This is a genomic window from Paracoccus amoyensis, assembly GCF_014490725.1.
Lineage (GTDB): Bacteria > Pseudomonadota > Alphaproteobacteria > Rhodobacterales > Rhodobacteraceae > Paracoccus > Paracoccus amoyensis.
The window spans coordinates 285,443-399,269 of the sequence record NZ_JACOQL010000003.1 but is presented as its reverse complement, the minus strand read 5'-3'; the positions used below and the strand labels follow the sequence as shown (position 1 = coordinate 399,269).

The following is a 113,827-nucleotide window of genomic DNA, read 5'->3' as shown; positions in this document are numbered from 1 at the left end:
GTTTTCACTGCCCGATGTCGGCAATCTTGCCGTGAACATTGGTTTTCTTCAAGCTTTTGCAGTCTCAGGCGCCGTTCGATTGCAGCCATTGGCGTAGATGCGCCTATTTGCACCACTGCCGTGACTTGGAAAACAAGTAAGCCGCCTTGCGGCGGCTTCTTGATTGACATGGGAATCAGGGGCGCGACTGCAGCAGTCCCATAATCTCTTTGGTTTTTTCCAAGATCGGCGTTGCGACTTCGGCCGCACGAACCGAACCTTCGCCAAGGATACGGTCAATTTCGGCCGGGTCGGCCATGTATTCGCTCATCCTGCGGGTAATGGGTTCCAGCGCCGCGACGGCGATCTCGGCCAAAGCTGGCTTGAAGGCGCCAAAGCCCTGACCTTCGAACCGGGTCAGGACCTGATCGGGCGTCTCATCCGACAGCGCGGCATAGATGTTGACCAGATTGCGCGCCTCGGGGCGGTCTTTCAGACCCTCCATCGCGCCGGGCAGAGGTTCTGCATCGGTGCGTGCCTTGCGGATTTTCTGGGCGATTGCATCGGCGTCGTCCGTCAGGTTGATCCGGCTGGCATCCGATGGATCGGATTTCGACATTTTCTTCGATCCATCCCGCAGCGACATGACGCGGGTCGCCACACCTTCGATCAGCGGTTCAGTGATCGGGAAATGCTCGACGCCGTAATCGTGGTTGAACTTGGCCGCGATGTCGCGGGTCAGCTCCAGATGTTGTTTCTGATCCTCACCTACGGGAACGGCAGTCGCCTGATAGGTCAGGATGTCCGCCGCCATCAGCGCGGGATAGGCCAGCAGGCCAAGGCTGACATTTTCCGTATTCTTGCCCGCTTTGTCCTTGAACTGGGTCATGCGATACATCCAGCCGACACGGGCAACCGTGTTGAAAAGCCATGCCATTTCGGCATGTGCGCTGACCTGGCTTTGGTTGAACAGGATCGAACGCGCAGGATCGACGCCCGCCGCCATGAAAGCCGCTGCCGCTTCGCGGGTGCGCTGCGGCAGGATCTGTGGATCCTGCCAGACGGTGATCGCATGCAGGTCGACGATGCAATAAATCGTCTCTGCCTCACCGCCTTGCAGGGCGGCAAAGCGTTTCAAGGCACCCAGATAATTGCCGAGCGTCAGCCCGCCGGAGGGTTGGATGCCCGAGAAGATGCGCGGGGTAAAGCGCGTGTTGGTCGTCTCGCTCATGTCAGGCCTGCTTGGATTTTCCTTGCCGTTGGCTTAGCTGCTGCATGCAGCGACCGCAACCGTGAAGGAAACCCGATGCGCCATCAGATTAACGAGTCCCCGATCAACCCCTTGCCGATTACCGTATGGTTGTTGGCCTTGCCGATCATCATCAGCGAGATCGTCTTTGGGCTTGGACAGGCGGGCATCATTGGCGGCGCGCAAGGGGTAGGGCTGCGCTTGACGGCGATGCAACACGCAGCCTTCGCACCCGAGATGATCCAGCGCATGTGGCAGGTTGGCATCGTCGACTGGTCGCAGCTTTATCGCCTGCTGAGTTTCAGCTTTGTCCATGTCAGCTTTACACATGCCGCGTTTGTCGTGGTGTTCACGCTCGCGCTTGGCAACATGGTCGCGAAAGAGTTCCGGCCACGGGCGGTGATCACGTTGTTCTTTGGCTCGGCCATCGGGGGGGCTTTGATCTATACCGTCATCATGACGCTGATCCGTGCACCGTTAGAGCCGCTGATTGGTGGCTATCCTGCCGTTTACGGGCTGGTCGGGGCCTTTACCTTCCTGCTGTGGACACGTCTGGCGGCGGTCAACGCAAACCGGATGCGTGCCTTTGCCCTGATCGGCATGCTGCTGCTGTTCCAGCTGGTCTTCGGGCTGGTCTTTGGCGGGGCAGGTTATGGCTGGATCGCCGAAATCGCAGGCTTCTTCTGCGGCTTCGGGCTTAGCTTTCTGCTGGTCGATGGCGGGATCAAGCGCGCCGTATATCACATCCGGCAGCGCTGACCCGCGTGGCCTTAGCGGCGTTTGACGGCTGCCCTCAGTTCCGACATGCGGGCGGCCCCGGTGGCAAAGCACAGTGCAAAATAGATCGCCGCGCCGCCGAAAACCAGAACGGCCAGTCCCGGAACGCGACCGATACCGCTGTCTGCCAGCCAGTTTTCCATGAACCAAAGCGCGACCGCCATCAGGCCCGAGGAAAGGATGATCCGAGGGGTGGCGCTGCGCAGACGGGCATCAGCTGCGGCGGCCTGACCCATGCTGCGGGTGCCCCACCATAGCTGGATGACCATGACCCAAGCAGCAATCGTGGTGCCAAGCGCGGCGGCAAGAAAGCCGAGGAAGGGCATAAGGCCAAAGGCTACGCCCGCGTTGACAAACATGGACATGACCGCAAAGCGGAACGGCGTCTTGGTATCTTCCCGCGCGAAATACAGCGGTTGCAGAATTTTTTGCAGCACGAAGGCCGGCAGGCCAAGTGCGTAGACCACCAACGCCCGAGAGGTCATGATGGTGTCATGGGGCGTGAACTGGCCTCGCTCGAACAAGGTTGCGACCATGGGCTGCGCGATGACTGCAATCGCAAAGGCGGCCGGCAGTGTCAGGAACAGCCCGAACTCGGTCGCGCGGTTATAGGCGAACTGACCGCCTGCGTGATCGTCGGCACGCAGGCGACGGGCCAGCTCGGGCAGCAAGACGACGGCCACAGCGGCGCCGACAACGCCCAGCGGCAGTTGATACAGGCGGTCGGAAAAGGACAACCAGCCGATTGCGCCTTCAAACCGCGATCCGACCTGACGCCCGATCAGCAGGTTCAATTGCACCACACCGCCCGCAAAGGCGGCGGGCAGCGCGACGGCCAGCAGGCGTTTCATATCCGGCGACAGACGCGGCCTGCGCGGCACAAACGTCCAACCGGTGCGATGTGCGTCCCACCAGACCAGCCCCAGCTGGGCGATCCCTGTGATAGGGGTGGCCCATGCCAAGGTCAGGCCCAGATCCCAGCCTTCCCAGCGCCCCAGATACATCGCCACGATGAACAGCAGGTTCAGCAATACGGGCGCGGCGGCGGCGGCGGTAAAGCGGCTGTTGGCGTTCAACACGCCTGATACCATAGAGGCCATGGAAATCAGCAGGATATAGGGAAATGTGATTCGCCCGTATTCAACGGCCATGGCAAAACGCTCATCCCCGTAAAAACCCGATGCCATCAGCCAGACCAGCACCGGCATGAAGATCATGGCCAGCGCCGACAGGATCAGCACGACGATGAACAGCCCCGAAAATGCCTCGGACGCGAAGCGTTTGGCATTCTCGGGATCTTCCAGCTTCTTGGAAAACATCGGGACGAAGGCGGTGTTGAACGCGCCCTCGGCAAAGAAGCGGCGGAACATATTGGGCAGTGACAGCGCGATCAGAAACGCCTCGGCCATGGCACCCGTGCCCAGCCATGCTGCCATCAGAATGTCACGCACGAAGCCCGACACGCGAGAGATCAACGTCCAGATTCCCACCGACAGGAATCCCCGGACCAGCCCGGATTTCATGTTATTCTGCCTCTGCTCGTTTCGCGCCGTCAGCGATGGCCATGCGCAGCTTTTTTTCCAGCGTCTCGCGCTTGCCTTCGCTGTGAAGTTTCAGCCCGAACATATCCTTCACATAGAAACTGTCCACAACCTGCGCACCGTAGGTGGCGATCACGGCGCTGACGATCTGGATATGGTTTGCCGCCATCGTCCGGGTCAGATCGTAAAGCAGGCCGGGCCGGTCACGGGTATCGACCTCGATGATGGTATAGATGTCGCTGCCTTCATTGTCGAAGGTGACATGGGTCGGAAAGCGGAATTCCCGGTTGCGCTTCTTGGGTTTGTCGCGCGAGGCAAAAGCCTCTCGGGCCACGATTTCGCCGGCCAGCGTCTTATGGATCGTCTGACGCAGGCGCGGCAGGCGATCGTCGTCAAAGGGATGCCCCTCGGCGTCCTGCATCCAGAACACGGCGGTCGCAAAGCCGTCGCGCGTGGTATAGGTGCGCGCATCGACGATATTCGCCCCCATCAGTGACAGCGCACCGGCCAGGCGGGAAAAGATGCCCGGATGGTCAGCCAGAACGAATGCCGCGCGGGTGGCGTCACGGTCAATGTCCGCGCGCAGGTCGATGCGGATTTCCTCGGGTCCGATATCGCGCAGCATTTCGGCAAAGACGGCTTGTGTTTCCGTTGGCAGTCCGGGCCAGTAACTATCATAATGGCGGGCTATTTCGGCCCGCAATTCCTTGGCGTCCCAGCCTTTCGCGACCAGCAGGTGACGCAGGCCGCGTTTCGCCTCGTTCTGGCGTTTGTCGCGGTTCAGTTCTTCCAGACCGTTTTCCAGAACCTCGGCGGTCTGTTTGTGCAGGCGGCGCAGCAGATCGGCCTTCCAGTTGTTCCAGGTGCCCGGCCCGACGCCGCGAATGTCGCAAACGGTCAGCACCAGAAGCAGGTCCAGCCGCTTGCGGGTTTTGACGGCCTTGGCAAATTCCTTCAGCGTGCGCGGATCAGATATATCCCGCTTTTGCGCCACGTCCGACATCACCAGATGGTTGCGCACCAGCCATTCGACCGTGTCAATATCGTCCTGCGAAAAGCCGAAGCGGGTCGCCACACGGCGTGCCAACCGTGCGCCAAGGATCGAATGATCCTCGGGGCGGCCCTTGCCGATATCGTGCAGAAGCGTCGCCAGATACAGAACACGCCGATTGACGCCCGCATCCATGATTTCGTGCGAGATCGGCAGGTCGTCGGTATGCTCTCCTCGTTCGATTTCGGCCAGCGCCGCGACGCATTGGATGGAATGCTCGTCCACGGTGTAATGATGATAGACATTGAACTGCATCATCGCGACGACGGGTTCAAATTCCGGGATGAAGGCGCCCAGCACACCCAGTTCGTTCATCCGGCGCAGGCCACGTTCGGGATTGCCGTGCTTCAGTAGCAGATCCATGAAAATTCGGATCGCTTCGGGATCAGATCGCACCTGATCATCGATCAGATCAAGATTGGCCGCCACAAGCCGCATGGCATCAGGATGGATCAGGACACCCGTCCGCAGGGCTTCTTCGAACAGGCGAAGAATATTCAGCGGATCTTTCAAAAATGTATCATCATTTGCGATGGCAAGGCGGCCGTGAAGATCCACGAATCCATCTTTCAGCTTGCGGCGACGCCGGAACAGGCGGCCAAGAAAGGGCGCGCTGCGGACATGGCTTGCTTCCAGCTGCGTCAGGAAAACCCGGGTCAACTCTCCTACGCGGGTTGCGTGACGAAAATAGTTTTGCATGAAATACTCAACGCCACGCCGCGCGGGGGTATCTTTGTAGCCCATGCGGCGGGCAACCTCGACCTGCATGTCGAAGGACAGCACGTCCTGGGGGCGACCTGCGATCAGGTGCAGATGGCAGCGGACTGCCCAAAGGAAATCTTCGGCCTGCCAGAAGGCGCGATGCTCTTCCCGCGTAAAAACGCCCAAATCCACCAGTTCAACCGCGCGATCAACACGGTGGATGTATTTTGCGATCCAATAAAGGGTTTGAAGGTCGCGTAACCCGCCTTTGCCCTCTTTGACGTTGGGTTCCAGCACATAACGCTGGCCGCCCTGACGCTGGTGGCGGGCCGCCCGCTCTTCCAGCTTGGCTTCGATGAATTCAGGCACGGTTTTCGAGAAAAGTTCGGTCCACAGCCTTTCGCGCAGCTCTTCGGCCAGGGGCGCGTGGCCGGTGACCAGACGATGTTCCACCAATGACGTGCGGATGGTCATGTCGCTGGCGCCCAGGCGTAGGCAATCATCAACGCTACGGATCGAATGGCCGATTTTCAGCTTCAGATCCCACAGCATATACAGCATGGATTCGACCACACTCTCGGCCCATGGGGTGATTTTCCAAGGCGTCAGAAACAAGAGATCGACGTCTGACGCGGGGGCCATTTCGGCCCGCCCATATCCGCCGACCGCCAGCACCGCCAGCCGATCATTCTCTGACTGCACCTGTAAAGGATGCAGATAGTTGATCGCGACATGATGGATAGCCGTCACCAGACCATCGGTCAGGGTGGCAATGGCGCGAACGGTTTCGCGGGCGGCACGTGGATGGCCAGAGAACCCCGCTTCGATGTCTGCCATCGCCTTTTGGCGGGCGGATGACAGCGCGATACCGTTTTGGCGCGAATATCTTTCGGCTCGGAAATCCCCGCCAAAACCGTATCCAGAATGGGCAGAAAGGCTTCAGGGGCAAATACGACATGCGCCCCGGGCAAGGCCGGGGCGCTTTGAACAGAATTGTCGTTGACTGTATCGGACAAGATCAGAAACCAGCTCCACCAAACCCGCGCGGTGCGGGGTCAAGGATGACCAGCTGATTGCCGCGAATGCTCGCAACCGACATCGCACGCTGTGATGTTCCATCGGGACGCAGACGGAACACACCGTTGACGCCCGCAAAACCCGAACGCTGTGTCAGACCCGACGTGGTCAGGGCATTCCGCTTGCCCGCGCGCACCAGCGACGAAATCGCGGCCACGCCGTCATAGGCCAAACCGGCCAGTTCGTGCGGCTGCTCGCCATAGGCGGCGCGGTAACGCGCATCGAACTGTGCCTTCAGCGATTGATCCGGGATCGCGAACCAGCCGTTTTGCAGTTGCGGCATACCAAGACGGTTCGTCGGTTGATCCCAACGGGTCAGCCCCATGAACTGGGTCACAGGCGACGAGACACCCGCTGCTGTCAGCTTTTGCGTCAGATAGGGCAAGACTGCCTGATTATTTGCAGTCATGAAAACCGCATCGACGCTGCCGGATTGCGCAGCCGCCACGATCTGCGGGGTTGCCGCGTCTATGCCACTGATGGACACGGGGTGGTTGGTGCGGCCGGCAAGGCGTGCGCCGTTACGAGCAATGGCCTGTTCAATGGCGCGGCCACCAATTTGGCCAGCGATATCGTCCTCGGCCACGACATAGACGTTTCGCTTGCCCTGACGGACGCCATAGCCAACCAGTCGATTGGCGATATCGGCAAAGCTGGTGCCAAGAATAAAGACGTTTCCACCCGCAATCTCGGTATTGTTCGAGAAGGATAGAACGTTGATATTGCGGTCACGCATGGCGTTGCCGACCGCGTTGGCACCTTCGGCGAATAGCGGACCAATAATGATCTTTGCGCCCGCGTCGGCTGCAGCATTGGCTTGAGCGACGGCACTGGCCGTGCTGGTGCCGCTGTCATAGATGCGCAGGTCGATATTGGCGCCCTGTGCGTCGGCGGCGGCCATTCGCGCCGCGTTTTTCAGGCTTCGGGCCAACCGCTCCAGATCGGCAGAGCCACTGCCTGCGGGGGCCAGAAGCGCCACCTGAACCGGCTGACCCGGTTCGATCAATTGCCCGTAATTGGTTCCGATCGTGGTTTGCGAGCCGTCCATCGGCTGACAGGCAGCGATGACAAAGGCAGATACGACGGCGGCGGCACGGCCTAGCATTCGGCGCAGACCCGAAGCTGGCCGGGTTGTGGCAGATGCGAACATGTGAAACTTCCCTGCTGTACAATTTGCGATCAGCGATCTGTGATCAGACTATTGGCAAGAAACCGGATACGCAATCACGCCAAGGCATGCAAAGGATAAGCAAATGACGGACAAAAGGCCTGACGATGGCACGGATTCCGGTCGCTCGCCGGCCGAACCGCCGCGCCGCTTGTCAGCCCATATCGAGGCGCAGCGGCTGGAATCCGGGCTTTATCTGGTAGCAACGCCCATCGGCACCGCACGAGATATCACTTTGCGCGCGTTGGATGTGCTGAATTCCGCCGATATGCTTGCTGCCGAGGATACGCGCGTCATGCGGCACCTTCTGGATATTCACGGTGTTCCGCTGCGCGGGCGCAGAATCCTGTCGCATCACGACCATAATGCCGATCGCTCTCAGCCAATCTTGATGGCCGCATTGAGGGACGGGGCAAGCGTCGCCTTTGCATCGGACGCCGGAACACCGCTGATTTCTGATCCCGGCTTTCGTTTGGCACGAGAAGCGGCCGAGGCAGATATTCGGATTCACGCCATACCCGGACCCTCTGCGCCGCTTGTGGCCTTGTCGGTTTCCGGTTTGCCCAGTGACCGGTTTTTGTTCGCAGGTTTCCCGCCCGCCACCAAGGGGCAGCGCAAAACCTGGTTGAAAAAATGGGCGGAGGTGGATGCAACCGTCATTCTTTTTGAAAGCCCAAGGCGCGTTAACCAAACATTACGGGAATTGTGCGAAATTGATCCGGATAGGCTTACCGTTGTCGCACGCGAACTGACCAAAAAATTCGAAGAGGTGATTCGGGGCAAGGCAAAGGAATTGGCTGACGACCCGCGGATCGCCGCGCTGAAGGGGGAAGTTGTTTTGTTGCTGGATCGCGCTACCCCGGTGCAGGCGGATGACGATACGATCCGGACGGCTCTACGGGCGCGGTTGGCGCTGATGACGGTGAAAGATGCGGCCCGCGACGTGGCCGAAGAATTGGGGCTGCCACGTCGGGATGTTTATCAAATCGCCCTTACCATGGGAAATGACAGGAAAGAAAAACATGACCATGTCCGAACTGGCCCTGAAGCCTGACCATCGCATCGCAGATAGGGGTGGTCCGACGCGGGTCACCCGCGCACGGCAGAACCGGGGACGGATGGCCGATCTGTCCGGGCGCTTTGCAGAAGAAAGCGTTGCACGTCTGTTGGAGGGGCGGGGCTTGCAGATTCTGCATCAGCGCTGGCGTGGGAAAGCTGGCGAAATCGATATGATTCTGCGCGACGGGAACTGCTTTGTTTTCGTTGAAGTGAAGCAGTCACGTTCACATGAAGAAGCGGCGGGGCGACTGCTGCGTTCCCAACAGATCAGGATTTGCAACGCCGCCTTGGAATTTTGCGCGACGCAACCCGAAGGTCTGAACAGCGAAATGCGCTTTGATGCAGCCTTGGTGGACTCCCTTGGTCGGATTGATATTCTGGAAAACGCGTTCGGTGATTGTTTCGCCTGACGCTTGCATCCATCCCAACCACAGGTGACAAGCAAAGCAGTTCCGTTCAGGAGAAACTGATGAGCTTTTATGTCGCCTTGCAAATGGACCCGATCGAAGATGTCTCGATCCTGGGGGATAGCACGTTTCGGATTGGTCTGGAGGCAGAGGCCAGAGGGCATAGGCTTTTCCAATATACCCCTGATCAACTACGCTACGATGAAGGACGGGTTATCGCAAAAGGGCGTCCGATTACCCTTCGGCGTGAAGAGGGCAAGCACGTCAGCTTCGGCGATTGGGCCGAGGTTGATGTCGCTGAATTTGATGTGATCTGGCTGCGGCAGGATCCGCCTTTCGACATGGCCTATGTTACCTCGACCCATCTGCTGGATCGCGTGCGGCAACAGACGTTGGTGGTGAATGATCCTTTCTGGGTGCGCAACAGTCCCGAGAAATTGATGGTCCTGGACTTTCCCGATCTGACGCCACCCACGATGATCGCGCGCGATCCCGCAGCGTTCAAAGAGTTCCGTGCACGCCATGGCGAGATCATTGTAAAGCCGCTTTATGGGAATGGTGGCGCTGGTGTTTTCCATCTGAAACCGGGCGATCCCAACCTGTCCTCCTTGCTGGAAACATTCGCCAGCATAAACCGAGAGCCCATGATCGCCCAAAAATATCTGCCTGCGGTGGTGAAGGGCGACAAGCGGATCATTCTTGTCGATGGTGAGCCGGTCGGCGCGATCAACCGCGTTCCGCAAGAAGGCGAGGCTCGGTCGAACATGCATGTCGGCGGCAGGGCCGAAAAAGTCGGTCTGACGGATCGTGAACATGAAATCTGTGCGCGACTGAAACCTGTCCTGCGCGAAAAAGGACTGCTGTTTACTGGCATCGATGTGATCGACGGATGGTTGACCGAAATTAACGTCACCTCTCCGACGGGTATTCAGGAGTTGGAGAGATTTGACGGTGTGAATGCGGCAGAGGCAATCTGGATTGCAATCGAAAGAAAGCTGGCGGCAGGCTGATCAAGTCTCTGTAATTGGCGTCTTGATTGACATCCCATGAGGTCGCGGCCGGATGCTTTCGGCTTTTGGGGCTTGCCCTGTGGACACCTGAGCATGTGGCGATTTGTGTTATTCTATGGGATAATTGTAATGCTGCAGGAACCGCCACATCTCGCGATTCAGCGTGGAGAGCGTGGTCAGATCGCGGTCCAGCTTGTCTAGCTCATCATCGCTGAGGTTTTGTTTGCGGCCCATATGAATGCGATCCCTGCGATCGGCTATGCGCATCAGAATGGTTGAAACCGAACCATCTTCTTCAAACGACCAGATGCTGTGATTGTAGCGGTTGCGAACAGCCAGCAGACGTGAAAAGCGCGCGGTAAGTTCCAGCAAATCCTTCTGATGATCTCCTGACGGAAGGCGCAGTTTTGCCAAGCGTTCGACCATCTCGATACGTCCGCGGGCCGAGGTAACCGACAAAAAGATCACGACGGCAGCGCCGTTTGACATGCCGGTCAAACCCGCGAGCATATGGATCAGCAGACTTTCCGTATTGCTCCACGCGTAGTTCAGGCGGCCGACGCGAAGCATGACCGCATCCAAATCCTGTTCGGATGGCTTGCTGCTGCCTGATGCGGATCGGGCGGTCATTTTCTGACGGCCTGGTATCGCATTGCTGCTTCGGTTCTGTTGCGTGCCCCCAATCGTTGGCTGGCATTGTGCAGATGTAATTTGACCGTATGCACTGACAAACCCAGCCTGTCAGCAATGCGTTTGTTCGATTGTCCGTCAGCAACCAGTTGAAGCACGTCGATTTGTCGCTGCGTCAGGCAAAATTCATCCTCTGCCAGGGTTTTTGGATCCGGCTCCTTGAATAACATGACCTCTGGGCAGACATAACCCGCGCCGTGGGCGATAAGTCGGATGATGGACAACCAAACATCAAGCCGGACATTGAGGGGAAAGACACTGACGGAACGCAGTCGCAACGTGTGATCATTATACCAAGCGGCCGCGAATGTAGTCGATGCATAGGCCAAGCCGATGGAAGCCGCATCAATTTCATAAAGAAGCTGCCGATCCGCTTCATGTAAATTCCGCAACGTTGGTTCATCAATGATGATGACCGTCGGGTGATGTCCGGTTTGTTGGATTAATTTGTGCAGATCATTGAAGGATGTCAGAACATCTGCTATGACTTGTCCAAGTTCCTGAGTTGTCGCAGTAATGAGCGACGGTGAAAAATTGCGCTGGGTGCCGACGAAAATGACCTCAGGCATCGAAAGGCCAGCCACCTCAATTTGAGTGCTTGGTGCGTTTGAAATATCAATAACCTCCATCCTGGCGGCCTCCAATCAGCTTAATATTTGAACAGAATCACTCGTTTATTTTGTGCCGGGCAGGTGTATGGATTGCTGCAATCAGTCATGAATCTACCACATTTTTCGTCTGAAATCTAAGGTAATGATGTGTAAATTCATGGGGTTATGCAAATTGCAAGGGCGGCATGTATCTCTTTGAAAAACAATACTATATTGTTTAGTTTTTATAGGACATAGCCATATGTACTAACCGTAATGGTCAGGATTACGGCCATTTTTCTTGCGATTGGGCATAGCCGCCCGCGTTGCCCGAACAACACCTTCCGCTGACAGGGCTAATCCCTTCGTGCGACTATGCCAAATCCCGATTGTGGGCGTATTGTTGAGCTGTGCCTAAGCGCCATTTGCGCAGCCAGGCATACGAGGCCGGTTCGGGGTGGCGAAAGGCCAATCGGAAAATGAGTAGGGCGCGACGGCCGCACCGTCTTCACGGTGAGCATTTGCTCGGCGGGGGTAACGTCTTGCTTGATCCCACCAGAACTGGGCGGCACGCGAGCTTGCGAATTACATGGCCGTTCCCGCCCGTCATCAGGAGTGTGGAAAAATGGCTGGTAGCCGTAACATGAATCTCTTTGCTTGGCCGATGAATGATCAAGATCAGGACCAGGATCAGGACCAGGATCAGGATCAACATCAAGGGCAAGGACAGAAGCAGGGTCAGCTGAACAAGCAAGATCAGGACCAGGATCAGGATCAGGATCAGGGGCAATCGCAAGAGCAGAGCAACGCGAACGCCAATGAAAATAGCAACTCGAATGAAAATTCGAGCGCGTCGGAAACATATGCTGCGAACGGCGCTGAAAATCAGGCGGGTAACGCCGCTAACAATGCGTCCGACAATGACGCCGATAACAGCGCATCAAATGCCACCGACAACGCGGCCAGTAATGCTGCGGATAACGCAGCCAGCAATGCGGCCGAAAACGCTTCAAACAATGCTGCCCAAAACGACGCGGCAAATGACGCCTATAACGAAGCGGTCAATTCCGCCTACAACGACACGGAAGTTAACACCAATGTCGATACGGATGTCTCGACCAAGGTGAATGTCGATCTGGACCTGGAGGGCTGGGCGCCAACCGACAACGATTATGCCGATATTGATCTGGACAACCACAGCGGCACCATGGGTGACCTGCTTGTGAATCGCGATGGCGAAATCAGCATTGGTACCCGTGATCTGACATTCGACAATGTGTTGAATAAGTCTTTGAATGGCGACAACAATACAGCCGTCACGCAAGCAAATGCATGGAACCTTGACGATCAGGACGAGCTGCTGAATCCGACGGTTTCCAACAATGCCGATTTCAACCAGAACGGTAATGCGAATGCGGGCGATGCGTATGCCGAGGCTGGTATCGATGCGGGTGGTCACGGCGGTGATGGCGGTGGCGATTCAAGTGCCGATGGCGGCAAAGGTGACGCCAATGCTGATGGGGCCGGGGCGATAGCCTCTGGCAGCAAATCCTATACCGGCGATGGTGGAGATGCGCTTGCGAAGGCGGGTGATGGCGACGGTGGCGCAGCATTGGGCGTCGGCTTGGGCGTTGGTCAGGGCGGCAGCGCTGATGGCGGCGATGCCGGGGGTGTTGCGGCTGGTCTGGGCGCTGGCCTTGGCGGCGACGCTGCGGGCGGCGATGCAGCTGCCGGAAGCGCTGCAGGTGCCTTGGGTGCTGGCAAGGGTGGCGATGGCGATCACGGCGGCGATGGCGGTGACGGTGGCAACACGGGTTCGGCCGACGGCGGTATGAGCGGTGCTCTTGGCTTGGGCGGACTGCTGGGTGCCGGTGTCAACAACGATAGTGGCAATGGCGGAACTTCGGGTGCTGGTGGTGCTGGCGCTCCTGGTGCCGATGGTGGTGACGGTGGCGCGGGTACCGGCATTGGTGCTGCACTGTCTGCCGCAGCAAGCATGGCGGGCGATGCCACGGCAGGTAGCGGCACTGGCAGTGGCGCGGGCAATGTCTGGGCGACAGGCGGTGCCGGAGGAAGTGCGAATGGCGATGGCACGGGCGAAGGTAGTGCAGCCGGCGGCGCGGGTATGGGTGGTGCGACGGGCACGACAACTGGTGGCTCGGGTGGCACGGCGACTTCCAGTGGCGGAATGGCCTATGGTGGTGATGGCATCAATACCGACAGTGGTTATGGCGGTGCGGGCGGCCAGGTGATGAATGGTGACGGCGGATATGCCCATGCCGGCACTTGGGGTTCAAACAATGGTGACGATGGTTTTGTTACCGGAACTTCGAACGCATCGGCTGACGCCGTCGTGGAAACCACAGCATTCAACCAAAGCATCGTCATGGGGGCCAATGTCTTGAACAACACGGTCGATATGACGGTGGTTGGGGGCGATCTCAGCTCGCATGTGATTGGTGACGACGATCTGGGTGGCTGATTAACCTCATGTGACACGATCCTGCGCGGCGGATCCCGCGCAGGATCATTTTTAATTGGTGTCTGTCCGGCATTGTTGCGGAACTGTCATTAGTTGGGACGTAGCCGACATGTTGAAGATTCAAGCTGCCGATGAAGCGATCTGGCATTTCGCCGGCATTTTTCAGATTACCGAAGAACGTGGGCGGATGTGGATCGAATATGATCGCCTGACACCCGTTAAGCCTGACATCGAACCGCCTGAAATCAAACCGCTGGATATTGCGACGCAGCATCCATACGTGATTCCCGATTATATCCCTGATATCCGTTATGATCCGCCCGGCTTGCCGATCCGCGAATTGCAGGCTGCGCAGATGACATTTTATGATAGCGCAATTGCGGGCGACGCATTCGGAATACCGATGCGGCAGATTGGAAAAGTTCAGCCTGATGGCAGTCCCTTGATCCTGCTGACGACACCACCACCAAAACCCCCGGTTGTTGACCCACCGGAGCCACCTCCTGAAACGGTCTGGACCTTGCCTCCTCCGGGGTCGTTGGTCGTGATGCTCTTGGGTAATCTTGCGCAGTTCGACGATGACAGGATTGACGCAAGCCAAATGGAGGCTGGCGCTGTCAGCTTGAACCTGATCGACGCAAAAATGGCGGTTCTGGCAACGCAGGCCAATGAACTTGGGATTGCACTGAACCCGGACCTGCCCGCCGATGAATTGGCGTTTCGTGATATTGCGCTGGCTTTCAAAGACACCGATCTGCCTGCGATGACGGCCAATTCCGCGACCGTCCATTCCCTTCAGGGGGCTTCGGTTGAAGGCCAATTTCTAAACGGAACAGCAGTCGAAGAGGCGCCTAAACTGGCAGATCTGCTGCCCCTCTATCGCAAAGATCAGAAAGCGGCGCAGGAGGAGGAAGCCGCCCGAATTGCCAAGGAAGAAGCAGCCAAAACAAATGATGATGGGCCAAGCTGGGCCGGATCCAAAACGACCGTGCAGACTGAAGTGGCAGACAATCAGCACGAATTTGTCCATGGCAATAATACGCTGCTGAATGAGGTTGTCATCAGTTCCGGCTGGATTGCAGCGCCTGTGATGAGCGTCGGTCAAGGGATATACAACTATAATATCATCAGCCAAACAAACGTCTGGAGCGACCAGAACGTTATCAAGATGCTTTCCGAAAATTCAGGGGGCGCACAAAGCAGCGATACGACGAATGCATTGAATTACGCATCCTATAAGATTTTCTCGAATCCGATGCCGGATCGCGACGGCGGTGACGATGCGCCGCAATATTGGGCGACGGCGACGTTGAAGGGCAGTCTTATTAACGTCAACTGGGTAGATCAATACAATCTGATGACGGATAATGACGTCACATCAATCACCGTCAATGCTGCGAAAACGCTGATGCTGATGGGTGAAAACGGCACTGTGAACAAGGTGTCGTTGAGCGAACTGGGCACTCAATTCGACCTGATCGTGATTGATGGTTACATCATCAATCTTAACGCTGTCATTCAAAAAAATGTGCTTCTGGATGATGATCGGATCATCGTGAAAGGAGGGACCGAGGCTGCGGTCAGTGCCGGCGACAACTTGCTGATCAACTCGTCGCAGATCATTCAGGCAGGCAAGCCGACCTACAAAGATATGACTGCGGATATGGCCAAGATGATGGCCAAAGCGGCTGGCGGAGAAATCGACTTACCCAAATCCTTGCTGGAAAACCCAACCTTTCAGGGGCTCGACCTTGTTCGAGTCCTGCACATCAAAGGCGACATGGTTTCGCTGAATATGATCCGGCAGACGAACGTAATGGGCGACTCCGATCAAATCGAGATTTTTCGGGACAAGCTGCTGGATAATGGTGGCGAAATCAAAATCGTGGCAGGGTCGAATGTTCTGGTGAACTCTGCGAGCATTATCGAAGCCGAATACGATTCGACAATTTATTCGGGCGGCCAAGTCTATTCCGATGCGTTGCTATATCAGGCAGAACTGATTGCAACCGATGATCCGTTGAAGCCTGATGTTCCGTCAACACTTGCCACCGAGGCCGTCCTGTTTCTGGCCGATGGCATGTTAAGCGTCGATCCCGAACACCAGGAATTTCAGCCCATCGGATCGAATGAGACCGTTTCACCGGATGCGATGGAAACGGTGTTGACATGAGCGGTCATGAGAAGACGGATCATCGCAGCGCCAAACCGGAATTGCATACCGAGTGGAGGGATAACTCCGCCAGCCTCTCACGGGCCAAACCGCTCGGCACTGGACCGACGATAGATCAACAGGCTGGTCGCATCCCACAAACGACAACGACCGCCGGTGACAGGGGCGCAGCGTTTCATAAGCGGGCTGCAGAGCCTGATATTTCCGGCGCGCTGCAGATCACGATACGGCGTCTATGGGCGAATATCCTGGGCGTTCTCCTGTTCAGCGGCGTGACCAATATTTTGGTGTTGGCGATCCCGATCTATCTGTTTCAGATATCGGACCGCGTGCTGACCAGCCGTTCCACCGATACCCTGGTCATGCTGACGGTGGTGGTGATCGGGGCGGTGTTGCTGCAAGTCATGTTCGACGCAATCCGTCGTGGAATGCTGCTGCGTAGTTCGGTTGATCTTTCTGCCCGCCTTGGAGCCCCCATTCTGGCAGCCGCAGCGCGGGCATCGCTGCAAAGCAATGGGCAGGAATATCAAACGCTGGGCGATTTGCAGCAGGTGCGCAGTTTTCTGGTATCCGGAACCTTGCTGTCGTTTCTGGATTTGCCCTTTGCACCGCTGTTTATTCTGGCGATCTTTCTGGTTCACCCTCATCTTGGTTTGATCGTCGTGACGACGGCCCTGTTGCTGTTGATCATTGCTTTGATCAACCAGCGTGCCACAGCAGGACCATTCGCAAAAGCCAACGGGCATCTAAGTCGTGCCAACCGCCATCTGGATTCGATGTCACGCAATTCGCAGATCATCAATGCCCTGGCGATGATCCCCGAGGCTGTGACGATCTGGGGCCGTGACGCGGCAAGTTCAATGGCGTCGCAGGTGCGCGCCCAGGATCGCAATATCGTCTTCGCCAGCGCATCGCGCGGGGTGCGATTGTTAACCCAAGTGGGGCTGCTAGGCTGGGGGGCCTATCTGGCGTTGAAGGGTGAAATTACGGGAGGCATGGTTATCGCAGCCTCGATTATCGCAGGCAGAGCACTTGCTCCTATCGAGGGCGCGATAGAAGGATGGAACAGCGTGCTGTTGTCACGCTCGGCCTATGGTCGCATTTCGTCATTGCTGAAATCGTCGCCCCTGAACCAACAGCGTTTGCATTTGCCACATCCCGAAGGGCGATTGGATGTTGAGCGATTGTTGTTCGTGCCGAATGGGACCAAACGGGTGGTTTTGAACTCGATTACGTTTTCTTTGCTGCCGGGCACATCGCTGGCAATGGTTGGTAAATCCGGAGCCGGCAAGACGACGTTGGGCAAAATGCTGGTTGGCTCGATACTGCCAACCTCAGGCAGTGTCAGGCTGGACCTGATGGATTTGCGTAACTGGGACCAACGCCAGCTTGGTCAATGCATCGGTTATTTGCCGCAGGATGTGCAGCTTTTTCCCGGCACGATAAAGGACAATATCGCCCGGATGCGGGCGGATGTCAGTGATGACGAAATTTATCGGGCGGCGGTGCTGGCTGATGTGCATGACATGATCGCCAAGCTGCCCGAGGGGTATGAAACCATCGTTTCATCGGATGGGTCTCCGCTGTCGGGCGGGCAGAAGCAGCGCATCGGGTTGGCACGGGCCTTTTTCGGCGGGCCACGGCTGGTGGTGTTGGATGAACCGAACTCCAACCTCGATTCGGCAGGTGACCGGGCGTTGTCGCGGGCCATGGCGCTGGCAAAGCAGAACCGCATAACCGTGATCGTCGTGACCCAGAAATATGCGCTGCTACAGGATGTTGATAATATCATGTTGCTCGCGGACGGGCAGATATCAATGTTCGGGACACGCGATCAGATGCTTCAGCGATTGTCCAATCGGCAACAGACCGCGCCGCATTCCGCCCCTCCTGAAAGCGAGGCGCAAGATGCCCCGGAACAGTGATCTCGATGCGCTTTACAGTGATGTGCCCCACTCGGTTCGCAAGCATCTGGTCTTGGGCCTGCTGCTGCTGGTGGTATCATTTGGTGGTTTTGGCGTATGGGCGTTTCGCGCACCGCTTGCCGCGGCGGTCATGGCACCGGGCAGCTTTGTCGCGACGGGCAGCAACAAGATCGTGCAGCATCTTGAAGGCGGCATAATCAGCGAAATCATGGTAGCCGAGGGCGATACCGTTTCCGCCGGTCAAACCCTGATCCGGCTTGACCGAACAGCGGCCGTCGCGAACGAACGAGAGCTAGAGCTGCGGCGCGCCAGATTGGAAGCGATCAGTGCGCGCCTGCGTGCGGAATATGAAGCCGCCGATGCCATCGTTCTCGCAGATTTTGTTCAGCAGCGGCGGAGCGATCCTGCCGTGTCGGCGATCATCCTTGAACAAGAAGCAGCGTTTCGTGCGGCACGCAATAAATTGGCCGGTGAGATCACCCTGCTGGACAGCAATATCAGCGCAAGCCAGTCCAGAATCGACGGCTTTCGGGGGCAATTAACGGCGGTCGAAACACAGCTTCGGCTTCTGCAAGAGGATCTGACCACCCGCGAACAGCTTTTTCAACGCGGCCTTGTTCGCCGTAGCGAGGTGAATGTTCTGTCGCGTGCGGTCGCCGATGCCGAGGGTGAGGCCGAACGGCTGCGTGCGCAAATTCTTGAAACAGAAGAAGCGTTGCGCAAAGCTGGGCGAGAGATCGAGCAGACCCGTATGCAACACGCACAAACCGCGCTGGATGAAAGTCAGGGGATCGAAGCCGATTTGGACAGCGTTCGCGAACAGTCGACGAAAACCAGTGATGTCTTGCTGCGCGCAGACATTGTTTCTCCGGTTTCTGGTACCATCGTTCGGATGTATTATCACACGCCGGGGGGCGTGATCGAAGCCGGCAAAGCGATTGTCGAAATTCTACCAGACAACGCACCCTTGGTAATCGAGACGCAAATTTCGCGGACAGATATAGATCAGGTTGAGGTTGGGCAGCGGGCCTCTGTCCGGCTGACATCTATGAACCAACGCACAACACCGGTGCTGGAGGGACAACTGGTCTATGTCTCGGCAGATGCTCTGAAAACCGAAGCGGGCGGTATTCCGCAAGACATCTACGTCGCACGAATTGATCTGCCAGCGTCAGAACTGGAACGGGTGCGCGGTTTCAGACCAATTCCGGGGATGCCCGCAGAGGTGATGATCGAGACCGACGCACGGACTTTCGCGCAATACCTGGTCAAACCGATCGAAGACAGCCTTTCGCGTGCGTTCCGCGAGAACTAGCCAAGCGTTTCGTTGCCGCCAGCGTGTTTTATCAGCAGTTCTGCGCCACTGTCATCAACGTCCCACAGGATGACCCGCTGTTCCTGTTCGACGGCTTCCGCCAACAACACGAACTGGACTTCCGAGGGGGCGATGGTGCGTGTCGACGCATCCTTGTTGCAGCCGCCGCCAAGCCAATGCCACAGGTTGCGATCTTGCTTCGTTCGGCTGGCCTCGGCCACAAAGCGCCAACTGTTTGTGGTATGAACGATGGTGATACTGCCGCCCCATGGCAGCGCGGTTTCAAGGCACATCATCGCCAACATGACCATCCGCACTTCGGCACGGGAGAAGTCACCTTCTGCGTCCAACTGCACCGTTAGCCGGGTTTGCGCGGCCATTCCACTGAGCAGCTTTGCAAGTTCGGCCCGACTGACGCGCTGGCTGCCTTGGCTTTGACCAAAAGCGATGCGAAACGCCTGAAGCCGGTTGCGTGCGGCGGCGACAGATTCAGCGATCAGGCGCAATTCGGGACTGTTGGCAATCCCGGGGAAGCCGGGCGACATTTCCAACAGCTCGACGCCATTGCCGATAGCGCCCAGTGGCGAAACCAGATCATGACACAACCGCGATCCCAGAAGCTGCGCGAGTTCGCCGGGCATAAGTTGCGTTGTGTCCTTGGTCATGTCGGTTTACTTTCTAAAATAACGACGAGAGATATACATGAATGAATTGCTTGAACCCGGCATGATTGTTCGCCACCCTGGCGCCCCTGAATGGGGGCGGGGACAGGTGCAATCGCGCATCGGTGACAAGATCACCGTGAATTTCACCGAGGCTGGAAAGCAAGTCATTGACGGGCGAAAAGTATCCCTCGATTTGGTTTGGTCTGATGATGGAAAATGAGCGGCTTTTCGCCGTACAAAATGCAGCCGCTGGTTGTAGATTTCAATAGGAGTTTTTAAGTTGACGCTGCGTAAGAATGATGTTTGTTGCATTCGATACTGCCGCAACCTAGACACCGTCCTGATAGGCAACGCTTGGTTTTCGCCGACGGCATGAATTCAGACTCATCTTTCCTTGAAATCCGCCTGGCCCTTTCGGAGCAGGATTTACTGGCCGCGCAAAGGCTGCGCTATCGTGTCTTTGTGGAGGAATTGGGCGGCAATGGTCCCTTGGTGGATCATGAAGCCCGATTGGAAAAGGACGAATTTGATCCGATCGTAGATCATCTGTGCCTGATAGATAAGCGCCGCTCGGTTCAGGATCTGGATCACGTTGTGGGCGTCTACCGCCTGTTGCCGGGGGATCGCGCCGCAAAGTTCGGCCGGTTCTATTGCGACAGCGAATATGATCTGACGCGGTTGCGCGAAACAGACCGTGCCGTGTTGGAGCTGGGCCGATCCTGTGTCGACCCGGAATTTCGCGGTGGCTCTGCCATGTTCCTGCTGTGGAATGCGCTGGCAGATTACGTGCTGGACCACGGTATCGAGATCTTGTTCGGCGTCGCCAGCTTTCACGGCACCGATGCGTCTATCCTGGCTCCATCCCTAAGCTGGCTGCATCACAACGCGCTTGCGCCACAGGAATTGCGCCCCGTCGCCCGCACGGACGGCTTTCAAAGCATGGATCTGATCGCGGCTGACAAGCTGGACCGGCGTGAAGCAATGGTTGGTATGCCCGCACTGATCAAGGCATATCTGCGGCTTGGCGGTCTGGTGGGCGAAGGCGCTTTTATCGACCGTGAATTCAACACCACCGATGTATTTTTGATAATGGACACCAAGGCGATGTCTGAAAAACATCGAAAATTCTATGAAAGCCGCTGGCAGGGTCAATGAGCGACACGGCTGGAATTGATGCCGGGCGGGGTGAGGCGACGTGGCGCGACGGAGAGCGACCGCCATTATATCGGCCAAAAGGACTGCGCGGCTGGTTTCGCGTGATCCGCCGCGGCGTTCCTGCCGTTGCTGTGCTGTTGGTTGGTGTGCTGCTGATCCTGCCGATGCGCGGCATCGAGCGGATTTTTTACGGGCAGCGCCGTCCTTGGACGGGGCCGCATGTCCAGATCGTTTGTCGGTTGACGCTGTTATGCATGGGGATTGGTTGGCGTCGGCAAGGGGTTCCCATGAATGGGCCCGGCGCGGTTGTCGCAAACCATTCAAGCTGGCTGGATATCCTGACGATGAATGCCGCGATGCCGGTCTTTTTCGTCTCGAAGGCCGAGGTGAAGACATGGCCCGGCATTAACATTCTGACCAAGGTCACGAACACCCATTTCGTCGTCCGCGACCCCAAACTTGCGCGCGAACAGGCCGATGAATTTGCACAGCGGGTTCGGGCAGGGCATCGGCTTTTGTTTTTCCCCGAAGGAACATCCAGTGATGGACGCCGGGTCTTGCCGTTCAAGCCGACCTTGTTTCAGGGTTTTCTTGATCCTGCACTGCCGAACGGATTGGTCATCCAGCCGCTGATCGCCAATTATGTCGCACCGCCGGGGCAAGACCCCCGGTTCTATGGCTGGTGGGGCGAAATGGACCTTGGGCCGCATCTGCTGTCGGTGCTGTCGGTGCCGCGACAGGGGCATGTTGTGATCCGTCTGTGCGCCCCGGTTCTGGTTCGGGATCAGACCCGCAAGACGCTGTCTGCGGCTTGTGAAATGGCCGTGCGCGGTAGGCACCAGTCTGCACTTGAAGATCCCCCCTGACGCCACAATATGTGGTATAATTCAATCTATCTGCATCCAAGGAACGCGAAATGAGCCGTTTTGCCGCGCCGATCGCCGAACAAATCTGGGATATGAAATACCGGATGAAGGACGCACAGGGGCAGCCGGTCGATGCCACCGTCGAAGACAGCTGGCGCCGCGTTGCGCGCGATCTGGCCAGCGTCGAAAGCGATCCGGCTTTTTGGGAGGACCGCTTCTATTCGGCGCTTTCGGATTTCAGATTTCTGCCCGCTGGCCGCATTCTGGCCGGTGCGGGGACGGGCAGGGCGGTAACGCTGTTCAACTGTTTCGTCATGGGCACGATCCCGGACAATATGGGCGGCATCTTTGACATGCTAAAAGAAGCCGCGCTGACCATGCAGCAGGGCGGCGGTATCGGCTATGACTTCAGCACGATTCGCCCCAAAGGCGCCGAGGTGAAGGGCGTCGCAGCGGATGCGTCGGGGCCGCTGTCCTTCATGGATGTTTGGGATTCCATGTGCCGCACGATTATGTCGGCAGGCAGTCGCCGCGGCGCGATGATGGCGACAATGCGCTGCGACCACCCCGATATCGAGGCCTTTATCGAAGCCAAGCAGGACAGCGCCCGGTTGCGCATGTTCAACCTGTCGGTGCTGGTTACGGATGATTTCATGCAGGCCGTGAAGGCCGATGGTCCGTGGGATCTGCAATTTGGTGGCCGCGTCTATCAGACAGTGCAGGCCCGCGATCTGTGGAACCGGATCATGCGTGCGACCTATGATTATGCGGAACCGGGCGTGATCTTCATCGACAGGATCAATCAGCAAAACAACCTGTCCTATGTCGAAACGATTTCGGCGACCAACCCTTGTGGCGAACAGCCCTTGCCGCCCTATGGCGCCTGTTTGCTGGGGTCGGTCAATCTGGCGCGTCTGGTGACCGACCCCTTTACCGACAAGGCGCGGCTGGATGACGCCGCGCTGGACGAACTGGTTCGCACCGCGATCCGCATGATGGATAACGTGGTGGACGCCAGTAAATTCCCTTTGCCACAGCAACTGGCCGAAGCGCAGGCCAAGCGTCGGATCGGGCTTGGCGTGACCGGGCTTGCAGATGCGTTGCTGATGCTGGGGCTGCGCTATGGTGCGCCGGATGCTGTGGAACAGACCCGCAAATGGATGAAGGCGATTGCGCGCTCCTCATATCTGGCCAGCGTCGATCTGGCGAAAGAGAAGGGTGCGTTTCCCTTGTTCGATGCCGATGAATATCTGAAATCTGGCTTCATGCAGCGGATGGACGATGACGTCCGCGCGGCCGTGCGGGAACATGGCATCCGCAATGCGCTGCTGACCAGTGTCGCACCGACCGGCACGATCAGCCTTTACGCAGGCAATGTCAGTTCCGGGATCGAGCCCGTCTTTGCCTTCGCCTATACCCGCAAAGTTCTGCAAAAGGACGGTTCGCGAACCGAGGAAGAGGTGGTCGATTATGCCGTCCGGATGTGGCGCGATTTGCATGGCGATGCGCCGCTGCCGGATTATTTCGTCAATGCCCAGACCCTTGCCCCCAAAGACCACGTCGCGATGCAGGCTGCGGCGCAGGAATGGGTCGACAGCAGCATCTCTAAAACCATCAACTGCCCCGAAGATATCAGCTTCGACGAGTTTCAGGATGTCTACCTGTCCGCTTGGGATCTGGGCTGCAAGGGCTGCACGACATATCGCCCGAATGACGTGACCGGCAGCGTTCTGTCGGTCAGCGAAAAGACCGAGGATGCGCCCGAAGCCGATCAGGGGGCCGATGTCGTCTACCTGACCGAACCGCTGGATCGCCCCGGTGCGCTGGACGGTGCGACTTATAAGCTGAAATGGCCAGGCAGCGAGCATGCGATCTACATCACCATCAACGATATCGTCCAGGCCGGCCATCGCCGCCCGTTCGAGATCTTCATCAACTCCAAGAACATGGAGCATTTCGCCTGGACCGTTGCGCTGACGCGCATGATCTCGGCCGTGTTCCGGCGCGGTGGCAATGTCAGCTTCGTGGTCGAGGAATTGAAGGCAGTCTTCGATCCGCGTGGTGGTGCATGGATGCAGGGGCGCTATGTCCCCTCGATCCTTGCGGCGATTGGTGGGGTGATCGAACGTCACATGATCGAAACCGGCTTTCTCAGCGGCGAGGGGATGGGCCTGAAATCCGATCCCAAGGCCGAGGTTGTGGCACTGGGCGAACGTCCCCGCGGCCCGGCATGTCCGAATTGCGGCCAATACGGCATGCACATGGTCGAAGGCTGCATGACTTGTCCAAGCTGCGCCTATTCGAAATGCGGCTGAACTGCGCCCTTTGTCCCTGTGCGGGCAAAGGGCGTCGCGCGCCTGCTGCGGTCACTGCCTGATGGCATTGATTGCAGTTTCGGTTTCTTGCTGCCAATAGCCGCATGGACCTTATGCAGAGGACTCAGCTTCGATGGCTTATGAGATTGCTGAAAAACATATGAACCGGGGTGCCGCCAGCCCGGATGGAACGCAGATCGTTCTGGCTCTTGAAACGCCGCTTGCCGAAGATATCGGCCTGTTGTTTGCGCGTCACACGGCTGACATGCATGCGGATACGCCGGCGGAATCGATCCATATGCTGCCACGAGAGGCCTTGATCTCGCCCAGCATAGATTTCTTTGTCATGCGGGCAGAGGGAGTGCCGGTTGGCATGGGCGCCATAAAGCGATTGACCCGGACGCATGGCGAATTGAAGTCGATGCACATCCTTGCCGAACAGCGCGGTCGCGGGCTTTCGCGGCGGCTGCTGAACGGTCTGATCGCTTATGCACGACAAACAGGTTTGCAGCGTCTTTCGTTGGAAACGGGCGTGCAGCCGACATTTGTTGCAGCCCGTGCACTTTACACCGCATTTGGCTTTGCCGAATGCCCGCCCTTTGGCGACTATCGCGCAGATCCGAACAGTGTCTTCATGACGCTGGAGCTGTAGGCACGATCAATCCCTTGCACTAGGTCGCCCGATCACGCAAAAGACGGCAATCGTGGTCCCGTAGCTCAACTGGATAGAGCAGCCGACTTCTAATCGGCAGGTTGAGGGTTCGAGCCCTTCCGGGATCGCCACCATTCCAAAAGACAAAAGCCGGGCAATTGCCCGGCTTTTGTCTTTTTTCTGATCCGCTTGAATTATTCGCGGTTACCCATGAACTGCAACAGGAACATGAACAGGTTCAGGAAATCCAGATACAGTTGCAGCGCGCCCATGATGGCGGTCTTGCCAAGAAAGTCCTGATCAGAACCTGCAAGCCGCAGGTAGGTGTTCTTGATGTTCTGAGTGTCATAGGCGGTCAGACCTGCAAAGATCAGCACGCCCAGGATCGAGATTGCAAACTGCATCGCCGACGATTGCAGGAAGATATTCACGATTGAGGCGACGATCAGACCGATCACACCCATGATCAGGAAGCTGCCCCAGCCAGAGATATCCTTCTTGGTGGTATAGCCCCACAGGGAAAGACCCGCGAAGGCAATCGCCGTCACAAGGAAGGTCTGGACAATGGAAACGTTACTGTAGACCAGAAAAATTGAACTGATCGACAGACCCATCAAAGCAGCAAAGCCGTAGAACACCAAGGTCGCGCCTTGGACCGACAAGCGGCTGACAGCAGCACCAAAGGCGAACACGACCAGCAGAGGTGCGAACATGATCACCCATTTCAGGGGCGACGTGTAGATCGCGGCGCCAAATGCGGTCAGTTGTCCGTCGGACACGGCTGCGACGCTGGCTCCGTAGGCGGCAGCGGCGGTTACACCCATGCCGACCGCCATCAGCCCATAAACCTTGTTCATGTAGGCCCGCAGACCTTCATCGACCACCGCCGAGCGGGTGCCGACGCTCTGCGCGGTACGGTAAGTGTTGTAATCGGCCATCAATGTCTCCCTAAAGGTGGTCGGGCCTGCCCCGACTTATTTCGAGTAAGATATTGGCATTATTATAGCTCAAATCAATGCCAGATGCGCGGCAATTGCGCACATGTTACATGGTCAGGACGATCTTTCCGACTGATTTCCGGCTGCGCAGCAAGGCGAATGCCCGTTCTATCTGCTCGAAGGGCAGAACCTGACCATTCACGGGCGACAGCTGGCCTGCCTCGAACATGGCGAAAAGTTGTAGCAGGCTGGCTCGCAGGACTTGCGGATCAAGCGTGGTATAGCCGCCCCAATACAATCCATGAATCGCGATGTTTTTTACCAGCGCATGGTTCAGTGGCAGCACGGGGGGCCTGCCGCCGGCGAAGCCAATCACCAGATAACGCCCACCCGTTCGCAGCGCACGGAACGCGGCTTCCCCCGCCGCGTCGCCGACCGCATCATATACCACATCCACACCGCCCGCGTCGCGGAGCGCCGCTTTCAAATCGGTGCATTCGGCGCTGTCTATCACAAGATCGGCACCCGCGGCCCGAACGACATCAAGCCGATCCTGGCCCCGTGCCAAGCCAATCACCCGCGCGCCCATCGCGTGCCCAATTTCCACTGCCGTCAATCCGACACCGCCCGCAGCGCCCAGGACCACCAAGGTCTCGCCGGTTTTCAGTCCGGCACGCACGTCTAAGGCGAGGTGACTTGTCCCGTAAGCGATCTGAAAACCCGCCGCTTGTTCAAATGACATGCTGTCTGGGATGCGCAGGCAGGCTTCAACCGGGACTGAAATTATGTCCGAAAAGGTACCCGCGGCATAAACAGCCACTCGGTCGCCGACGGTCAGGCCTGATTCCGCAGGTGCGGCAATGACTTCGCCTGCCCCTTCAAGTCCGGGCACATAGGGCGGTTCCGCGCGTTCCTGATAGCGACCCTGAACCTTCAAAATATCCGCGAAATTCAACGCAGAGGCATGAATTTTTACCAAAACTTCTGTTGAATTTTGATTTGGGGCAGATGCAAGACGGATGACTGGATCATGATCCAGTGCTTCAACCATTGCGATTCGAATTTGGTCCCCTTGCCCATGGTCGGATTTTTTGTCCAAAACGGCATCCCTTTGCTGGCTTCAACGTGATTTTTTGCAGGTCACGCATATCAATACCTGTCTTTTTGGTCAAAAACATGTAGGTTCATAATGTTGACACTCGAAAATTGAGATCAGTTAAGCTACTGCCAGTATAGATTGAGTGAGGTTTAACGATGAAACACGGTGTAGATGTTCATGTTGGTAAGCGAATCCGCCATCGTCGGTGGATGATCGGAATGACCCAACAGCAATTGGCTGATAAAGTCGGGATCAAATTCCAGCAGATCCAAAAATATGAAACCGGCATGAACCGGGTCTCGGCGTCGCGTCTGTGGGATATAGCACAGGCGGTCGATGTTCCCGTCAGCTTTTTCTTTGAAGGGCTGCATGAGGGTGAGACCGCATCCTCGGTCGAGGGCGATATCCTGGCAGATAAAGAAGCGCTGCAGCTGGTTCGGGCCTATTATGCGATGCCTGCCGCACAGCGCCGCCAGATTTTCGAACTCGCGCGCGTTCTGTCAGACGCAGCTTGACCAATAATCCAACAGGATTACGTGACCCGCGAACTGGTGGGTATGTAAAGACTTGACGATGTTACAAAGTTTTGACGAGTGATCTGTTCATTCTGTGTAAATCCTGAAGGCTGCCACTGGCAGCCTTTTTTTGTTCGGGGTAGGTCTGCTTTCAAGGCTTATCTAGGGAGGCGGCGATGCAGGACGCGCAATCAATCATCGACACAGCGCATGAGATGGCCGATGCCGCAGGCCGCGCCATCCTGCCGTTCTTCCGCAGGGCCGGCCTGACGGCTGACAATAAACGCCCCGCCGATTTCGACCCCGTGACCGAGGCTGATCGGGCTGCAGAGCGTGCCATGCGCGAGGTTCTGGCCCGACGCCGGCCGCAGGACGGCATCTTCGGCGAAGAATACGGCACGCAGAAGGGTAGCAGCGGCCTGACCTGGATTCTTGATCCGATTGACGGCACGCGCGCTTTTATCTGCGGTGCACCCAGCTGGGGCGTGTTGATCGGCCTTAGCGATGGCGAACAAATCCGCTACGGGATCATTGATCAGCCCTATATCGGCGAGCGGTTTGAAGGTGGATTGGGACTGTCGCGTCTGGTTTCGGCAAAGGGCGAACATCAGCTCTGTGTCCGCACGGGTGTCGATCTGTCCCGGGCGACGCTGATGACAACCTTCCCCGAGGTGGGCACGGCAGAGGAGGGCGCTGCCTTTCGCCGGATTGCCGAACAGGTTCGCCTGACCCGTTATGGTCTTGATTGTTACGCCTATGCGCTTTTGGCGCTTGGGCAGATTGATCTGGTGATCGAGGCTGGCTTGCAATCCTATGACATCGCCGGTCCTATGGCCGTTGTGCAGGCTGCTGGTGGTATTGTTACCAACTGGCAAGGGGAAACTGCTATCAACGGCGGACAGGTGATCGCCGCCGCGACACCCGAACTTCATCGTGCCGCGTTGGAACTGTTGCGCGGCTAGGGTTTTGTGTCAGCGTATCTATTTTTGCCCGGCAATCCAGGAGCCAGCCCATGACTGAAAACAGCCCGACCCCTGAAGATCAATCCGCCGAAAAGCCGGTCGAGCGTGACGAGGATGATTATCTTCCACGCCCCGAATTGCTTCAGCAGATTGATCAGGCGATCGAGGCTGAAGACGCACAAAAGCTGAATGAGCTTTTGGCGCCGATGCACGCGGCTGATATTGCCGACATCATCGAAAATCTGGACCCCGGTGAACGCCGCGTCTTTGTCACGCTCTATGGTGGCGAAATCGACGGCGAAATCCTCTCAGAGATTGACGAAGGGATTCGCGATCAGATCGTCGAGATGCTGCCCCGTGACGTGCTGGCCGAGGCCGTGCGCGAAATGGACAGCGACGACGTCGTTGACCTGATCGAGGATATGGATGAGCCAGAGCGAGAGGAAATCCTGTCTGCTCTGGATGCCGGCGACCGCGCGGCGGTTCAGCAATCCCTGGCCTATCCCGAACATTCGGCCGGCCGTTTGATGCAGTCCGAGGTCGTGACCGCACCGGAACATTGGACCGTGGGTGAAACCCTTGATTTCCTGCGAAATGAGGAATGGCTGCCGGAACAATTCTACCATGTCGTTCTGGTTGATCCACGCCGTCATCCGATTGGTTATGTGACTTTGGGCCGTCTGCTGGCCGCGAAACGCGCAACCCCGTTGAAAGAGCTGGAGGAAGACAGCTTCCGAACCATCAGCGCCTATGCGGATGAAGGCGACGTTGCCTATATCTTCAACCAGTATCACCTGATATCAGCGCCCGTCGTGGACCGCGATGATCGGCTGGTCGGCGTGATTACCATCGACGACGCCATGGCGGTTCTCGATGAAGAACATGAAGAGGACATTCTGCGCCTTGCGGGGGTCGGCGACGAATCCAGCCTGACCGATACGGTGGGACAGACCCTCAAGCAGCGTGTTCCGTGGCTGGGGACCAATATCCTGACCGCGCTGGCGGCGGCTTCGGTCATTGCATTGTTCGAAGATGCGATTCAGGGGTTGGTTGCACTGGCGGTGCTGATGCCCATCGTTGCCTCGATGGGCGGAAATGCCGGCACGCAAACCCTGACCGTGGCGGTGCGCGGTCTGGCCACCAAGGATCTGACCTCCGGCAATTCGCTGCGGGTGATTCGGCGAGAGGCGGCGGTCGGGCTGCTAAACGGCATCCTATTCGGCGCCGTCATTGGGGCTGTCACCTTTTTCTGGTTTGGAAATCCCCTGCTGGGGATCGTCATTCTGCTGGCCATGGTGATCAATCTGCTGGTCGCGGCGCTTGGCGGCATTCTGGTGCCGTTGACCCTGAACCGACTGGGGATTGACCCGGCACTGGCCTCGGGAACCTTTGTCACCACGCTGACCGATATCGTCGGTTTCTTCGCCTTTCTTGGGTTGGCCACTCTGGTTCTGCTGTGACGGACAAGGTCGCATTGCGGGCAAGCGCGCTGGCCGCCCGTCGTCTTGGTGGCGATCAGGCCGCGTTGACCACTCGGCTGATCAGCGCGCTTGTCCCGTTTCGCGGAGAGATCGTCGCCGGTTATTGGCCGATGCGCGGCGAGGCCGACCCCCGCGATGCCTTGGCGGCGCATAACGGGCCGATCTGCCTGCCGGTGGTGACCGGTAAGGCGCAGCCGCTGATTTTCAGGGCATGGGATGATGATGATCTGGTGTCGGGGGCCTATGGAACCGCTCATCCCGCCGATTCGGCTGCGATCCTGATTCCCTCGGTGCTGATCGTTCCGTTGGCGGGCTTCGACCGTCAGGGGAATCGCTTGGGCTATGGCGGAGGCTTCTATGATCGCACCCTGCAAGTGCTGAGAGATCAGGGCGTTGCCGTGGCAATCGGTCTCGCATTCGCAGCACAAGAACTGTCAGCTATCCCCGCAGAGCCATATGATCAGCCACTGGATATAGTGGTGACGGATAAGGAGCTTATTCGGCCAAGCCGTTGAAACTGACCGCTGTGGCGATTTCGCATCAGCTGTGAGTAGCCCTGTGGAGCGTTTGGGATAACCCTGTGGGTAAGTTTTTATAACTCATGTTTAGTGAATTGATATTCAATAAAGAAATTTTAATCTCCTGCATCTGTATACTGTTGGTGGCAATCCTCTGTGAACGAATCTGCGGCACTGCGGCATAGATCTGTGTCAATCGAAAACAGATGGGACAACGCGCAAAAAACTTGTTGAAAGCTATACGTAATACCGCCAGTTTGTAGCGCACAGACGGGGCAATACCAGATATGGTAACGGCTGCCACCGAAACCACATCGGTCCCGGATCGGATAACAAGATAAACCCTCAGGCGGTTCGACTGTCTGCTGCTCCGCGTGCCGCCGGGGCGGCCGGACCCGGCTGCGCCAGCGGGACAGAATGCAAAGGGGCATGCGGGGATGAAGATCGAACGGCGCTTTACGACGGCAAAATCCGGGGCATATGGCGATATCGCCTTTACCACGACGACCAGCGAAATTCGAAATCCCGACGGCACCATCGTCTTTCGCAACGACGATATCCAAATTCCGCAGGGTTGGAGCCAGGTCGCCAGTGATGTGATCGCCCAAAAGTATTTTCGTAAAGCAGGCGTTCCCGCCGCGCTGAAGCGGGTCAAGGAAAAGGGTGTGCCGGAATTTTTATGGCGCAGCGTCCCTGACAAGGATGCATTGGCCAAGCTGCCCAAGAACGAACGCTATGTCGGTGAAACCAGCGCACAGCAGGTTTTTGACCGGCTGGCCGGGGCGTGGACCTATTGGGGTTGGAAAGGCGGGTATTTTTCCAAAGAAGAAGACGCCCGCGCTTATTTTGACGAAATGCGCTACATGCTGGCCCGCCAGATGGCTGCGCCGAACAGCCCGCAATGGTTCAACACGGGGTTGCACTGGGCCTATGGCATCGACGGCCCGGGGCAGGGGCATTTCTATGTCGATTACAAAACCGGCAAACTGGTTCAATCCGACAGCGCCTATGAACACCCGCAGCCGCATGCCTGTTTCATTCAGTCGGTCAGCGACGATCTGGTGAAGGAAGGCGGGATCATGGACCTGTGGGTTCGTGAAGCGCGTCTGTTCAAATATGGCAGCGGCACCGGCACCAATTTTTCCAGCCTGCGTGCCGAAGGTGAGCGGTTGTCGGGCGGCGGCAAGTCCAGCGGCCTGATGGGCTTTCTGAAGATCGGCGATCGCGCGGCAGGGGCGATCAAGTCGGGTGGCACGACGCGCCGCGCGGCCAAGATGGTGATTTGCGATATGGATCACCCTGACATCGAGGCGTTCATCAACTGGAAGGTCATCGAAGAACAGAAAGTCGCCAGCCTTGTCGCGGGCTCGAAGGCGCATGAGCGCAAGCTGAATGAGATTTTTGCAGCGATCCGGGAATGGGATGGCAGCATCGACGACGCAACCGATCCGGCGGCGAATGACGGTCTGAAGACCGCAATCCGTGGTGCGAAACGCGCCATGATCCCGGAAACCTACATCAACCGTGTGCTGCAATATGCGCGGCAGGGGTTCGAAAGCATCGAATTTCCGACCTATGACACGGATTGGGACAGTGAAGCCTATAGCAGTGTATCCGGCCAGAACTCGAATAACTCGGTCCGGGTGACGGATGCGTTCCTTGATGCCGTGCGTCGGGACCACCCGTGGGAGCTTTTGCGCCGCACCGATGGCGGGGTGGCGAAAACCATTTCCGCCCGCGATCTGTGGGATCAGATCGGTCATGCCGCATGGGCCTGCGCTGATCCGGGGATCCAGTTTCATGATACGGTGAACGCCTGGCATACCTGCCCCGAGGACGGCGCGATCCGGGGTAGCAATCCGTGCAGCGAATACATGTTCCTGGACGATACCGCCTGCAACCTTGCCTCGATGAACCTGCTGACCTTCTGGACCGGCACGCAATTCGATGCGGATGCCTATGTCCACGCGGCGCGGCTGTGGACGGTTACGCTGGAAATCAGTGTGCTGATGGCGCAGTTCCCAAGCAAGGAAATCGCGCAGCGCAGTTATGATTTCCGCACGCTGGGCCTTGGCTATGCAAATATCGGCGGGCTGCTGATGAATATGGGCCTTGGTTATGACAGTGACGCAGGTCGCGCCCTGTGCGGTGTGCTGACGGCAATCATGACCGGCGTTGCTTATGCGACTTCGGCCGAGATGGCGTCGGAACTGGGGCCGTTCCCCGGTTACAAAAAGAACGCCGATCACATGCTGCGGGTGATCCGCAATCATCGCGCGGCGGCCCATGGCACGGATGCCTATCACGGCGTGAACGTTTCCCCGGTCGCGCTGGACGACGACAACTGCCCCGATCCGCGTTTGGTCGCCATCGCACGTCAGGCATGGGACCGCGCACTGACACTGGGCGAGGACTACGGTTTCCGCAATGCGCAGTCGACCGTGATCGCGCCGACCGGCACCATCGGTCTGGTGATGGATTGCGACACCACCGGGATCGAGCCGGATTTCGCGCTGGTAAAGTTCAAGAAACTGGCCGGCGGAGGCTACTTCAAGATCATCAACCAGTCGGTTCCTGCAGCGCTGGCGGCGCTTGGCTATCCCTCGGCCCAGATTGAAGAGATCATCGCATATGCCGTCGGTCACGGCACGCTGGGCAATTGCGCCGGTATCAATCACACGGCCTTGGCCGGTCATGGCTTTGGTCCGCGTGAGATTGAAAAGATCGAAGCCGCTTTAGCGTCGGCCTTCGATATTCGCTTTGTCTTCAACCAGTGGACCCTGGGCGAGGAGTTCTGCAAAGGCACGTTGGGCATTCCGGCCGACAAGCTCAACGATCCGACCTTTGATCTGCTGCGTCACCTTGGCTTCACCAAGGCGCAGATCGACGCGTCCAACGATCATGTGTGCGGCACGATGACGCTGGAAGGCGCGCCCTTTCTGAAACAGCGGGATTTGCCGGTGTTCGATTGCGCCAATGCCTGTGGCAAGACCGGCAAGCGCTATCTGTCGGTAGAAAGCCATATTCGCATGATGGCCGCGGCCCAGTCGTTCATTTCGGGTGCGATCAGCAAGACGATCAACATGCCCAACAGCGCGACCATCGAAGATGCGCTGGCCGCATATGAGCTGTCGTGGTCCCTGGGGATCAAGGCGAATGCGCTGTATCGCGACGGATCGAAACTGTCGCAGCCCCTGGCCGCCGCGCTGGTCGAAGATGATGAGGAAGCCGAAAATATTCTGGCCACGGGCAACGCGCAGGAAAAAGTTGCCGTCATCGCCGAGAAAATCGTAGAGAAAATCATCATTAAAGAGGCCGTTCGCAGCCATCGCGAAAAGCTGCCGCAGCGGCGAAAGGGCTATACCCAGAAAGCCATCGTCGGCGGGCACAAGGTCTATCTGCGGACCGGCGAATATGACGACGGGGCCTTGGGCGAAATCTTTATCGACATGCACAAGGAAGGTGCAGGCTTCCGCGCGATGATGAACAACTTCGCCATCGCGGTATCGGTGGGACTGCAATATGGCGTCCCGCTGGAGGAATTCGTGGACGCCTTTACCTTCACCCGCTTTGAACCCGCGGGAATGGTGCAGGGCAATGACAGCATCAAGAACGCAACCTCGATCCTTGACTATGTCTTCCGCGAACTGGCCGTCAGCTATCTGGATCGCACCGATCTGGCGCATGTGAAACCTGCCGGAACCAGCTTTGACGATCTGGGCGGCGGCGAGGCGGAAAGCCAGAATGTCGCGCCCGTGGCCGAGCAGACCGAGTTACGTTCCCTGACCATGCTGAAGCAGATCAGCAGCGCGGGTTATCTGCGGAAGCGTTTGCCGCAGGAACTGATGGTTTTGCAAGGTGGCGTGTCAGGCGCAGCGGTTGCTGCCGGCGTCAGTCAGGCGACGGTTGCCACCGGGATGGATGCCCGGACCAAAGCCCGGATGCAGGGGTATGAGGGCGATCCCTGCGGCGAATGCGGCAATTACACGCTGGTTCGTAACGGCACCTGCATGAAGTGCAACACCTGCGGCGGCACCAGCGGATGTAGCTGATTCACGCACGGCCGGTCATCCGGACCCCAAGTTTTCGTCAGGCCGATGGCCGCGGGCGCCCCCTATGCCCGCGCCCCTATCGCAGCAGCCAGTCGCCCGGCAAGAGGCGCGCAGCCTGACTACCGCCCCTCGCAGCGTGGCAGCGTTGCGGGGGGCATTTTTATGGGCGCTTGGTCATGTCGCCCCTGCAATGCGGGTGCACTGTTGTGCATCGCCCGTAGCGCCAGACAGCCATGACATCTGATCCGTGCCGTTCATCTTTACGGTGATCTGATAGTTGTTATCAAAGGTCATGGTGGTTTCATCGCCGCGCGTTTCGATTTGCCTGATGGGCATCCCGGCTTCGTCGGGCGAGGGGGAATAGCTGTTGCGTGTAAAGACCATCGTTGTCATATCGCAGCGCCACGTTCCGATGAAGCGCAGCGATGCTGGCTCGGGGCTTGGCGGGGGCGCGCATGCGGTCAGAAGCAAAACACCCAGAAGGGCCACGGCGCGGAAAGCAGGCATGGCGTATCTCCGTCCAGATTATCGGTGCCGATGATACACCGAAACGTGGACGTTGGAAGGGATTTGGCGGTCAACCGCGCAGCCAGTCGGCGGCATACTGGATTTCCGACAGCTTGGCGAAGGGCAACAATCGCTCGAATTCTGTGTGCAGGGCGGCAGATCTGGCTTTGCCCAAGGCGATGCCGGCTTCGGGCCAGAAGGCGGTGACCATCAGCGTGTCACCCTGCCGCTTGGCGTCAACGCGGCCAATCAGCCTGTTGCCCTGCATCACGGGAAAGACGTAATAACCATATTGTCGTTTGGGCGCGGGCACAAAAATTTCGATGCGATAGCGGAAACCGAATAGCCGCTCGGCCCGGCCGCGGTCGCGCAAAGCGGGATCGAAAGGCGACAGCAGGCGCACCCGGTTCGAGGGCGCTGGCAATGCGGCGACCTGATCCAGCAATTCTGGCGTTGAATAGCTGCGCCTGAATGATCCGTCCGCAAGCTGGACATCAACCTCGACAATCCGCCCGTCCTGCCTGGCGCGGGCACACCATGCCTTTGCCTCTTCCACCGTCACGATGTCAAAGAACGCGGTCAATTCGCCGCTTGTGGCAAAGCCAAGGCGGTTCATCGCGGCCATCATGGCCCAGTCAATCACCAGCGCATCGTCCAGTCGCTGCGCAAAATGATCTGACGGGATGACGCGTTCGCTCAGGTCATAGAATTTGCGAAAGCCCTGCCGGTGACAGATCGCCAGTTGCCCGGATCGCCACAGGAATTCCAGTGCGGTCTTGGACGGATGCCAGTCCCACCACCCGCCGGATGTCCGTTTTTCTTCCGGGCCGACATCCAGCGAGCAGGTCGCACCGTTGTCATTGATATGGCGCAGGACGGTATCAACCTCGGCGTTCCAGCCTTCCCGCCGCCAAGCGGGCCAGCGGCGGCGCATATGTGCCTCATCCCGCTGAAATTTCAGCCGCCACATCGGATAGAATTGCATCGGAATGACGGCGGCATCATGGGTCCAGTGTTCAAACCCCGTGCGGTCGCGGGCGATAGCCAGTTCCAATGCGCGGTGGCGGTATTGATTGCGTCGTGACCACAGGATCAGATCGTGGGACCGGGCCAGCGTGTTCACACTGTCCACCTGCACAAAGCCAAGATCGGTCAGCACGCCTGTCAGATCAGCACCTTTGCCGCTGCCGGCCACGGGGCGCAGCAACAGATGCCGGTCTAGGAACAGCTGGCGGGCGTCCTGATTGTTCAGGGAATATATGGGCATTCGCTTTTTGCCTGCAAAAGAACCCTTTCAGCCTTGCCGATTTGGCCCGTCGCATCAACCACCCCATTGACGCCCCGCGCATCATGCGCCATGCGGCACGGATGCTGCGCATTGATGACATATCCTATTCCATTCAGGGCCGCCCTTTGTTCGAGGGTGCCTCTGCCACGATACCGGACGGCCACAAGATCGGCCTTGTCGGCCCCAACGGTGCGGGCAAGACGACCCTGTTCCGCCTGATCAGGGGAGAGCTTGCACTGGACGGCGGCGAAATCAGCCTGCCGTCGCGGGCGCGGATCGGTGGCGTGGCGCAGGAAGCTCCGGGCACGGGGGTGTCCGTGCTGAATACCGTGCTGGCCGAGGACAAGGAACGCGCCGCCCTGCTGGCCGAAGCCGACAGTGCCACGGACGCACATCGTATTGCGGAAATCCAGACCCGGTTGACAGATATCGATGCATGGTCGGCCGAGGCGCGGGCGGCCTCGATCCTGGACGGGCTTGGCTTTTCCACGGCCGATCAGGCGCGTCCGACCAGCGATTATTCGGGCGGCTGGCGGATGCGTGTCGCGTTGGCCGGGGTGCTGTTTTCCCAGCCGGATCTGCTGTTGCTGGACGAACCGACCAACTATCTGGATCTTGAAGGTGCGCTTTGGCTGGAAACCTATCTGGCCCGCTATCCGCATACGGTCATCATCATCAGCCACGACCGCGATCTGCTGAACCGCGCGGTTGGTCACATCCTGCATTTGGAAAACCGCAAGCTGACATTGTATACCGGCGGTTATGACAGCTTTACCCGCATCCGGGCGGAAAAACGCGCCCTGCAGGCGGCTGAAGCCAAGAAGCAGCAGCTTCGCCGCGATCATTTGCAGAGTTTTGTCGACCGTTTCCGTGCCAAGGCCAGCAAGGCCCGTCAGGCGCAGGCACGAGTGAAGATGCTGGAAAAGATGCAGCCGATCACGGCACCAGAGGAAGCAAAGTTTCACCGCTTCACCTTTCCGCAGCCCGAAGAGCTTTCGCCGCCGATCATCGCGATGGAAGGTGTGGCTGTCGGTTATGGCGACCGCGCGGTGCTGCGCAAGCTAAGCCTGCGGATCGATCAGGACGACCGGATCGCGCTGTTGGGCCGGAACGGGCAGGGGAAATCGACGCTGTCGAAACTGCTGTCGGAACGCCTGACAGCGATGGAAGGTAGCGTCATTCGTTCATCGAAACTGCGCGTCGGATATTTCGCACAGCATCAGGTGGACGAACTGTCCCTGAACGAAACGCCGCTGGAACATATTCGCCGCTTGCGGCCGGACGAGGGGCCTGCGCGTTTGCGTGCGCGTCTGGCAGGCTTTGGCCTGATGGAGGCGCAGGCCGAAACCAAGGTCGGCCAGCTTTCGGGCGGCCAAAAGGCCCGCTTGTCGCTGCTGATCGCCACCATCGATGCCCCGCATCTGCTGGTGCTTGACGAACCGACCAACCACCTTGATATCGAAAGCCGCGAGGCGCTGTCCGAGGCGCTGAACGATTATACCGGCGCGGTCGTGCTGGTCACGCACGATATGCACCTGTTGGGGCTGGTCGCGGATCGTTTGTGGTTGGTCAAAGATGGCGCGGTTTCCAATTATGAAGGCGATCTGGACGATTACCGCCGGTTCCTGCTGGCTGGGGATGAGCCGCCAAAGCCCAAGGTCGAAGCGGCGCCCAAACCCCCTCGCCGCGCCAGTCGTGACGAAATGCAGGCCATGCGCAGTGAGGTGCGCAAGGCCGAAGAGCGTATCGAAAAGCTGGCCGACATGCTGAAAAAGCTGGATCGTAAGCTGGCTGATCCCGAAATTTACCAAAACCCGGTCGAAGCCCAGAAATGGGGACGCAAGCATGCTGAAGCGGTTGGTGCGATGGCCCGCGCCGAAGATCTGTGGGAACAGGCTGTTCAGACCCTGGAGGAAGCCGAAAAGCGCGGGGCTGTTGCGTAAATGCGCCGCTATCCTTCTGATTGATGCTAGGGTGGGGTCATCGCTTGTATGTGCGCTCGATTCGGCCCTAAGGACAAAATGTAACTGCCCTCCGACTGGATTTGCCCCATGAAACTCGCTCTGGCCTTCGCCCTTGTTGCCGCAACCGCCGCCACTGGTGCATCGGCGCAGGATTTTGGCTTCACCGGTCGGACCTTTTCGGTGGATCTGGGCGCCGGTGCCAGCATCGGCCCGGAATTTCCCGGCTCGGACGAAGCGGACACCAGCCCTTGGCTGATCTGGCGCAACGCAGGTTTCGGTGAACCCGGCAGCAAGGATCGTGACGGTTTCGCCATTTCACCTTCGTTCAACATGGTGGGTGAACGCGATTCCTCGGATTACGATGATTTGGCCGGCATGAGCGATATTGACCGCGCATACGAGGTTGGTCTGGGCGTCAGCTATGGTTCAGGTCCGCTCCGTGCGTTCGGCGCTGTTCGTCGTGGTTTTGACGGGCACGAAGGTGTCGTCGGCGAAGTTGGCGCACGTTACCGCACGGATCTGAGCGACCGCATCTCTCTGTGGTCCAGTGTCGCTTTGGGTTACGGCAGCAGCGATTACAACAACACCTATTTTGGTGTGACCGCTGATGAAGCCCGCCCTGGTCGTGGCGTTTATACACCCGGCAGCGGTTTCAACACGGCCGCCATCGCGTTCGAAATGCGCTACGCGCTGACCGACAAAGTCTCATTGTTGGGCGAAGTCGAATATGCCAAGCTGATCGGCGATTCGGCGACTCGCCAGTCGTGCAAGACGAATATCAACCGACCCTGCGTCTGGGCATCGTCCGTACATTCTCATTCGACTTCTGATCTGTCGGGGCCTTTGCCCTGTCAGCCGCGATTTCGGCGTTGCGCAGCCCGATCAGGGCCGCTATGCAGTCGCCAAGGCACCCGTAGCTCAGCTGGATAGAGCGCTGCCCTCCGAAGGCAGAGGCCAGAGGTTCGAATCCTCTCGGGTGCGCCAATAAAATCAAGGGATTGGCGGCAGATTGCCCGGACCCTATCGCCAGCGGGTAGGTTATGGGTCGGCGTAGCGAAGCCTAACCGTGCCCGCAGGCTTCCTATGTCAGACGGTAGGATCGGGGCTTTGCGCTCGCGTTTGGTGGCTGCTATCATACGGATATGAACAGCCGAATTGCTGTTTCGTCTGATAGGAAGGCTGTCTACATTATCTGAATGCGGGACTTCATCCTTCAAGAGATTCGGCGAGTAGCTTCGGCGAATGGCGGGAAAGCGCCGGGGCGACGAACCTTCGAACGTGAAACTGGTATATCCGTACATCAATGGCGCGGCCGGTTTTGGGCGCGTTGGGGCGATGCTTTGATTGAAGCCGGGCTTTCGGCGAATACGAAGCAGGCCAAGACGGATAGCGATTTCCTTTTGGGGAAGGTTGCCGAAGCCTTCCGGCATTTCAAACGCGAGCCGACACTTATCGAACTTCGAATGTATAGGCAGCTTGACCCGGAACTTCCGACGCATAGCACGCTCGCCAAGCACTATCCGGCCAAAGACGACATGATAACCGCGTTGCGAGAATGGACTGCCAACCGCGACGGATACGACGACGTTGCGGCAATGCTTCCTGCGGCTACTTCGTCGCCGTCTGCGCCGCGTCCGCTATCGAAGCCGGTCGAGGGTTTCGTGTATCTCATTAAGTCCGGCGACTACTACAAGATCGGCCGTAGCGACGACGCGGAACGGCGCTTCAAACAAATCACTATCGCCCTGCCCGACAAGGCCGAACTGTTCCACACAATCCGAACCGACGATCCGTCCGGTATTGAAGCTTACTGGCATCGTCGCTTCGATGGTCGCCGGGCAAATGGCGAATGGTTCAAGCTGACAGCGGCAGACATTGCGGCCTTCAAGAAGCGCAAGTTCCAATGACGCCATGAAAAGACCCGCCAGCTTTGCGGGCTGGCGGGCAAGGAAGCGGCGGGACCGTTCCCGAAGCAAGGCGGCCCTGCCTAAAAGCCGGGGCGAGGCAGTGCCAACCACAACGCCCCCGGCCAATCTCATCACATGGGCGCAGCCTAGCCTCACGCTGCGGCGAGCAAGGCGCGTTGCTGCGCCACCAAAGCGGCTTCCCATTCGTCGTTGGTGCCGTAGTCTGCCACCACCATAACCCTGCCCCATATGGGGAACCCTTGGCTTCGAACGTCGCCGGGCCCACGAACACGACTCGGTTCGCCATGCGCTCCCTCGCCTGCCTCGCCTCAACCTTGGCAATCCGTGCGGTAAGTCCGATACGTCCTATCAGTGCCGTCCCCGCTGTTCCAAGGCTTCGATGCGCACTTCAAACTCACTGTCCGCCATGATCCGCGCCATCATCACAAGGATCTTCGCCAAGCGGCTTGCATCGCCGACGTCAATGTCGTTGCGGTGCGCTTCGCGGTAGAGCTTCGCAAGCTCTTTCCGAACGTCCCATACGGTATCAAGCTTCGCCCGCGCATACTGCTTAGGGGGCGGCGGGGTCACGCTCAATCCATCCTGCGCCGACCATGCGGGCATCCGACATCGACGTGGTTTTGCTGCATGGCTATGGCTTTCCGCGCTGGAAAGGGGGGCCGATGCACTGGACTGACGTGCAGGGGCTGGATCAGATCGCGGGCGCCATTGCGCATTATGCCAAAGATGACCCCTATTTCTGGCAGATCTCGCCGCTGCTGGCACATTTGGCGGCGGATGGCGGGAAATTGGCCGATGTGGACACCGCAAAGGGCGCGCAATGACCGACGCCGTTATCGTTTCAACCGCCCGTACGGGCATCGGCAAAGCCGTTCGGGGCAGCCTGAATCTGACCCATGGTGCGACGATGGGCGGCCATGTCAGCGCTGTTGCTGTTGCCCGCGCAGGCATCGACCCGGCCCTGATCGAAGACAGCATCTGGGGCTGCGGCTATCCTGAATATGTCACCGGCGGCAATATTGCCCGCCAGATTGCGATCCGCGCGGGCCTGCCGATCAGCGTGGCCGGGGCGACCGTCAACCGCTTCTGCGCCTCGGGGCTGCAAGCTGTGGCGATGGCGGCGCATATGGTCCGGCAGGAAGATGCGCGCGCCATTCTGGTGGGGGTGTCGAATCGATCAGCTTGGTCCAACCGACTCCTCGCCTCTCGCGCGAGGCATGGATCGAGGCGCATCGACCCGATCTGTATCTGCCGATGATCGACACTGCTGACAATGTCGCCGCTCGTTACGGGATCTCGCGCGCGGCGCAGGACGAATATGCCCTGCGGTCCCAGCAGCGCATCGCCGCAGCCCAGCAAGCGGGGCTCTTCGCCGATGAAATCGTGCCGATCACGGTGACGCAGGCCGTCACTGACAAAGCCAGCGGCGAGGTTCGGCAGGAAGAGATCACCCTGGAGCGCGATGAATGCAACCGCCCCTCGACGACGTTGGAGGCGCTGGCGGCTTTGAAGCCGGTCAAGGGCGCCGACAAGTTCATCACCGCCGGTAACGCTTCGCAGCTGTCGGATGGTGCAGCCGCGCTGGTGGTGATGAATGGCGACGAAGCCGCGCGTCAGGGACTGACCCCGTTGGGCGCATTTCGCGGCTTTGCCGTGGCCGGTTGCGAACCTGACGAAATGGGCATCGGCCCTGTCTTTGCTGTGCCGCGCCTGTTGGAACGGGCAGGTCTTATGGTGGACGACATCGACCTGTGGGAACTGAACGAGGCCTTTGCCAGTCAGGCGCTTTATTGTCGCGACCGGCTGGGGATCGATCCAGAAAAATACAACGTCAACGGCGGATCGATTGCGATCGGCCACCCCTTTGGCATGACCGGTACCCGCATGACGGGCCATATCCTGCTGGAAGGGCGCCGACGTCAGGTCAAATGGGGCGTTGTCACGATGTGCATCGGCGGCGGCCAGGGTGCCGCCGGCCTGATCGAAATTTTCTAAGGGATACGCCATATGGACATGAGCTTTTCATCCGAGGATCAGGACTTCCGCGCCGAGGTCCGGCAGTTCCTGAAAGACCGCCTGCCATCACGCCTGTCCGAAAAGGTTCGGCTGTTTCAGGAACTGACCAAGTCCGAAATGGAAGAATGGCACGCGATCCTGAACGAACGGGGCTGGCTTGCCGGAAACTGGCCGAAGGATTTTGGAGGTGCTGGCTGGACCGCGATCCAGCGCCATATCTTCGAAGAAGAAAGTGCATTGGCCCATGCGCCGCGCGTTCTGCCCTTTGGCATCGCCATGCTGGGGCCGGTATTGCAGACATTCGGCAGCAAGGCCCAGCAGGACCGTATCCTGCCGCGTATCCTGAATGGTCAGGACTGGTGGTGTCAGGGCTACTCCGAACCGGGTTCGGGGTCGGATCTGGCATCCGTGAAGACGACGGCGATACGTGACGGCGATGATTATATCGTGAACGGGCAGAAAACCTGGACGACGCTTGGTCAGCACGCCAACTGGATCTTCTGTCTGGTGCGGACCGATCCGGCGGCCAAAGCGCAGGAAGGCATCAGCTTTTTGCTGATCGACCTGACCTCGCCCGGCATTACCGTGCGGCCCATCGTCTTGTTGGATGGCAACCCCGAGGTGAACGAAGTCTTTTTCGACGATGTCCGCGTTCCCGTCGAAAATCTGGTGGGCGAGGAGAACAAAGGCTGGACCTATGCCAAATATCTGCTGACCCATGAACGCACCAATATCGCGGGCGTGGGCTTTGCAACCGCTGGTCTGGCGGCGCTGAAACGGATTGCAGGCAGCCAGATATCGGGCGGCAAGCCCTTGCTGCAAAACCCCCTGTTTGCGGCGCAGGTCGCGCGGGTCGAGATTGACCTGATGGCCATGGCCACGACCAATCTGCGCATGTTGGCGCAGGCGGAAGCGGGGCAGGTGCCGGGTGCCGAAAGCTCGATGTTGAAGCTGAAGGGGACGCAGATCAGGCAGGCCATCAACGATCTGACCCGCCGCGCCGTGGGGCCATGGGCCTTGGCCTTTCCGTCAGAGGCGCTGGAGGGGGCGAACGATGACCTGCCACCCGGCCCGGCCGAAGCCAGCGGTGCGACACGCGCCTTTCTGAACAACCGCAAGCTGTCGATCTATGGCGGCTCGAACGAAATCCAGCGGGGGATCATCGCGAAATCCCTGTTGGGTCTGTAAGAAAGGGATCGCGTGATGGATTTCGGCTTCACCGAAGAACAGATGATGCTGGGTGAAAGCATCGCCCGGACATTGCAACGCGATTCCGATGCAGCTGCCATTTTCGAACTGGGCACCGGTGCCGCATTGATCAGTGAAGATGCGGGCGGCTTTGGCGGCACCGGTGCCGATATTCTGATGGTCTTTCGCACCTTGGGGCGCGAGGCTGCAGTCACGCCGCTGCTGGACAGTGTGGTTCTGCGCAATGTCGGCCCCGATGGCGTGGGTGAGATTCAGACCCGTGGCCCGCATGTCGTTCCCGGCTATTTCCGCAACCCAAAGGCCACCGCCGACGCCTTCGACGCCGAAGGTTTTCTGTGCACCGGCGATCTGGGCCGGATCGATGCGGACGGGAACCTGCATGTGGCCGGAAGGGCGCGTGAACTGATTATTCGTGGCGGCTTCAACGTCTATCCGCCCGAGGTCGAGGCGGCACTGAACGACCATCCTCATGTGATCCAGACCGCTGTGATCGGCCGCAAAATCGACGGCGGGAATGAGGAAGTTCTTGCCTTTTGCCAGACCGATCAAGCCGCGAACATCAGTGAACACGAGTTGCGCGACCATGCTACCGCCCGCTTGTCGGCCTATAAGCGCCCCACGCGGATCGTGGTGACAAGCGCACTTCCGACTTCACCCAACGGGAAAATATTGAAGCAGAAACTGATTGAAACCTTTCGCGACGAGTTGGGGTTTGGGGACGAGGGGTAGTGGCCTTCGCCCGCCATGTCTCACGGAGTCTGAAGCATGATGATTTCGGTGCGGAATTAGGGAACAGGAGCGGAAAGTTTTGCGTCGGCTCACCCGGCTGACGCCACTTCCCTTTGCAACCACGCACGGCAAGAAGGGACAGGTTCGGTTATTGAAAAAAATCAAATGGTTGCACAGATTTTTCATCCGACGCCAGCGGTGAGAAAGCCTGACCTTGCCAAGAATTCGATTGCTGACACGCATTCATGCCTGTCGCCATAGCTGTAGCGTGATTTGCTTGGCGTAACTGCAGACAGCACTGACTGCTTGCTTGGGGGGCAGGGCAAACTCTCTCACTCTTCCGATCGTTGATACGCCGTTTCGGTTGCCGATGGCGCGGCTGTGTCACAGGCCCAACCAGCGGCAGATATGCAAGGGATCGATCGGAAAGTGGAGCGGGTGAAGGGAATCGAACCCTCGTATTCAGCTTGGGAAGCTGCTGCTCTACCATTGAGCTACACCCGCGACGGGTTTCGGGTATCTTATGGCTGCGCTGTCGTCAAGACGCTCACATCAAACCCATATCGGCCAAAGCGGCGGCCATGGCAGGGGGGAGGGCTTCTTCGGCTTCGCGCCCCTTCGGCAGATCCGGCGGGGCATCCTTGGCCGCCAGATAGCGCCAGCCTTGGAAGGGGCGGCGCGGAACGGCGCTGACCTGCACAATTTCGCGGTCAAGGATCAGCGCGCAGCGGCGAATGCCGTCGTCACCTACCCGTTCTTCCAAACGGAGAAGGCGTTGGCGGGCCAGCATGACCCCCTTGAACACCCAATACAACGAGCCGCCCTGCAACAGCTCTGTTTCGCGTTTTGGCCACATGCGCGTCACATGCATCGCCGGACCGTCGCCATAGCGCATCTGCTGCCAATGCCGAAGATCGTCGATGCCTTCTGCGCCAACGCAAAGCTTCATGAGGTGGAGTGTCGGTGTCATGGTTTCAAAATAGGGCGTCACCTGCGCCGGTGCCAGTCATCAGGCCGCAACAAAAATGAAAAAGGCCGCACCAGATGGTGCGGCCCCAAGTTCACCCGTCAAGGACGGATCAAAGCTCATCCAGAGCTTCGATGGCTTTTTCAAGCTCTTCTTTGGTAACGTTTTTGTCTTTGACTTTCGCCTGCTCGGCGATGTGGTCAACAACCTTGTCTTCAAAGATCGGGGCGCGAAGCTGCTGCTGCACCTGCGGGTTCTGCTGCACGAATTCAAAGAAGGCGCGCTCTTGGCCCGGATATTGACGGGCGGCCTGCATAACGGCCTGCGTCATTTCCTGATCGGTGACGTTCACTTCGGCTTTCTGACCGATTTCGGCCAGCAGCAGACCCAGACGAACGCGACGCTCGGCCAGTTTCTTGTGCTCATCGGTCGGCTCGATGGTGTCGTGGTTGTGGCCGTGTTCTTCCGGGTGCTCTTCGTGCCACAGCTGATGCGCGATCTGAGCGGCCTCTGCTTCGACCAACGATTCCGGCAGGTCGAATTTGACCTGATCGTCCAGTTGATCCAGCAACGAACGCTTCAGCACGGCGCGGGCCGCACCGGCATATTCCGCTTCCAGACGGTCAGCGATCTGCTTTTTCAGCGCAGCCAGATCGTCCGAGCCGAATTTCTTTGCCAGCTCGTCATCGACTTCAGCAGGCTTCGGGGCTTTGACGGCTTTGACCTTTACTTCAAAGGTCGCGTCTTTGCCTGCCAGATGCGCGGCGCCATATTCCTCGGGGAATTTGACTTCGACCTTGACGTCATCTTCGGCTTTCGCACCGACCAGCTGATCTTCAAAGCCAGGGATAAAGCTGTTGGAGCCCAGAACCAGCGGATAATCCTGCGCTTCGCCACCCTCGAAAGCTTCGCCATCGACGAAACCCTTGAAGTCGATCACAACCTGATCGCCGTCTTTGGCTTTGCTGCCTTTGCGACGGTCTTCGAAGTTCTGTGCCGATTTGGCCAGATTTTCCAAGGCTTCATCAACGGCTTTGTCTTCGGCCGGAACCTTCAGGCGCTCAAGCTTCAGCTTGCCCATGTCGACGTCCGGAATAGCCGGCAGGTTTTCATAGGAAACATTGACGACAACATCGTCGCCTTCTTTCCAGTTCTCGCCGTTTTCCATCTCGACTTTCGGCTGGATCGCGGGGCGGTCGCCCGATTCTTCCAGATGCTTGCGCAGCGCACCATCGATGGCATCCTGCATGGCATCGCCCAGAACACGTGGGCCAAACTGCTTTTTCATCATGGCCATCGGGACTTTGCCCTTGCGGAAGCCCTTCATCTCGACCTCGGGCTGCGCCTCTTTCAGCTTGGCTTCAACCGTGGCCGCCAGATCGGCGGCGGGCAGGGTGAATTTGTAGCCACGCTTCAGGCCTTCTTTCTGGGTTTCCGTAACCTGCATTATCGTCCTCGTAAGCTCGTATGCATGAAGGGCCCCCCATGGGCGGCCTCAAAATTCCAGCCCTTCTAGTCGTCGTGGCGATGCTCTGCAAGCAGATTGCAGCGGGGCCGGGGGAAAGGGGAACTGTAACGGCGATCCGGGCGTTTCGGTTTACCTTTCCACGTGCACAGATGAATGGGGTCACGATGACCATACGCAAGCTGACTTTCAGACCGGTCCAGATCGCGGCCATCGCCCTGTTGGCGATGTCCGGGGTTGCGGCGGCGCAAAGCAATACGACGAATATGAACCAGCCCCGTGCCGCACAGGATTTGCAACAGCAGCCCGCGGCACAGCCCGCCGCACCCGTGCAAAACGACGCAAAAGCCGACTGTGCGGGGGCGAGCAGTCAGGCGCTGCCAGCGACGGCACCGCAGCCCGGTTCGGATGCGACGGCGCCCGGTAACTCGGGCACGACCGGCTTTACCGGTGGCCTGGGCGGTTCGCAGATCGGCACTACGCCGCAAGGGGCTACGCCCGCATCCAAAACCTGGCATGCGCCGACAGCGCGAGGTCTGGATTTGGCGGGCCGGCCAGAGCCTGTGCAGGAAACGCCGAACTGCTAATTTAAAATAGGGGGCTGATTTAAGACGGCGGGCTGCGGTTCGGCATCGTCCAATCGCAAATTCAATCCATCGCGGTTATAGAATTCGCCGTCCCGGATCAGAGTTCGGTCGCCATTCATGGTACGCATCAGGGCATCCAGCCGATCTTTTGCAATAGCATCCGCGACCAGTCCTTCGCGACCGGCGCGGAACATCACCACTGCATTCCAGGCGGTGCCCGAACCGTCAAGGTGGTGGCGCATGTCCTGCCAGCCAAGATCATCGCCAATCACATGCAGATAGGCCGAGCGCAGCAGGTCGATGCGTCCCTCAGCAGCGCGGACCAAAACCATCAGCAACGTGAAGCCCTGCGTTTCGGTATATGTGGCGTGCAGCCATTCGTCGAAATCAGTCTCAACCATCGCGGTCCCCGGAGATTGGCGGAAGGGAATGGGAGTCGAACCCACCCGGGACAGGCTCGCTGCCCCAACCAGATTTGAAGTCTGGCCGCCCCACCGGGGACGATTCCCTTCCGGATGCGCCGAACAGGTCGACGCGATGCGGATTGATGCGACGCAAATCGCCGCGGCGCAAGGTCACACCAAGCCGGTCGAAGAAATCGAGGATCTCGATCGCCACCTTGCGACCGTTTTGCACCCGGTCACGGAATTGCGGTGCAGCGAACCAGCCATCCGGGGTCGCCGCGGCCACGTCGCAAACGATGTCCACCATTTCAGCGGTGACGTTGCGGGCAAAGAAGTGGTCGTGCGCGATCTGATCAGTTCTGCCAAGCTTCTGAGTCAGCCTCAGAACGCGCCGGATGTCTTTTTCATCGACGCCAAGGTCATTGGCGAAATCGCGAACACGCGAAGGGCGAAAGCGCATGTCACCCTGCAGCGCCGGAGCGATGCGCTGCCACAAGGCATCATCTTCTGCCGACAAGCGCACTTCGTGACCGGGCAGGCGCAGGAACGCACCGTCCAGCACCAGTTCATTAGCCTCTGCCTGACTGTGCAGAAAGTCCAGAAATACGTCTTTGGGTAGCCGCGGTTGCAGCATCAGGCGCAGTTTTTCCCGGCCAAGGCCCGCCAGATCGGGATTGTCGGCGTGAAATTCCGCCAGAAGTCCCTGACATTGCTGCCGCAGGTTGTCCATCGTGGCGCGAGCCAGCGCCAGATTGCCAATGGTCGCGGCATCCGCCCGCTCGATGGCGGCAGAGGTCTGTTGCGGTGCAAGACTGCGGTCGCGCGTGAAAATCTGCAGATCAACAGGGGCAATCCGCAGCATATCCGTCAGCGCCCGGGCCGGATTACCGTCATTGGCCGCCGCAATCAGGGCCAGCCGTTCTGGTGTGCGCCTTTTGCGGGCTGGGGCGCGAAGATCCAGCATACGCCCGCCACCAATGGTCCGACTGGCCGAAACATCGCGCAGAATGAAGCGGTCACCGATGGCGGCAGCAATCGGGCGGTCCAGCACGATCTGAACCGGACCAGATTGTCCCGGTGCAATCGGATTCGCCAAGGGCACGATACGCGCACCAACTTCGACCGAGTGGCTATGAAGCCGCGCGGGAAACCACGTCCCGATAGGCTTTGGTTCAGATGGCAGGGCGTTCAGGATGGCATCAATACGGTCGGTCGGCGCGTGCAGTTCCGGCGCCATGACAACATCGCCACGGTGGATCGCCTCTTTCCGAACACCTTCACCGGCAAGGTTCAACGCGCAACGCTGCCCGGCAAATCCGTATGCGGCGGGATGGTTTTGCGCGTGAATGCCGCGAACCCGTGCTGTCAGCCCGGAGGGGCTGACCGTAACACGATCTCCGACCGCGACCGTTCCAGCGATAATGGTGCCGGTCACGACGGTTCCTGTGCCCGACAGCGTGAAACTGCGATCCACGGCCAGTCGCAACGGGCCTTCGGCATGGTGGGCCGAAATGTCCGCCTCGGTTTCGATCAGTGCCGCGCGAAGGGCATCGATGCCTTCGCCTGTCAGGGATGACACTGGAATGATCGCTGCATCCGCCAGGCCGGTTCCAGAAAGAAGATCCGTGATTTCGGCACTGACGGTATCACGCCGCTGCTGATCCGTCAGATCGGCCTTGGTCAGCGCCACGACCCCACGGTTCAATCCCAACAGATCCAGGATCGCGACATGCTCTTGTGTCTGCGGCATGATGCCGTCATCCGCCGCAACAGCCAGCAGTGCCAGATCAATACCGCCCGCACCTGCCAGCATGGTGTGGATCAGGCGTTCATGCCCCGGCACGTCCACAAACCCGGTGATCGCGCTGCCGCCAAGATCGGCATAGGCAAAGCCAAGCTCGATGGTGATGCCGCGAGCCTTTTCTTCGGCCAGACGATCGGTGTCGGTGCCGGTCAGTGCCTTGACCAGCGCAGTCTTGCCGTGGTCGATATGCCCCGCCGTTCCGACGATCATAGGTCTGCCAGCGCCGTCAGCAGGACGGCGTCCGCATCAAGGCATCGCAGATCAAGGATCAGCGCACCGTCATGGATATGCCCGACCACCGGCCGGGGCAGGGCACGAAGTCGGGCCGACAGACGATCAGGCGCATCCCCCCCGTTGCCGGTCAGCCGCAATCCGGCCGACGGCAGCGTATCCGTGGGCAGCGCGCCCGACCCGATCTGGCTTTCGCAGTCACACGTCCCGGCGTGAAAACCATCGGGCAGCAGGTCGTTCACCAGCGGCGCAAGGCGGCGTGCCATGGTGGCAATGTCGGTTTTGGGTCGGGCCAGATACCGCAAGGTTGGAAGTCGGTCAGTCAGCCGGTCGGGATCGCGGTAAAGCCGCAGCGTGGCCTCAAGCGCCGCGATACGGATCTTGTCCAGCCGCACGGCGCGTTTCAGCGGATTCGCGTTGATCGCGGCGATCAGATCACGCCGCCCGACGATAAAACCCGCCTGAGGTCCGCCCAACAGCTTGTCACCCGAAAAGGTGACAAGATCGGCCCCTTCGGTCACGGCCTGCGCGACGGTCGGTTCACGTCGCAACCCGTAATCGCCCAGATCAACCAATGAACCAGAGCCAAGATCATTCAGCAACGGCACCCCGGCCTTGCGCGAGATGGTGGCCAGTTCGGATGCCGGAACTTCCTTGGTGAACCCCTCGACCCGATAGTTCGAGGTATGCACCTTCATCAGCAAACCCGTTTCCGGGGTGATGGCACCTTGGTAATCGCGGGCATGGGTGCGATTGGTGGTGCCAACCTCGACCAGTTTCGCGCCGGCGCGGGCCATGATGTCGGGCATGCGGAATGCGCCGCCAATCTCGATCAATTCGCCGCGCGATACGATGGCATGGCGGCCCATCGCCAGCGTGTTCAGCGCAATCAGCACGGCGGCAGCGTTGTTGTTGACGATGGTGGCGTCCTCGGCCCCGGTCAGTTCACATAGCAGCCCGCGCAGATGATCGTCGCGCTGTCCGCGCCCGCCACCGTCCAGATCAAATTCCAGCGCCAGCGGCGCCGCCATAGCGGAACTGGCGGCGGCGATGGCGTCTTCGGCCAGAATGGCGCGGCCCAGATTCGTATGCAGGATCGTGCCGGTCAAATTCAGGATCGGGCGCAGCCGTGATTGGCTGCCGGCGTCAAGCACGGCTGCCAAACGGGCGGGCAGGGCATCCGCCGCTGCCTGCGCATCAGCGCCGCCCCGGATGGCGTCCCGCGCGGCGTCCAGTTCCGCGCGTAATGCCGCCGTCACCATATGACGGCCATGCGACGCGATCAGAGCCTGCCCGGTATCCGATTTCAGGAACTGATCGACTGCGGGAAGCAGACGAAATCCCGGCATCAGTAACCCGCAAGATAGGGGTTGAATCCGCCGCGCTTGAAGTTGGTTTCCTTCATCAGCAGGTCCAGCCCAAGGCTGCCGACATCATCGGCAATCGGCTCAAGGCTGTGGTTCTTGACCTGATACATGATCTTCACCCAGCTATCGCATTCGCTGCAAAGCTCTGCCTTGACTGTCGCCTCGTCCGTCTCGACCGAGCGATAGCTGATCCCCTTGGTCGATCCGCAGCACAGGCATTTTACGCGCACTTCGTTCCATTGCGTCGCGCAGCAACTGCAGGTGGCGTAGCGGGCGTTGTCCACGCCGGCCGCGCCCGCCACAACCGACGACGTCGCGGGCTTTCCCCCGCAGGCCGGACAGACGCCGGTCTTGATGCGCACCAGTTTGGTGGCGTCCAGCGTCGCCGCGATCCGAGCCAGGTGAAGCTGCACGGCCGCTGCCACGAACAGATGCGGAGCGACGCTGTCTGCCGGGATGGTGTCAGACAGGATGTTGTCCAAAAGCCAATGCCGATCCGCAATGCCCGCCGCCTTGACCGATTGCAGGGCAAGCCGGGCCGCTTCCGGCATCTTCACCCCTTCGGCCGCGTCGATGAACCGCGACAAGGTCGCATAAAGCGCATCATCCGTGGCAAGGGCGGCGCGATCAATGGGGGGCATCCGACTTGCCCGGGCAAGTTCGACCCGGTCCACGGGCAGCGCCGCGACAGGGGGAAGTTCATCCGCCAGCCGGGCCTGGAGCGCGGTCAGATCGGCCAGAAACCGCAGGTAGGGCGACAGGTTGCCATCCTGAGCGGCCAGAAAGGCGAAACGCTTCGCCCGTCTGTCGAATAGCTGGGACGGTTTCGGTGAAAAAGCCAGCGGCGCTTCTGGGACGCCGCCGATCACACCGGGGTCGGGTTGAAGTGTGGTGTTCATGTCTTCTCCGGGCCGAACCGGCCACTGATTGGCGGGATGGGCTTACTCTGCCGGGTCTTTGCCCTGACGTCCAGCAACCTCTCGCAGCCATTTGCGGTGATGCCGCCACGCCCAGCCGCCGGTCACATCGCCACGAGTCATCGCGCGCAAGGTGCCGCGCACCCAGATGGCCGCATAAACGTGCAGGATGAAGACCAGAACAATGGCCACAGCCGATAGCGAATGAACCAGCACCGCAATCCGGCGCACGGGGATCGAGACCAGATTGGGGAAATACTGTTCCCAGATCATGATGCCGGACCCGATCAACAGGATGATCAGCCCCGACATCGCCCAGAACACGAATTTCTGCCCGGCATTGTATTTGCCAAGTTCGGGCAGCTTTTCTTCGTTCCCCTTGACGACTTCCTCGATATTGGCGACCCAGGTGACATCCTCGGGCTTGGGCAGATTCAACCGCCACATCTGTATGAACAGCAACAGAAAGCTGAAAAACAGCACGACGCCCACAATGGGATGCAGCCAACGCGCCGTCTGCCCACCGCCGAACAATTCGGTCAGAAAGTAAAGCGAGGGTGAGAAGAAGGCCAGCCCGGACAGCAGCAGGATGACCATGCACCCCGCCGTGACCCAATGGTTCAGACGTGTGATGCCACGATAGCGGCTAACCCGGACCGGATCGACGCTTTCGATGTGATCGCCACGTTCAGAATAGTGCGGTTTGGGCATCAGACATCCCCCCGGCGATCATGCAAATCCGACTCGACCAGGGCTTCGGCTTCCTCGGTATCCTCCTCGGTTACACGGTTCCCGCGTGAGAACAGGCCATGCAGCGCCGCACCGACCGCCGCAATGCCCATGACAGCAAGGCCGGCGGTCTTGGTGACGCCTTTCCACCCCTCGACGATGGGCGAGATGCGCGGATTGTCCGGCAGATCGCTGTAAATGGATGGCTTATCCGCATGTTGCAGAACATACATCACATGCGTTCCACCCACGCCCTGCGGATCATACAGGCCCGCATTATCATAGCCGCGCGATTTCAGATCGGCGATGCGTTCGTCGGCATGGGCGATCATGTCCGCTTTGGTGCCGAAAACGATTGCCTGCGTGGGGCAGGCTTTCGCACAGGCCGGACCCTGACCCACGGCGACACGGTCGGAGCACAGGGTGCATTTATAGCTTTTGTGATCCACCTGACTGATACGCGGGATGTCGAACGGACAGCCCGTCACGCAATAACCACAGCCGATGCAGTTCTCGTGGATGAAATCGACGATGCCGTTGGAATATTGCACGATCGCGCCGGGCGCCGGGCAGGCCTTCAGGCAGCCGGGATCTTCGCAATGCATGCAGCCATCCTTCCGGATCAGCCATTCCAGATTGTCAGTTTCCGGGTTCACCCATTCACTGAAACGCATCAGCGTGAACATCTGCGGGTTCAGATCGTGAGGGTTTTGATAGCTGCCGATATTCGTTTCGATATCGGGATGGGTGTCATTCCATTCGATACAGGCCGACTGACAGGCCTTGCAGCCGATACATTTCGAAATGTCGATCAGCTTTGCCAGCTTGTCCAGCTGACGTTCGGGCTGCGGCACATCCGAAGTGGCCGAGATACGCACGACATCGCGCGCATCAAAGCCAACTTCCAGCGGCTGCACGGGCGGGTTTGAAACCGCGGTCTTGGGCTGAGGTGCGGTATCGCTCATGCCACCGGTTCCTCTTCTGCGGGTTCAACATTGACAAGGAAGGCCTTGAATTCCGGCGTTTCCACGTTGGCGTCACCGACCACTGGCGTCAGGCTGTTAGGCCCGAAACCCTTTCTTGCGGCGCCCATGAAGCCCCAATGCAGCGGGATGCCGACGACATGCACCGTCTTGCCGCGCACTGTCAGCGGCCTGATCCGCTTGGTCACAACCGCCTTGGCCCAGACTTCGCCTCGTTTGCTCCAGACACGGACCCGGCTACCATTGGCAATCCCCTTTTCCGCCGCCAGTTCTTCGCTGATCTCGACGAAGAATTGTGGTTGCAGGGTCGAATTTACCGGATTGTGCTTGGTCCAATAGTGGAAGTGTTCGGTCAGACGATAAGAGGTCGCGACAAGGGGGAACTCTTCGCTGGTGGCGAATTGCTCGGCATCATCAACAAAGACGCGTGACGCCGGATTGCCGCGCATCTTCGGGTTGAAGATGTTGGCAACCGGGCTTTCAAACGGCTCCATATGTGTCGGGAACGGCCCGTCGCGCATCATGCCGCGTGCGAACAGGCGTGACGTGCCCTCGGCGTTCATGATGAAGGGCATGACATCGCCGGGCTTCGCCGTTGGCGAAATATCCGGAACGTCCGGGCTTTCCCATCTTTCGCCGTTCCAGGTCATCAGCGCACGAGCGGGATCCCATGGCCGCCCCTGCATATCCGCGGATGCACGGTTATACAGAATCCGACGGTTCAGCGGCCATGCAAAGGTCCAGTTGGCATAGATACCGATGCCACTTGGATCGCTGTTGTCGCGGCGTGCCATGTTGTTGCCGTCTTCATTCCAACTGCCGGAATAGATCCAGCAGGCGCACATGGTCGAGCCATCGTCCCGCAACTGGCTGAAGTTCAGCACCTGCTTACCCGCTTCAACCAGAACCTTGGTTGGATCGGTCGTGTCATAAACCGGCTGCAACGCGCGACCGTTCATCTCTCGGGCCAATTCGGCCGGGGTCGGGTCATCCGGGTTGGCATAATCCCAGGTCAGGTTCAGGATCGGATCGGGAAAGACACCGCCTTCTTCTTCGTAAAGCTTGCGCACACGAAGGAATATCTGCGCCATGATCCAGGTGTCATACTTTGCTTCGCCCGGAGGCGTCGCACCCGCCCAGTGCCATTGCAGCCAGCGACCCGAATTGACCAGTGCGCCTTCATCTTCGGCGAAGCAGGTCGTAGGCAGTTCCAGAACCTCGGTTTGAATGCTGGCCGGGTCCACCTCATTATAGATGCCGTGGTTTTCCCAGAAATGCGACGTTTCGGTCGCTAGCGGGTCCATGACAACCATCAACTTCAGCTTGGAAAACGCCTCGGTCATCTTGGCCCGGTTGGGGAATGACAGAAGTGCGTTGAAGCCCTGGAAGAAGTAGATGTTGACGTGCCCCTGCTTCATCAGTTCGAACATGCGCATGGCGTCATAGGTCGGCACGTCCAGCTTGGGCAGATAGTGGTATGCCCAATCATTTTCAGCCGTGGCGGCATCGCCCCACATGGCCTTCATGAAACTGACCATGAACTTGGGATAATTCTGCCAATAGCTGGTCTGGTTCGGTCGCAGCGGTTTGAAGTTCCGCGTCGACATATAGGTCGCGTAATCCGGTTCCTTTTCGGTCGGGATGTTCAGGTAACCGGGGATCAGGTTCGACATCAGGCCGATATCGGTCAGGCCCTGAATGTTGGAATGCCCGCGCAGCGCATTCATCCCGCCACCGGGCATGCCCATATTGCCCAAGATCAGCTGAACCATCGCCATGCCCCGGATGTTTTGCGCACCCTTGGAATGCTGGGTCCAGCCAAGCGCATACATCGAGGTCATGACCTTGTCCGGCGCACTGCATTCGCCGATCATCTCGCAGATATGCAGGAACTTGTCCTTGGGCGTGCCGCAGATATCCTCGACGAATTCGGGCGTGTAGACATCGACATGGGATTTCAGAAGGTTCCAGACGCAGCGCGGGTCGGACAGGGTCATGTCCACCTGCGCAAAGCCATCCTCACCGATCTTGTAATCCCAGCTGGAGCGGTCAAAATCGCGCTTTTCTTCGTCATAGCCAGTGAACAGGCCGTCACTCCACCCGAACTCGTCCTTCACAAGGAAGGTGGCGTTCGTGTAGTTGGTGACGTATTCCCGATTGACCTTGTCATTCTCGATCAGCCAGCGGATCAGCCCCATCAGGAAGACGATATCGCTGCCCGGACGGATCGGCGCATAGTAGTCCGATACCGCTGCGGTGCGGTTGTAACGCGGATCGACCACGATCAGCCGTGCACCACGATGCGCCTTGGCCTCGGTCACCCATTTGAAGCCGCAAGGATGCGCCTCGGCGGCATTGCCACCCATGACGATGACAAGGTCGGTATTCTTGATGTCGGTCCAGGAGTTGGTCATCGCTCCACGGCCAAATGTCGGGCCCAAACTGGACACCGTGGGGCCGTGTCAGACGCGCGCCTGGTTGTCGAATCCGACGATCCCCATGGACCGGACCGTCTTGTAGGTCAGCCATGCGGTTTCGTTTGTCGTGGCCGAAGCCGCCAGAAAGCCCGTGGTTGTCCAGCGGTTGACCGGGGTGCCTTCTTCGTTGAACTGCACCAGATTGGCGTCGCGGTCGTCCTTGACCGCACGGGCGATCTTGTCCAGCGCCTCGTCCCAGCTGATTTCGACCAGCTCGTTTGATCCTGCTGCGCGATAACGCGGCTTGGTCAGGCGGGTGGGCGCCTTGACGAAATCCTTCAGTGCCGCGCCTTTGGGGCATAGCGTGCCGCGGTTCGTCGGGTGGTCGACATCGCCTTCGATGTGGATCAGATCGGCGTCTTCGCCAACCTTAACGTCACCCTTCGAATACATTATGATGCCGCAAGCGACAGAACAATAGGGGCAGGTGTTGCGTGTTTCAGTGGTCGTTGTCAGTTTGAAGGCGCGCACATGCGCCGTCTCTGCTGCCTCTGCCTCGCCAAAGCCCATAGCCCCAAGCGATGTCGCCGCAACTCCCGCGCCTGCCAGCTTTAAAAAGCCGCGCCGCGAAAGGTCGATATTCATTAGACCCTCCTGCTGCCTGTCGTATAGATAGGTACAGATGGATGGTGCGCTGCACGGCTATCAAAGTCAAGCTGACGCCATTGCCAGCGTGGCGACGAAATGCGGCAGATCCTCACGAAAATGTTAAGAAAATTCACGCGATACGCGAATGGTGTGAAGTTCAAAAGACGCTTGATAAATGATGCGGGACGACATCTCGGCAGTTGCCCGTTGACCCTGTCGGCGTTCCTTTCTAAAGAAGTGCCAGCGTGCGCGATTGGCGGAATTGGTAGACGCAGTTGGTTTAGGTCCAACCGCTTCGGCGTGGGGGTTCGAGTCCCTCATCGCGCACCATATTTAACATCGATGATATTTTGGTCCTAAATCCTGCTATTCGTTGTATTTTGGGACGGCTTTCCGGGCCTTTTCCACAGTCATTTCATCGCTTGTCACGATGTAATCAATTAATTCCAGAACCGCATCGGGTGGGGTGATCGGGCCATCCACCACCGTGAAGTCGCGGTCAGAGACCTGTAGCATCTTGTCCAATTTTCGTGGCGAATGTTTTGCCAGAAAATCCCTGTCCGTCACAGCCGCCGCTTCGATCCGCTGATGCAAAGCCGGGGTCATGCGGAACAAGGGCGAGCGGAACGCTTCATCGTCGCTGAACACTTTGGCAAGAATGTTGCGTCGTGGTTTGACCTTGCGAATGCCATGGCGTTTGCGGGCATGCAGAATGTGAAACAAAGCCTGCTCTGACATACGGCTGTTTTTGCGCTGGCTTTCTTCGATCTTTGAAACGCCGATGAAGTCGCACAGGGTCTCGATGATATCCTTGCCGGCATTGTCTTCGCGATGGATCGAGAAATATTCGATGTTGTTTCCGGCTTTACGCCCCTCGAACCGGGTGAAGAAATCGGAATAGCTGAAAATCTCGAAGCCATGGGTCTGTTTGAACTGATCGGCGAAACCTTCCAGATCGAACCTGTGCTGAGCAAACAACTTGTTGTCCCTGACTCGGAACATCCCGCCCTTGATATGCTGTGCATAGGTCGATTCCATGAAGGAAACATGGTCGCGCAACAAATATATCAACGTGACATTCTGCGCACCAAAGCGTTGGTTCAGAAATTCGATCAGCGTCAGCGGCTGTTCCTGATCATACCTCGAGTGAATGAATTCCTCGGATGAGATCAAAATTCTGTCGCAGGAATGCTGGCTGGCCTCTTGTGCGATTTGGTCGATCAGGGCAGGCATCTGGTCGGTCGGGGCGTCAAGCAGCGGACGGTGACTTCTGTATCCGCCCATCTCGCACGCCGTCCGCGGATACAGCAGCCCATGCTGATGGTAGGGGGCATAGCCGCCAAAAAAATGCCCCTGAACCGAGGTCGACGCGCATTTCGGCATGCCGATGTGAACGTAAATCTTTGTTGTCACTGTCAGCAATCTCCGCAACGCCGAAAAGCTCGCATTCTCTACCTTTCTGTGGAAATGTCTTCAAGCACTTAGCTTTGCGCGCCAGCGGAGTTTGGTCAATCCAGCGGTTGATGTGCGTCGCTTTCGCCCAGCAACCAATATCCCGAGGCCTTCAGATATTCTTTTGGATGGCCAAGGTCAGACAGGACATAATCGCGCGCCGACCGGGCCACGCCGGCCTCGGCCGCGATCCAGACGAAGCCCTTGCCGTCTGGCAGCGTCAGCTTGCGCAAGCCATTCAGCAACGCTGCCGGATCGGCCCCATCGGTAAGTGGACGATGCACCCAGAAAGCCTGATGCTGTGCAGGGGTGTCGAAAGTTTGCTGTTCGGCTTCGCATGCCACCGTTGCCAGCGAAATGACCTTGGTGCCAGCGGGCATTTCCTCGATCCAGCGCCCGATAGCGGGCAGGGCGGTTTCATCGCCAATCAGCAGATACCAGTCGAAAATCGGGGCCACCACGGCAGAGCCACGCGGACCGCCGATGTTCAGCCGATCGCCCGGCGCGGCGTTTTCGGCCCATTGCGTCGCGGGCCCTTCGCCATGCACCGCAAAATCCAGCGTCAGGGTCTTCGCCGCAGTATCATAGGCGCGGGGCGTATAATCGCGCATCTCTGGTTTGTCGGTGCTGCCGGGGAAGAACAGTTTCACATGGTCATCCGCGCCAAGGCTGACAAAATCCCCCAGATCATCGCTGTGCAGAACGATGCGGATCATGTTCGGGGTGATGCGGCTGGTTTGCGTAACCGTCAGCGTGCGTCGCTTCAGCTCGTGTCGGTGGCGGGTAATGATCTGATCCATTTGACCTCTTTGCCGTTATTGTTATTGGATTGTTATTGGCTGGGTCGGCGGGCACTAAAAATGACCGCACCTGGCAAGATGCCGTAAACTAGGGAAAATGCTGGGGGAATTACAAGCCATCAGCAGGCTTTTCCGGCAGGATTTTCCGACTGAGGCCAGTCAACAGTTCGTGCAAATTTCAACGGGTTTCCTGCCGGTCCTTGCAGGTCAATATCCGTCCAGAATCCGCGCGGTGGCGGAAAATGGGCTGGACAGCAGCCGCCCCGAAGCATCCAGCGCATATGCACCCACGCTTAACGTCTGGCCAAGCGTGCTGCGACGTGTTGCGTTGTCGTAAAGTGCTGCTGCGGCGACAAAGCGATCGTGTCGGGCTGCCGTGATTGCAGGCATACTGGTCAGATCCACGAAGCGGATGCCAGCTTGCTGGCCAAGCTTTTGCACTGCGGGATCGCTGATATCGACCATGCCCAGACGCATCCTGCCACCTGAAATACGACGAGAGATGGCAAGGGCACGGTCGTCTTTTGATACCAGCACCGTCAATGGCGGGTCCAGTTTGCCAATGGTCTGGATTTGCGAGCGAAACACATCAAGATCGATATCCGGCGCTGCCAACCCGACCTGCAAGCGTGACACGACATCATCACGGCCCTGCAGGCGCAGTTGGCGCATCGCCTCCATCAGCAACCATGCCCCCATACTATGGGCAATGATGTCGATTGTGCCCTGTGGCTGCACATCAGTCAGCATGATCAGGGTCTGCACCAGATTGTCCCGTGCATACATCGCCGCATCGCGATCCGCCACATAGCCACGGACCTCTGCCGAAGAGGGCCAGGAAAACAGCAGCGGCACCGTTTTCCGATCATCGCCCGCAGAAATTTGCGCCAGACGGAACAGCGCCTCTTGATAGCTGTTGTTATAGCCGTGAACGAACATCAGCACCGACCCGTCACGGGTCGCGATCTGTCGGCGCAATGTTTCGCGAAATTCGTTTTGATCATATCGGCGACGCTGAATGGTGGCAAAATCCATTGCCAGATCAAGCTGGGCTGGCGTCGGTTCTGTCGCGGTGTCGGAAAGGTTCAGCTGAACGCGAAACTCATCAAAGCTTAGCGTGCCGCGTCCTGATCCAAAGAATAATCCATCCGGCCCGTCGGGGGTCCGGTTGGTCATTGCATATAATGTGACGTCCCGATTCTGGGGGATCGGCGAAGTGATGGGCAGCAGCGTTTCAGGGCCGGGGCGCCCACCGCAAGCCGTCAATGCTGCTGCCAGTATCAGGCACGCCATCAGTCGAAAACCTGAGCCGACGTGTTTGATGGCAGAATGCTGGGTTGTCGCGGTCATGGTTTTCCGGCAAGTTCGGCGGCGCTTTCGATACGATATCGAAGCCGACGCTTCCCTGCACGTCAAGTGGTTGGTTCGAACGTCCCGCCGTCTGTCGGGAAACCATCGGCTGGTGGTGCGTTCTATCCGCCAGCGACGAAGGGCAGGCGATAGCTGATTGCTTCGGCCAGATGCGGGGCCCGCACAGTGGCTGATCCGTCAAGATCGGCAATCGTGCGTGCCGTGCGCAAAATCCGATGATAGCCGCGGGCGGTCAGGCCTAGCCTTTCGGATGCTTTGACAATCAACGCGCGGCCTTCGTCATCAGGCGCGGCGATCTGGTCCAGCAGGCTGCCCGAAGCGTCGGCATTCACGCGCGCATGCGGATGGTCGCGAAAGCGGTTGGTCTGGATGCCCCGCGCGGCGGCGACGCGCATTGCGATCTGCGTCGAGGTTTCCCCGGCCGCAGGCAATTCCAGTTCCAGAAAGCTGACCGCAGGCACCTCTAGCCGCAGATCGAAGCGATCCATCAGGGGGCCTGAAATGCGGCCCAGATAGTCGCCGCCACAACCGGGCGCACGGCCACATGCTTGCGCAGGATCGGCCAGATGGCCGCAGCGACAGGGGTTGGCCGCCGCGACCAGCAGAAAGCGGCAGGGATAGCGCACATGGGCATTGGCACGGGCAACCACGACTTCGCCAGTCTCGATCGGTTGGCGCAGCGTTTCCAGAACCTGTCGGGGAAATTCGGGAAATTCGTCCATGAACAGCACGCCATTATGCGCAAGGCTGATCTGACCGGGCTTCGCCCCGCGCCCGCCACCTACAATAGCGGGCATGGATGCCGTGTGGTGGGGTTCGCAAAATGGCGGGTGCCGCATGATGCCGCCATCGTCCAGCGTTCCAGCAAGGGAATGGATCATCGAGGTTTCAAGCGCTTCGATCGGGGCCAGCGATGGCATAAGTCCGGGCAGACGTGCCGCCAGCATGGATTTACCCGCGCCTGGCGGCCCGATCATCAGTAGATGATGGCGTCCGGCAGCGGCGATCTCCAGCGCGCGCTTGGCACGTTCCTGTCCCTTCACTTCCGACATGCAGCCTTTCGCCACGGCAGCCGGAATCGTGCCGGGCGCCGCGCGAGGCAGGGGCGCACGGTCGGTCAGGTGATTTACGACATCGCGCAGGTTGCGTGCCGCCATGACCGGGACGGCATCAACCCAGGCAGCCTCTGGCCCGCAAGCTTGAGGACAGATCAACGCCCGGTCATCCTCGGCTGCGGCCATCGCGGCGGGCAGGGCGCCTGTCACCGGAACCAGCCGCCCGTCCAGCGCCAGTTCACCCAGACAGACACAGCGGGACAGTTCATCCGTCGGCACGATTTCCAGCGCCGCCAGCACCGCAAGCGCAATGGGCAAATCGAAATGCGATCCTTCTTTCGGGATGTCGGCGGGCGACAGGTTCACCGTCAGGCGGCGGTTCGGCATCGCAATGGAAAGTGCGCCGAACGCCGCCTTTACCCGCTCTTTTGCTTCACTCACGGCTTTGTCGGGCAGACCCACGATGGCAAAGCCCGGCAGGCCTGCCGCGACCGAGCATTGAACTTCGACCAGTCGCGCCTCGATCCCCTCGAAGGCGACCGAATAGGCAATGGCGACCATGGCGTTTCCGGTATTTCCCTGACGCAAACGTTAACGGCGGCGTTGTTAAAAAACGGTTAACAGCCCTGCGTCCCTGTTTCCTTGCGACTTCATGCCGGGGGGGCTATTTCTTTGCGGGCATGGACTGGGGGAAAACATGGACGGAAAACGCATCCTTCTGATCATCGGCGGCGGCATCGCGGCCTATAAGATCCCGCAGCTTATCCGGCTGATCCGGGCAGAGGGGGCGCATGTCACGCCGGTTCTGACCTCGGCGGGCGCGCAATTCACCACGCCGATGACGATTTCCGTGCTTGCTGGTGAAAAAGTCCATGAGGGGCTGTTCGATATCGAAACCGAAGCCGATATCGGCCATATCCAGCTGTCGCGTGATGCCGATCTGGTCGTCGTCGCCCCTGCAACCGCCGACATGATGGCCAAGATGGCGAATGGTCTGGCCGATGATCTGGCCTCGACCCTGTTGCTGGCCACCGATAAGCGCGTGTTGATTGCGCCTGCGATGAATGTGCGCATGTGGCATCACCCGGCGACGCAACGGAATCTGACGACGTTGAAGGATGACGGTATTCTTCTGGTCGGGCCGGATGATGGCAGCATGGCTTGTGGCGAGTTTGGAACCGGGCGCATGTCCGAACCGGAAGCGATTGTCACAGCGATCCGCGATGCCTTGCAGCAGCCCACGTGGCTTAGCCTGCCGCAACAGCGTGCATTGACTACCGAAATTCCACTGACGCTGTCGCGACTGACGGGACGGCATGTCATTGTCACCTCTGGCCCCACGCATGAGCCGATTGACCCGGTGCGCTATATCGCCAATCGATCATCGGGATCGCAGGGCGCGGCGATCGCTGCCGCACTTCGCGATCTGGGCGCGCGGGTCAGTTTTATCACCGGGCCCGCCACGGTTCCGCCGCCTGATGGGGTGGACGTCATCCGGGTCGAAACCGCCCAGCAGATGCGCGACGCGGTCGAGGCGTCCTTGCCCGCTGATGCCGCCGTGATGGCCGCAGCCGTGGCGGATTGGCGCGTGACCAATTCATCGGACAAGAAGATGAAGAAGGACGGTTCGGGTCGCCCGCCCGCGCTGGAGATGGCGGAAAATCCCGATATTCTGGCATGGATCAGCAAACTGCCACAAAATCGCCCGCGTCTGGTGGTGGGCTTCGCGGCGGAAACCAACGATGTGATACAACACGCCACGGACAAACGGCTGCGAAAGGGCTGCGATTGGATCGTGGCAAACGACGTCAGCCCCGAAACGGGCATCATGGGCGGACCTGAAAACACCGTGACGCTGATTTCGGAAAATGGCCCCGAAGAATGGCCGCGCATGTCGAAACGCGATGTGGCCCGCCGCCTGGCCGAACGCATTGCCGAGGAAATCGGATGAGAGCCTATCTGGACTGGAACGCCACCACGCCGCTGCGCGACGAGGTCAAGGCCGCAATGCGCGAAGGGATGGAGATCAGCGGCAATCCTTCCTCTGTCCATACCGAAGGGCGCGCGGCCAAGATGGCGTTGGAGGCTGCGCGCGAGCAAGTGGCAACGGCACTTGGTGCCGAAGGGGCCGATGTCATCTTCACCTCGGGCACGACCGAGGCGGCGGCCATGGTTCTGGCGGGCAAGCTTGTTCATTGCGCGCCGGTTGAACATAGCGCCATCAAGGCATGGTGCGAACATGATCTGGCGGTCGATCACGATGGCATCGTCACCGTGACAGACCCTGCCAATTCCACATTGCAGATCGCGAATAACGAAACCGGCGTGATGCAGGCATTGCCGGCCGGTCTGGCCTCCAGCGATCTGACGCAGGCGTTTGGCAAGGTTCCCTTTGCCTTCAATTGGCTGGACATTACGGCGGGCTTTGTCAGTGCCCATAAGCTGGGCGGACCCAAAGGGATCGGGGCGCTGATCCTGAAGAAAGGCACGGATATTCAGGCGCTGATTCGTGGCGGTGGTCAGGAACAGGGTCGTCGCGGCGGAACGGAAAACCTTATCGGCATCCTGGGCTTTGCAGCGGCGGCCACGGCGGCGCAACGCGATCTGGAAGCGGGCCTGTGGGATCAGGTCGCGGCGCATCGCGATGCGCTGGAAGCACGGCTGTTGGCCGCGTCCCCGGGATCGCGCATTGCAGGAAAGGGCGCAAAGCGCTTGCCGAACACCACCTGCCTTCTTACATCAGGCTGGAAGGGTGAAACCCAGGTGATGCAGATGGATCTGGCTGGCTTTGCCATCTCGGCAGGCTCGGCCTGTTCGTCTGGCAAGGTCCGGGCCAGCGGAACGCTGCAGGCAATGGGTTTTGACGATAAGGAAGCGCAATCCGCGATACGCATCTCGATAAGCCCGGCTTTGGGCGAGGATCAGATGAACCGATTTGCGGATGCATGGGAAACCGCGTATGGACGCTGGCGCGAACGAAATGGCTAGGCGCTGGCCGGGCCTAAGGAAGGACAAAGGATGAATTCGACCCCCGATCTTGAGGTGCGCGAAGGTGTAGACCGCGAAACGGTCGAAACCGTGCAAAACATGGGCAGCTATAAATATGGCTGGGATACCGAGATCGAGATGGACTATGCCCCCAAAGGGCTGAACGAAGATATCGTCCGCCTGATCTCGCAGAAAAATGAAGAACCGGAATGGATGACCGAGTGGCGGTTGCAAGCCTATCGCCGCTGGCTGACCATGACCGAGCCGAAATGGGCGATGCTGAACTATCCCGAAATCGACTTTCAGGATCAGTATTACTATGCCCGCCCGAAAAGCATGGAAGTAAAGCCCAAATCGCTGGATGAGGTTGATCCGAAGCTGCTGGCGACCTATGAAAAGCTGGGCATTCCGTTAAAAGAACAGATGATCCTGGCCGGGATCGAAGGCGCGGGCGACACGCCTGCGGAAGGGCGCAAGGTTGCCGTTGACGCCGTGTTCGACAGCGTCAGCGTGGGGACGACCTTCAAGGATGAACTGGCCAAGGCTGGCGTCATTTTCTGTTCGATCTCCGAGGCGATCCGCGAACATCCTGAACTGGTCAAGAAATACCTTGGCTCGGTCGTGCCGCAATCGGACAATTTCTTTGCCACGCTGAACAGCGCCGTGTTCTCGGACGGTTCATTCGTCTATGTCCCGCCGGGTGTGACCGCGCCGATGGAACTGTCCACCTATTTCCGCATCAACGCAGAAAATACCGGGCAGTTTGAACGCACCCTGATCATCGCCGACAAGGGCAGCTATGTCAGCTATCTGGAAGGCTGCACCGCGCCCAAGCGCGACACCAACCAACTGCACGCCGCTGTGGTGGAAATCGTCATTCTGGAAGATGCCGAGGTGAAATACTCGACCGTCCAGAACTGGTTCCCCGGCGATGAAGAAGGCAAGGGCGGCATTTATAACTTCGTGACCAAGCGCGCCGATTGCCGTGAAGCACGGGCCAAGGTGATGTGGACGCAGGTCGAGACCGGCTCGGCGATCACATGGAAATACCCGTCCTGCATTCTGCGTGGGGACGAGTCGCAGGGCGAGTTCTATTCGATCGCGATTGCGAACAATTTCCAGCAGGCGGATACCGGAACCAAGATGATCCATCTTGGCAAGAACACCCGCTCTCGCATTGTTTCAAAAGGGATTTCTTCTGGTCGCGCGCAGAACACCTACCGCGGTCTGGTCAGCATGCATCCGCGTGCCACCAACAGCCGCAACTATACCCAATGCGACAGTCTGCTGATCGGCGATAAATGCGGCGCCCATACCGTGCCCTATATCGAAGTGAAGAACACCAGCAGCCGTGTGGAACACGAGGCCACGACCAGCAAGGTGGATGACGACCAGATGTTCTATTGCCGCCAGCGCGGCATGGACGAGGAAGAGGCCGTCGCCCTGATCGTCAACGGTTTCGTCAAGGAAGTGCTGCAGGCCCTGCCGATGGAATTCGCGATGGAGGCCCAGTCGCTGGTTGCCATCTCGCTGGAAGGGTCGGTGGGATGATCGTCACCACGATCCCTTCCGTCGAGGGCCACAAGATCACAGCCTATCATGGCGTCGTCACCGGTGAGACGATTCTTGGCGCGAATATCTTTCGCGATATTTTCGCGGGCATTCGCGACATCGTCGGCGGACGCTCGGCCAGCTATGAAAAGGCCTTGTCCGAAGCCCGCGAAAGCGCGCTGAACGAAATGCAGGACCGCGCCCGCCAGTTGGGCGGCAATGCGGTCGTCGGAACAGACCTTGATTATGAGGTCATCAACAACATGCTGATGGTGTCGGCTTCCGGCACCGCCGTCACCATCGACTGAGGTAAGAAAATGCTGAAAATCAATAATCTGCACGTCAAACTTGAGGACGAGGATAAGCAGATTCTGAAAGGTCTGTCGCTGGAGGTTCCGGCCGGTCAGGTTCATGCCATCATGGGGCCGAACGGTTCGGGGAAATCGACGCTGTCTTACGTTCTGTCCGGCAAGGATGGCTATGACGTGACCGAGGGCACTGCGTCGCTGGACGGTGAAGACCTGCTGGAGATGGAGCCGGAAGAACGCGCCGCCGCTGGCCTGTTCCTTGCGTTCCAGTATCCGGTTGAAATCCCCGGCGTGGGCAACATGACCTTCCTGCGCACCGCTGTGAACGCACAGCGCAAGGCGCGTGGCGAAGACGAGCTGTCGGCGGGCGAGTTCCTGAAGGCGGTTCGTGCCAAGGCCGCCGATCTGAAAATCGACGCCGAAATGCTGAAACGCCCGGTGAATGTGGGCTTTTCGGGGGGTGAGAAGAAGCGCAACGAAATCCTCCAGATGGCCATGCTGGAACCCCGCATGTGCATCATGGACGAAACCGATTCCGGTCTGGACGTCGATGCGATGCGTCTGGTGGCGGATGGCGTGAACGCGCTGCGCAGCCCCGATCGCAGCTTCCTTGTGATCACGCATTATCAGCGTCTGCTGGATCATATTCAGCCGGATGTGGTGCATATCATGGCTGATGGACGGATCGTCAAAACCGGCGGCCCGGAACTGGCGTTGGAAGTCGAAAAGAACGGCTATGGCGATCTGCTGTCGGAGGTCCGCTGATGGTCGATACCGCAGTCAAGACCGAACAGGTGACGCGGCAGGTATCGGATGCGGCAAAGCCTACTGATGCCCTGTCGGCGCGTCTGGCGGCGCTAAGCTTGCCGGATGGCGGCTTCACCGCCGCTGCCCGCAAGGACGCATTGGCGCGGCTGACCCAGATGGGTTTGCCCGGACCGCGCGATGAATACTGGCGCTATACCGATCCGAAGCCATTCAACGCGGCCCAGCCGCAGCCGATGGCCGTTGATGCAGGGGCGACGGATTCGCCGCTGTTCAGCGATCTGGATACGCTGAAGCTGGTTTTCGTGGATGGCGTATTTGACGCCGCAGCCTCGGACGATCTGACGCTTGAGGGCGCGCAGATCGAACTGCTATCGGCCGCAGAAGCGACCTCGCGCCATTGGGCCAAGGACCTCTATGGCACGCTGGAAACATCGGGGCAAAAGCCGGTCAAACGTCCGTTTGCGGCGCTGAACACCATTGCCGCGCGTGACGGGGTGCTGATCCGCGTGACGGGAAATCCGTCCAGACCAGTTCACATCATCCACCGCCGCGCAGATGAAAATGCCGACGCCATCTGGCATCATGTCGTGAAACTGGAAGCAGGCACGGAACTGACGCTGCTGGAAACAGGCATGTCGGGCGCGCGCTCGAACGGTGTGATCGAAGCGGATATCGCAGATGGTGCCAAGCTGCATTACATCGCGTCCAAGCGTGCGGCCCATCAGACGGTCGGTCTGTCGCATATCTTCGCGCGGGTCCATGCAGAAGCGCAGTTGAAATCCTTCACGCTATCGGTGAACGGATCGGTCATGCGCCATGAAGGCGTTATCGAAATCGTCGGTGACGATGCGGTGGCCCATATCGCGGCGGCGGTTCTGGGCGACGGGCATATTGGTCCGTTCCATCACGACGATACCGTCTTCATCACCCACGCGGCAGAACGTTGCGAAAGCCGTCAGGTCTTCAAGAAAGTCCTGAAAAACGGTGCGCAGGGCGTCTTCCAGGGCAAGATTCTGGTCAAGCCGGGCGCACAGAAAACCGACGGCTATCAGATCAGTCAGGCCTTGCTTTTGGACGAGAACAGCCAGTTTCTGGCCAAGCCAGAGCTGGAAATCTACGCCGATGACGTGATCTGCTCGCACGGTTCAACCACTGGGGCGATTGATGAAGAGGCGCTGTTCTATCTGCGCTCGCGCGGTATTCCGCATGACCGCGCGATCATTTTCCTTGTGCTGTCCTTCCTTGCCGACGCTCTGGCCGAGGTCGACAGTGAGGAATTGCGCATGCAGATCAATGACCGGCTGGAAGCGTGGCTGACCGACCGGACAGGAAAGTAACTTCTGTGTCTGGCGGTATCCTGCCGCGTATCTTGCAAAGCTGGTGGGCTCCGCGCCGTATCGTGCGGAGCCTTGTCGCCATGAGCGAGGCGCAGAAGGTCGTGTTGCTGATGCTGGCAATGCTGATCATTCTGATCGCGCAGGCGCCGGGCCATTCGCGTGCCGCGACGCTGAACCCGTCGATCCCGTTCGAGGCACGTTTTGGCGGTGCGTTGTTGGCCGTCATGTTCCTGATGCCGCTGTTCGCCTATGCTGTGTCCTGGCTGGTCGCGGTTTTGTCGCGGCTGACGCCCTGGCGCATTGACGGGCCGGATTCGCGGCTGGCGCTGTTTTGGGCCTTGCTGGCCGTTGCTCCGGCAATGCTGTTGCAGGGGCTGGTCGGGGCCTTTGTCGGGCCTGGACCGGCGCTGACCATGGTTCAAATCATTTGCGGTTTGGGCTTTCTGTTTATCTGGGGCGCGGGCCTGTCGGCCCTTGCGAGGCGGAAATGAACTTCGAAGCTATCAAGACACTGTTTCTGTCGACCTTCCGCGATCCGCGCGGAATGGCCAAATGGCTGATCGCACAGAATTTTCCGATTCCTGCACGCTGGATTGCGGTGGTATTGGTCGCGGTCGTGTCTGCCTTGCTCAGCTTTTTCTGGCAGGCGATACTTGATGCGCGTCTGCCGACCGAAAACGCAGCCGCGGCAAGCCCGCTGGATTACCCGCTGTTCACCGCCGCAGTGCAGGTTGCGGCCATCGTTATTTCCGCCGCCGCAATGGCCTTTGTCGGACGATTGTTCGGAGGCAAAGGGCGGTTCGAGGACGCGATGGTTCTGACCGCATGGACAGAGTTCGTCATGATTCCTGTCGAATGCGTGCATCTGTTGCTGGTTCTGCTGCTGCCATCCATCGCATCCATCACCGGGATTGCCGTTGTTGTGCTGTTCTTCTGGTTGACGGTGCAGTTCATCATGGCGCTGCACGGCTTTGCCAGCGCAGGCAAGGTTGCGCTTGGCATGTTTGCCACCCTGTTGGTTCTGGGATTGGTGCTGTATCCCTTTGCTGCCATGCTGGGCCTTCTGCCGGAGTTACCGCAATGACCTTTGACATCGAAAAAGTCCGCGCCGATTTTCCGATCCTGTCACGTCAGGTGAATGACAAGCCGCTGGTCTATCTGGACAGCGGTGCCAGCGCCCAGAAGCCCCGTCAGGTCATAGACGCCATCACCCGCGCCTATGAAGGCGAATATGCCAACGTCCATCGCGGGCTGCATTACCTGTCAAACCTTGCAACTGACAATTACGAACGCGTCCGTGCCACGATTGCACGCTTTCTGAATGTCCCGCACGAGGATGAGCTGATTTTTACCAGCGGTTCGACCGAGGGGATCAATCTGGTCAGCTATGGCTGGGCCGCGCCGCGTTTGCAGGCGGGGGATGAAATCGTCCTGTCAGTGCTGGAGCATCACGCCAATATCGTGCCGTGGCATTTTCTGCGCGAACGCCAGGGCGTCGTGCTGAAATGGGTTGAACCGGAACCGGATGGCAGCCTGCCGCCCGAAAAGGTGCTGGCGGCCGTCGGCCCGAAAACCAAGCTGATCGCGGTCACGCATATGTCCAACGTGACGGGCACGATTGTCGATGTGGGCGCAATCGCGCGCGGCACCGATGTGCCGGTTCTGGTTGATGGCTCGCAGGCGGCGGTTCATATGCCGGTCGATCTGAAATCGCTGGGCGTCGACTTTTACTGCATCACGGGGCACAAGCTTTATGGCCCGTCCGGGTCAGGTGCCATCTGGATCAGTCGGGACCGTCAGGCCGAGATGCGCCCCTTCATGGGCGGCGGCGACATGATCAAGACCGTCAGCCGCGATGCTGTCGTCTATGCCGATCCCCCCCTGAAGTTCGAGGCCGGCACGCCCGGCATCGTCAACCAGATCGGTCTGGGCGCGGCGCTGGAATACCTGATGGATCTGGGCATGGATAATGTGGCCGCTTATGAACGCGGTTTGCGCGACTATGCCCGCGACAGGTTGCGCAGTCTGAATTGGCTGCAAGTGCAGGGCGATGCCCCCGACAAGGGTGCGATCTTTTCCATGACGATGGAGGGGGCGCATGCCCATGACATCTCTACGATTCTGGATAAACGCGGGATCGCCGTTCGGGCCGGATCGCATTGCGCCATGCCGTTGATGGATTTCTATGGAATCACTGCCAGTGCGCGGGCATCTTTTGCGATGTATAATACTCCTGCAGAAGTCGACGCTTTGGTCGAAGGTTTGATCTTCTGCCGCGAGCTTTTTGGTTGAATCTTGCAAAGATTCTGACGGATGCCGAAGAATACCCGAAATTTCTTGCCGTAAACGGGTCATATCTGCACAGGTGATTTAACATCGCTTAGGAGGCAGGCATGGCCGAAATTCTGGTTCTGGGTGCGGGGATGGTCGGCGTCAGCACGGGACTGGCGCTGCAGGCGCGCGGTCATCAGGTCACAATCGTCGAACGCGGAACGCCGGGGCGGGAAACCAGCTATGGCAACGCGGGTCTGATCCAGACCGAAGCGGTGGAACCCTATGCCATGCCGCTGTCGCCCGGCGCGTTGATCCAGATTGCCTTGGGGCGCGGCTATGACGTGCGCTGGAACATTCCGGGCCTGATGTCGCAGTTGGAGGCCGTCTGGACCTATGCCAAAAACTCGCTGCCCACGGCCCATCGCCGCGCGACCGTGACATGGGGCAAGCTGATCCGGCAATCGACCGAACGACACGCGCCACTGATCGAAGCCGCCGGCGCGGATAATATCATCCGCCGCGATGGTTATATCGAAATTCACCGCACCCCCGCCAAGATGGCGATGGCCCGGATTGCGGCGCAGCGTTTCCTTGATGAGTTTGGTGTCGAAGCCAAGCTGATGGATGGCAGGGAGTTGCGCGGGCTGGAACCCTCGATCAAGATCGAGGTCGAGGGCGCGACCCATTGGCAAGACGCGTGGACCTGTTCCGATCCGGGTGGTCTGGTGGCGGCCTATGCGGCGCTGTTCGAACGGCACGGCGGGCGGATCGTGAATGGCGATGCGGGCGATTTGCACCGTGAAGGCAGTGGCTGGCGCGCCGATGATTATACCGGGGAACATGCGGTCGTCGCACTTGGGCCATGGTCGCCGATGTTGCTGGTCCGCTATGGGCTGAAAGTGCCGATGGTGTTCAAGCGCGGCTATCACCGCCACTATCACATGACCACGCCGCCCAACCATCCGATCGCGGATTTCGGCAATTCGGTCGTGCTGTCGCCCATGCGGCGCGGCCTGCGGATCGCCACGGCGGCGGAACTGACATCTCACCCCCGTCTGGCACCGCCGCAACTGAGCCACGGCGAAAAGGCCGCCCGAGAGCTGTTCGATATCGGCGCCCCGGTCGAGGCTGAACCCTGGACCGGCCGTCGTCCCTGCATGCCCGACATGCTGCCCGTCGTCGGTCGCATTCCTGATCAGCCGACCTATGGGCCCATTTCGGCCATGGTCATCAGGGATTCACCCTTGGCCCGGTCACGTCGGAAATCCTTGCTGAAGAGATGGACGGCGGCGAGGGCTGGGCGGAAATTTCACCCGCGCGGTTGAAGCGGTAACCGGCGGATTTCACCGCTGTCTGACATCGTCTGGCGACAGGATGATGTCGAACAGGTTCCGCGGGGATACGGTGACGAAATACCAGTCCTCTGCCTGCAGCCACTGACGATCCCACGCTCGGATTTCGCCTTCCCGTTCGCGTAACTGACGCAAGCGCCTGCGTTCGGGAACTTCGACAAGAACAAGAAGATCGACCAGATCTCGCAATTCCGGTCTTGCGGTATAGACCCCTTCAAACAGGATGACGGGTCGCGGTGCGACGCTTCGGGGTAAAGGTTCTTGCGATCCGTCGAAAGCGGCCCAGTCGAACGGGAAATAGCTGGCGGTTCCATTGGCTTTCAGTAAGGTCAGCACCTCTCGTTGTTTTCGCCAGTCGATGCAAATGTCGGCCAGCGTCGCGGGTGGCAGGTGCCGAACCGTCACGCCGCCGGCGAAGAAATCATCACCGGACAGAACCGCCGCGTTCAGCCGGGTCGCCATATGTGCCGCAAGGGTCGATTTGCCGGAGCCGCTTCGCCCATCAATCGCCACGACAAACGGGCCCGGCAACCGTGACGCCAGCGTTTCTATCTGCTGGATCAGTTGCGCCAATTCGTGGTTGAATGACCTCCTCATTGGGCGATGATGGATGCAAGAGCTTGATCTGCGCAAGGGTCCTTTCGCGGGTCGGACAAACAGAAACATTTCGCCCTGCTGCCGTAATCCGACAGTAGCACCGGTTGACATTTGCGCGTGGACACACACTTTCAACGCAACCTCCGACGGAACGGATGCCTGATGGCCCACAACAACACCAACGCGCCCATAGCGCGTTTCGACGAAGTCACCCGCCCCAAGCTGGAAGGCGGGCGGCGCTTCGTCATGAAAAGTGAATTCGAGCCTGCCGGCGATCAGCCGACAGCGATCGTCGAGCTGACGCAAGGCGTCCATGACGGCGAGCGCGATCAGGTTTTGCTGGGCGCGACCGGCACCGGCAAGACCTATACCATGGCCAAGGTGATCGAGGCGACGCAGCGTCCGGCCATCATCCTTGCGCCCAACAAGACCCTGGCCGCGCAGCTTTATGGCGAATTCAAAGGTTTTTTCCCCGAGAACGCCGTCGAATATTTCGTCAGCTACTACGATTACTATCAGCCCGAAGCCTATGTGGCTCGCAGCGATACTTATATCGAGAAGGAATCGCAGATCAACGAGGCCATTGACCGGATGCGCCACAGTGCCACGCGGGCGCTGCTGGAACGAGATGATGTGATCATCGTCGCCTCGGTTTCCTGTATTTACGGTATCGGTTCGGTCGAGACCTATTCGGCGATGACGCAGGATATGATCGTTGGCGAAAACTATGATCAGCGTGAATTTCTTGGGCAGTTGGTGGCGCAGCAATACCGCCGCCTTGACGCCAGTTTCCAACGCGGGGGTTTCCGCGTGCGTGGCGATATTGTCGAGGTTTGGCCTGCCCACCTTGAGGATCGGGCATGGCGGTTCGATTTCTTTGGAAACGAACTGGAGGCGATCACCGAATTTGATCCGCTGACGGGCGCGAAGTCCGACAGTTTCAAGCAGATACGGATCTATGCCAACAGCCACTATGTCACGCCGCGCCCGACCATGCAGCAGGCGATCAAGGGGATCCGCAAAGAGTTGTTCGAGCGGCTGAAGCAACTGACGGACGAAGGCAAGTTGCTTGAGGCACAACGGTTGGAGCAGCGGACGAATTTTGATCTTGAGATGTTGGAGGCTACCGGCGTCTGCAACGGGATCGAAAACTATTCCCGCTATCTGACGGGGCGCGCACCGGGTGAGCCGCCGCCGACGTTGTTCGAATTCATCCCCGACAACGCCATTGTCTTCGCCGACGAATCCCATGTCAGCGTGCCGCAGATCGGCGGCATGTATCGGGGCGACTTCCGGCGAAAATTCACGCTGGCGGAACATGGTTTCCGGCTGCCCAGCTGTATGGATAACCGCCCGCTGAAATTCGAGGAATGGGACGCGATGCGCCCCCAATCGGTGTTCGTCAGCGCCACACCGGCCAGTTGGGAAATGGATCAGACGGGCGGCGTGTTCACCGAACAGGTGATCCGCCCGACAGGCCTGCTGGACCCGCTTATCGAAATCCGCCCGGTCGAAATGCAGGTCGATGACCTGCTGGATGAGGTGCGCAAGGTCACGGCGGCTGGCATGCGCACGCTGGTGACGACGCTGACCAAGCGCATGGCCGAGGATCTGACCGAATACCTGCACGAACAAGGGATCAAGATCCGCTACATGCACAGCGACATCGACACCATCGAACGGATCGAGATTTTGCGCGATCTGCGGCTTGGTGCTTTTGACGTGCTGGTTGGCATCAACCTGCTGCGCGAAGGTCTGGATATTCCCGAATGTGGGCTGGTCGCCATTCTGGATGCGGATAAGGAGGGCTTCCTGCGTTCGGAAACCTCGCTGATCCAGACGATCGGGCGGGCGGCGCGAAACGCAGATGGCCGCGTCATCATGTATGCCGACAGGATCACCGGCAGCATGGAACGCGCGATGGCCGAAACCGAACGCCGCCGCGAGAAGCAGATGGCCTATAACATAGAACATGGCATCACCCCTCAGACCGTGCGCAAGAACGTCGAGGATGTTTTGGCCGGATTGTGGCAGGGGGATACGGATCAGTCGCGGATCACCGCAAAGATCGACAGGCCGATGGTCGGCGCGAACCTGCAAGCGCATCTGGACGCTTTGCGGGCAGAAATGCGCAAGGCCGCCGAAAACCTTGAATTCGAGGATGCCGCCCGCCTGCGCGATGAGGTCAAGCGGCTTGAAGCCGTCGATCTGGCCATCTCGGACGATCCTTTGGCAAGACAATCGGCGATCGAAGAAGCGTCCGAAGCTGCTGTCAGATCTTCGGGCAGGTCCACGGCGGGCCGGGCAGGGCAACGGGGCGGCAATAAACGGTCCAAGCGCCGGGCGAATTAGACGCCGGGCGAATTAGACGCAGCCGGCCTGCGCGGCTGCGTTGATTTCGACCGTCGGTCCTGCCTAACCGCAGGTGACGCGTGCGATCCAGCCCTTTTCATCGACGAAAAGGTTCAAACGGCTCGGGTTATAATCTTCGGTGAAGGGCATGCCGGACGAAATCACCCGCCGATTGAGTACAGCGGGAAAGCTGACCTCGCCTATATTCATGCCAACCAGCGCCTGATGCTTTGGAAGATCACATGTGCGTGCCATCACGGTGGGCTCGGTGCCGGTATCACAGGCCGCAAGGGCCGAGAGGGCGACCAGTGGCGCAATTATTCGCGATCTGAATGTCATTTCCAGTAACCTCTCTGTTTATTGTCAGAACGGTTCACACGCGTCAGTTGTTCCCTTGGCAGAATAATAAAGAGGCAGAAATGAAACGAATATTTTTGATCGGTGGTCTGATCATCGCCACAATGCCGTCCGTCACGCTGGCCTCAAGCGATGAGGCATGGGAAGAATTTCGCAAGGAAGTGGATGCAGCCTGCCGTGAACTGGTTGAGGTTCCTGACAATGCCCAGGTTCAGGTGAACGTGAATCCGTTTGGCTCAGAAAGCTATGGCGCGGCCTTGGTCGCGGTGAATTTCGGCGCTGAAGGGCAGGATGTGATGGTCTGCATCTATGACAAGCAAAGCAAAGATGCCGAACTGACCGGGCCGTTCACGCTGGGCGAGGGTGTCGGCGACCTGCCTGAATAAAGGCTGCCCCGATAAGGGGTGACTGCGCCCAAAATGGACGCAGCCAATTGTCTTATTCGGCCGCCGCAAAGCTGCCGCAGCCCAGACGTGGCCCTGCATGGCCTGTTGGTTGCCCGAAGTAGTCGTCGGGATGTTCGTGAATGATGATGGCCGAACCATCTTCGTCGCCCAGCATGTCGGTGGTCAGGCTGGTTGCAAAATATTCGACGGTCAGTTCACCGGACTCTGGCACATGAATATTGGGCATATCCCCGGGATGTGGGCCATTCGCTGACATGACGCCGTGTTCCTTGTCCCCCGCCAGGTGGTCGCCCGCCGATTCGAAATCGGGTGGGGTGCAGGTGCCGGATTCGTGGATGTGCAATCCGTGGATGCCCGGCGCAACGCCGGTCAGTTCGACCGTCAGCAGCACTGCCCCCGAAGGTGTTGCAGCAGCCGTCGCAGTTCCCAAGCTTTCGCCCTCGGCCGATTTTATCTCGGCGATCATCGGGACAGGGCCGTCCAGCTCTGGCGCCGGTGCCGGTTCGGGAAGTTCTGTTGCCGCTCCTTCCGCAGGCGCTGCATCCTGCGCAAGGGCAGGTGACGCAAGCAAGGCAACGCCAAGGGCAAGGATCGTTCGCGTCATCATGGCTTTTCTCCTATGGGTTGTGCCTGTTTGGCTAACGCCCATCCCCTTGCGATGTTCCACAGGCTCTTGAATACGGGGATCGTATTGGCGATAAACCGTCACCAGCCAGCCGAAAAGGTTACAGCCATGCGCGTCCGAATCTATCAACCCGCCCGCAATGCGATGCAGTCTGGTGTTGCGCGCACCAAAGGCTGGGTTCTGGAATATCCGCCCGCCGATACGCGGGAAATTGATCCGCTGATGGGCTGGACCAGCAGCGACGACACGCAAAGCCAGGTTCGTCTGCGCTTTGAAACGCGCAAACAGGCCGAGGATTACGCCCGCGACAAGGGGCTGGACTATGAAGTGCAGGAACCGCAGTCGCGTGCAGCCAATGTTCGTCCGCGGGGCTATGGTGAAAATTTCGCAACGGATCGTCGTGCGCCCTGGACACATTGACGCGCGTTTCGCGACCTAAACGACGGTGATGCCGCCCCGAGTGACATCAGAACGGCATTGTTCTTTTTCAGCCGCAAACTTCCCGAAGTGACTCTGCCGTCACGCCGACAATGGTGTCTGCTTCTGCTGTGGTCAGGCACAATGGCGGGGCAAGACCGACGATGTCGCCTTGTGGCATCGCCCGCGCGATCACACCACGACGCAGCATTGCCGCGACGACTTTGCCGCCAATCCCTTCTGACGGATCAAAGAAGCTGCGGCTGTCGCGGTCCTTGACCAGCTCCGCCGCGCATAACATGCCTTCACCGCGCACCTCGCCGACATTGGCATGATCGCCGATGGCGTTCTTCATCTGCTTTTGCAGATAAGCACCGACAGTGCCTGCGTTTTCAACCAGACCGAGGCTGTCGATCAGGTTCAGGTTGGCGATCCCTGCTGCCGCGCCTATCGGGTGGGCGGAATAGGTCCAGCCATGGCCCAGCACGCCATATTCATCCGTGCCCTGCATCAGCACATCCCACATCCGCTGCCCAACGATGCTGCCAGAAAGCGGCGCATAGGCCGAGGTCAGGCCCTTTGCAATCGTGATCAGATCGGGTTTCAGCCCGTAATGCGCTGACCCGAACATGCTGCCCAGACGACCAAAGCCCGTCACCACCTCATCCGCGACCAGCAGGATATCATGGCGGGTCAGCACCTGCTGGATCGCATCCCAGTAACCCTTTGGCGGCGGCACGATGCCACCCGTGCCCAGAACCGGTTCGCCGATAAAGGCGGCGATGGTATCCGCGCCTTCGCGCTGGATCAGTTTTTCCAACTCGGCGGCGCAATGGGCGCTGAAATCCTCTTCGCTTAGCTCCGCGTCTTTTCGGCGGAAGTAATAGGGTGCCTCGGTATGGATGACCTGCGCCAGTGGCAGGTCGAATTTCTTGTGGAACAGTTCCAACCCCGTCAGACTGCCAGTCATCAGGCCGCTGCCGTGATAGCCGCGCCAGCGCGAGATGATCTTTTTCTTCCGCGGCAGTCCGCGGATGTTGTTGTAATACCAGATCAGCTTGACGTTGGTTTCATTCGCATCCGACCCGCCCAGGCCGAAATAGACCCGCGCCATGTGATCGGGCGCGCGATCCATCACCATCTTCGCCAATGTGATCGACGCTTCCGACCCGTGACCGGCATAGGCGTGGTAATATGCCAGCTCATGCGCCTGTCGGGCAATCGCATCGGCGATCTCGGTCCGGCCATAACCGACATTGACGCAATACAGCCCCGCAAAACCATCCAGCAGACGGTTGCCATCGCGATCCGTGATATGGACGCCATCCCCGCCGGTGATGATCCGCTGCGAGCCTTCGCCACGCGCAAATTGGCCCAGATTGGTGGATGGGTGCATGAAATTTTCGCGATCCCATTTGGCCAGTTCGTCATTTGTCAGCATCATCAGCTCCTTTCCGACTGTGACCAGTCGCGACAGATATATTTGATATCGGTAAACGCCTCTAACCCGTGACGAGAGCCTTCGCGGGCAACGCCGGATTGCTTCATCCCGCCGAAGGGGATGGGTGGACCGGTCACCTTGGTGCGGTTGACGGCGACCATGCCGAATTCCAGCGCACGTGACAGACGGTAAATCCGACGGGGGTCTTGGCTGTGCAGATAGGCGACCAGCCCGTATTCAGTGCTGTTGGCGATTTGAACCGCCTGATCTTCGGTATCGAATGGCGCAATCGCGGCGACCGGGCCAAAGGTTTCTTCGCGAAAGATCAGGGCATCCGTCGGGACGTCCGCCAGCACTGTCGGTTGATAGAATAGCGACCCCTGCGAATCGCGGCGCCCGCCAATCAGCACTTTTGCACCGCGCTCGCGTGCTTCCGCGACATGCTGTTCCTGCTTGGCGACGGCCCCTTCATTCATCAGCGGCCCAAGGTCGCAATCGTCCTTGCCGGGACCAAGCGTCAGCTGGCCGACCCGTTCGGTAAACGCCTTGCAAAAGATGTCATAGATCGGACGTTCGATCAGAAAGCGGTTCGCGCCCAGACAATCCTGACCCGAGGTGGCGAATTTGGCCTTGATTGCCTCGTCCACCGCATTGTCCAGATCGGCGTCGGCAAAGACGATGAAGGGTGCGTGGCCACCCAGTTCCAGAACCAACCGCTTCACCGTATCGGCTGATTGAGCATACAGCAATTTGCCAATCCTGGTCGATCCGGTGAAGGACAGCGCCCGAACGCGATCATCGCGGCACCATTCGCCGACGATCTCGGGTGCATTGCCGGTAACGACATTGAAGACGCCGGGCGGAAAACCCGCGCGATCAGCCAACTCTGCCAGCGCCAGTGCAGATAGCGGCGTTTCCGCAGAAGGATGGACAACCACCGTGCAGCCCGCCGCCAGCGCCGCTGCCGCCTTGCGCGTAATCATCGCACAGGGAAAGTTCCACGGCGTGATCAGCGCGGCAACGCCCAAAGGTTCGCGCCACAGCTCCATCTCGGCTGTTTGCAGATGCGAGGTGACGCTTTCGATATTCGGGCGCTTTGCTTCTTCCGCATAAAATTCGACAAAGCTTGCGGCATAGTCGATTTCGCCTTGGGCTTCGGACAGGGGCTTGCCCTGTTCGGCGGTCATGATCCGCGCCAGATCGTCGGCATTCTCAAGGATCAACCGATGCCAGCGCCGCAAGGTCGTCGCGCGATCCTGGGGCAGGGCCCATGCCCAGTCGTGATAGGCCGCTTGCGCCGCATCGACCGCCTTGCGTGCTTCGTCCGCATTCAGCCGCGCGACATCGGCAATGATCTGACCTGTTGCCGGATCAGTAACGGAAAATCGGTCAGGCGATGTTTGCCATGCGCCGCCGATATAGGCGTCCTGTCGGATCAGGTTGGTGTCCGCAATGAAGCTTGTCAGGTCCGGCATCTTAACCCTCGATCATGACGCCGACGACTGCGACGCAATCGCCGGGCTTTACGATGCCGGGGAAATGTCTGGCCATGACCAGACCTGACCGATTGGCATGGACGGTCACAGGTTTGATCCCGCAGCGTGTGACGTTGAAAATTCTGGCGACGGGCTGGCCTTTTTCGACCGTATCGCCAAGATCGGCCAGAAATTCGATCAGCCCGCCATCTTCGGCAAAGGTGAAGCAAGTATCGTCGGGCATATCCAGCCATTGGGTCGGCTGCTGTTTGACCTCGCCCTTCAAGACGCCGGCGGCAATCAGCAGATTTTCCACGCCGCGCTTGGCGATGCCGGCGGTATGGGCCGTCGCGGTGCCACCGCCGCCAAGCTCTGTCGTGACAAAGATCTTGCCCATGTCTTCGGCGGCGGTGTCATACATGCCGATGGCATCAATCTCTAACATCTTGACCGACCATGGGGCGCCAAAGGCCCGGACAAGGTCAAAGCTCTGTTCCTCCTGCCGCTTGTCGGGCAGGATATGCGCCGCGCAGTAAGGCAGGAAATCCAAGGTTTTGCCGCCAGAGTGAAAATCCAGCACCACATCAGACATCGGCAACAGAACGCGCTGAAAATAATCCGCGATCTTTTGCGTGACGGTTCCGTCCGGGCGGCCCGGAAAGCTGCGGTTCAGGTTGCCACGATCAATGGGCGAGGTGCGGGTTTGCGCGCCGAAAGCCGGATAGTTCATGGCCGGCACGATGATGATGCGCCCCGTCACATCCTGCGCCTTGATCCGCGAGGCCAGATCGAACAGTGCAATCGGCCCTTCATATTCATCGCCGTGATTTGCCCCGGTCAACAGGGCGGTCGGCCCGTCGCCGTTATTCACGACGGTGATGGGCGTCATGATCGACCCCCATGCGGCATCGTCACGCGAATAGGGCAAGCGCAGAAAGCCGTGGTTCACCCCGGCCGCCGCGAAATCAACCGTGGCGCTGATCGGTGATGCGATCATCTGCATGTGCATCGGCATCATCGGATCAGTCCTTCACGAACAGCTTGCGCGGGACATTGGCCAGACATTCGACGCCGGTTTCCGTAATCAGAATGGATTCCGTAATCTCCAGCCCCATATCCTCCAGCCAGAGGCCGGTCATGAAATGGAACGTCATGCCGGGTTGCAGTTCAGTCTTGTCGCCGGATCGCAAGGACATGGTGCGTTCGCCCCAGTCAGGTGGATAGCTGACGCCGATGCCGTAGCCGGTGCGGTTATCCTTGACGATGCCATATTTTGCCAACACATCGAAAAAGCCCTTGGCAATGTCTTCGCAGCGATTGCCGGGCTTTGCTGCCGCCAGCCCGGCCTCCATCCCCTCCAGCGTGGCCTGTTCCGCATCAAGGAAAGCCTGGGTCGGTTTGCCCAGAAAGACCGTGCGTGACAACGGGCAATGATAGCGATGATAGCAGCCGGCGATCTCGAAGAAGGTGCCTTCGCCTGCCTTCATCGGCCTGTCGTCCCATGTCAGATGCGGGGCCGAGGCGTCACGACCGGATGGCAACAGCGGCACGATCGCCGGATAGTCGCCACCTATGTCGCCGACGCCACGCGTGCCGGCATCATAGATTTCTGCCACCAGATCGCATTTGCGCATCCCGACCTGAATCTTGTCGACGATACGTTCGTGCATGGCTTCGACGATCCGCGCGGCGTTGCGCATATAGGTGATTTCCTGCGGCGATTTCACGGCACGCTGCCAGTTTACCAGGGCGTTGCAATCGCTGAACTTCGCATCGGGCAGATGTTTCATCAGACTGGCAAAGGCTGCAGCGGTGAACCAGTAATTGTCCATCTCGACCCCGATGCGCTTTGCGCCCCAGCCTTTGTCGCGCAGGACAGCTGACAGGTAATCCATCGGGTGCATTTCGGTGTTCTGGACGTAATGATCGGGATAGCCGATAATGTTTTCCGGCTTCAGATACGCCGTCAGCTTTGCGCCGTTTGCATCCTGCCCGCGTCCGAACCAGATCGGTTCGCCTTCGGGCGGCACCACGACGCATTGATGGACGTAAAAGGACCAGCCATCATAGCCCGTCAGCCAATTCATGTTGGACGGATCGCTGACAATCAGCATGTCGACGCCCTTGGCGTCCATCGCGCGACGGGTTTTGGCCAGCCTATCGGCATATTCCTGACGACTGAACTTCAATGCGACATCTGTCATGGCTGAGGCTTTCAGAGGGTGAATTGTTGTCCTGCCCCGGCGTCACGAGCACGCGACAGGGCAAGGGCGGCGATGGCGGTGTCCTGAATTCCGGTGCCGGTCAGATCGGCAAGGGTGATCTGAGCGGCGTTGCTGCGCCCGTCTGCCAAGCCGGCAATGATCTGACCCAATTCGGGAAAGTCATGGCCGGAAAGGGGCGAATGATGCAATTCGCCCAGCTTTCGGGTTTGAGACAGGCGGTCGGCCACGTAATAGGCGGCCTCGATCAAGTCAGGTGCGATTTCATTCTTGTGTTCGGCATCCGATCCCATGGCGGTGATATGGGTGCCTTTGTCCACATCCCGCGCCCGCAAAAGCGGTTGATCGGCAGGGGTTGTCGTCACCACGATATCGGCACCGCCGGTCGCTTCGGCGATGCTTTGCGCGGCCTTGATCGGGATGCCCAGTTGCGGGGTCATTTCGTCGGCGAAGATTTCGGCTTTTGCGGGATCGCGCGCCCAGACCAGCGCTTTTGCAACCGGGCGGACCAAGGTCAGCGATTGCAGCTGCATCCGCGCCTGCATCCCCGCACCTATGATCGCCGCCGTTTGTGCGTCCGTCCGCGCCAGATGCTTGGCTGCGACGGCGCCCGCTGCGGCTGTGCGCACATCGGTCAGATAGCCATTGTCCAGCAACAGGGCCTCGACCAGACCCGTTGTCGATGACAGCACCACCATCATCCCGTTGGTCGAAGGCAGGCCCAGTTTCGGATTGTCAAAAAAGCCGGGACTGATCTTGATCGCGAAATGGTCGATCCCGGGAACGTAGGCGGTTTTGACATCAACCTCGCCCCGGTGTTCGGGGATGTCCAACCGCAGGATCGGCGGCATGGCAACGAGTTTGGTCGCCAGCGCGGCGAATGCGTTTTCAATGCAATCGACGGCGACCATGTCCAAGGGCACCAACTGGCGCAGAGCGGTTTCGGTCAGGATTGTGACAGAGTGTCTCATGCGGTCTCCGCTGCGTTTGCGCCTGCCATGATGCGGGCGTGCAGGGCAGGGTCGATATTGCCACCCGACAGGACGGTCACGGTTGGCCCGGTCGGGTGAAATTTCCCTGCAAGAACCGCCGCATGCCCGACCGCCGCCGCGCCCTCTATCCGGTGGCCCTGTCGGTCCAGATGACGGATGGCGCGGGCGATTTCGGCTTCGGTCACAAGAATAACCTGATCCAGCAACGCCGCGCAGATCGGGAAGGTCACTTTGTTCTGCAAGCCGATGCCACCGCCAAGCGAATCCGCAAGGCTGACCGATTCAGTAACATCAACCGGATGGCCCGCACGAAGGCTGGCCGCCATTGCAGCGCCATTTTCCATCGTCACGCCGATGATGCGTGCATCTGGTCGCAGGGCTTTGATGACGATTGCCAGACCTGCCGCCAAACCACCGCCCGACAGCGGGATCAAAATGGCGTTCATTTCCGGGCATTGCTTGACAATTTCCAATCCAAGCGTCCCTTGCCCGGCAACGATGGCACGATCGTCGAATGGTGGAATATCGATCATGCCGTCTGTCGCGACTGCGCGGGCAACCTCCGCCATCGCGTCATCCTGACTTGCGCCGATGATGCGGACTTCGGCGCCAAGTTCACGGATCGCATCGACCTTGTTTTCGGGCACCAACCGTGACAGGCACACCACCGCAGGCACGCCAAGCGACTTCGCCGCATGGGCCATCGCCCGTCCGTGGTTCCCGGTCGAGGCGGTGATGACGCCGTGGCCCCGCCGCTGGGCCGGCAAGGACAGGATTGCATTGGTGGCGCCTCGTAATTTGAACGCGCCCGTTTTCTGCCGGTATTCGCATTTCACGATCATGTCAGGCACTTCGGTATCGGCCTGCATGTCTGTCTTGTGGATATGCGGCGCGATCCGTGCGGCTGCGGCCTGAATATCGGCAAGGGTAACGGGCAATGTCATCATGCGGCTGCCTGCATCGGTAGCTGCATCAGGCGTCCCGGTGCCGCGGCCGTGTTGATGCCACAGGTGCGTAGCGCCGCCCAAGCCGTCGCGTAGTTTGATGAGACGGCGGGAACGCCGATTGCGGCCTCGATCTGGTCAATGACGCCGGCTGCACGAAGGGCAGTGCAGGAAATGAAGATCGCGTCACTGTCCGGCGCAATGGCGGCGCCTGCTGCCTGGATGATGCTTGCTGGCGATAGCCGCGCCATATCACGGTCATCCGTCAGGCCAAGGCAGGTCACGTTTTGCAGGGTAAAGCCCGCAGCCTCAAAGCAATCCGCCATCGGCGCGGTCGTTTCCGCGGTGTAGGGCGTCAGCAGGGTGATCCGCCGGGCACCTATTGCCCGCAGCCCGGCAAAACCGGCAGAGATCGGCGTGATTGGAATGGCGCCCGGTTTGCCCTTTGTCATGGCGTCGCGCACCAGATCGTCACCGATCACGACCGAGGCTGATGTGCAGCTGTAGACGATTGCCTCCAAATCCTCGTTCGGCAGGATGAGCTGCGCGGCGCCGGTGATATCGCCCGCCATCGCGGCCAGCGTTTCGGGCGTGACAGGATTGGCGAACGGGATCCGGGTTGAATAGATGCCGATACCCTGCGGCGACAGAATACGGTGAAAATCGGGCTCGGTTGTGTGATCGGTTGCCAGTACGATCAGGCCAATCCGGTGGCGCTGCGGACGATCATCCAACCGCACATTGTCGGTATATTCGACGATCTGCGTCATCTGCCCTGCCTTCCATAGCGGCGCTCTAACCAGCGCAGGCCAAAGACCGAAATGATGCTGACGATCAGGAAAAACACGCCCACCAAGGTCATCGGTTCGATATAGCGATAGTTCGAATTGGCAATCGAGCGTGCCTGGCTCATCATTTCCATGACGGTGATCGCCGACAGAAGTGGTGTTTCCTTGAACATCGCCAGCAGGTAATTGGCCATGGCGGGGATCATGGGCGGAATTGCCTGTGGCAGGATGATATTCACCCATGTCTGGCGGATGGTCAGGTTGGTGGCCTTGGCGGCTTCCCATTGACCACGCGGAACCGCCTCGATCCCGCCACGATACACTTCCGAGAAGTAGGTGGCATAGTGCAGGCCCATGCCCACCACACCTGCCGTCAGCGGGGACAGGCGCAGGCCGATATCGGGCAGGATGTAGAAGATGAAATACAGCTGCACCAGCAATGGCGTGCCGCGGATGAATTCCACGAAAAAGCCTGTGGTGCGGGACAGCAAACGGTTTGGCGACCGGCGCATCAACGCAAAGACCAGCCCCAGACTTGCTGCCACGATTGCACCCAGGATGGTGGCCAGAACGGTGATCTTCAGCCCCTGTAACAGCAACGGCAGGATGCTGTAGGTAAACTCCCAATCCCACTCCATCAGCGTACCCCCTCGGCGCCGCGCGACGCGCGCCGTTCAAGATATCGCATCCCGAATGAGATCAGCGATGACAGGATGAAATACAGGATCAGAATGGTCACGAAGGGCACAATCGTATTGCCGGTCTGCGATCTGACGACCTGAGCCTGAAACGTCATGTCGGCCAGTGAGATCAGCGATACGACCGATGTCGCCTTCAACAGTTCTATCGCGTTGTTGCCAAAAGTCGGCAGCATCAGCGGCAGGGCCTGCGGCAGGATCACATGGCGCATCCGCTGATAGCGGGTCAGGTTGGTGGCGATGCAGGCCTCGTATTGGTCACGCGGAACGGCCAGGATCGCGCCGCGCACGACTTCGGCTCCGTAAGCGCCCACATTCAGACCAAGCGCCATGACGCCCGCCTGCATCGGCGTCATGCTAACCCCGATCAATGGCAGCACATAATAGATCCAGAACAGCTGCACGAAGATCGAGGTGCCGCGAAAAAACTCGATATATCCGGTAGACAGCCAGCGCAGTGTCGCGTGGCGCGATACCCGGCCCAAGCCGGCGATAAAGGCGACGACCAGCGCGACCGCGCAGCCCATCACAGTCAGCTTGATCGTTACCCATGTCCCCGCAAGGATGAGTGTCAAATATCCCGCCCAGTCGCCCATGCGCTGCTGCCTATTCCTTCGTGAGATGATGGTCAGTTAGCGCAGGCGAAACTTGTTCGCCTGCCGTCAGCTTACTGCGCCGCGCACAGCTTTTCGCGCGTGGTGGATTTGGCTGCCTCGGCGCTGAATCCGTAAGGTTCGATGATTGCGGCGAATTCACCGGATTCTTTCATCTTCGCCAGTTCCACGTCAAATGCGTCGCGCAGGGCTGTTTCATCCTTGTTAAAGGCCGCGCCATCGCAATAAACGGGGGCGTCTTTGACGGGGGCAAAAACCTCTAGTCCGCCATCCCCTGATTTCGACAGCAGATCATTCAGGGACAGAACCGGCAATGAATAGACGTCGATCCTGCCATCCTGCAGCATCTTCAGCCCTGACTGCGCGTCCGGAACGACGATCACCCTGTCACGCGGAACGCCCGCTTCCAGTGCCAGCTTTTCTTCGGTGCCGCCACCGGGGGCGCCAATGCGAGCCGTTTCATCAGCGGCGATGTCGGCGTAGTTTTCAAAACCCTTGGGGTTGCCGCTCGGCAGAAGAAAGGCTTCTGCGTCACATAGGATCGGCTCGGAATAGGCGACGGCGTTGCAGCGTTCGGGCTTCATGAACAGCCCCGCAGTCACCGCATCCACACGACCTGCCTGCAGGCTGGGGATCATCGCACCGTATTCAAGGATCGAGGCTTCGACATCCTCGACGCCCAGTCGTTTGAACACCTCACGCGCCACATCGGGCGCGGCACCCGATACCTTGCCATCCGATCCGACGGCGGTGAAGGGCGGTTCATTGCCGATGGCGATGCGGGCATAGCCCTGTTCCTTCAGGTCGTCCAGCTTTTCGGCCATCGCTGGCAAGGGGACGGCAAGCAGGGCCGCAATCAGATAGGGTTTCATGGTCTTCTCCGCTGTTGAGTGGTTTTCATTCACATCCCGTGGCGAGAGGCGATGATTTTGCGCAGGAAAGTCCGTGTCCGTTCTTCCTGCGGGGCTTGGAATATCTGTTCGGGTGGGCCGGCTTCGACGATGCGCCCCTGATCGAAAAACAACACGCGGTCGGCAAACTCACGGGCGAAACCCATCTCATGCGTGACCAGCAGCATTGTCATGTCGGTCTCGACCGCCAGGCGCTGCATCACCTGCAGAACCTCCTCGACCAGTTCGGGATCAAGGGCCGAGGTGACCTCGTCGAACAGCATGATTTCAGGGCTGAGGGCCAAAGCGCGTGCAATCGCGACGCGCTGTTTCTGGCCGCCCGAAAGTTGCACCGGCATGTAGTCGGCTTTGTCAGCAAGTCCGACCATATCCAGCAATTCGCGCGCCCGCTTTTCGGCATCGATGCGTTTTTCACCCTTGGTCAATGTGGGCGCCAGGGTGATGTTTTGTAGAACGGTTTTATGCGGGAACAGGTTGAAGTGCTGAAACACCATGCCAATGTGGCGGCGCATCTTATGCAGATGTGCTTCATCGGCAGGCACGTCCTGCCCGTTCCTGTGCATATGGAACAATGGTTCGCCGCAGACCTCAATCCGGCCGCCGGAAATGTTCTCGAGCGTCATCAGGATACGCAAGATTGTGGTCTTGCCCGAGCCGGATGGCCCGATAAGCGCCAGCTTTTCGCCCTTCATCACATCAAAGGACAGGCCGTTCAGGACGGTCAGCTTGCCAAAGCTTTTGCTAAGATCATTGATGCGGATGATGGGGGCGTCCAAATGCAATCCTTTCCTGATTTATGGGAAGAATTGCATTGCAATTAAATCAGATCAATTTAAAAATTATATCATATCAATTTTGGCAACGGTCAGATCATCGGCAGCAATGGCTCTGCCTCTTCTTTCAGCAGGTTGGTAATCATCTGCAAGCCCCTGCGAAGCTCGGCCAGATGTGTTGGTCCAAGCGCAATTCGCACGGCATCCTGGCGATAGCGATCGTTGATCCTGAATGCGCGGCCGGACGCTATGGCAACGCCGCGCTGCATTGCCTGCGCAACAAACTGATCTTCATTGCGACCCTCGGGCAGTTCCAGCCACAGGTGCAGGCTTTGCGGATGACCCCGGAAGTTCGCGCCTGCCAGCATCTGACGGGCCAGCATGTGCCGTTCCGCAAGTGCGGTTCGCTGCCATTCAATCAGTTTGTCGATGGTGCTGTCCTCGATCCAGTGACTTAGCAATTCGACCATCACGGGGGTGGCCATCCAGTTCGTGACCAGATGGCGATTTGCGGCCGATGCAGTCAGCCGTTCTGGCGCTGAAAGATAGGCCAGCCGCAATCCCGGCAGCGTCGTTTTGGTAAAACCGCTGATGTGCAACACCCGTTCCGGGGCCAGCGCGGCCAAGGGGGCGGGGCGATCCTGAATCAGCACGTTCAGGATATCGCTTTCGATGATGGTGATGTCATGGCGGCGCGCGACATCGATGATTTCGAGACGTCGCCGCTCGCTCATCATGGTGGTGCGGGGGCTGATGGCCGAGGGTTGCATGAACACGGCGTGCGCCTGCCCACGCTGGGCCGCGTGATCCAATGCATCTGGCAGAATTCCGTCATGATCAGTGGCCAACGGTTCCAGATGAATGCCAAGATATTTGCACAGTGGGATCAGCAGATGGTGCGTCAGCGCCGCTGCGGCCAGCGCCCCACCACTGGGAATCGCTGTCATCACCGCCGTTGTGATCGCGCTGGTCGCGCCGTCGGTGATCACGATGCTTTCCGGTGCGGCGGCAATGCCACCGCGACGCAGCCATTCGGCGGCGATTGCCCGATGCCGTGGCAGAACAGAACTGGGCCGAAAAGACAGTGCTGCGGGCGCACCCAGATGTTCCGCGACCCAGGACAGCCCATCGCGCATGATCTGGATATGCGATTGATCGCTGATCGGTTTCAGGATCGACAGGTCAATCAACTCGCTGGATCGCTCGGTCAGGTATGGGGTTGCATTGTTGCCCGGCGGTGGCAGCACGAATGAGCCGCGCCCCACCTCTCCGACAACCAGACCGCGCCGGATCAACTCATCATACGCGCGCGAGACGGTCTGCACCGACAGGCCCAGATCATAGGCCAGCTTGCGCTGTGGTTGCAGTTGGGTTCCGGCGTGAAGCTGCCCATCTGCAATCGCCCGCGCGAATTGATCCGCAAGCGAGATATAGGCCGGTCGGTGCAATGCGTCAGGGTCAGGCTGCCATATTGTCATGATTTTATCGTATTGAAATCGGTGCAATTCACAAGGACAGATAGGGCTATCAATCCAATATCATCGGCAGGTGCAATCATGCGCAACCGAAATCAGTCCGATTTCTGACCCGGGCCGATCAAATCACCCGCACGGCTTTGCAGGCGTGATATCAGAAACTCGATCATCGTTTTCTCTCGCCGCATCTGCCGAACGTCGCGATGGCATGTCAGCCAATAGGTTCGTGTCAGCGTGACCTGTTCGGGCAGGGCGACCCGAAGTTCGGGATAGCCGCCCGCGATGTAGTAGGGCAGCACGCCCACGCCCAATCCGCCCCGCACCGCGGAAAGTTGGTTGAACACACTTGAGCTTTTGATTGAGGCGCGGATCGCGGGGTGAATCTCGCCCAGATAATCCAGACCGGGCGCAAAGATCATTTCCTCGATATAGCCGATGATACGGTGATTGCGCAGATCGTCGCGGGTGGTGATTCTTGGCGTGCGCGCCAGATAATCATGCGTGGCATAAAGGTGCAGCGTGTAATCAGCCATCCGTTCGGACCGATACGGCCCACTGGTGACCGGGTCCAGTGTCACAGAGATATCCGCCTCTCGTCGTGAGGGTGACAGGACTTGTGGCATCGTGATCAGTTCGGGTGAGGTCAGTGGAAACCGCGCCAGCAGTTCCGGCAGAAGAAAGGTGGAAAACAGCTTGGCGAAACCTTCTGGAACGGCCAGGCGAAAAGGCTTGATCTGTCCGGTTATCGGGTTGCTGCCGACCGGAATATCCTCGGCCGCTTCTTCCATCCGTTCGGCGGTTTCGATCAGCCGCTGTCCCGCCAAGGTCAGTTCGTAGCCGCGCGGATTTCGTTCGAACAGGCGGGTATTCAGGGCCTGTTCCAATCGGTCAATGCGGCGCGATACGGTGACATGCGACGTTCCCAGTTGACGCGCGGCGCGGGACAATTGGCGTTCACGCACCACTGCCAGAAAGAATTGAAGGTCGTCCCAGCTGAGATTTGCCATGTGTTCATTTATGTACAGATGATGTTAAAAATTAAACTTATCTGAACACTTGTGTCAAAACGAATTTGCGGCCATCCTCTGCGCAACGGACGAGGAGGAGTCGTCCGTCCATGTGCAACAGGTCAGCGGTCCCGCGTGAAGCCTCTGGACGCTTTGGCAGAAGGATCGCACCTTTGGGAGGAAAGTATGCGTAAATTTCTGATGTCGACCGCTGCGGTCGGCCTGACAGCCATGCCTGCATTGGCCGAAGTTTCCGATAATGTGGTCAAGATCGGTATTCTGAACGACCAGTCAGGCGTTTACGCCGATTTCGGCGGCAAGTCGTCCTTTGAAGCGGCCAAGATGGCGGTTGAGGATTTCGGTGGCAAGGTGCTGGACGCCCCGATCGAGGTGATTACCGCTGACCACCAGAACAAGCCCGACATCGCATCGAACATCGCCCGTCAGTGGTATGATACCGAACAGGTCGATTCGATCATGGAACTGACCTCATCCTCGGTCGGTCTCGCTGTTCAGGCGCTGTCGCTGGAAGAAAAGAAGATCACCGTCAACACCGGGGCCGCGACGACCGAACTGACGGGTGCGCAATGTTCACCCTATGGTTTCCACTGGGCCTATGACACCCATGCTTTGGCTGTGGGCACGGGCGGCGCGCTGGTGAAGGAAGGCGGCGACAGCTGGTATTTCCTGACGGCAGATTATGCCTTTGGTTATTCGCTGGAAGAAAACACTTCGAATTTCGTGAAGTCCCAGGGCGGCACGGTGGTCGGCTCGGTCCGTCATCCGCTGGCGACGACCGACTTCTCGTCCTTCCTGCTGCAGGCACAAGCGTCGGGGGCAAAGGTGATCGGTCTGGCGAACGCGGGCCTTGATACGCAGAACGCAATCAAACAGGCGTCCGAATTCGGCATCACCCAGGGCGGTCAAAAGCTGGCTGCATTGCTGTTCACCATTTCCGAGGTCAACGGTCTGGGCGCGGAAGCCGCGCAGGGCCTGAACCTGACGGAAAGCTTCTATTGGAACCGCACACCTGAAACGGCTGAATTCGGCAAGCGTTTCTTTGAACGCACCGGCGTCATGCCGAACATGGTCCATGCCGGGACTTATTCGGCGGTTACAGCCTATCTGAAAGCCATCGAGGCTGCCGGGACGGATGAAACCGAAGCTGTTGCGGCCAAGATGCACGAACTGCCGGTGCAGGATGTGTTCGCCGAAAACGGCAAGGTTGCTGCGAACGGCCGGATGATTTCGGACGTTTATCTGATGGAGGTCAAGGCCCCCGATCAGATCACGGAAGACTGGGATTATTATAACGTTCTGGCGACCATTCCGGGCGACGAAGCCTATATCAACCCCGCTGAAAGCGGCTGTCCGCTGGTCAAATGAACGATGACGCAAGCTGCTGTTACAACGCAGTCAGCGCCACGGGTGGTTCTTTCCGCCCGTGGCCTTGGCAAGGATTTCTCGGGTTTTACCGCCGTCAATGACGTCAATCTGGATGTCGAACACGCACGTATTCATGCGCTGATCGGCCCGAATGGTGCTGGAAAAACCACTGTTTTCAATCTTCTGACAAAGTTTCTTCAACCGACGCGCGGGCAAATCACGCTGCTGGACACGGATATCACCAATACCAAACCTGACCGGGTGGCCCGGATGGGACTGGTTCGTTCGTTTCAGATTTCGGCGGTGTTTCCGCATCTGAGCGTTCGGGAAAATGTCAAAGTCGCGCTGCAACGCCCTGCCGGACTGGCAACGCAGTTCTGGCTGCCGCTGTCGTCGCTGGACCGGCTGGATGCGCGCGCGGACGAGCTGATCAACAATCTGGGCCTGTCGCAATATCGCGACCATCGAGCCGCCGATCTGTCTTATGGCCGCAAGCGCGTTCTGGAAATCGCGACCACCTTGGCGCTGGATCCAAAGGTGCTGCTGCTGGACGAACCCATGGCTGGCATGGGTCAGGAAGATGTGCAGATGGTCGCCGATATCATCCGCAACGTCGCCACCGAACGGGCCGTCCTGATGGTTGAACATAACCTCAGCGTTGTGGCCGATATCTGCGACCACGTGACCGTGTTGCAACGCGGCGAAATTCTGGCCGAGGGTGATTATGCCCAGGTGTCTGCCGATCCGCGTGTGCGCACGGCCTATATGGGGACGGACGAATGAACGGGCGGTTGCTGGACGTATCCGATCTGCACGCATGGTATGGGGAAAGCCATGTGCTGCACGGCGTGAACCTGCATGTCAACGAAGGTGAGATGATCTGCATCCTTGGCCGCAACGGCATGGGCAAGACGACCACCTTGCGCACGATCATGGGGATTTTGCGCAAACGTCAGGGCAAGATCGCGTTTGCCGGGCAGGACATGATGTCCGTGCCCTTGCACAAGACCGCCCGTGCCGGACTGGGCTTTGTGCCCGAAGAACGCGGTATTTTCGCGACCCTGTCGGTCGAGGAAAACCTGATGCTGCCGCCGCAGGTCGCCGATGGCGGCATGTCGGTCGACGAAATCTACGCGCTTTTCCCGAACCTGAAAGAACGTCGCAACAGCCCCGGCACCAAGCTGTCGGGCGGCGAACAGCAGATGCTGGCTATGGCCCGCATCTTGCGCACCGGCGCACGTTGCCTGTTGCTGGATGAGCCGACCGAGGGGCTTGCCCCGGTGATCATTCAGGCCATCGGCGATGTGCTGAAAAAACTGAAACAACGCGGCATGACCGTTGTGCTGGTGGAACAGAATTTCCGTTTTGCCGCCAAGGTCGCCGACCGCTTTTACCTGATGGATCACGGTCAGATGATCGCAGAATTCCCGGTCGCCGACCTGCCGCGGCAGATGGACATGCTGCATAGCGAATTGGGGGTCTGAGGCATGACGATGATCTTTGGGGTTCCCCTTCAGGCGTTGATGGGCCAGCTGCTGGTCGGGCTGATCAACGGATCGTTCTATGCGCTGCTGAGCCTTGGCCTGGCGGTCATCTTCGGCCTGCTGCGGGTCATCAACTTTGCCCATGGCGCGCAATATATGCTGGGCGCGTTCATCGCCTTGCTGCTGCTGACCGTGGGCGGGATCAACTACTGGTTCGCGCTGATCCTGTCACCGCTGATCGTGGGCCTGCTGGCGGCGGTGGTCGAACGCACGATGCTGTCGCGGCTGTATAAGCTGGACCATCTTTACGGGCTGCTGTTCACCTTTGGACTGGCCTTGGCGATCGAAGGCACCTTTCGTTACTTCTTCGGCGCGTCGGGCAAACCCTATGCGCCGCCAGCACAACTGACGGGCGCGGTCAATCTGGGCTTCATGTTCCTGCCGATCTACCGTGGCTGGGTCGTGATCGCCTCTTTGATCGTGTGCATCGGCACCTGGCTGATGATCGAAAAGACCAAGCTGGGCGCATATTTGCGGGCGGCCACAGAAAACCCCACGCTGGTACAAAGTTTCGGCGTGAATGTGCCCTTGCTGTTGACGCTCACCTATGCGCTTGGCGCCGCGCTTGCAGCATTCGCCGGGGTCCTGGCGGCTCCGGTCTATCAGGTCAGCCCGCTGATGGGTTCGAACCTGATCATCGTCGTCTTTGCCGTGGTCGTCGTCGGCGGCATGGGCTCGATCCTGGGGGCCATCGTTACCGGCTATATGCTGGGTGTGGTCGAAGGCCTGACCAAGGTGTTCTACCCCGAAGCCTCGAATATCGTGATCTTCGTCATCATGGCGATCGTTCTGGTCCTGCGCCCTGCGGGCCTGTTTGGAAAGGATGCCTGAGATGTCGGCAAAATCCGAACCCATTCCGTCCGAGGAAATCTCCGCGCACCCGCAGGCTGCGACGATCCGCAAGGTGCTGGTGGTCGTTGCATTGATCGCGCTGCTGATCGCGCCGCAGTTCCTGTATCCGATTTTCCTGATGAAGCTGCTGTGCTTTGCGCTGTTTGCATCGGCCTTCAACCTGCTGTTGGGCTACACTGGTCTGCTCAGCTTTGGTCATGCTGCATTCTTTGGTGGCGCGGCCTATTTCACCGCCCATGCCGTCAAGGTCTGGGGCTGGCCGCCCGAGATGGGGATTCTGCTGGGCGTTGTTGGCGCGGCGGCCTTGGGGCTGGTCATTGGTGCCATCGCAATCCGCCGTCAGGGCATCTATTTCGCGATGATCACACTGGCCTTGGCCCAGATGTTCTACTTCTTCTGCCTGCAAGCAAAGTTCACACATGGTGAGGACGGGATCCAGTCCGTCCCGAGGGGAGAGCTGTTCGGTCTTATCAACCTGCAGCCAACCATGAACATGTATTACTTCGTTGCGGCGGTGTTTGTGATCGGACTGCTGATCATCTGGCGTTTCGTGAACTCTCCCTTCGGGATGATCCTGAAATCCATTCGGGAAAATGAACAGCGGGCCATTTCGCTGGGCTATTCCGTCGCGCGCTACAAGTTGGGGGCATTTGTCATGTCGGCAGCCTTGGCGGGCCTTGCCGGGGGGATGAAGGCGCTGGTGTTCCAGTTCGCGACCCTGACCGACGTGTCATGGCAAATGTCGGGCGAGGTGATCCTGATGACGCTTCTGGGCGGCATCGGCACGCTGGCTGGCCCGATCTTTGGAGCGGGGTTGGTGGTGACGCTGCAGAACTATCTGGCGACCTCGGATTTCCCGGTCACGATCATCACGGGCATAGTGTTCATGGTCTGCGTGCTGCTGTTCCGCCGCGGCCTGATCGGCGAGTTCTTCGCCTCGAAACTGGGCCGCAAGCTGGGTTTCCGGTCCGAGTCATGACCTTTGTGCCCTCGGCACCGCCGGGGGTAAATGGAGAAGCGTCATATGGAAAGCTATGACTATATCATCATCGGCGCGGGCAGCGCCGGTTGTGTGCTGGCCAACCGGCTCAGCGCCGATCCCGCGAACAAAGTGCTGCTGCTGGAGGCGGGGGGCAATGACAACTACCACTGGATTCACATCCCCGTCGGCTATTTGTATTGCATCGGCAATCCCCGCACGGATTGGGGCTTCAAGACCGAGGCAGAGCCGGGTCTGAACGGGCGCTCGCTGATTTATCCGCGTGGGCGGGTGCTGGGCGGATGTTCCTCGATCAATGGCATGATCTACATGCGCGGGCAGGCGGCGGATTATGATCAATGGCGTCAGATGGGCTGCACCGGCTGGTCCTGGGATGATGTCCTGCCGCTGTTCCGAAAGCAGGAGGATCATTATCGCGGTGCGGATCAGTCGCATGGTTCGGGCGGTGAGCTGCGTGTGGAAACCGCCCGGGTTCGCTGGGCGGTGCTGGAAGCCTTTTTGCAGGCGGCAGAGCAGGCAGGGATTCCGCGCACCGATGATTTCAATCGCGGCGACAATGAGGGCGGCGGTTACTTCGACGTCACGCAACGCAATGGCTGGCGGTGGAGCGCGGTAAGGGCATTCCTGCGACCCGTGCGCGGGCGGCCGAATTTGCGGGTTTTGACCGGGGCATCGGTTGAAAAGCTGATGATCGAAAATGGCGAGGTGCGCGGCGTCATCCTGCACCATCAGGGGCAGCGGAAAGAGATCAAAGCTGACCGCGAGACCATCCTGTCTGCCGGGGCAATCGGATCTGTTCAGATACTGGAGCATTCAGGCGTGGGACGCGGCGATGTGCTGCAAGCCGCTGGCATCGCGCCGCAAGTCGAGGTCGCTGCTTTGGGCGAAAACCTTCAGGACCACCTGCAATTGCGGACAGTCTACAAGGTTCATGGCGTGCCGACGCTGAACGAAAAGGCATCGAAACTGTGGGGTAAGGCGATGATCGGGGCAGAATATCTGTTCAGGCGTGCGGGACCGATGTCGATGGCGCCCAGTCAGATGGGGATATTCACCAGATCCGGGCCAGACAAGGCGACCGCCGATCTGGAATTTCACGTCCAGCCCGTCAGTCTGGACAAGTTCGGTGACCCGGTTCACCCGTTCCCTGCGATGACGGCCAGCGTCTGTAACCTGCGTCCGGACAGTCGCGGATCGGTGCATGTGACCAACCCGGATTTTCGTGCGCATCCGGCGATCAGGCCGAACTATCTGTCCACGGAAAGCGACCGCGATGTCGCCGTTCGGGCACTGCGCCTGACGCGCAAGATCGCGGCACAACCCGCATTCGCTCGCTACAATCCCGAAGAGCATGTGCCGGGGATTGCGTTTCAAACCGACGACGATCTGGTCAAGGCGGCAGGCGCGGTGGGCACGACGATCTTCCACCCGGTGGGGACATGCCGCATGGGGACAGACGCGGATTCCGTGGTCGATCCACGGTTGCGGATGCGGGCCTTGGGGCGGCTGCGCATCGCGGATGCGTCGGTGATGCCCCGAATTACCAGCGGCAACACCAACGCGCCGACGATGATGATTGGTGAGAAGGCGGCACAGATGATTTTGGAGGACGCGCGGGCCTGACAAGGTGGCAGGGCACGGGTTACCCGTTGGGTGGCAGGACTCTGTTGCGCAACTCGGCTGAAAGCCGAACCTTCCCTTTCCCCGGACAGAGTTATACGACGGCCTGTGTGACGGGTATGCCGATGGCGGTGTAGCCGTTCTGGACGGCGATGCGGATCTGGGTCTCGGCAATCTGGCGGTCAAAGTCGTGCGCCTTCAACCGCTGGCCCAGAAGCTTCAAAAAATGCATCCTGGTTTCAACCCGGCCACGATATTTCGATGCTCTTAGAGCCTCGTTGCGCGCCGCGCTCGGCGATGGCGTCATGGCATTTGCGTGTGTCATAAGCACCATCAGCGGTGTCCGAACCGGTCTCTTGGTCCGCCGGGATCTGGGGAAGCAGGTGGGGCACGACCGATGCATCGCCGCGGGGGTTCCCGGTGATCTCGACGGGCCGATCCTCCCGGTCTTGCAGATCGAGGATGTCAGTCTGCGCATGCCGGCCAACTACCACTCCGGATTCACAACGTGGATCCCGTCACGGAATTTCTGCGACAGAGCCTATTTTTTATATGAGAAGCAGACATTCGGTAAGGAATACGCTCATGGCTTCCCCCCTGAACGAAATCTAACTTACACCCCCACAAAATCACGCACGAACTCTGTCGCTGGCTTCTCGCGGATGTCATGTGGTCTGCCGATCTGTTCGATGCGGCCCATGGACATGACAACGACCAGATCGGCCAGTTCCATCGCCTCTTCCTGATCGTGGGTGACGAAGATTGTGGTCAAGCCGGTTTCGTCATGGATGTCGCGCAGACCCTGACGCAATTCCTTGCGGACCTTGGCATCCAGCGCACCGAAGGGTTCGTCCAGCAGCAGCATGCGCGGCTCGATCGCAAGCGCGCGGGCCAGGGCGACACGCTGGCGTTGGCCGCCAGACAATTGGCTGGGATAGCGGCCGCCGATATGGGGCAGTTGGATCAGGTCCAGCAGCTTGGTCACGCGGCGCGCGATTTCGGCTTTGGGCGGGCGTTGGGCGCGTGGGCGGGCGTTCAGGCCGTAGGCGATATTGTCAAACACGGTCATGTGGCGAAACAGGGCATAGCTTTGAAACACGAAGCCCGCGCGGCGTTCCTGCACGGTCATGCCGGTGGCATCCTGCCCGTTGAACAGCACCCGACCCGAGGTCGGAAACTCAAGCCCGCCAAGGATGCGCAACAGCGTGGTCTTGCCCGAGCCAGAGGGCCCAAGCAGCGCGACCAGCGCACCCGAGGGGATAGAGAGTGAAACCGGCAGCAATGCGGTTGACGTGCCGAAATCCTTGGCGATGTCGTCGATATCAATATGCATCAGGGCACCTTTAGTGTCGGCGCGTGGCGGAAAGTTGGTCAGACAGACGCAGTTCCATCACGGTTTTCAGGGTCAGGGTGATCAGGGCCAGCGCGGTCAGCAGCGCAGCCATCGAGAAGGCAGCGACCGAGAGGTATTCGTTATACATCATCTCGATCGTGATCGGCATGGTCGCGGTCTGTCCCCGGATCTTGCCCGAGACGACCGAAACGGCACCAAATTCGCCCATGGCGCGGGCCGTGCAAAGCAGCGTGCCGTAAAGCAGCGCCCAGCGAATGTTCGGCAGCGTCACGGTGCGGAACGTCCGCCAGCCGGAAGCGCCAAGGGTCAAAGCGGCCTCTTCCTCGGTCCGGCCTTGCTCGATCATCACCGGGATCAACTCCCGCGCGACGAACGGAAACGTGACAAAGACGGTGGCCAGCACGATGCCCGGAACCGCAAAGACTATGGGATATCCGTGCGCGACCAGCCAGCCGCCCAACATGGAATTCGCGCCGAACAGCAGCACAAGGCACAGACCCGCAACAACCGGACTGACCGAGAAGGGCAGATCGATCAGCGTGATCAGGAAGGCCTTGCCGCGGAAGTCGAATTTGGTGATGAACCATGCGGCGGCGATGCCAAAGACCGCGTTCATCGGAACGGCCATGGCGGTAATCAGCAGCGTCAGCCGGATGGCCGACCATGCTTCACGATTGCCAAGGCTTGCGACCGAAGTCGCCCAGCCATCGGCCATCGCCTCGGCAAAGACGACCAGCAGCGGCGCAAAAACCAGAAGTGCCAACCCCCCAACTGTCAACAAGATCAGTGTCACGCGGGTCAGCGGGGATTCCTCGGTCGCGCGGCGGAACTTGGTTGGCCGTGCAGGGAGCGGACGCGGTTGTGCGACGGTGAAATCAGACATGACCAATCCTTCTGCGGCTGAAGATCTGGATCAGGTTGATCGACAGAAGCATGGCAAAGGAAATTACCAACATGGCGATGCCAATGGCGCCTGCGGCATCATAGTTGAACTCTTCCAGCTGAATCACGATCAACAGGGGGGCGATTTCGGTCTTCAGGGGAATGTTCCCGGCGATGAAGATGACCGATCCGTATTCGCCGACCGCACGGGCAAGTGCCAGCGCAAAGCCGGTCAGCGCGGCGGGTGTCAGCATCGGCAGGATCACATGACGCATCGTGTAAAATCGCGATGCGCCAAGGGTTGCGGATACCTCCTCTACCTCGGTTTCGATTTCCTCGACCACGGGTTGCACGGTGCGCGTCACAAAGGGCAGGCCCACAAAGACAAGTGCAAGGAAGATGCCCCATTGGGTATAGGCAATCTTCCAGCCGATTTGCGCGGCAAGGCTGCCAAGGACGCCGTTGGGCGCATAAAGCGCGGTCAGCGCGATGCCCGCCACCGCCGTGGGCAGCGCGAAGGGCAGATCAACCGCCGCGTCGATCAGGCGCTTGCCGGGAAAGCGATAGCGGACCAACACCCAGGCCAGCAGGACGCCGAAGATCAAATTGAACAGCGCAGCGAAGAAGGCCAGTTTGAAGGACAGGAACAAAGCCGCCCAGACCCGTTCGCGGTTGACCGTGTCCCAGATGTTGCCAAGGCCGAATTGGGCACCCTGCAACAGCAGGGCCCCAATCGGCAGCAACACGACGATCGACAGCATCGCCATGGTGATCCCGGCCGAAAGGCCGAGACCGGGCATTGCTGTTCGTCGAACCAGAGGTTTGATGAGCATGTAGGTTACTTCGCTGTGTATATCTGGTCGAAGATGCCGCCGTCGCCGAAATGTTCGGGCTGCACTTTCTTCCAGCCGCCCAGTTCGTCGATGGTTACCAGATCAAGTTTCGGGAAGCGGGCCACATCCTCGGGCGCTGCGGCGCTTTCATCCCATGCCCGATAGAAATGCTTGAATGCCAGCGCCTGACCTTCGGGGGTGTAAAGATAATCCAGATAGGCCGTCGCCAATTCGCGCTGCGCATCATCGGCGATATTGGCGTCAACAATGGCAACCGGAGGCTCGGCCAGGATCGACACGGAAGGAACGACGATGTCGAACTGATCGTCGCCGATCTCCTCCAGCGCCAGATAGGCTTCGTTTTCCCATGCCAACAGCACGTCGCCAATGCCGCGTTGGGCAAAGGTGGTGGTGGCACCGCGCGCGCCGGTATCCAGCACTGGCACGTGGGTGAACAACTGGCCCAGAAACTCTTTCGGGTCTTTGCCGTTCTTTTCGGCCCATGCCCAGGCAGCCAGATAGTTCCAGCGTGCCCCGCCCGAGGTTTTCGGATTCGGGGTAATCACCTCGACGCCCTCTTGGGTCAGGTCGCCCCAGTCGTTGATGCCCTTGGGGTTTCCTTCGCGCACCAGAAACACGATGGTCGAGGTGTAGGGACTGGAGTTATGCGGCAGCTTGGACTGCCAGTCTTCGGGCAGCTTGCCGGCCTCGGCGATCTTGTCGATATCTGAGGCCAGCGCCAGCGTCACGACCTGCGCACCAAGCCCGTCTATCACGGCCCGGGCTTGAGCGCCCGAGCCGCCATGGCTGGTTTCAATTGACGCGGCGTCGTGCCCGTCGGCGACCCACTTTTCGGTGAAAGCCGTGTTGATGTCGCGATACAGCTCGCGGGTCGGATCATAGCTGACGTTCAGCAGCGATTGCGCGCGGGCGACGCCGGGCGCGCCAGTCGCGGCCATCAGCGCAATTGCCACGACGGGCAGGCTGCAATGCAGCATCGCTGCGAACGTGCCCCGACCGGCGATTGCGCTGTTTGTGATGGCGATTTTGGTCAGCATGAAGCCCTCCTGGAAGAAGTCGTTAGTGGCGTGTCAATGACGCCAGCCGCGATGCGGCAAGTCGGTGCGGGCGTTCCACAGTTCGGACTGGCCACCCTCCAGCAGGCGGGCTGCCAGCAGATCGGGGTCGCTGCCCTCGGACAGCAATGGTTTGCCCTCGATATGTGCAACCAGACCGCTGCGGTGGTTGAAACGGCTGACGCTATCCACAGGATTGTAGCGTGCCCGCGATGAGATCGAGGTGGTGGGCAGGTTTGATCGATTGGTCATCTCTGTCACTCCCTTTGCTCTGGCGATCAAGTGATCCGCCAATACCTAAATAACGACAGGAATAGTGGATATTTGCAACAGAATAAAATCGCTAAAATTTGTCGTCTTTTGGGATTATTGTTCTACGCCGAAATACGTGACGTAATGCGTCGCGCTTGCAGTATAATCATTAAATTTCAGGAGGTTAAATTCCGACGATCTGGGCAGTGATCTGTTCCGAATGCAGCATGTCTTCCAGTGACAGCGATTCTATCAGGATCAGATAGGACCAGAAAACCTCGGCAAAGACCTTGCGGATGCGGCACGACGCTTCGTCTTTACAATCCTCGCACCGCTGATAGGCGCGGCGCGACAGACAGGGCAGGGGGGCGATTGGCCCGTCGATCAGGCGCAGCATTTCCGAAATGGAAATATCGGCGGGTTTCTTGATCAGCACATAGCCGCCCGAACGTCCCCGGATCGAGCCGACGACACCCGCGTTCCGGATCTCTAGCAGGATCTGTTCCAGAAACCGTTTGGGCGTGTCGGAACGCTTGGCGATCGTCTCGATCGTCAATGGCTCTGGCCGATCCTTTGCCGCCTCGTCCCCAAGCACCAGCAGGGCTTTCAGGGCATACTTCATTTTCTGTGTGATCATTGTCAAAAATTAAGCGGGTTAATCTCCGGAAGCAATGTCGGGATTGCGGAATTTAGCATCAGAGTCAGCGATCGTGTGCGAAAAACTACATTCGCGATCACTTGCACAAGTTCGAATTTTAAAAATACGATAAAGTTGGTAGATTTTTATCGCCCAAGCCGCCATGCTACCCTCGAATCCCGAAGGAGGGGCTGATGACGGAACTGGACCTGATCGACCGCAAGATCGTTGCCGCGCTGATGGAGGACGCGACCCTTCCCATTGCGCAGATCGCGGATCGTGTCGGCCTCTCGCAAACGCCGTGCTGGAAACGCATTCAGAAGCTGGAAGCAGCGGGTGTGTTGAAAAGCCGCGTCGCGCTGGCCGATCCCGCGAAATTGGGCTTTGGGCTATCCGTCTTTGTCGAGATAGAGGCTGTTGATCACAGCGGCGAATGGCGCGAAGCCTTCGTTCGCACCATTGATAGCCTGCCCGAGGTCATGGAGGCGTTTCGCATGGCCGGTGAAATGGATTATCTGCTGCGTGTCGCCGTCGCCGACATGGCGGCCTTCGATGACTTCTATCGGCGGCTGACCGATGCCGTGCCGCTGAAAAACGTCACCTCGCATTTCGCGATGGAGCGGTTGCGTTACACAACCGCCTATCCGGTGAACACGCGCGACCGTTAAAGGACTTTGTCGACAACCGCTTTCAGGCGGGCCACCGTGCCATCGACATCCTTCAGCTTGTCCAATCCAAAAAGGCCCAGACGGAAGGTTGAAAAATCCGCACCTTCATCCACGGCCAGTGGGACGCCCGCTGCAATCTGCATCCCCTCGGCCAGAAATTTCTTGCCGCTTTTGATGTCGGGGTCGCTGGTATAGCTGACCACGACGCCCGGCGCCTCGAAACCCTTCGCGGCGACAGATCGGACGCCTAAATCAGCCAGCATCTGCCGGACCTTGTGGCCCAGATCCCATTGCGCATCGCGGGCAGCATCAAAGCCCATCTCACGCGTTTCGATCATGGCATCGCGTAGGCCAAGCAGCGCATCCGTGGGCATGGTGGCGTGATACGCATGGCCGCCGTTCTCGTAGGCTTCGGTGATTGCCCGCCACTTTTTCAGATCCAGCGCAAAGCTGTTGGATTCGGTATCGGCCAGCCGCGCGGCTGCGCGGTCCGACAACATCACCAATCCGGCAGCGGGCGATGCAGACCAGCCCTTTTGCGGGGCCGAGATCAACACATCGACGCCGGTTTTCGCCATATCGACCCAGATCGTTCCTGACGCGATACAGTCCAGCACCATCAGCGCCCCCACCTCATGCGCGGCAGCAGCAAGTGCGGTGATGTAGTGGTCTGGCAAGATGATCCCGGCGGATGTTTCGACATGCGGTGCAAAGACTGCATCGGGGCGGGTTTCGCGAATCTTTGCCACAACCTCATCAATCGGGGGTGGTGCATAGGCGGGCTGCGGCTCGTTCCCCGCAGGTCTTGCCATGGCCACCGTGGTTTCGCGGGCAAAACCGCCGGCTTCAAAAATCTGCGACCAGCGATAGCTGAACCAGCCGTTGCGCACGATCAGGGCGTGGGCATCGCGGCCAAACTGTCTGGCGACCGATTCCATCGCATAGGTGCCTCCTCCCGGAACAATTGCCACCTGCGAGGCGCCATAAACCTTGCGCAGCATGTCTGACAGATCGCGCATGACCTGCTGAAACCGCTGCGACATGTGATTGAGCGAGCGGTCAGTGAAGACGACCGAGAATTCTTCCAGACCCTCGGGGTCAACTTCGGGGCGCAGGTGGGGCATATCGGTTCCTTTCGTATCGCTCTTGTCGGCAGGGTAGCGGTGGAAACCGCGCTTCACCAGTGGAAGCGGCGCGCAAATTGGCAACTCCCCCTTGCGGGCCCCCCTGTCGGACGACTACCTTCTGACCACCATATAACTTCGCAGGTTTTTCATGCGTATCGGCATACTTCAATGCGGCAAGTCGCCCGCGCAATTGAAGGCAGATTTGGGCGACTATCCGGATATGTTCGTTCGGCTTCTAGCCGGACGTGGCTTTGACTTCACCGTCTGGGATGTCGAGGAAATGAATTTCCCCGACACTGTCCACGAGGCCGATGGTTGGCTGCTGACGGGTTCGCGTCACGGCGCCTATGAACCGCATGCGTTCATTCCGCCGCTCGAGGATTTCATCCGTCAGGCCTATGCGGATCAGGTGCCCATGGTCGGCATCTGTTTTGGCCATCAGATCATCGCGCAGGCTTTGGGCGGCAAGGTGGTCAAATATGACGGTGGTTGGTCTGTTGGCACGCAGGATTATGATTTCGAAGGTGAAAAGCTGCGGCTGAACGCCTGGCATCAGGATCAGGTCGTTGACCTGCCTGACGATGCCGAAGTCATCGGGCGTAACACCTTCTGCGAGAATGCGGCACTGGTCTATAACGACCGGGCGCTGACCATCCAGGCGCATCCCGAATTCGACGACAGCTTTGTTCAGGGGCTGATGGACACGCGGGCCAAGGGCGTCGTGCCGGATGAATTGCTGACCCGTGCCGCGGGGCGCATGGGCGAAGCCAAAGCCTCGGCCAGAATTGCTGACCGGATTGAGGCATTTTTCAAACAAGCGCGGGTTCGGGTGAATACTGCGAAGCAGGGTGCCGCATGAGCGATTGGACAGACCAGCTGCCACAGGCAGCCCGCGATTTTATCGCGGGCCGCAGGCTGGATGAAGTGGAATGCATCGTTGCCGATATCGCCGGCGTCGCACGGGGCAAGGCCATGCCCGCCTCCAAATTCGCGCGGCAGGACAAGTTCTACCTGCCGAACTCGATCTTCCTGCAGACGATCACCGGGGAATGGGCGGATAACCCATCGGGCGCGTTCACCGAACCCGACATGATCCTGACCCCGGATTTCACCACCGCGACTGCCGCTCCGTGGACGGCGGACTGGACGCTGCAGGTGATCCACGATGCGATTGACCAGCAGGGGAATCCCGTGCCCATCGCGCCGCGCAATGTGTTGAAGCGCGTGGTCAGGCTGTATGAAGAAAAGGGCTGGAAACCCATCGTTGCGCCAGAGATGGAGTTTTCCTTGTCGCGCGCAATCTTGATCCGAACCAGCCGATCATTCCGCCGATGGGGCGTTCAGGTCGGCGCGCGGCTGCCAAGCAGGCCTATTCGATGTCGGCGATCGACGAATACGGCAAGGTCATCGACGATATTTATGATTTCGCCGAAGCTCAGGGCTTTGAAATTGACGGCATCCTGCAAGAAGGCGGCGCCGGGCAGATCGAAATCAACCTGAACCACGGCGACCCGGTCGCGCTGGCGGATGAGATTTTCTATTTCAAGCGCCTGATCCGCGAGGCCGCGCTGCGCCATGATTGTTTCGCGACCTTCATGGCCAAACCGATCGAGGGTGAGCCGGGCAGCGCCATGCACATCCACCATTCGGTCGTCGATCTGAAAACCGGCAAGAATATCTTTTCCGATGACAAGGGCAGCGAAACAGAAGCGTTTCTGCATTTCATCGGTGGGATGCAGCGGCATCTGCCCGCCGCGGTCGCGCTGCTGGCGCCCTATGTGAACAGTTATCGCCGTTACGTGCCGGATTTCGCGGCGCCCATCAACCTTGAATGGGGGCGCGACAACCGGACAACCGGGATTCGCGTGCCAATTTCCGGGCCAGAGGCGCGGCGGGTTGAAAACCGTTTGGCGGGTATGGATTGCAATCCCTATCTGGGGATCGCGGCATCGCTGGCCTGTGGTTATCTGGGCCTGATCGAACAGGAAAACCCGCGCGCCGAATGTCTGGGCGACGCCTATATGTCGCAGGACGAATTACCCTATAACCTTGGCGATGCTCTGGATCTGTTCAACGAAAGCGAACCGATGCGCGAGGTTTTGGGGCAAGAGTTCGCTGCCGTTTACGAGGCCGTGAAGCGGAATGAATACAAAGAATTTCTGCAAGTCATCAGCCCGTGGGAACGCGAACATTTGCTGCTGAACGTCTGATATGGCCCCTATGCCAATCAAAAAAGCCCCGGTTACGACCGGGGCTTTCGCTATATGATTTGACCGCGCAGCGGCCGCAATCCTGCCAGCAGCTCAGTGTTTTCGTTATAGAGGGCTGAAATTCTCGCGGCCAATCGGCGGATGGGCGGGCGATGGCGATCATCGTCATGCATCACCAGATGCTGCTGTTCGGTCAACTCTTCGATGATCGGGCCCGCACGTGCTAAGGCCGGGTCACTATCCCCGAACATGCAGGGCATGATTCCAATTCCTGCACCAGCCCTGACAAGGGCGTGGACAGCCGCCATCGAGCTGGCAAGCACGCTGATCGTGACCCCTTGTTGATGCAGCCAGTGCCCGGCAGGGTGGCGGGCATGGGACGGGTCAATTGCCACCCACCCCAGGAGTTCCGGACGCGCAACGCTCCAACTGCGATAGGGGGCGAAACGTATTGTGCCCAAAGGACACGAAGCGAGGTTTCCGGCTTCTGCGGGACGATTGCGAATGCCCAGATCAATCTCACGATGGGCGATGTCCATGATCGCTTCGGTGGTTACAAAGTTCAGACGGAAGCCGTCATCGGGGCGATGCAAGCGGCTGAACCTGTCGGCCAGAAACATTGTTGTGGCGGTCCCTGCGGATAACCGGATCAGCGGCGTTTCGGTCTGCGCCGCCAACAATTCCCGCACCGGCACTGCGGCCGCCTGCATGACACGCACACGTTCCAGTAAAGCCTGTCCCACCTGCGTCAAGGTGTATCCCGTCAAAGCGCGATGAAACAGCGGTTGTCCCGCCTGCTGTTCCAGCGTCAGCATGCGTCGGCCAATCGTCGCAGCACTTGATCCGGTCCTTCGCGCCGCCCCGCTAAGCCCGCCGGTTTCGGCAACATGAAGGAATAATCTTAGATCATCCCATGCAATCTTTTCATCCATGAAAAGTATATTCCACTATATGGCGAGGTTTTCGTCATTTCAGGATGATATCAATTCATTTATGAAAAGAAAGCTGTGCAATGCTACCAATTATTCCTTTGCCAAAACGCCTGAACATGACCGAAGAAGAATTTTACGAATTGCCAATGCGGCGGTTCTTGTTCCTTGCGAAGCTGCTCCGTCCGCGCGGCAGCGCCTGTGTGAGGTCCGAAGAAACCAGCCAAGACGTGCATGACGTTCCGGGCAGGCATCCTTGTTCCATTCGGTGAAGCCTGCCGGGTGTCGCTGAAAGACCATGTGGCCGGATTACGCAGGATTTGAAACGCCGATCCGCTAACCTTCAGGTCAGCTTGTCGTCATTTTTGTGGGGTGAGCACGATATGCCCACCCCATTGTCGGATCAGCTTTTTGCTGAATCCAGCTGCTCTCCGTCATGCTCGACCTCGCGGGCTTTCTGGTAGCTTTCGATCAGCAATTGATATTCGGGGAAGATCTGGGTGTAGATCTCGGCCCATTGTTGCGCATCGTCGCGGTGCCAGGTTTTCTGCAACTCGGACGCGACGGCGGCGGTATCCATCGGCACAGCCCCGGCCTGCACGACACGGGCCAGCGTGATTTCCTCGGCCATCTTCGAATAGGTGCCAGACGCGTCAACGACGACGAAAACCTTGTAGCCATCGGCAATCGCGCTGATGGCGGGGAAAGCCATGCAAACGCTGGTGATGGTGCCCGCGATGATCAGGGTTTTACGCCCGGTCTCCTCGACCGCTTTCACAAATTCAGGGTTGTCCCATGCGTTGATCTCGCCCTTGCGGCCAACGTATTTTGCGTGGGGTGCGTTCTTGTGAATTTCCGGAATCAGCGGACCGTTCGGACCTTGCGGCACCGATGCCGTGGTGATGACCGGCAGCTTGGCAAGCGTTGCCATCGAGGCCAATGCCCCGGCAAGACGGCGCAGCGTCGTCATGGGCATGTCATTGACGGTCTGGAACAGGCCGCTTTGGTGGTCGATCAGCAGCATGACCGCATCGTTCGGATCAATTACCGGCTTGGCGCCGTTAAAGTTTGCAGGTGCAGACATTGTAGGTTCCTTTTTCCAAGCGGCAGCGAAATTGCCTTGGGAGTATGTTTCTTCCCGCCGCCATACAAAGGTATCCGTGATTATCGTATTATCAATTCGATACTCGTTCCAAAATTCAGAACACTACTTTCGTGGGTTTGCGATGCTGAACCCGGATATGCATCCCCTTAGGGCGGATGAAAGGTGCTTGCAGTTCCCTCTGGCTCGACCATCCAATATGCTGGTGGGGACAATATCGGCCGATGGATGCCCCCTGTGACCAACCTACTTTATGCCAATGACCAACGCGGCCAATATCCTTCCAGCCTTTATGCTCAGACGCGGCAAATGCTGGACCCGTTCCCCGCGGTGAAAGGCGAGGTGCGGGCGGATGTCGCCGTTATTGGCGGCGGCTATACCGGCTTGTCAGCGGCTCTGCATTTGGCACGGGCAGGCCGGAAAGTCGCCTTGGTCGAGGCGCACAGGGTCGGTTTTGGGGCCTCGGGCCGGAATGGCGGGCAGATGGGATCGGGGCAGCGGCAGGACGTGGACTGGCTTGAGCAGAAGCTGGGCCGCGACACTGCCCGACGCCTGTGGAATCTGGCCGAAGACGCCAAGACGCTGGTTCGCGAACTGGCTGCGGAAAGTGGTGTTCCGGTGACGGGCGGCGTTGCCCATGCCTGCCGCACCGCCGAAGAGGTCGATCACGCCCGCCATTTGGCCGATCACCTTGCGCAGCACTATGGCTATGACCGGGTGCAGCCGTTGGGTCTGACCGAGATGGCCGAACTGCTGGGAAGTGAAGCCTATATCGGCGGTGATATCGACCATGGGGCAGGGCATTTGCACCCGTTGAACCTTGCCATTGGAATGGCGCGGCTGACGGACCAGGGCGGAGCCGCGATTTTTGAAAACAGCCCGGTGCAGCGGATCGACCACGGGTCAAGCACCACCAAAAGCACGGTCTATTGCCTGGACGGCAATATCGTTTGCGATCAGGTCATTCTGGCCGCGAACGGATATCTTGGAAATCTGGACAAGCGTGTCGCCGCGCGGGTCATGCCGATCAACAATTACATCGTCGCGACCGAACCCTTGGGTGATCGCGCGCCCGAAATCCTGCCGTCGCGCAGTGCGGTGGCGGATACGAAGTTCGTGGTCAATTATTGGCGCATGGACGAAGAACGCCGTCTGATCTTTGGCGGCGGCGAGACGGTAACCTATCGCTTTCCAAATGATATCGCGGCGTTGGTGCGGCCACATCTTCTGTCGGTATATCCGCAGTTGAAAGAGGTGAAGCTGACCCATGCCTGGGGTGGCACCTTGGCCATTACGATGAACCGGATGCCCTATTTCGCCCGACCGGCGCCGAATTGCCTGTCAGCCAGCGGATATTCTGGTCACGGATTGGCCTTGGCGACGCTTGCAGGAAAGCTGATGGCTAAAGCCATTGAAGGGCAGGGCGATGGCTTTGACGCGATGGCCGCTGTGCCGACACGACCATTTCCTGGCGGCGACATGCTGCGCGGGCCACTGCTGGTGGCAGGCATGGCGTGGTATGGTTTGCGTGACCGGGTGGGCTTCTAAGCGGTCCTGCCGATCGGCTCCAGCCCCAAGTCTTCGCGAACACGTTGCCGGACAATGGCAGAATCGCGATCCGTTACCCCAAGCAGGCCGGACACAAGACGCACCAAAGTTTCTTCGTCCGACGACCGCTTCTGATCCGCATACGCGACCTCCCACAGGGCAGAGATCACGCCGATGCGATCCTCCAGCGCGATGCGATCCTTGATGTGGCGCGTAAAGCGGACGGTGTCCGGGGCTTCGGCCTCGATCATTTCGGCGGCGGCGCGGCGTTCGGCTGCTTCCTGTAGGTCTAGGCCACAGCGGCGGGCCAAAACATGGTCGATCCGTTCCTGTTCGGCGCGGGAATAGCGGTCATCGGCGCGGGCCAGCCGCACCATCAGCGCCGCAATCGCAACTTCCGCGTCCTGCGTGGCAAGACGGGCGGGATTGGGCTCTTCGGTGAACAATCTGGACAAGAGATTGCGGAACATCGCGCTGCTTTCACTAGAGACGGTTTTTGGTTCGTCTTGTATTCGTATCAGGTTTGTTCTCAACCTTCCACTGTTGTGATGTCCCCGACCGTCACAGGATCGCGAAGTGCTTTGGCCGACCGATATTCCGGGCTGTCATAGAATGCGGCAGCATTCGCGGTGCGATAGGCTTCAGAAGCAGCGGGATCATCGACGTCCACATGCGCGACCCGGTAACCTTTTGGCATTTTTTTTTCCTCTTGCAGTCTGCCCACAGTAAAAAGCCCGCCCGACAAAACCAGAGATTTTGCAGGCGGGCCGCGTCGACGCTTGAAAAATAGAAGGCGCAATGCGCAAATCAATTTTTCACGTGATCCTGGCGTCTTCGGGGCTGATGGCGCAGCAATCATCGTCTAATTCGCAGATGTAACGCACAAATCGTGAAACCGTTCCATCGCGTGACCGGCAGTCTTTTCCGGGGTCAGTATTTCTGCGGGACATACAGTTCGCGCGGCAAATATTCCCGTTCGTAATCCGGGTTGAAGACGCGATCCGGCAATTCAACCTCTTCTTGCGGCACATCCTCATAGGGGATCAGGCTGAGAAGATGGCTCATACAGTTCAGGCGGGCACGTTTTTTGTCGTTGCCGGGCACGATATACCACGGGGCTTCGGGAATGTTGGTGCGTTCGAACATTTCCTCTTTGGCTTTGGTGTAATCTTCCCACCGGACGCGGGATTCCAGATCCATCGGCGACAATTTCCACTGTTTCAGCGGATCGTGAATGCGCATCAGGAAGCGCATCTGTTGTTCTTCGTCGGTGATGGAAAACCAGTATTTCACCAGACGGATACCAGAACGCACCAGCATCCGTTCAAATTCGGGAACGTCCTGAAAGAACTGTTCGACTTGTTCATCATCGGCAAAACCCATGACTCGTTCAACGCCCGCACGGTTATACCAGCTGCGGTCGAACAGGACGATTTCACCGCCTGCGGGCAGGTGCGGCACGTAACGCTGAAAATACCATTGCGTCTTTTCGCGATCAGACGGCGCGGGCAGGGCAACGACGCGCGCGACGCGGGGGTTCAGGCGCTGTGTGATCCGCTTGATCGCGCCCCCCTTGCCAGCCGAGTCGCGCCCTTCAAACAGAACAACGACCTTTTCCTTGTGATAGCTGACCCAGTCCTGAAGGTTGATCAATTCGGCCTGAAGGCGCAGCAATTCCTCGAAATACAGCTTGCGGGGCATTTGTTCGGGATGACTGTCGCGATAGATCCGCTTGATCTCAGAGGACAGAACCGCGTCTTCCAGTTCAATCTCGATATCTTCGTCCAGCGTGTTCTGAAGCTCTGCTTCCAGCCAATCCTTGGGTTCTTCTTTCATCATCCGCTCCGCAATTTACCACCCGTCTATGCAGCAACTGTAACCGCATTATGTCATGGTTGGGTCAATTTGCGCTGCGGTCAGAACCGGGCAGCGCAACTTCGCGTGACCGCCAGGATCATGCCGCCCCGGTTCCGGTCGACGGTGCCGCACCATTCGCCCGACGTCGTGAAAAGACTGCGGGTGCCCCGCGCGGGACGATAGGCGATGCGGTTGCCGTTCACGTCGAACAGGTTCATCACCCCGCCCGCATTGGTCGCGTAATAGCCCAGAACGCTGCCATCCGAGGTGAAGATCAACCGCTGTTCATTGGCCGGATTGGACGGGCGGTTTTCCCACGCACTTGCGGAATTTGCCGTGTTCGAGGCCGAGTTCCACGCAGAATTAGGAGAGTTGGAGGACCGCGCCGGACTGTTGGCCGGGTTGCCAGGGCTAAGATCAAACGGCAGTTGCGACCGATCCAGAATGATCAAGGGCGCATCGGCCCGCGCAACACCTGCAAAGACCGAAAGGGTCAGGGTGATCAAAAGGAAAAAGCGCGGCATAGGGCTGTCCCGAAAAATTGGATTTGCCCCACCATGTCACGCCACGACCGCGCACGGCAAGTATGCTAGGCGCGGCTTCACAGGTCAGATCAGACCTCTACCGAAATCTTGCCCATCGGATTCGAGCAGCAGGCAAGAATATAGCCGTCCTCGATATCCTCGTCGCTGATGCCGCCGTTATGGATCATATGCACCTCGCCCGACAGTTTGCGGATCTTGCAGGTGCCGCACAGACCAAATGTGCAGCCCGAGGGGATATTCAGACCGGCGCGCTTGGCAACCGCCAGAACCGTATCGGTTTCATGGCAAGGCGCGGAGACGCCCGAAGTTGCAAAGGTGATTTCGGCCTTGGCATCTTCGTCCAGAACCACATCGTCCAGCTCGGGGGCGTCGGCTTCGGTCTTGACCGGGGCGCCGAAGCTTTCCTGATGGTAATGGTCCATGTCATAGCCAAGCGCGATCAGCATATCACGCACCGACTGCATGAAGGGTTCCGGCCCGCAGCAGAAAACCTCTCGTTCCAGATAATCGGGGGCCATCAGGCCCAGCATGATCTGATGCAGGCGGCCCTGATAGCCGGTCCAGACATCATGCGGTTCGGTCTGTTCAACCGTAAAGCGCAGTTGCAGACCGGGGACGCGCCCCGCGAACTGGACCAGACGGTTATAAAAGATGATGTCGCGCGGCTGGCGGGCGGCATGGACAAATACGATGTCGGGCATTTCGCCCGAATCCCATTGCCATGTCGTCATCGACATCATCGGCGTAATGCCCGACCCGGCCGAGATGAACAGATATTTTTTGGCTGGGTGACGGTGGGACGAAAAGATGCCCGATGGCCCATAAGCCTTAAGCTTCATGCCCGGCCGCAGATGGTCCAGCATCCAGCGCGACCCGATGGAATCGAACTGCGCCTTGACCGTGACCGAAATCGACAGCGGCCGCGACGGCGAGGATGAGATGGTATAGGTGCGCTGCACATTGCCGCCCGGCGTCGGCAGATCCAACGTGATGAACTGACCCGGCTGATAGTCGAACCACGCGCCCGACGGCGCGCGAAAGGTAAAGGTGGCGCAGTCCGAGGTTTCCGGCACCACCATTGCGACTTCGAGCTGTTCGGAATCGGCCCACGGCTCGGCGGACCAGTTCAACTGCCGTTTCTTCATGTTCACTCCGCGGCGATGGGCTTGGGCGACAGACGCTGGGCCATGGTGCCGCAATACCAGTCGATGAACTGGATCACACCCTCTTCCTGAATGGTTGAATAGGGGCCCGGCTCATAGGCTGGCGACAGGATGCCCTTCTGGTTTTCCTCGACCACCTGACGATCTTCATCATTGGTGTGCAGCCAGACATGGGTCAGGTCTTCGATGTCGTAATCGACGCCCTCGACCGCGTCTTTGTGGACCAGCCAGTTGGTCGTGACCTGCGTTTCGGTCGGGCTGATCGGCAGCACGCGAAAAACGATGGCGTGATCGCCAAGGAAGTGGTTCCACGTATTCGGATAGTGGAAGAACAACAGGCTTCCCGCATCGTTGAAGGGCATGGTGCCCATGGGCCTCTTGACCGCAGCCTTGCCGCTGAGGGTATAGCTTTCCGCGTTGTTCAGCAGCGGAATCCGCGCCAGACGCCATTGCATATCCGGGTGGTTCACGAAGCGAGAGGGCAGGCCAGCAGCCTCGCACCGTTTCCAGTGGTCCAGAATATCGGGACTGGCGCTGTCGGGGCCATCCATCGCGGTCATCGACGGGTTGTCGGAATAGGTCCGGCACAGCGACGGGTGGCTGCCGCCGCAGTGATAACATTCGCGATTGTTTTCGATCACCAGCTTCCAGTTGCCGTTTTCGACGATGGTCGAGCTGAAGGCGATCTTGGCATCGGTCAATCCCGATGGCGCCAGATAGCGCATCAGCGTGGGGGCAAGGTCGCTGATCGGCGGCGGCACCTGAGCCAGACAGACAAAGACCATCCCGGCCAGATCGATGCAATGCACCGGCTTCAGCCCGTATTTCGAAGCATCGAAATCGTCGCCCATGTCACGGGCATAGACCAGTTTGCCGTCAAGGTCATAGGTCCATTGGTGATAGGGGCAGACCAGTTTGGGTGTGCTGCCATTGGCTTTTGAACACAGCCGCTGGCCACGGTGGCGGCAGACATTGTGGAACGCCCGAATGCGGCCATCCGCGCCACGCACGATGACGACGGGATAGGCGCCGACCTGCATGGTGGCGAAATTGCCGGTCTTGGGCACTTCGCAGGATGGGATCGCGAACAGCCATTCGCGATAGAAGATATTTTCCAGATCATCCTGAAAGGTTTGCTCGCTGCAATAAAGATCGCGGGTCAGGGCATAGCCGGGCACGCGGGCGGCGATCATGTCGGCGGTAGAGGTCTGCGTCATGGCGAATCCATAGGCTGGTGCAGCTGTTTGTTCGGCCCAAATTAAACCTGCTGCGTGTGCAATGCAGCAGATTTGCGACATGACATAAGTCGTTTCAGACA

General features: G+C 58.9%; 101 protein-coding genes, 5 tRNA genes and 5 pseudogenes. 52 read left to right on the top strand and 59 right to left on the bottom strand.

Annotated features, from left to right (window positions below; translation table 11 throughout):
• Positions 1–175: 175 nt before the first annotated feature.
• Entirely contained in the window at positions 176–1,210 is a 1,035-nt protein-coding gene (trpS, locus tag H4P12_RS10980) for a tryptophan--tRNA ligase (protein ID WP_187793716.1), read from the bottom strand.
• Between the two features lie 75 nt (positions 1,211–1,285).
• Here trpS and H4P12_RS10975 point away from each other — a divergent pair, with 75 nt between their 5' ends.
• On the top strand, positions 1,286–1,987 hold the full coding sequence (locus H4P12_RS10975; protein WP_187793715.1) for a rhomboid family intramembrane serine protease: 702 nt from the start codon (positions 1,286–1,288) through the stop codon (positions 1,985–1,987).
• 11 nt (positions 1,988–1,998) lie between these two features.
• Here the strand turns inward: H4P12_RS10975 and murJ are convergent, their stop codons facing one another.
• The 3 genes and pseudogenes from murJ to H4P12_RS10960 all read right to left on the bottom strand — a co-directional run bounded on the left by murJ (position 1,999) and on the right by H4P12_RS10960 (position 7,481).
• A complete protein-coding gene (gene murJ / locus H4P12_RS10970) occupies positions 1,999–3,528 on the bottom strand; it encodes a murein biosynthesis integral membrane protein MurJ (protein WP_187793714.1) in 1,530 nt (509 codons plus the stop codon).
• Position 3,529: 1 nt separating this feature from the next.
• Positions 3,530–6,315: pseudogene (locus tag H4P12_RS10965) on the bottom strand ([protein-PII] uridylyltransferase).
• Positions 6,316–6,317: 2 nt separating this feature from the next.
• Complete coding sequence (locus tag H4P12_RS10960; protein WP_246449239.1) at positions 6,318–7,481, bottom strand: penicillin-binding protein activator; 1,164 nt, start codon at positions 7,479–7,481, stop codon at positions 6,318–6,320.
• Between the two features lie 148 nt (positions 7,482–7,629).
• On the opposite strand from H4P12_RS10960, the gene rsmI reads away from it, so the two are divergent.
• Genes rsmI through gshB form a run of 3 tightly spaced genes read left to right on the top strand, consistent with a single transcriptional unit; the run spans position 7,630 to position 10,020 of the window.
• The gene (gene rsmI, locus H4P12_RS10955) at positions 7,630–8,598 is read left to right on the top strand and encodes a 16S rRNA (cytidine(1402)-2'-O)-methyltransferase (protein ID WP_187793711.1); all 969 of its coding nucleotides are present in this window, start codon (positions 7,630–7,632) and stop codon (positions 8,596–8,598) included.
• Positions 8,567–9,013, top strand: coding sequence for a YraN family protein (locus H4P12_RS10950; protein WP_246449237.1), 447 nt, complete (start codon positions 8,567–8,569; stop codon positions 9,011–9,013). Before rsmI ends, H4P12_RS10950 begins: the two co-directional genes overlap by 32 nt.
• A 59-nt stretch (positions 9,014–9,072) precedes the next feature.
• Positions 9,073–10,020, top strand: a complete 948-nt coding sequence (gene gshB / locus H4P12_RS10945) for a glutathione synthase (protein WP_187793710.1) — start codon at positions 9,073–9,075, stop codon at positions 10,018–10,020.
• Between the two features lie 108 nt (positions 10,021–10,128).
• Here gshB and H4P12_RS10940 read toward each other — a convergent pair whose 3' ends face one another.
• Complete coding sequence (locus H4P12_RS10940; protein WP_187793709.1) at positions 10,129–10,650, bottom strand: hypothetical protein; 522 nt, start codon at positions 10,648–10,650, stop codon at positions 10,129–10,131.
• Positions 10,647–11,339, bottom strand: a complete 693-nt coding sequence (locus tag H4P12_RS19035) for a helix-turn-helix transcriptional regulator (protein WP_187793708.1) — start codon at positions 11,337–11,339, stop codon at positions 10,647–10,649. Before H4P12_RS19035 ends, H4P12_RS10940 begins: the two co-directional genes overlap by 4 nt.
• A gap of 625 nt (positions 11,340–11,964) precedes the next feature.
• Here H4P12_RS19035 and H4P12_RS10930 point away from each other — a divergent pair.
• The 4 genes from H4P12_RS10930 to H4P12_RS10915 all read left to right on the top strand — a co-directional run bounded on the left by H4P12_RS10930 (position 11,965) and on the right by H4P12_RS10915 (position 19,195).
• Positions 11,965–13,782 (top strand): hypothetical protein, encoded by a 1,818-nt coding sequence (locus tag H4P12_RS10930; RefSeq protein ID WP_246449236.1) that lies wholly within the window; start codon positions 11,965–11,967, stop codon positions 13,780–13,782.
• A gap of 109 nt (positions 13,783–13,891) precedes the next feature.
• A complete protein-coding gene (locus H4P12_RS10925) occupies positions 13,892–15,955 on the top strand; it encodes a hypothetical protein (protein ID WP_187793706.1) in 2,064 nt (687 codons plus the stop codon).
• Complete coding sequence (locus tag H4P12_RS10920) at positions 15,952–17,880, top strand: type I secretion system permease/ATPase (RefSeq protein ID WP_187793705.1); 1,929 nt, start codon at positions 15,952–15,954, stop codon at positions 17,878–17,880. Before H4P12_RS10925 ends, H4P12_RS10920 begins: the two co-directional genes overlap by 4 nt.
• Positions 17,864–19,195: an HlyD family type I secretion periplasmic adaptor subunit gene (locus tag H4P12_RS10915; RefSeq protein WP_187793704.1), complete on the top strand. Its 1,332-nt coding sequence runs from the start codon at positions 17,864–17,866 to the stop codon at positions 19,193–19,195. The genes H4P12_RS10920 and H4P12_RS10915 overlap by 17 nt, the downstream gene beginning before the upstream one ends.
• On the opposite strand, the gene H4P12_RS10910 is transcribed toward H4P12_RS10915, so the two are convergent.
• A complete protein-coding gene (locus tag H4P12_RS10910; protein WP_187793703.1) occupies positions 19,192–19,860 on the bottom strand; it encodes a histidine phosphotransferase family protein in 669 nt (222 codons plus the stop codon). The genes H4P12_RS10915 and H4P12_RS10910 overlap by 4 nt on opposite strands.
• Before the next feature lie 37 nt (positions 19,861–19,897).
• Between H4P12_RS10910 and H4P12_RS10905 the strand changes: the two genes are divergently transcribed.
• The 6 genes from H4P12_RS10905 (at position 19,898) to H4P12_RS10880 (ending at position 24,979) form a co-directional block, all read left to right on the top strand.
• A complete protein-coding gene (locus H4P12_RS10905) occupies positions 19,898–20,080 on the top strand; it encodes a DUF3553 domain-containing protein (RefSeq protein ID WP_187793702.1) in 183 nt (60 codons plus the stop codon).
• Positions 20,081–20,232: 152 nt separating this feature from the next.
• Positions 20,233–21,015 (top strand): L-ornithine N(alpha)-acyltransferase, encoded by a 783-nt coding sequence (olsB, locus tag H4P12_RS10900; RefSeq protein ID WP_187793701.1) that lies wholly within the window; start codon positions 20,233–20,235, stop codon positions 21,013–21,015.
• Entirely contained in the window at positions 21,012–21,881 is an 870-nt protein-coding gene (olsA, locus tag H4P12_RS10895) for a lyso-ornithine lipid O-acyltransferase (RefSeq protein ID WP_187793700.1), read from the top strand. The genes olsB and olsA overlap by 4 nt, the downstream gene beginning before the upstream one ends.
• A gap of 50 nt (positions 21,882–21,931) precedes the next feature.
• Positions 21,932–24,196: an adenosylcobalamin-dependent ribonucleoside-diphosphate reductase gene (locus tag H4P12_RS10890; RefSeq protein ID WP_187793699.1), complete on the top strand. Its 2,265-nt coding sequence runs from the start codon at positions 21,932–21,934 to the stop codon at positions 24,194–24,196.
• A gap of 160 nt (positions 24,197–24,356) precedes the next feature.
• Entirely contained in the window at positions 24,357–24,848 is a 492-nt protein-coding gene (locus H4P12_RS10885) for a GNAT family N-acetyltransferase (protein WP_187793698.1), read from the top strand.
• A 54-nt stretch (positions 24,849–24,902) separates the two neighbouring features.
• Positions 24,903–24,979: transfer RNA gene (locus tag H4P12_RS10880), tRNA-Arg, on the top strand.
• 63 nt (positions 24,980–25,042) lie between these two features.
• Here the strand turns inward: H4P12_RS10880 and H4P12_RS10875 are convergent.
• A complete protein-coding gene (locus H4P12_RS10875) occupies positions 25,043–25,786 on the bottom strand; it encodes a Bax inhibitor-1/YccA family protein (RefSeq protein ID WP_187793697.1) in 744 nt (247 codons plus the stop codon).
• A gap of 106 nt (positions 25,787–25,892) precedes the next feature.
• A complete protein-coding gene (locus H4P12_RS10870; RefSeq protein WP_246449234.1) occupies positions 25,893–26,765 on the bottom strand; it encodes an NADPH:quinone oxidoreductase family protein in 873 nt (290 codons plus the stop codon).
• Between the two features lie 275 nt (positions 26,766–27,040).
• On the opposite strand from H4P12_RS10870, the gene H4P12_RS10865 reads away from it, so the two are divergent.
• The 5 genes from H4P12_RS10865 to H4P12_RS10845 all read left to right on the top strand — a co-directional run bounded on the left by H4P12_RS10865 (position 27,041) and on the right by H4P12_RS10845 (position 34,413).
• Positions 27,041–27,400, top strand: a complete 360-nt coding sequence (locus H4P12_RS10865; protein WP_187793695.1) for a helix-turn-helix domain-containing protein — start codon at positions 27,041–27,043, stop codon at positions 27,398–27,400.
• 176 nt (positions 27,401–27,576) lie between these two features.
• On the top strand, positions 27,577–28,362 hold the full coding sequence (gene hisN / locus H4P12_RS10860; protein WP_187793694.1) for a histidinol-phosphatase: 786 nt from the start codon (positions 27,577–27,579) through the stop codon (positions 28,360–28,362).
• A 50-nt stretch (positions 28,363–28,412) separates the two neighbouring features.
• A complete protein-coding gene (gene mgtE / locus H4P12_RS10855) occupies positions 28,413–29,822 on the top strand; it encodes a magnesium transporter (protein ID WP_187793693.1) in 1,410 nt (469 codons plus the stop codon).
• Entirely contained in the window at positions 29,819–30,358 is a 540-nt protein-coding gene (locus H4P12_RS10850; protein WP_343069808.1) for a 5-formyltetrahydrofolate cyclo-ligase, read from the top strand. Before mgtE ends, H4P12_RS10850 begins: the two co-directional genes overlap by 4 nt.
• Before the next feature lie 440 nt (positions 30,359–30,798).
• A complete protein-coding gene (locus H4P12_RS10845; RefSeq protein WP_187793692.1) occupies positions 30,799–34,413 on the top strand; it encodes a vitamin B12-dependent ribonucleotide reductase in 3,615 nt (1,204 codons plus the stop codon).
• 174 nt (positions 34,414–34,587) lie between these two features.
• Here H4P12_RS10845 and H4P12_RS10840 read toward each other — a convergent pair whose 3' ends face one another.
• Both H4P12_RS10840 and H4P12_RS10835 read right to left on the bottom strand, forming a co-directional pair.
• Positions 34,588–34,920: a hypothetical protein gene (locus H4P12_RS10840; RefSeq protein ID WP_187793691.1), complete on the bottom strand. Its 333-nt coding sequence runs from the start codon at positions 34,918–34,920 to the stop codon at positions 34,588–34,590.
• A 70-nt stretch (positions 34,921–34,990) separates the two neighbouring features.
• On the bottom strand, positions 34,991–36,187 hold the full coding sequence (locus H4P12_RS10835) for a winged helix-turn-helix domain-containing protein (protein ID WP_187793690.1): 1,197 nt from the start codon (positions 36,185–36,187) through the stop codon (positions 34,991–34,993).
• 101 nt (positions 36,188–36,288) lie between these two features.
• On the opposite strand from H4P12_RS10835, the gene H4P12_RS10830 reads away from it, so the two are divergent.
• The 4 genes from H4P12_RS10830 (at position 36,289) to H4P12_RS10815 (ending at position 40,079) form a co-directional block, all read left to right on the top strand.
• A complete protein-coding gene (locus tag H4P12_RS10830) occupies positions 36,289–38,151 on the top strand; it encodes an ABC-F family ATP-binding cassette domain-containing protein (RefSeq protein WP_187793987.1) in 1,863 nt (620 codons plus the stop codon).
• 108 nt (positions 38,152–38,259) lie between these two features.
• Complete coding sequence (locus H4P12_RS10825; RefSeq protein WP_187793689.1) at positions 38,260–39,102, top strand: MipA/OmpV family protein; 843 nt, start codon at positions 38,260–38,262, stop codon at positions 39,100–39,102.
• Positions 39,080–39,156 (top strand) — tRNA-Arg (locus tag H4P12_RS10820). The genes H4P12_RS10825 and H4P12_RS10820 overlap by 23 nt, the downstream gene beginning before the upstream one ends.
• A gap of 212 nt (positions 39,157–39,368) precedes the next feature.
• The gene (locus H4P12_RS10815) at positions 39,369–40,079 is read left to right on the top strand and encodes a GIY-YIG nuclease family protein (RefSeq protein ID WP_187793688.1); all 711 of its coding nucleotides are present in this window, start codon (positions 39,369–39,371) and stop codon (positions 40,077–40,079) included.
• A gap of 369 nt (positions 40,080–40,448) precedes the next feature.
• Here H4P12_RS10815 and H4P12_RS10810 read toward each other — a convergent pair whose 3' ends face one another.
• Entirely contained in the window at positions 40,449–40,703 is a 255-nt protein-coding gene (locus H4P12_RS10810) for a hypothetical protein (RefSeq protein WP_187793687.1), read from the bottom strand.
• Between H4P12_RS10810 and H4P12_RS10805 the strand changes: the two genes are divergently transcribed.
• The 4 genes and pseudogenes from H4P12_RS10805 to H4P12_RS10790 all read left to right on the top strand — a co-directional run bounded on the left by H4P12_RS10805 (position 40,694) and on the right by H4P12_RS10790 (position 44,054).
• Complete coding sequence (locus H4P12_RS10805) at positions 40,694–40,924, top strand: hypothetical protein (protein ID WP_187793686.1); 231 nt, start codon at positions 40,694–40,696, stop codon at positions 40,922–40,924. The two genes, H4P12_RS10810 and H4P12_RS10805, sit on opposite strands and share 10 nt — an antisense overlap.
• Positions 40,921–42,095: pseudogene (locus H4P12_RS10800) on the top strand (acetyl-CoA C-acyltransferase). Before H4P12_RS10805 ends, H4P12_RS10800 begins: the two are co-directional and overlap by 4 nt.
• Before the next feature lie 12 nt (positions 42,096–42,107).
• Positions 42,108–43,304, top strand: a complete 1,197-nt coding sequence (locus H4P12_RS10795) for an acyl-CoA dehydrogenase family protein (protein ID WP_187793685.1) — start codon at positions 42,108–42,110, stop codon at positions 43,302–43,304.
• A 15-nt stretch (positions 43,305–43,319) separates the two neighbouring features.
• Positions 43,320–44,054, top strand: a complete 735-nt coding sequence (locus H4P12_RS10790; RefSeq protein ID WP_187793684.1) for a class I adenylate-forming enzyme family protein — start codon at positions 43,320–43,322, stop codon at positions 44,052–44,054.
• Positions 44,055–44,484: 430 nt separating this feature from the next.
• Here the strand turns inward: H4P12_RS10790 and H4P12_RS10785 are convergent.
• The 3 genes from H4P12_RS10785 to tig all read right to left on the bottom strand — a co-directional run bounded on the left by H4P12_RS10785 (position 44,485) and on the right by tig (position 46,468).
• A tRNA-Gly gene (locus H4P12_RS10785) sits at positions 44,485–44,558 on the bottom strand.
• A gap of 43 nt (positions 44,559–44,601) precedes the next feature.
• Complete coding sequence (locus tag H4P12_RS10780) at positions 44,602–45,024, bottom strand: DUF1489 family protein (RefSeq protein ID WP_187793683.1); 423 nt, start codon at positions 45,022–45,024, stop codon at positions 44,602–44,604.
• Positions 45,025–45,133: 109 nt separating this feature from the next.
• Positions 45,134–46,468 carry a trigger factor gene (gene tig / locus H4P12_RS10775; protein ID WP_187793682.1) on the bottom strand — a complete coding sequence of 445 codons (1,335 nt, stop codon included), beginning with the start codon at positions 46,466–46,468 and terminating at the stop codon, positions 45,134–45,136.
• Between the two features lie 185 nt (positions 46,469–46,653).
• Between tig and H4P12_RS10770 the strand changes: the two genes are divergently transcribed.
• The gene (locus tag H4P12_RS10770) at positions 46,654–47,073 is read left to right on the top strand and encodes a hypothetical protein (RefSeq protein WP_187793681.1); all 420 of its coding nucleotides are present in this window, start codon (positions 46,654–46,656) and stop codon (positions 47,071–47,073) included.
• Here H4P12_RS10770 and H4P12_RS10765 read toward each other — a convergent pair.
• The 8 genes and pseudogenes from H4P12_RS10765 to fdnG all read right to left on the bottom strand — a co-directional run bounded on the left by H4P12_RS10765 (position 47,070) and on the right by fdnG (position 56,570).
• Positions 47,070–47,474, bottom strand: coding sequence for a hypothetical protein (locus H4P12_RS10765; protein ID WP_187793680.1), 405 nt, complete (start codon positions 47,472–47,474; stop codon positions 47,070–47,072). The genes H4P12_RS10770 and H4P12_RS10765 overlap by 4 nt on opposite strands.
• A gap of 16 nt (positions 47,475–47,490) precedes the next feature.
• Positions 47,491–47,586, bottom strand: a tRNA-Sec gene (locus H4P12_RS10760).
• Between the two features lie 93 nt (positions 47,587–47,679).
• Positions 47,680–49,491, bottom strand: a pseudogene (selB, locus tag H4P12_RS10755) (selenocysteine-specific translation elongation factor); the annotation flags it as partial.
• Complete coding sequence (gene selA / locus H4P12_RS10750) at positions 49,488–50,861, bottom strand: L-seryl-tRNA(Sec) selenium transferase (RefSeq protein WP_187793679.1); 1,374 nt, start codon at positions 50,859–50,861, stop codon at positions 49,488–49,490. The pseudogene selB and the gene selA, both read right to left, overlap by 4 nt.
• Positions 50,861–51,778 carry a formate dehydrogenase accessory protein FdhE gene (gene fdhE, locus H4P12_RS10745; RefSeq protein WP_187793678.1) on the bottom strand — a complete coding sequence of 306 codons (918 nt, stop codon included), beginning with the start codon at positions 51,776–51,778 and terminating at the stop codon, positions 50,861–50,863. Before fdhE ends, selA begins: the two co-directional genes overlap by 1 nt.
• A 42-nt stretch (positions 51,779–51,820) precedes the next feature.
• Entirely contained in the window at positions 51,821–52,507 is a 687-nt protein-coding gene (locus tag H4P12_RS10740; RefSeq protein ID WP_187793677.1) for a formate dehydrogenase subunit gamma, read from the bottom strand.
• Positions 52,507–53,490: a formate dehydrogenase subunit beta gene (fdxH, locus tag H4P12_RS10735; RefSeq protein WP_187793676.1), complete on the bottom strand. Its 984-nt coding sequence runs from the start codon at positions 53,488–53,490 to the stop codon at positions 52,507–52,509. Before fdxH ends, H4P12_RS10740 begins: the two co-directional genes overlap by 1 nt.
• Positions 53,487–56,570: a formate dehydrogenase-N subunit alpha gene (gene fdnG, locus H4P12_RS10730; protein WP_187793675.1), complete on the bottom strand. Its 3,084-nt coding sequence runs from the start codon at positions 56,568–56,570 to the stop codon at positions 53,487–53,489. The genes fdxH and fdnG overlap by 4 nt, the downstream gene beginning before the upstream one ends.
• A gap of 250 nt (positions 56,571–56,820) precedes the next feature.
• On the opposite strand from fdnG, the gene H4P12_RS10725 reads away from it, so the two are divergent.
• A tRNA-Leu gene (locus H4P12_RS10725) sits at positions 56,821–56,903 on the top strand.
• A gap of 36 nt (positions 56,904–56,939) precedes the next feature.
• On the opposite strand, the gene H4P12_RS10720 is transcribed toward H4P12_RS10725, so the two are convergent.
• From H4P12_RS10720 to H4P12_RS10705, 4 genes are all read right to left on the bottom strand, one after another.
• Positions 56,940–57,956, bottom strand: coding sequence for a hypothetical protein (locus tag H4P12_RS10720; RefSeq protein ID WP_187793674.1), 1,017 nt, complete (start codon positions 57,954–57,956; stop codon positions 56,940–56,942).
• Positions 57,957–58,081: 125 nt separating this feature from the next.
• On the bottom strand, positions 58,082–58,825 hold the full coding sequence (locus H4P12_RS10715; protein WP_187793673.1) for a siderophore-interacting protein: 744 nt from the start codon (positions 58,823–58,825) through the stop codon (positions 58,082–58,084).
• Between the two features lie 207 nt (positions 58,826–59,032).
• Entirely contained in the window at positions 59,033–60,001 is a 969-nt protein-coding gene (locus tag H4P12_RS10710; RefSeq protein ID WP_187793672.1) for an alpha/beta hydrolase, read from the bottom strand.
• 296 nt (positions 60,002–60,297) lie between these two features.
• Positions 60,298–61,812 carry a YifB family Mg chelatase-like AAA ATPase gene (locus tag H4P12_RS10705; RefSeq protein WP_187793671.1) on the bottom strand — a complete coding sequence of 505 codons (1,515 nt, stop codon included), beginning with the start codon at positions 61,810–61,812 and terminating at the stop codon, positions 60,298–60,300.
• 136 nt (positions 61,813–61,948) lie between these two features.
• Here H4P12_RS10705 and coaBC point away from each other — a divergent pair, with 136 nt between their 5' ends.
• The 10 genes from coaBC (at position 61,949) to H4P12_RS10655 (ending at position 71,802) form a co-directional block, all read left to right on the top strand.
• Entirely contained in the window at positions 61,949–63,202 is a 1,254-nt protein-coding gene (coaBC, locus tag H4P12_RS10700; protein WP_187793670.1) for a bifunctional phosphopantothenoylcysteine decarboxylase/phosphopantothenate--cysteine ligase CoaBC, read from the top strand.
• Positions 63,199–64,239, top strand: coding sequence for a cysteine desulfurase family protein (locus H4P12_RS10695; protein ID WP_187793669.1), 1,041 nt, complete (start codon positions 63,199–63,201; stop codon positions 64,237–64,239). Before coaBC ends, H4P12_RS10695 begins: the two co-directional genes overlap by 4 nt.
• A 30-nt stretch (positions 64,240–64,269) precedes the next feature.
• The gene (gene sufB, locus H4P12_RS10690) at positions 64,270–65,790 is read left to right on the top strand and encodes a Fe-S cluster assembly protein SufB (protein ID WP_187793668.1); all 1,521 of its coding nucleotides are present in this window, start codon (positions 64,270–64,272) and stop codon (positions 65,788–65,790) included.
• Entirely contained in the window at positions 65,787–66,098 is a 312-nt protein-coding gene (locus tag H4P12_RS10685) for a heavy metal-binding domain-containing protein (RefSeq protein WP_187793667.1), read from the top strand. Before sufB ends, H4P12_RS10685 begins: the two co-directional genes overlap by 4 nt.
• A 9-nt stretch (positions 66,099–66,107) precedes the next feature.
• A complete protein-coding gene (gene sufC, locus H4P12_RS10680) occupies positions 66,108–66,863 on the top strand; it encodes a Fe-S cluster assembly ATPase SufC (RefSeq protein ID WP_187793666.1) in 756 nt (251 codons plus the stop codon).
• Positions 66,863–68,203, top strand: coding sequence for a SufB/SufD family protein (locus H4P12_RS10675; RefSeq protein WP_187793665.1), 1,341 nt, complete (start codon positions 66,863–66,865; stop codon positions 68,201–68,203). Before sufC ends, H4P12_RS10675 begins: the two co-directional genes overlap by 1 nt.
• Positions 68,204–68,208: 5 nt before the next feature.
• On the top strand, positions 68,209–68,694 hold the full coding sequence (locus tag H4P12_RS10670) for a hypothetical protein (RefSeq protein WP_343069807.1): 486 nt from the start codon (positions 68,209–68,211) through the stop codon (positions 68,692–68,694).
• Positions 68,691–69,287 (top strand): YIP1 family protein, encoded by a 597-nt coding sequence (locus H4P12_RS10665; protein WP_187793663.1) that lies wholly within the window; start codon positions 68,691–68,693, stop codon positions 69,285–69,287. Before H4P12_RS10670 ends, H4P12_RS10665 begins: the two co-directional genes overlap by 4 nt.
• A complete protein-coding gene (locus tag H4P12_RS10660) occupies positions 69,284–70,495 on the top strand; it encodes a cysteine desulfurase (protein WP_187793662.1) in 1,212 nt (403 codons plus the stop codon). Before H4P12_RS10665 ends, H4P12_RS10660 begins: the two co-directional genes overlap by 4 nt.
• Before the next feature lie 101 nt (positions 70,496–70,596).
• Positions 70,597–71,802, top strand: coding sequence for an NAD(P)/FAD-dependent oxidoreductase (locus tag H4P12_RS10655; RefSeq protein WP_223115785.1), 1,206 nt, complete (start codon positions 70,597–70,599; stop codon positions 71,800–71,802).
• 18 nt (positions 71,803–71,820) lie between these two features.
• Here H4P12_RS10655 and H4P12_RS10650 read toward each other — a convergent pair whose 3' ends face one another.
• Positions 71,821–72,426 (bottom strand): uridine kinase family protein, encoded by a 606-nt coding sequence (locus tag H4P12_RS10650; protein WP_187793661.1) that lies wholly within the window; start codon positions 72,424–72,426, stop codon positions 71,821–71,823.
• Between the two features lie 162 nt (positions 72,427–72,588).
• Here H4P12_RS10650 and uvrB point away from each other — a divergent pair, with 162 nt between their 5' ends.
• A complete protein-coding gene (gene uvrB, locus H4P12_RS10645; RefSeq protein WP_187793660.1) occupies positions 72,589–74,778 on the top strand; it encodes an excinuclease ABC subunit UvrB in 2,190 nt (729 codons plus the stop codon).
• A gap of 63 nt (positions 74,779–74,841) precedes the next feature.
• Here uvrB and H4P12_RS10640 read toward each other — a convergent pair whose 3' ends face one another.
• The gene (locus H4P12_RS10640) at positions 74,842–75,117 is read right to left on the bottom strand and encodes an I78 family peptidase inhibitor (protein WP_187793659.1); all 276 of its coding nucleotides are present in this window, start codon (positions 75,115–75,117) and stop codon (positions 74,842–74,844) included.
• Between the two features lie 80 nt (positions 75,118–75,197).
• Here H4P12_RS10640 and H4P12_RS10635 point away from each other — a divergent pair, with 80 nt between their 5' ends.
• Positions 75,198–75,521: a hypothetical protein gene (locus tag H4P12_RS10635; RefSeq protein WP_187793658.1), complete on the top strand. Its 324-nt coding sequence runs from the start codon at positions 75,198–75,200 to the stop codon at positions 75,519–75,521.
• A 52-nt stretch (positions 75,522–75,573) separates the two neighbouring features.
• Here the strand turns inward: H4P12_RS10635 and H4P12_RS10630 are convergent, their stop codons facing one another.
• Complete coding sequence (locus H4P12_RS10630) at positions 75,574–76,149, bottom strand: superoxide dismutase family protein (protein ID WP_187793657.1); 576 nt, start codon at positions 76,147–76,149, stop codon at positions 75,574–75,576.
• 126 nt (positions 76,150–76,275) lie between these two features.
• On the opposite strand from H4P12_RS10630, the gene H4P12_RS10625 reads away from it, so the two are divergent.
• Complete coding sequence (locus tag H4P12_RS10625) at positions 76,276–76,587, top strand: ETC complex I subunit (protein WP_187793656.1); 312 nt, start codon at positions 76,276–76,278, stop codon at positions 76,585–76,587.
• A 67-nt stretch (positions 76,588–76,654) separates the two neighbouring features.
• Here the strand turns inward: H4P12_RS10625 and H4P12_RS10620 are convergent, their stop codons facing one another.
• The 13 genes from H4P12_RS10620 to H4P12_RS10560 all read right to left on the bottom strand — a co-directional run bounded on the left by H4P12_RS10620 (position 76,655) and on the right by H4P12_RS10560 (position 89,924).
• Positions 76,655–78,025 carry an aspartate aminotransferase family protein gene (locus tag H4P12_RS10620; protein ID WP_187793655.1) on the bottom strand — a complete coding sequence of 457 codons (1,371 nt, stop codon included), beginning with the start codon at positions 78,023–78,025 and terminating at the stop codon, positions 76,655–76,657.
• 2 nt (positions 78,026–78,027) lie between these two features.
• Positions 78,028–79,500 (bottom strand): NAD-dependent succinate-semialdehyde dehydrogenase, encoded by a 1,473-nt coding sequence (locus tag H4P12_RS10615; RefSeq protein ID WP_187793654.1) that lies wholly within the window; start codon positions 79,498–79,500, stop codon positions 78,028–78,030.
• A gap of 1 nt (position 79,501) precedes the next feature.
• Positions 79,502–80,497, bottom strand: a complete 996-nt coding sequence (doeB, locus tag H4P12_RS10610) for a N(2)-acetyl-L-2,4-diaminobutanoate deacetylase DoeB (protein WP_425498219.1) — start codon at positions 80,495–80,497, stop codon at positions 79,502–79,504.
• A 25-nt stretch (positions 80,498–80,522) separates the two neighbouring features.
• Positions 80,523–81,704 (bottom strand): ectoine hydrolase DoeA, encoded by a 1,182-nt coding sequence (gene doeA, locus H4P12_RS10605; RefSeq protein WP_187793652.1) that lies wholly within the window; start codon positions 81,702–81,704, stop codon positions 80,523–80,525.
• Positions 81,705–81,715: 11 nt separating this feature from the next.
• Positions 81,716–82,693, bottom strand: coding sequence for a cyclodeaminase (locus H4P12_RS10600; protein WP_187793651.1), 978 nt, complete (start codon positions 82,691–82,693; stop codon positions 81,716–81,718).
• Entirely contained in the window at positions 82,690–83,658 is a 969-nt protein-coding gene (eutB, locus tag H4P12_RS10595; protein WP_187793650.1) for a hydroxyectoine utilization dehydratase EutB, read from the bottom strand. The genes H4P12_RS10600 and eutB overlap by 4 nt, the downstream gene beginning before the upstream one ends.
• Positions 83,658–84,428 (bottom strand): ectoine utilization protein EutA, encoded by a 771-nt coding sequence (eutA, locus tag H4P12_RS10590; RefSeq protein ID WP_187793649.1) that lies wholly within the window; start codon positions 84,426–84,428, stop codon positions 83,658–83,660. The genes eutB and eutA overlap by 1 nt, the downstream gene beginning before the upstream one ends.
• On the bottom strand, positions 84,425–85,084 hold the full coding sequence (gene ehuD / locus H4P12_RS10585; protein WP_187793648.1) for an ectoine/hydroxyectoine ABC transporter permease subunit EhuD: 660 nt from the start codon (positions 85,082–85,084) through the stop codon (positions 84,425–84,427). The genes eutA and ehuD overlap by 4 nt, the downstream gene beginning before the upstream one ends.
• The gene (gene ehuC, locus H4P12_RS10580; RefSeq protein WP_187793647.1) at positions 85,084–85,740 is read right to left on the bottom strand and encodes an ectoine/hydroxyectoine ABC transporter permease subunit EhuC; all 657 of its coding nucleotides are present in this window, start codon (positions 85,738–85,740) and stop codon (positions 85,084–85,086) included. Before ehuC ends, ehuD begins: the two co-directional genes overlap by 1 nt.
• A gap of 71 nt (positions 85,741–85,811) precedes the next feature.
• On the bottom strand, positions 85,812–86,630 hold the full coding sequence (gene ehuB, locus H4P12_RS10575; RefSeq protein ID WP_187793646.1) for an ectoine/hydroxyectoine ABC transporter substrate-binding protein EhuB: 819 nt from the start codon (positions 86,628–86,630) through the stop codon (positions 85,812–85,814).
• 29 nt (positions 86,631–86,659) lie between these two features.
• Entirely contained in the window at positions 86,660–87,445 is a 786-nt protein-coding gene (ehuA, locus tag H4P12_RS10570) for an ectoine/hydroxyectoine ABC transporter ATP-binding protein EhuA (protein ID WP_223115784.1), read from the bottom strand.
• A gap of 89 nt (positions 87,446–87,534) precedes the next feature.
• Complete coding sequence (ehuR, locus tag H4P12_RS10565) at positions 87,535–88,920, bottom strand: MocR-like ectoine utilization transcription factor EhuR (protein WP_187793645.1); 1,386 nt, start codon at positions 88,918–88,920, stop codon at positions 87,535–87,537.
• A gap of 92 nt (positions 88,921–89,012) precedes the next feature.
• Positions 89,013–89,924 (bottom strand): LysR family transcriptional regulator, encoded by a 912-nt coding sequence (locus H4P12_RS10560; RefSeq protein ID WP_187793644.1) that lies wholly within the window; start codon positions 89,922–89,924, stop codon positions 89,013–89,015.
• A 186-nt stretch (positions 89,925–90,110) separates the two neighbouring features.
• On the opposite strand from H4P12_RS10560, the gene H4P12_RS10555 reads away from it, so the two are divergent.
• From H4P12_RS10555 to H4P12_RS10530, 6 genes are read left to right on the top strand one after another with little or no spacing between them, the layout of a single operon-like run.
• Complete coding sequence (locus H4P12_RS10555; RefSeq protein ID WP_187793643.1) at positions 90,111–91,310, top strand: ABC transporter substrate-binding protein; 1,200 nt, start codon at positions 90,111–90,113, stop codon at positions 91,308–91,310.
• A gap of 3 nt (positions 91,311–91,313) precedes the next feature.
• Positions 91,314–92,093, top strand: coding sequence for an ABC transporter ATP-binding protein (locus H4P12_RS10550; RefSeq protein WP_187793642.1), 780 nt, complete (start codon positions 91,314–91,316; stop codon positions 92,091–92,093).
• The gene (locus H4P12_RS10545) at positions 92,090–92,794 is read left to right on the top strand and encodes an ABC transporter ATP-binding protein (RefSeq protein ID WP_187793641.1); all 705 of its coding nucleotides are present in this window, start codon (positions 92,090–92,092) and stop codon (positions 92,792–92,794) included. The genes H4P12_RS10550 and H4P12_RS10545 overlap by 4 nt, the downstream gene beginning before the upstream one ends.
• 3 nt (positions 92,795–92,797) lie before the next feature.
• Positions 92,798–93,685, top strand: a complete 888-nt coding sequence (locus tag H4P12_RS10540; RefSeq protein ID WP_187793640.1) for a branched-chain amino acid ABC transporter permease — start codon at positions 92,798–92,800, stop codon at positions 93,683–93,685.
• A 1-nt stretch (position 93,686) separates the two neighbouring features.
• The gene (locus tag H4P12_RS10535; RefSeq protein WP_187793639.1) at positions 93,687–94,685 is read left to right on the top strand and encodes a branched-chain amino acid ABC transporter permease; all 999 of its coding nucleotides are present in this window, start codon (positions 93,687–93,689) and stop codon (positions 94,683–94,685) included.
• 45 nt (positions 94,686–94,730) lie between these two features.
• Positions 94,731–96,329: a GMC family oxidoreductase gene (locus tag H4P12_RS10530; protein WP_187793985.1), complete on the top strand. Its 1,599-nt coding sequence runs from the start codon at positions 94,731–94,733 to the stop codon at positions 96,327–96,329.
• Between the two features lie 91 nt (positions 96,330–96,420).
• Here H4P12_RS10530 and H4P12_RS10525 read toward each other — a convergent pair.
• From H4P12_RS10525 to H4P12_RS10495, 7 genes and pseudogenes are all read right to left on the bottom strand, one after another.
• Positions 96,421–96,787 (bottom strand): annotated as a pseudogene (locus H4P12_RS10525) (transposase); the annotation flags it as partial.
• A 152-nt stretch (positions 96,788–96,939) separates the two neighbouring features.
• Entirely contained in the window at positions 96,940–97,659 is a 720-nt protein-coding gene (locus tag H4P12_RS10520; protein ID WP_187793638.1) for a sulfate/molybdate ABC transporter ATP-binding protein, read from the bottom strand.
• A 10-nt stretch (positions 97,660–97,669) separates the two neighbouring features.
• Positions 97,670–98,563: a sulfate ABC transporter permease subunit CysW gene (gene cysW / locus H4P12_RS10515; protein WP_187793637.1), complete on the bottom strand. Its 894-nt coding sequence runs from the start codon at positions 98,561–98,563 to the stop codon at positions 97,670–97,672.
• Complete coding sequence (gene cysT, locus H4P12_RS10510; RefSeq protein ID WP_425498216.1) at positions 98,556–99,362, bottom strand: sulfate ABC transporter permease subunit CysT; 807 nt, start codon at positions 99,360–99,362, stop codon at positions 98,556–98,558. The genes cysW and cysT overlap by 8 nt, the downstream gene beginning before the upstream one ends.
• Positions 99,363–99,400: 38 nt before the next feature.
• Complete coding sequence (locus H4P12_RS10505; protein WP_187793984.1) at positions 99,401–100,393, bottom strand: sulfate ABC transporter substrate-binding protein; 993 nt, start codon at positions 100,391–100,393, stop codon at positions 99,401–99,403.
• A 93-nt stretch (positions 100,394–100,486) separates the two neighbouring features.
• Positions 100,487–100,723, bottom strand: coding sequence for a hypothetical protein (locus H4P12_RS10500; protein WP_187793635.1), 237 nt, complete (start codon positions 100,721–100,723; stop codon positions 100,487–100,489).
• 184 nt (positions 100,724–100,907) lie between these two features.
• Positions 100,908–101,360 carry an Rrf2 family transcriptional regulator gene (locus H4P12_RS10495; protein ID WP_187793634.1) on the bottom strand — a complete coding sequence of 151 codons (453 nt, stop codon included), beginning with the start codon at positions 101,358–101,360 and terminating at the stop codon, positions 100,908–100,910.
• Positions 101,361–101,554: 194 nt separating this feature from the next.
• On the opposite strand from H4P12_RS10495, the gene H4P12_RS10490 reads away from it, so the two are divergent.
• Complete coding sequence (locus H4P12_RS10490; protein ID WP_187793633.1) at positions 101,555–102,028, top strand: Lrp/AsnC family transcriptional regulator; 474 nt, start codon at positions 101,555–101,557, stop codon at positions 102,026–102,028.
• Here H4P12_RS10490 and H4P12_RS10485 read toward each other — a convergent pair.
• Complete coding sequence (locus tag H4P12_RS10485) at positions 102,025–103,152, bottom strand: aminotransferase class V-fold PLP-dependent enzyme (protein ID WP_187793632.1); 1,128 nt, start codon at positions 103,150–103,152, stop codon at positions 102,025–102,027. The two genes, H4P12_RS10490 and H4P12_RS10485, sit on opposite strands and share 4 nt — an antisense overlap.
• Positions 103,153–103,303: 151 nt before the next feature.
• Here H4P12_RS10485 and H4P12_RS10480 point away from each other — a divergent pair, with 151 nt between their 5' ends.
• Positions 103,304–104,014, top strand: a complete 711-nt coding sequence (locus tag H4P12_RS10480) for a type 1 glutamine amidotransferase (RefSeq protein WP_187793631.1) — start codon at positions 103,304–103,306, stop codon at positions 104,012–104,014.
• Positions 104,011–105,365: pseudogene (locus tag H4P12_RS10475) on the top strand (glutamine synthetase family protein). The gene H4P12_RS10480 and the pseudogene H4P12_RS10475 overlap by 4 nt, the downstream one beginning before the upstream one ends.
• 50 nt (positions 105,366–105,415) lie before the next feature.
• On the opposite strand, the gene H4P12_RS10470 reads toward H4P12_RS10475, so the two are convergent.
• Entirely contained in the window at positions 105,416–106,297 is an 882-nt protein-coding gene (locus tag H4P12_RS10470; protein ID WP_187793630.1) for a LysR family transcriptional regulator, read from the bottom strand.
• Positions 106,298–106,697: 400 nt separating this feature from the next.
• Entirely contained in the window at positions 106,698–107,378 is a 681-nt protein-coding gene (locus H4P12_RS10465; protein ID WP_187793629.1) for a hydrolase, read from the bottom strand.
• Positions 107,379–107,633: 255 nt separating this feature from the next.
• Here H4P12_RS10465 and H4P12_RS10460 point away from each other — a divergent pair, with 255 nt between their 5' ends.
• Positions 107,634–108,944, top strand: a complete 1,311-nt coding sequence (locus H4P12_RS10460; RefSeq protein WP_343069805.1) for an NAD(P)/FAD-dependent oxidoreductase — start codon at positions 107,634–107,636, stop codon at positions 108,942–108,944.
• Here the strand turns inward: H4P12_RS10460 and H4P12_RS10455 are convergent.
• The 6 genes from H4P12_RS10455 to H4P12_RS10430 all read right to left on the bottom strand — a co-directional run bounded on the left by H4P12_RS10455 (position 108,941) and on the right by H4P12_RS10430 (position 113,726).
• Positions 108,941–109,414, bottom strand: a complete 474-nt coding sequence (locus H4P12_RS10455; protein WP_187793628.1) for a tellurite resistance TerB family protein — start codon at positions 109,412–109,414, stop codon at positions 108,941–108,943. The two genes, H4P12_RS10460 and H4P12_RS10455, sit on opposite strands and share 4 nt — an antisense overlap.
• Positions 109,415–109,473: 59 nt before the next feature.
• The gene (locus H4P12_RS19275; protein ID WP_425498215.1) at positions 109,474–109,803 is read right to left on the bottom strand and encodes a DUF1330 domain-containing protein; all 330 of its coding nucleotides are present in this window, start codon (positions 109,801–109,803) and stop codon (positions 109,474–109,476) included.
• A gap of 71 nt (positions 109,804–109,874) precedes the next feature.
• Positions 109,875–110,783 (bottom strand): polyphosphate kinase 2, encoded by a 909-nt coding sequence (ppk2, locus tag H4P12_RS10445; protein ID WP_187793627.1) that lies wholly within the window; start codon positions 110,781–110,783, stop codon positions 109,875–109,877.
• Between the two features lie 77 nt (positions 110,784–110,860).
• Positions 110,861–111,325, bottom strand: coding sequence for a hypothetical protein (locus H4P12_RS10440; protein ID WP_187793626.1), 465 nt, complete (start codon positions 111,323–111,325; stop codon positions 110,861–110,863).
• 89 nt (positions 111,326–111,414) lie between these two features.
• Entirely contained in the window at positions 111,415–112,491 is a 1,077-nt protein-coding gene (locus H4P12_RS10435; protein ID WP_187793625.1) for an FAD-binding oxidoreductase, read from the bottom strand.
• A gap of 2 nt (positions 112,492–112,493) precedes the next feature.
• A complete protein-coding gene (locus tag H4P12_RS10430) occupies positions 112,494–113,726 on the bottom strand; it encodes an aromatic ring-hydroxylating oxygenase subunit alpha (protein ID WP_187793624.1) in 1,233 nt (410 codons plus the stop codon).
• Positions 113,727–113,827 lie beyond the last annotated feature (101 nt).

What these genes read in the sequence shown, in the direction of transcription:
- trpS (WP_187793716.1), bottom strand. Translation starts at nt 1,210, where the DNA reads ATGAGCGAGACGACCAACACGCGCTTTACCCCGCGCATCTTCTCGGGC.
- H4P12_RS10975 (WP_187793715.1), top strand. Translation starts at nt 1,286, where the DNA reads ATGCGCCATCAGATTAACGAGTCCCCGATCAACCCCTTGCCGATTACC.
- murJ (WP_187793714.1), bottom strand. Translation starts at nt 3,528, where the DNA reads ATGAAATCCGGGCTGGTCCGGGGATTCCTGTCGGTGGGAATCTGGACG.
- H4P12_RS10960 (WP_246449239.1), bottom strand. Translation starts at nt 7,481, where the DNA reads ATGCTAGGCCGTGCCGCCGCCGTCGTATCTGCCTTTGTCATCGCTGCC.
- rsmI (WP_187793711.1), top strand. Translation starts at nt 7,630, where the DNA reads ATGACGGACAAAAGGCCTGACGATGGCACGGATTCCGGTCGCTCGCCG.
- H4P12_RS10950 (WP_246449237.1), top strand. Translation starts at nt 8,567, where the DNA reads ATGACCATGTCCGAACTGGCCCTGAAGCCTGACCATCGCATCGCAGAT.
- gshB (WP_187793710.1), top strand. Translation starts at nt 9,073, where the DNA reads ATGAGCTTTTATGTCGCCTTGCAAATGGACCCGATCGAAGATGTCTCG.
- H4P12_RS10940 (WP_187793709.1), bottom strand. Translation starts at nt 10,650, where the DNA reads ATGACCGCCCGATCCGCATCAGGCAGCAGCAAGCCATCCGAACAGGAT.
- H4P12_RS19035 (WP_187793708.1), bottom strand. Translation starts at nt 11,339, where the DNA reads ATGGAGGTTATTGATATTTCAAACGCACCAAGCACTCAAATTGAGGTG.
- H4P12_RS10930 (WP_246449236.1), top strand. Translation starts at nt 11,965, where the DNA reads ATGAATGATCAAGATCAGGACCAGGATCAGGACCAGGATCAGGATCAA.
- H4P12_RS10925 (WP_187793706.1), top strand. Translation starts at nt 13,892, where the DNA reads ATGTTGAAGATTCAAGCTGCCGATGAAGCGATCTGGCATTTCGCCGGC.
- H4P12_RS10920 (WP_187793705.1), top strand. Translation starts at nt 15,952, where the DNA reads ATGAGCGGTCATGAGAAGACGGATCATCGCAGCGCCAAACCGGAATTG.
- H4P12_RS10915 (WP_187793704.1), top strand. Translation starts at nt 17,864, where the DNA reads ATGCCCCGGAACAGTGATCTCGATGCGCTTTACAGTGATGTGCCCCAC.
- H4P12_RS10910 (WP_187793703.1), bottom strand. Translation starts at nt 19,860, where the DNA reads ATGACCAAGGACACAACGCAACTTATGCCCGGCGAACTCGCGCAGCTT.
- H4P12_RS10905 (WP_187793702.1), top strand. Translation starts at nt 19,898, where the DNA reads ATGAATGAATTGCTTGAACCCGGCATGATTGTTCGCCACCCTGGCGCC.
- olsB (WP_187793701.1), top strand. Translation starts at nt 20,233, where the DNA reads ATGAATTCAGACTCATCTTTCCTTGAAATCCGCCTGGCCCTTTCGGAG.
- olsA (WP_187793700.1), top strand. Translation starts at nt 21,012, where the DNA reads ATGAGCGACACGGCTGGAATTGATGCCGGGCGGGGTGAGGCGACGTGG.
- H4P12_RS10890 (WP_187793699.1), top strand. Translation starts at nt 21,932, where the DNA reads ATGAGCCGTTTTGCCGCGCCGATCGCCGAACAAATCTGGGATATGAAA.
- H4P12_RS10885 (WP_187793698.1), top strand. Translation starts at nt 24,357, where the DNA reads ATGAACCGGGGTGCCGCCAGCCCGGATGGAACGCAGATCGTTCTGGCT.
- H4P12_RS10875 (WP_187793697.1), bottom strand. Translation starts at nt 25,786, where the DNA reads ATGGCCGATTACAACACTTACCGTACCGCGCAGAGCGTCGGCACCCGC.
- H4P12_RS10865 (WP_187793695.1), top strand. Translation starts at nt 27,041, where the DNA reads ATGAAACACGGTGTAGATGTTCATGTTGGTAAGCGAATCCGCCATCGT.
- hisN (WP_187793694.1), top strand. Translation starts at nt 27,577, where the DNA reads ATGCAGGACGCGCAATCAATCATCGACACAGCGCATGAGATGGCCGAT.
- mgtE (WP_187793693.1), top strand. Translation starts at nt 28,413, where the DNA reads ATGACTGAAAACAGCCCGACCCCTGAAGATCAATCCGCCGAAAAGCCG.
- H4P12_RS10845 (WP_187793692.1), top strand. Translation starts at nt 30,799, where the DNA reads ATGAAGATCGAACGGCGCTTTACGACGGCAAAATCCGGGGCATATGGC.
- H4P12_RS10840 (WP_187793691.1), bottom strand. Translation starts at nt 34,920, where the DNA reads ATGCCTGCTTTCCGCGCCGTGGCCCTTCTGGGTGTTTTGCTTCTGACC.
- H4P12_RS10835 (WP_187793690.1), bottom strand. Translation starts at nt 36,187, where the DNA reads ATGCCCATATATTCCCTGAACAATCAGGACGCCCGCCAGCTGTTCCTA.
- H4P12_RS10830 (WP_187793987.1), top strand. Translation starts at nt 36,289, where the DNA reads ATGCTGCGCATTGATGACATATCCTATTCCATTCAGGGCCGCCCTTTG.
- H4P12_RS10825 (WP_187793689.1), top strand. Translation starts at nt 38,260, where the DNA reads ATGAAACTCGCTCTGGCCTTCGCCCTTGTTGCCGCAACCGCCGCCACT.
- H4P12_RS10815 (WP_187793688.1), top strand. Translation starts at nt 39,369, where the DNA reads ATGCGGGACTTCATCCTTCAAGAGATTCGGCGAGTAGCTTCGGCGAAT.
- H4P12_RS10805 (WP_187793686.1), top strand. Translation starts at nt 40,694, where the DNA reads ATGCGGGCATCCGACATCGACGTGGTTTTGCTGCATGGCTATGGCTTT.
- H4P12_RS10810 (WP_187793687.1), bottom strand. Translation starts at nt 40,703, where the DNA reads ATGCCCGCATGGTCGGCGCAGGATGGATTGAGCGTGACCCCGCCGCCC.
- H4P12_RS10795 (WP_187793685.1), top strand. Translation starts at nt 42,108, where the DNA reads ATGGACATGAGCTTTTCATCCGAGGATCAGGACTTCCGCGCCGAGGTC.
- H4P12_RS10790 (WP_187793684.1), top strand. Translation starts at nt 43,320, where the DNA reads ATGGATTTCGGCTTCACCGAAGAACAGATGATGCTGGGTGAAAGCATC.
- H4P12_RS10780 (WP_187793683.1), bottom strand. Translation starts at nt 45,024, where the DNA reads ATGACACCGACACTCCACCTCATGAAGCTTTGCGTTGGCGCAGAAGGC.
- tig (WP_187793682.1), bottom strand. Translation starts at nt 46,468, where the DNA reads ATGCAGGTTACGGAAACCCAGAAAGAAGGCCTGAAGCGTGGCTACAAA.
- H4P12_RS10770 (WP_187793681.1), top strand. Translation starts at nt 46,654, where the DNA reads ATGACCATACGCAAGCTGACTTTCAGACCGGTCCAGATCGCGGCCATC.
- H4P12_RS10765 (WP_187793680.1), bottom strand. Translation starts at nt 47,474, where the DNA reads ATGGTTGAGACTGATTTCGACGAATGGCTGCACGCCACATATACCGAA.
- selA (WP_187793679.1), bottom strand. Translation starts at nt 50,861, where the DNA reads ATGCCGGGATTTCGTCTGCTTCCCGCAGTCGATCAGTTCCTGAAATCG.
- fdhE (WP_187793678.1), bottom strand. Translation starts at nt 51,778, where the DNA reads ATGAACACCACACTTCAACCCGACCCCGGTGTGATCGGCGGCGTCCCA.
- H4P12_RS10740 (WP_187793677.1), bottom strand. Translation starts at nt 52,507, where the DNA reads ATGCCCAAACCGCACTATTCTGAACGTGGCGATCACATCGAAAGCGTC.
- fdxH (WP_187793676.1), bottom strand. Translation starts at nt 53,490, where the DNA reads ATGAGCGATACCGCACCTCAGCCCAAGACCGCGGTTTCAAACCCGCCC.
- H4P12_RS10720 (WP_187793674.1), bottom strand. Translation starts at nt 57,956, where the DNA reads ATGCCGAAATGCGCGTCGACCTCGGTTCAGGGGCATTTTTTTGGCGGC.
- H4P12_RS10715 (WP_187793673.1), bottom strand. Translation starts at nt 58,825, where the DNA reads ATGGATCAGATCATTACCCGCCACCGACACGAGCTGAAGCGACGCACG.
- H4P12_RS10710 (WP_187793672.1), bottom strand. Translation starts at nt 60,001, where the DNA reads ATGACCAACCGGACCCCCGACGGGCCGGATGGATTATTCTTTGGATCA.
- H4P12_RS10705 (WP_187793671.1), bottom strand. Translation starts at nt 61,812, where the DNA reads ATGGTCGCCATTGCCTATTCGGTCGCCTTCGAGGGGATCGAGGCGCGA.
- coaBC (WP_187793670.1), top strand. Translation starts at nt 61,949, where the DNA reads ATGGACGGAAAACGCATCCTTCTGATCATCGGCGGCGGCATCGCGGCC.
- H4P12_RS10695 (WP_187793669.1), top strand. Translation starts at nt 63,199, where the DNA reads ATGAGAGCCTATCTGGACTGGAACGCCACCACGCCGCTGCGCGACGAG.
- sufB (WP_187793668.1), top strand. Translation starts at nt 64,270, where the DNA reads ATGAATTCGACCCCCGATCTTGAGGTGCGCGAAGGTGTAGACCGCGAA.
- H4P12_RS10685 (WP_187793667.1), top strand. Translation starts at nt 65,787, where the DNA reads ATGATCGTCACCACGATCCCTTCCGTCGAGGGCCACAAGATCACAGCC.
- sufC (WP_187793666.1), top strand. Translation starts at nt 66,108, where the DNA reads ATGCTGAAAATCAATAATCTGCACGTCAAACTTGAGGACGAGGATAAG.
- H4P12_RS10675 (WP_187793665.1), top strand. Translation starts at nt 66,863, where the DNA reads ATGGTCGATACCGCAGTCAAGACCGAACAGGTGACGCGGCAGGTATCG.
- H4P12_RS10665 (WP_187793663.1), top strand. Translation starts at nt 68,691, where the DNA reads ATGAACTTCGAAGCTATCAAGACACTGTTTCTGTCGACCTTCCGCGAT.
- H4P12_RS10660 (WP_187793662.1), top strand. Translation starts at nt 69,284, where the DNA reads ATGACCTTTGACATCGAAAAAGTCCGCGCCGATTTTCCGATCCTGTCA.
- H4P12_RS10655 (WP_223115785.1), top strand. Translation starts at nt 70,597, where the DNA reads ATGGCCGAAATTCTGGTTCTGGGTGCGGGGATGGTCGGCGTCAGCACG.
- H4P12_RS10650 (WP_187793661.1), bottom strand. Translation starts at nt 72,426, where the DNA reads ATGAGGAGGTCATTCAACCACGAATTGGCGCAACTGATCCAGCAGATA.
- uvrB (WP_187793660.1), top strand. Translation starts at nt 72,589, where the DNA reads ATGGCCCACAACAACACCAACGCGCCCATAGCGCGTTTCGACGAAGTC.
- H4P12_RS10640 (WP_187793659.1), bottom strand. Translation starts at nt 75,117, where the DNA reads ATGACATTCAGATCGCGAATAATTGCGCCACTGGTCGCCCTCTCGGCC.
- H4P12_RS10635 (WP_187793658.1), top strand. Translation starts at nt 75,198, where the DNA reads ATGAAACGAATATTTTTGATCGGTGGTCTGATCATCGCCACAATGCCG.
- H4P12_RS10630 (WP_187793657.1), bottom strand. Translation starts at nt 76,149, where the DNA reads ATGATGACGCGAACGATCCTTGCCCTTGGCGTTGCCTTGCTTGCGTCA.
- H4P12_RS10625 (WP_187793656.1), top strand. Translation starts at nt 76,276, where the DNA reads ATGCGCGTCCGAATCTATCAACCCGCCCGCAATGCGATGCAGTCTGGT.
- H4P12_RS10620 (WP_187793655.1), bottom strand. Translation starts at nt 78,025, where the DNA reads ATGCTGACAAATGACGAACTGGCCAAATGGGATCGCGAAAATTTCATG.
- H4P12_RS10615 (WP_187793654.1), bottom strand. Translation starts at nt 79,500, where the DNA reads ATGCCGGACCTGACAAGCTTCATTGCGGACACCAACCTGATCCGACAG.
- doeB (WP_425498219.1), bottom strand. Translation starts at nt 80,497, where the DNA reads ATGATCGCATCACCGATCAGCGCCACGGTTGATTTCGCGGCGGCCGGG.
- doeA (WP_187793652.1), bottom strand. Translation starts at nt 81,704, where the DNA reads ATGACAGATGTCGCATTGAAGTTCAGTCGTCAGGAATATGCCGATAGG.
- H4P12_RS10600 (WP_187793651.1), bottom strand. Translation starts at nt 82,693, where the DNA reads ATGAGACACTCTGTCACAATCCTGACCGAAACCGCTCTGCGCCAGTTG.
- eutB (WP_187793650.1), bottom strand. Translation starts at nt 83,658, where the DNA reads ATGACATTGCCCGTTACCCTTGCCGATATTCAGGCCGCAGCCGCACGG.
- eutA (WP_187793649.1), bottom strand. Translation starts at nt 84,428, where the DNA reads ATGACGCAGATCGTCGAATATACCGACAATGTGCGGTTGGATGATCGT.
- ehuD (WP_187793648.1), bottom strand. Translation starts at nt 85,084, where the DNA reads ATGGAGTGGGATTGGGAGTTTACCTACAGCATCCTGCCGTTGCTGTTA.
- ehuC (WP_187793647.1), bottom strand. Translation starts at nt 85,740, where the DNA reads ATGGGCGACTGGGCGGGATATTTGACACTCATCCTTGCGGGGACATGG.
- ehuB (WP_187793646.1), bottom strand. Translation starts at nt 86,630, where the DNA reads ATGAAACCCTATCTGATTGCGGCCCTGCTTGCCGTCCCCTTGCCAGCG.
- ehuR (WP_187793645.1), bottom strand. Translation starts at nt 88,920, where the DNA reads ATGACAATATGGCAGCCTGACCCTGACGCATTGCACCGACCGGCCTAT.
- H4P12_RS10560 (WP_187793644.1), bottom strand. Translation starts at nt 89,924, where the DNA reads ATGGCAAATCTCAGCTGGGACGACCTTCAATTCTTTCTGGCAGTGGTG.
- H4P12_RS10555 (WP_187793643.1), top strand. Translation starts at nt 90,111, where the DNA reads ATGCGTAAATTTCTGATGTCGACCGCTGCGGTCGGCCTGACAGCCATG.
- H4P12_RS10550 (WP_187793642.1), top strand. Translation starts at nt 91,314, where the DNA reads ATGACGCAAGCTGCTGTTACAACGCAGTCAGCGCCACGGGTGGTTCTT.
- H4P12_RS10545 (WP_187793641.1), top strand. Translation starts at nt 92,090, where the DNA reads ATGAACGGGCGGTTGCTGGACGTATCCGATCTGCACGCATGGTATGGG.
- H4P12_RS10540 (WP_187793640.1), top strand. Translation starts at nt 92,798, where the DNA reads ATGACGATGATCTTTGGGGTTCCCCTTCAGGCGTTGATGGGCCAGCTG.
- H4P12_RS10535 (WP_187793639.1), top strand. Translation starts at nt 93,687, where the DNA reads ATGTCGGCAAAATCCGAACCCATTCCGTCCGAGGAAATCTCCGCGCAC.
- H4P12_RS10530 (WP_187793985.1), top strand. Translation starts at nt 94,731, where the DNA reads ATGGAAAGCTATGACTATATCATCATCGGCGCGGGCAGCGCCGGTTGT.
- H4P12_RS10520 (WP_187793638.1), bottom strand. Translation starts at nt 97,659, where the DNA reads ATGCATATTGATATCGACGACATCGCCAAGGATTTCGGCACGTCAACC.
- cysW (WP_187793637.1), bottom strand. Translation starts at nt 98,563, where the DNA reads ATGTCTGATTTCACCGTCGCACAACCGCGTCCGCTCCCTGCACGGCCA.
- cysT (WP_425498216.1), bottom strand. Translation starts at nt 99,362, where the DNA reads ATGCCCGGTCTCGGCCTTTCGGCCGGGATCACCATGGCGATGCTGTCG.
- H4P12_RS10505 (WP_187793984.1), bottom strand. Translation starts at nt 100,393, where the DNA reads ATGCTGCATTGCAGCCTGCCCGTCGTGGCAATTGCGCTGATGGCCGCG.
- H4P12_RS10500 (WP_187793635.1), bottom strand. Translation starts at nt 100,723, where the DNA reads ATGACCAATCGATCAAACCTGCCCACCACCTCGATCTCATCGCGGGCA.
- H4P12_RS10495 (WP_187793634.1), bottom strand. Translation starts at nt 101,360, where the DNA reads ATGATCACACAGAAAATGAAGTATGCCCTGAAAGCCCTGCTGGTGCTT.
- H4P12_RS10490 (WP_187793633.1), top strand. Translation starts at nt 101,555, where the DNA reads ATGACGGAACTGGACCTGATCGACCGCAAGATCGTTGCCGCGCTGATG.
- H4P12_RS10485 (WP_187793632.1), bottom strand. Translation starts at nt 103,152, where the DNA reads ATGCCCCACCTGCGCCCCGAAGTTGACCCCGAGGGTCTGGAAGAATTC.
- H4P12_RS10480 (WP_187793631.1), top strand. Translation starts at nt 103,304, where the DNA reads ATGCGTATCGGCATACTTCAATGCGGCAAGTCGCCCGCGCAATTGAAG.
- H4P12_RS10470 (WP_187793630.1), bottom strand. Translation starts at nt 106,297, where the DNA reads ATGGATGAAAAGATTGCATGGGATGATCTAAGATTATTCCTTCATGTT.
- H4P12_RS10465 (WP_187793629.1), bottom strand. Translation starts at nt 107,378, where the DNA reads ATGTCTGCACCTGCAAACTTTAACGGCGCCAAGCCGGTAATTGATCCG.
- H4P12_RS10455 (WP_187793628.1), bottom strand. Translation starts at nt 109,414, where the DNA reads ATGTTCCGCAATCTCTTGTCCAGATTGTTCACCGAAGAGCCCAATCCC.
- H4P12_RS19275 (WP_425498215.1), bottom strand. Translation starts at nt 109,803, where the DNA reads ATGATTGCTGCGCCATCAGCCCCGAAGACGCCAGGATCACGTGAAAAA.
- ppk2 (WP_187793627.1), bottom strand. Translation starts at nt 110,783, where the DNA reads ATGATGAAAGAAGAACCCAAGGATTGGCTGGAAGCAGAGCTTCAGAAC.
- H4P12_RS10440 (WP_187793626.1), bottom strand. Translation starts at nt 111,325, where the DNA reads ATGCCGCGCTTTTTCCTTTTGATCACCCTGACCCTTTCGGTCTTTGCA.
- H4P12_RS10435 (WP_187793625.1), bottom strand. Translation starts at nt 112,491, where the DNA reads ATGAAGAAACGGCAGTTGAACTGGTCCGCCGAGCCGTGGGCCGATTCC.
- H4P12_RS10430 (WP_187793624.1), bottom strand. Translation starts at nt 113,726, where the DNA reads ATGACGCAGACCTCTACCGCCGACATGATCGCCGCCCGCGTGCCCGGC.